The organism is Paenibacillus fonticola DSM 21315, assembly GCF_000381905.1.
Lineage (GTDB): Bacteria > Bacillota > Bacilli > Paenibacillales > Paenibacillaceae > Fontibacillus > Fontibacillus fonticola.
The window spans coordinates 1-115,343 of record NZ_KB907253.1 but is presented as its reverse complement, the minus strand read 5'-3'; the positions used below and the strand labels follow the sequence as shown (position 1 = coordinate 115,343).

Here is a 115,343-nt window from a genome sequence, read left to right as displayed (position 1 = left end):
TACTTTTATATAACTATATTACCTACAATAGGATGTGATTTACAAATAATCAGAGCAGATCGACCTCCCATTAGGGGCGAAAAAGGAGCGCAAACTTCGGCAACAAACAGAAAATCCCTCTCACCGAATGTTCCCGAGCTTATAATCAGGACATCGTGAAGAGGGATTTCCGATATTCAGCGGATATCGTAGGACATCCTCAACCGTTTTATGATAAATTATCATTATAAGTCAGAAATTTCGACACAAAACTTCATATTTCCTGAATTTCTTGCACATAACGCATTGATTTCCTGTACCGTCCGCAATATGATATTTTTAAGACATACTCCAATATACATACACCATAAGTCCTATATTATTGACGGTTCTTTTGAGGGGGCTATTATATTGAGTAACTCCGGTATCGAATCCATTATCGATTCGGCTACACTGCTGCGATCTATTGATAAAATGGGGATTGGACTTGCGATCTCCGACCCTAATCTGGAGGATAATCCTCTGGTGTACGTGAATCAGGGTTTTGAACAAATTACCGGATATAGCCGCGAAGAGGTGCTCATGCGGAACTGCCGGTTCCTCCAAGGGGAGGAGACGGACGCTGCTCATTTGGAAGTGATTCGCCAGGCGATTAAAGATGGCCGAACCGATACCGTTACGATTAAAAATTACAAAAAAGATGGAAGTACGTTCTGGAACCAGTTTATTATTTGTCCTGTTACGAGTTTAGAGGGGAAACCAACTTATTTTATCGGACTGCAATTTGATGTTACAAAAGAGATGGAAGAACGGGGAGCATCGGAAGAGAGAATCAAGCTGCTGTCCAATTTCGATCCTCTTACCGGGCTTCTGAACAACAACGGGTTTCGGGAAGCGATGAAGAAACAGTTTCAGGCGCCGGAGATGGAGACACACACAGCTGCTGTCATCCGCTTGAATCTGAATCGGTTCCGTTATATTAACGAGAGCTACGGAGAAAGCATTGGTAATGAATTGCTGAAGGAAGTGGCCGTAAGGCTCAAGGGCACGCTGGCACCCGACACGCCAATTTGCCGCAGCTTTGCAGATGATTTCATCGTTCTGCTATCCAGTATTGCTGACCCGCTTCAGGTTCACGCTATCGCGAACGAACTTAGCGACACCTTGCGGAAGCCCTACATTTTATCCGGCGAGGAAATAACGCTGGGATTCGCGATGGGTATCAGTCTCTATCCTGACGACAGCCTGGATTCAGCCCTCCTGCTTAAGCATGCCGAGCTGGCGATGAAGGAAGCCAAGATAGAGGTGCTGAATGGCCCGCACTATTTTGATTACTATTTGCTGGACAAGCTGCTTGAACGGGTAAATATTGAGAAAAAGCTTCCTCGGGCCCTTGCAGACGGAGAATTCGAGCTTCATTACCAGCCGAAAATCGACGCAGCTACCCGGACTCTTACCGGATTAGAGGCGCTCATTCGTTGGAATGATCCCGAACTGGGCCGCATCTCTCCCGCATCGTTCATCCCGATTGCCGAGGATACCGGATTTATCGTTCAACTGGGGGAATGGGTGTTATGGGAAGCCTGCCGGACGAATAAAAAGTGGCAGGATGCCGGTTATCCGAAGCTGCCCGTCTCGGTGAATGTGTCCGCCGTGCAGTTCAGGCATCCACATTTTGTGCATATGGTGAGAAACGTGTTGGAGCAGACCGAACTCGCGCCCGAATATTTGGAGCTGGAAGTGACGGAGTCCCTTCTCAACAACCCTGTCATGATTAAGGAAAAGCTCAATTCCTTAAAAAAGCGGGGTATCAGCCTGTCTTTGGACGATTTTGGCACAGGGTATTCCTCCATCTATTATTTAAAAACGCTGCCGCTGCAGGTGCTGAAAATTGACAGAACCTTTATCCAGGAGACGCCTTCTTCGGAGCGGGACAGCTCGCTGCTGCGCTCGATTATCGAGCTCGGCAAATCGCTGGGGATGACCGTACTGGCCGAAGGCGTGGAAACGGAAGAACAGTTTAACTTTCTGCAGGAAATCGGCTGCGATCAAATTCAAGGCTTTTATTACAGCCGGCCGCTGGACGAACAGTCTATCGAACGGCTGCTGATGTCCGTCGACAACAACAATACGATCGATAAACAGGCATTTTAACATACACAGCTTATTACGTGCGGAAATGGCTTATTGTAGAGCGGGTACTTCCCTTGCTCGCTGCAATAAGCCTTTTTTGTATGGAAAATCCCCTCTTATCCCCCCCTGCACCCCTCTGTCGCTTCGAGCAAGACTTTCAGCAATCTTTCAGTTTGATTTAAGGTCCGTTTCATAAACTCAACTTAAACTGAAGTTACGATACACCCATTTTATAAGAAAGTTGGAATGACTGGATGAAGAAAAAATGGCTATGGCTAATAGCGGCGGCTGGAATTCTGCTTATAATCGCCTTCCTTCTTTACATATTTGCAGCAAGAAATCAACAAGGAGAGCCGCCTGCCGTAGAGCAAAATACGGCTCAAGCAACCAAAGGGGACATCGTCGTCAGCGTTTCCGGCGCAGGCAGCGTAATTGCCACGGAAAGCGAAGCGGTACGAACAAAAGAGGAAGGCGTTGTCGATGAGGTCAAGGTTGAGGTTGGCAGTATCGTAAAAAAAGGACAAGTCTTGCTCACCTTTGAAGCAAATGACCTGAGCCACAGCATTTCTGCCAAAGAATCGTCGCTCGAACTGGAGCAGCTTAATTTAAATGAATTACAAGAGAAATATAAGCGGGAGGTTCATGAAGGGGCGAGTGAGGAGTCTCTTGCCTCCACCAAGCTGTCCATCACTAAGCAGGAGAAGAATATTCAGACGATCAAAGATGATATAGCCTCGCTGAAAGAAGATATGATTGCTCCTGACCCGCTGCTCGCCCCCATCGGCGGCACAATTACTACGGTGAATATCTCACCGGGCGAACGCGCTAAAGAGGGGAATGAACTCTTCACCATCATCGATTATGAACAGCTTAGCACTACGGTCAGCGTCGACGAATTGGACATCGCTCAAGTTCAGACAGGAATGAGAGCAGAAGTAACGCTGGATGCCATAGCTAATCAAACCTTCGCTGGCAGTGTTACCGGCATAGCGAACGAGGGCCAAGCCTCCAACGGAGTAGCTTTGTTTGACGTAACGGTCAAGCTGGACAATCCCGCAGGAATCCGAGTAGGGATGTCGGCGGAAGTTACGATTATTCTCGACGAAAAAGCTGGCGTGCTTACCCTCCCTATTGAAGCAGTCCGGCAGATTGGCGGAGACTATATGGTCATACTTCCGTCCGAAGCACCCGCCGATATACAACAGCCTGATATGCCAATGCCGGCCTCGGGCCGTCAAAACCGCGCGAATTCCGCCGGAGGGGCCATGCAAAAGGTGGAAGTGGGCGTTCACGATGAAACGAGGATCGAAATTATAAGCGGCCTGAATGAGGGGGATGAAGTCGTTGTTCCTACTGTTCGTGGAGCCACCTCCCAGGGCGGCGAAGGCGAGCAGCGTATGATGCCTGGCATCGGCATGCCTGGCGGTAGCGTTATGCCCGGAGGCAGCGCTCCTAGCGGTGCTGGCATGCGCGGTGGTGCTGGCATCTCCGGCGGCGCTGTATCCGGCGGAGGGATGTCCGGTAGTGGCGGTGGCATCCCTGGGGGCGGCACATCCGGTGGTGGCGTATCCGGGGGCGCTGCATCCGGCGGTGGCACGTCTGGCGGTGGAGGCATGTCTCGCGGAGGGGGTGGCGGCTTCTGATGACGATAACCGCACGATTACAGCAACCCTTGATCCAGGTCGAGAATCTCGGTCATGGATATTGGATGGCCGGAGAAATGGTACCTGTATTACGGAATATTTCCCTTAACATTTATCATGGAGAATTCGTTGCTATTATTGGACCTTCCGGCTCCGGCAAAACGACCTTGATGAATATGCTCGGCTGTCTTGATATCGCCAATGAAGGAAGCTACCGGCTTGACGGGTTGGATATCCGCAAGCTTTCCGATAATAAACTGGCCCAAATTCGCAATGAGAAGATCGGCTTCATATTTCAGCAATATAATCTGCTGCCGAAATTATCGGCATTTGAAAATGTTGAGCTGCCCCTCATTTATCGCAATATGGCCCACAAGGAACGGAAAAGGGCCGCCGAAAATTCCCTGCGAATGGTCGGCCTGGCAGATCGGATGCACAATCGTCCCTCTGCCCTATCAGGCGGCCAGCAGCAGCGCGTTGCCATTGCCCGGGCGATTGCCGGCGACCCGCCCATGCTTCTGGCCGATGAGCCGACAGGGGCGCTCGACAGCAAGACAGGCGCCGAGGTCATGATAAAAATGCAAGAGCTCAATCAGCTGGGCCATACGATCATTATTATTACGCATGACCTCACAATTGCCGAGCAGGCCAAACGAATTATCCGAATCATGGATGGTGAAATTGTCGAGGATCGGGGGAGTGGAATTTGAACATTTATCAAAGCATGAAAATGGCCTTAAAAAGCATCGTCGGCAATAAAGTCCGCTCCTTCCTGACCATGCTGGGAATCATTATCGGGGTCTCTTCCGTAATCACCCTTGTATCCGTAGGACAAGGCACCACTTCTTCCATTACCGAGCAGCTGCAAGGCCTGGGAACCGATTTGTTAACGGTTAACATTATGGGACGCGGCGCCACAACCTCACTCTCTTATGATGAGGTCATGGAGATAAATGACCTTCCGGGGGTAAAAGCAGTTTCACCGGTCATTTCCGGCAATGCTACAGTCAAGCAGGGGACCGTCAACGATTCCTATTCTATAGAAGGCATCACACCGGCCTATGAAGACGTCAAAGATTTTCACGTCCAGTCTGGCCGCTACCTGCTGGATATCGATAATGAATACCGCATGAAAGTAGCACTCATCGGCAGCGAGGTGGCCGCCGACTTTTTTGGCAGCAGCAATCCGGTGGGCGAAACCCTCCAAATGAACGGCGTAAGCTTTAAAATCGTCGGACTGCTTGAGACGCTCGGCACCAGTGCGACAGGTTCAAATGACGATAAAATCCTCATTCCGATCTCGACGGCGGAGCGATTTTTGCAAAGCCGGGGAATTCGCTCTATCACAGTACAAGCAGACACTACGGATTTAGTGAAAAGCACGCAAGAGCGGCTAGAAGCATGGCTGGACGGCAAATTTCTGTCCGCGGACAACTCATACACCATTTTTAACGCTCAAGAAATGATGGATACATTGAACTCGACCACGCAAATGCTTTCGCTTGCTTTAGGAGGGATCGCCGGTATTTCTCTGCTCGTCGGCGGGATCGGCATCATGAATATTATGCTCGTATCCGTCAGTGAAAGAACACGGGAAATCGGCGTACGCAAAGCGATCGGTGCTAAGAAAAGAGATATTTTGCTCCAATTTATTATTGAATCAACTACACTTAGCGGTTTCGGAGGTATTCTTGGCATCGCTCTCGGTTATGGAGCCAGCGCCTTAATAGCCAATGTGTCCACTTTGAATACCGAAGTATCGATGTCGATTGTCGTTATTTCGTTCAGCTTCTCTTTGTTCATTGGCATCGCTTTTGGGGTCATTCCGGCAAACCAGGCTGCCAAGCTGCGCCCTATTTACGCCTTACGTACCGATTAACATGCTGCGGTTCGGTTATTTCAACCATTGATCAAAAAACTTGCGATAACCGTCCTTCATGACGGTGCTTGAAAATTTCGCAAACGCATACTCCCGGTTGTCCGGGGAGAAAGACATGGGCGAGGCCGCAGCCATATTGACCAGCTCGAACCAATTCAGCTCGTTCCCCGCAAAGGCATGCCGAGAGCTGATATGGTCATAGCACGGATGCTCCGGCTTCACGACGATTTTGCCCATCGCGAGCGCTTCCGTCAGCGGCATGGCAAACGTGTCGAACCGGGAGCTGCTCCAGTATACTTTAGCTGAATTCATCAATTCAAATACTTCAGCCTGGGTTAGAGCAAACTGCAGCTTAACGTTAACCGGGACATCGTATTTCTTCATACTCTCCCGGTAACGCTCTCCCCCGAATACCATATACACTTCCTTATCCGGGTTGCGCCGCGCATACTCAAGCACGAGATCCGGGCGGCGATTCGCTTCATCCCGGCCAATCCACAGTACCCGGTTTTGCACGATGGCCTCTGGATCAAAATACTGATGTGCCAGCTCCTCGCTAAAGCCGATTGGTATGACGTCCACATCGGTGACTCCAAAGACGCTGTTAAGCTGCCGCCGCAAAAACTCGGTCTGCACAACGGCCTTGTCCACAATGCTGTAAAACGGCTTCATCATTTCATATCCCGTCAGCGCCGGGTCTGGAAAACTGTGAGGGAACAACACACTGTTCTTAATAAACATCTTTAAAAAAGTGAACCCTGATACGGTATAGATTACATGCTCAATCTGCTGGGCAGCAATTTGATCGAGCACGATATCATAATTGACGAGATCGCCTTTTTCATGTTCAAAGCCTGGAATCCAGTCATGTCCGCTAACATGGCGCTCCGGTGAAATGAAGACGATCTCGACCCCGAGCTCGGCAGCAATAGCCCGCAGTCTCTCTGCGAACACACGCGGCCCCTGGGCTTCGGCAAACTGAATTTTACGCATAACCAGACCAACTTTTTTCACTGAAATGACCGCCCTTTCTGTCTAATCTATGTATTCTGTACTACTCATATATTCCTGTACTATTACTGTACTCCCTCTTCTTACTCTGCAGCCTTGCTTTGTCCCAGCAAGCGGTTAAGCCTGCCGCCGCTTCAGCTCCCTATCCAGCAAGCAGTCAAGCCTAACGCCGCTTCAGTTCCCTATCCAGCAAGCAGCCAAGCCCGACGCCGCTTCAGTTCCCTATCCAGCAAGCAGCCAAGCCCGACGCCGCTTTAGCTCCCTGTCCAGCAAGCAGTCAAGCCTGTCGCCGCTTTAGCTCCCTGTCCAGCAAGCAGTCAAGCCTGTCGCCGCTTTAGCTCCCTGTCCAGCAAGCAGTCAAGCCCGCCACCGCTTCAGCTCTCTGGGCCAGAAGCAGTTCCCTTGGCCATAGGCCGTTTCCATCTTTCGGCTTCAAATCACTAGCGATTAGCATCAGCATCCATAGCGAAAAGATAGCGGCAAACAGGCTGTAATCTGCAATGAAATCCTCTGCTGACCACACTTTGCCGTAATGAGCAGACTGCTGCAAATAATGCTGCAGTATTCGCTCTCTTTGCAGCGAGGTCACCTGCTTTGGAAAGTGCGGATGGGACATGTCGATTAAATAGTATAGATCCCAGAACGGCAAATTCGCATGAGCGTGCTCCCAGTCCAAAATATACAGCCTGCGGCTTTGCTCGCCGTCTTTTTCCCCGTTTAACTTCACAGCATAATTGCCCAAATGCAGATCACCATGCGACATGACCTTTTCATATTGGGCAAATAGACGGGGGCCGGCCGGATAAGCTTCCTTTCCGGTTCTTAAATGGTCTTCGCCCGTGTTCCCGGTGCTCTCGGCAGCCCTCGTTGCAGCATTTAAAATATCAGCCGCGATCGTCCTCGGCAGTCCGCTCTCCTCCAAAGCAGCCGCCGCCGCTGCTTCCCGTTCATACAAATCAGCTATGATCTGCTGGATATCCGGCTTTTGCCCCTCCTCCGGCACCCTTTCCCAATGCGTTAGCGGAAAAGAGTGCCACCAGGCCATTTGTTCCGCGACTAGCAGCGCATGCTCCAGCTTATAGGAATGGCCTAACGCCCCAATGTCTTCGAACACAGTCCAGCCCCCATCCCCTTGGCCAGGAGCTGAGCGCTCCAGCAGCCGCGGATAGATCGGGGGAAAAGCTGAAAGGATATGCTCGTACACCCAAGACTCGCGATCCTCGTTTCCCTGATGAGTAACCGGCTTGAACACATAGCTCCGCTCCGGAGATATGTAGAAACGCTCTACATATTTTCCATTCATGCCCTGATACAGTTTCTCTCTTCGCCATATGTAGCGATCATCCAATTCACCGCTGGGAGAAATGCATCTGCGAATATCGTTAATTTCATCGTAAGTATCATCGTTAGTTTCACTTATATAATTAGTTCTGTTCATATGATTATCGCGCATATCGTTCATCATAGGACCTTTCGGGTTCAGGTTATTATTGTAAGGGTACCTAACGAGGGGATAAATTGTCAAACCGCTGCTTCATATAAATGGCAGCAAATCGATTCGTTCGTCCAGCGAAACGTTTTAGTGAAATATCAGTAATAATATACAGGACATGAAAACTAGGACTTTATAGGACTTAAGATGAAGTGAAACTTTAGAACAATAATGTAATCAAGGAGGATCAACATGTTTGATCGCTTCCCCGTTCTGTCCACCGAACGGCTTCAATTGCGGGAAGTGACGCTGCAGGACATGGACGCGGCCACAGAGTTGTACGGAGCACCCATGTTGATGAAAGAATACCAGGGCCAGCGTGGGGATATCGGCTTACCGCGTAAACCAGCGGCATTTCCAGATCATCACAGTTTCCCTGGACATTTGGAGCAGATCGGCGTACTCGGAAACCCAGAATCCCGCAATCCAAAGATTCCGAAACGCGATACGGCTGCTTACCGGATTCAGGAATGGTTTGTAACCCCTTATCAGGAACAGAAGGGAATCCGATTCGGTATTTACTTGAATAACAGCAATCGGCTGATCGGTTCCTGTGGTTTTCACCGCTGGAACAAAGCGCATTACAAGGCGGAGCTTGTCTACGAGCTTCATCCTCAATTCCATAGACGCGGGGTTATTAAAGAAGCGTTAACCGCACTCCTTAAGTTCGGCTTTGAGTCCATGGATTTGAACCGGATCGAAGCCCGAATAGAGAGCACCAATCGGGCAGCTCAGCGGACTTTATTCTCGTTAGGTTTCCAGCATGAAGGAACCGAGCGGCAAGCCGAATACAGCGATGGTGAATTTATAGATATCCTCTTCTTCAGCCGATTAAAAAACGATGGTCCGCCCGCCGTGCATATTGTCAAATAGCTGTCTATTACCGTCCATTAACGTCCATTACCATTCATAACTGTACTTCCATACGCTCAACATAAACAAGGCTGCCCCGTTAGGAGCAGCCTTGTTTTTACGCTTAAAAATTATTAGGCATTCACTTCAGCATTTGCTGGCACCTCAGGAGCAGGAGCTTCTGGTGCTGGTGCTGGTGCTGGTGTAGGCTCAGGAGCAGGAGCAGGCGGAACGTATGGCGTTACCTCGCTTGAAGGACCTGCCAAAGCGTTGAATGCTGTACCGACATTCGATACGGAAAGAACGAACACCCGGTACTTCTCCCCTGCTCTAAGCGTATTTCCATTCACATCTCGTACATCGGCCTGCAATTGAGCATCATAGTCTCTGCCCGGGGTTGCCGATAAATAATTCCTTGCCCCACTGGCTTCTTCTCTCCCAAAAGACTGGGCCGTGGGCACAATCAGAATACGATACTCTGATATGCCACTCTCATTGGAGGCTTTGTTGAACTTGACCACGATATCGCGGCCATCCCCGTAGTTGCCAATAGATGTTGCCGTCAAACCGTTAGCTGGCGCTACAGGAACTGCAGTGTTATTGACTAACGTTATCGCGCTAGGATTGGAAGCTATAGCGTTTTGCCCCGCAACTCCGTCGTATTTCACAGAGAGCACAAACACGCGATAGCTGACTCCGTTGCGAATGGTCTCGCCATCTGTATCCCGTGCGGAGGCAGCAAGGGTTTGACTCAGAGTAGAGCCTGCTTTATCGACACGAGTATAGTTGTTGCTGGATATTCCGCTAGCGATCGATGCATTGAAGCTGCCTGCCTTATCCGCCTTCACGACGAAAATCCGATAATGATGAATGTTCGCCTCATCCGATGCCCGGCTGAAGGAGACCTGCAAATCGCGGCCATCTCCATAATCAGCCACATCTCTAGCATCGACATTACTTACGGCACCTACACTATAGTTATTAGACAATGTAATGGCGGAGGATGCCTTGGACAGCGTATTTGTCCCCGAGTAGCTGCCGCTGCCTACGGACAACACGAACACTTGATAGCTAACACCGTTGCGAATAGCTGCCCCGTCCACGTCTCTCGCCCCGGAAGCCAGCGTCTGCTGAACATAATTCGTACTTGTGTTTCTGTTAACTTGCGTATAGTTTGCGCTGGATACTCTATTCGCTTTGTCCAGCGTAAAGCTTCCCGCATTGGAAGCCTTCACCACCATGATCCGGTAATGGCTCAAATTCGATTCGTCCGATGCCCGGTTAAAGGAGACCAGCAAGTCGCGGCCATCATTATAGTCGCTCACATCGCTTACGGCTAAGTTAGAGATGGTACCGACACTGTAGTTATTCAACAAAGTAATAGAATACGATGGCGAGGACAAGGCATTGCTTCCCGCATAATTGCCACTGCCCACGGCCATGACAAATACCCGGTAGCTGACGCCATTCCGAATCAAATCTCCATCCACATCCCGCGCTCCGCTAGGAAGTGTTTGGCTGAAATTATATCCCGACTTGGACCACTCCGTATAATTCGCACTGGACACATTATTCGCACGCGCCAGGTTGAAGGAGCCGTAATCACTGTTCTTGACTACAAAAATCCGGTAGCCGCTAATTCTCGACTCATCGGACAATCTGGTAAAGTTGATGCGCAAATCGCGGCCATCTCCATAATCGCTATAGTCCTCAACCTGCGTAATCACAGGTGCGACAACGGAACCTACCGTCAGCGTAAACGAAGAGGACGCCGAGGATAGCTTGTGAGCCGCGCCGCTCGTATTGCTGCTGATCGACTGAACAAACACGGTATAAGCGACATTATTTCTAATATAATCGCCGGAGGTGTCTCTGGTAGAAGAGCTTAACGTAGTGCTAAGCGTGCTGTTTGACGATTTGTTGACACTCGTATAATACTGACTGGACAGCGCGTTTGCTGCGGCAAGGTTAAACTTCCCGGCATCCGCCGTCTTTACGACGAAGATCCGATAGCTGGAAATGTCGCTGTCTTTGGAAGGTCTTGTGAAAGTGACATTTACGTCTCTACCGTCTCCATAATCACTTACATCGCTTACTCTTACGTTCGTTACGGCCTCTACCGATTTGCCTGTATCCAGCGTAATGGCCGGAGAAGGAGTAGACAGAGAGCTTGCCGCACTGCCTCTGCCAACGGTAACAACGTACACTACATAAGACCGGTTCACGGTGATTAAATCTCCGTCCACATCACGCGACTGGGACGTCAAAGCGATCGTTTGATCATTGTTTCCTGCTGATACACTCGTATAGTTCGCAGAAGAAACTTTTAAAGCGCTGGATAAACTATAATTGGATGCCTTGTTCGCTTTAACGACCAGGATCCGGTAATGATCGACAAGAGACGAATTCGCTGCGCGGGAGAAGCTGACCTCCAAATCGCGCCCGTCCCCGTTATTCCCAATATCTCTTGCATAAACATAGGAAACGGAACCGGGAGAGGTCGGTTCATTGTTTGATCCATTTGTTGTAATATAAACCGTCTTGCTGTTCGCATTCCAGTCTACTTGTTCGCCCATCGCTTCGCTAACGAAGCGGACCGGTACCATCGTTCTTCCCTTCAGATTTTGAGCCGGTACGTCCAAGCTCACCGACTGACCATTAATCGTCGCCGACTTGGCGTTCATTTTTAATATAACTGTCGTTCCGCCCTTTAGAGCCGTTATAGTCTTCGTCCTGTTGTTCCAATCCACATCCGCATCTAGCGCTTCGAATATCGCGCGCAGCGGAAGCATCGCCCGGCCGCTTACCAATACCGGTGCCTGGTCTGTCGCCAGCCTAACCCCATTAATATAAATGCTGATTGCTTGAGCTGCATGAGCTTGAGTCTGTAATAGCAGCGGAAAAATGAGTAATCCTGATAAAATCGTTATCCATAATTTCCTCACATGTCTAACCTCCTGTATCATTTTGCAAGTAACCTAAACTAATAATCGTTACCTTGACTATTTGACGTCTTCAGACAGGTAAAAGTTTCTCGCATTTTAATATTTTCTCGGTAAACCCAAAAGTTCTGTTAACATTCCCTTCCCGCAAAAAAGGAATTTCTTCCGCAATCATCTAATTTTGTATTACCCGAAAATAACGTCGTCTGAATCCGCCCGGCGCCATCCTGCAGCGAAACATCGCGCGCTCGGCGCTGCACACAGTACGACTCCTCTCGACTCCTCTTTAACGCTTCGGCAGCAGTTTCACGTATTCATCCGACAGCTTCATAAGCGAGAGTACATATTCATAATCCGTTCGGTACCTGGCGAAATCAACCACGGGCTCCAGCGTCCTGATCGATACGGCCTCCCCATCCTCAAAACCTTGTCCCGGGACAAACAAAATCTCATCGTTAAAAAAAGAACCTGTCGGCAAATAATACCTGACTCCTGAAACATTGCGGTCAATATTCAACAAATCCTGACCTAGGGCGGTGAAATTCTCCCGCTTCAACGACAGCCCTAGCATGTTGGCCACGGTAGGCATCAAATCCACCTGCCCCCCGGTACGCTCGGCTACGATGCCGAGTTGTTTGCCCGGCACATGGATAATAAACGGGATGTTGAACCGGCTTATCGTATCATCATAAGGGATTCCCAGTGCGGAACGGATCTCCTCAGCGCTTGTCTCACTGGGCTGGACTCCAAAATGGTCCCCATAGAGAACAAGCATTGTATTTTCCCATAAACCCGCTTCCTTCAATTGATCTATGAGCTGGCCAATCGCATAATCCGTATAATGAATAGCGTTAATATAGTTGCCGAGATTGGTGTTCTCCAGTTCAGGCGGAAGCGCAATTTGCTTGAATTTGTCCGGCACAACAAAAGGAGAATGGCTGGAGGTCGTCACAAACTGCGCGTAGAACGGCTTGTTCCGCGCCTGAAGATCCTTCATCTGCTCGACCCCAACCCGGTACATCTCCTCATCCGATGCTCCGTAATCGTTGAAATGATCATTCTCAAACGCCGGTTTATCGAAATACTGATTAAAGTTGAGCGCCGGATACAGTTTGTTCCGATCCCAAAAGGTTACTTTGTTCACATGAAACGTTTGGGCGGTGTAGCCCCGCTTCTGCAGCATTCTCGGCAAGCTTGGCAGCTCGCGGTTTCCATAGCCTGTCGACATAGCTACAGCCGCTGTCGGATAAATGGATGTATTGAACATGAATTCGGCATCAGAAGTGTTGCCTTGTCCGATCTGTTGATACACGTGCGGAAAATACACGCCCTCCCCGGCAAGTTCATTCAATACCGGCGTAACCTCCGCTCCGTTGTTCAGCGTTAAATGAATCGGAAAATTTTGAAAAGATTCCATTTGAATCACAATCAAATTCATTCCTTCGGCCACCCCGAAGTAATGCGGGTCTCTCCCCGCGCCAGTCCCCTCGCTTGCTGTCAAATAAGGGTAGCTGCTTTGCAGTTCAGCGATCCTAGCTCTCGTCTCTTCAATGTTCCCTTCCGCAATCACCAGATCTTCCTCCCGGCTCAGAATGGCCGCCACGGCCTGATAGTTCAGAAAGCCGATCTTCTCCGCCCGTACGAGCTCGTTATCGATACTTTTGCCCTGCTGAACATAGAAAAAGGAAGCAGCTGCACTAACCAGAAGCAATACTACAGCCACCGTGTTCGTGCTCCATTTGCGACTTTGCCGCGCCTCGGTTGGGAAAGAGTCCAATGAGCGTGGGGAGCGGCGCCGCAGCAGTTGTACGATTTTCAATCCGCCGAGCAGCACGAAATCCGCAAAGAACAAAAATTGCTCCGGACGCAGCAGCGCGCTGACGCTCGCCCGCACCTGGGGAACTTGATTAAGACCGCTCAGCACCGCGTACGTAGGGACTGTCCCGAAATGCGCGAAGTAAAGAGCGGAAGAGAACAGGAGAAAGGAGAGGAGTGCATTGAGGCTCCAATATACTCCCACTTTGGCCCGAACAGGCGTCAGCAGCTCTGCCAGACATAACAATCCAAAAACGGACAGCAGTTCTCCTGGCAGCCCGCTCCAGTATATTTCACCAAAAAAGAATATCCGCAGCAGCAGCAGCTTAAGTGCGAGCAGCACACCTATAACTGCTGGCGTTGATTTATATACACTTTTTTTTCGTTCCATAGGATTCCCCTCACTGTATTTCTGCTTCACTTTATATTAATAAAAACCAGCAAATGTACTATATTCCCTCACTCATCCCTAATCACCGATCACTTACACTCTTCACTTACACTCTTCACTTACACTCATCGCTTACACTCGTCACTTACACTCGTCACTTACACTCATCGCTCATCAGTCATGACTCCTAACTCATCAGTTATAGCTAGATAACTCATCACTTATAGCTCATCACTTAAAGCTCATCACTTAAAGCTCATAACTCATAACTCATAACTCATCGCCCATGTCTCATCACTCATGCTGAACATTATAACATGCCGCAAAATGAACTTATAAGTTGAACAATGGAAATGGATGTGGGGCAAGCACGTAAAATGTTCCTACGATCGCTGTTATTCCCAGATTTCTTGGATGTAATAGGTTCGTTATTGGATGTAATGATTCGTATTAGATGTAATGGTTCGTTTAAGGTAGAAATCCGGTCACAAAGGCGGCCACAAGCGTATCTGCTTTGTCTACAGGCGACGGCTTTCTTCCAGAAAGCGTTCAGTATGCTCTCGAAGAAAGCTTTCAGTTTCTGACGAATCATTTTTCTGCCCTACCTAAATCCCATTTGTTGGTTCATCTTACATTAGCAGCATGCCACTAAGCTCTGTCGAATACTAAATGGAAATCATGTATCTAATTATGCTCAAAACGAATGTTCCGGGGAGTTAGATGGATTTCATGCACCTAAAATCAAGAATCCAGCCCATAATGGCCATCTTCCTTCTTCTAATGACATGAAATCCATTTAAATCCGCTTTCCCTTCCTTGACGCAGAAACTAACTACTAAAAATCCATTTATATAAGTTGAAGCATTGAAATGGATGTGGGGCAAGTACGTAAAATGTTCCTACGATCGCTGTTATTCCCAGATTTCTTGGATGTAATAGGTTCGTTATTGGATGTAATGATTCGTATTAGATGTAATGGCTCGTTAAAGGTAGAAATCCGGTCACAAAGGCGGCCACAAGGCGTATGCTTTGTCTACAGGCGGCAGCTTTCTTCCAGAAAGCGTTCAGTATGCTTCCGAAGCAGATTTCTTTCAGAAAGCGTTCAGTATGCTCTCGAATCAGCTTTCTTCCAGAAGGCGTTCAATTTCTTCGGAATCATTTTTCTGCCCTGCCTGAATCCCATTTGTTAGTTCATCTTATATTAGCAATATTTAGTTCATCTTATATGGTTATATGGGAATGGACCAATTCATAGCTTCATCAGTTCAACATTTTCATCAGTTTCATCAGTTCATCAGTTCATCAGTTCAACATTTTCATCAGTTTCATCAGTTCATCAGTTCATCAATTTTTTCATCAGCTTCATCAGCTTCATCAGCTGCATTGTTTTCATCGTTCCATCAACTGCCGCAGCTTAAATTCAGTCGAGGAGTCCGGAGCAGGAGTATATATACTGCAGCGCAGATCAACATTTCCATGCACCTGCAGAGAAGTTAACTGAAAATGCATTCTCCCCGCCTTAGCGTGCCTGAACTCCAGTATTACCTCCGGCGCCATGCTGACCTCGCTTTGTTCCCACAAATGATTGAATTCAGGATACGTCTCCTTCATCTCCGTCAAAAAATGATCATACCACTCATCCTCAACGTATTGCCCGTAATAAGCCCGGAAGATCGCCAGAAATCCGCGGACGAATTGCTCCCAATTGACAGCCAGCCTGCGAAGCTCCTGCCTGCTGAAGAGGAGGGATATCATATTGCGCTGCTCTATCGGAATTTGTTCAAAGCCGAGAAATACATGAGAAGCGGCCTCGTTCCAACCGACAATTTGGCATCGGCGGTCTGAAATAATCGTAGGGCAATACTTCAACTCCTGCAAAATTTTCGTGAGGGAAGGGCTGATTTCCGGCTGTCCCTCCCGATGCAGCTCGGCGGACACCCCTGGTCCAGCTCCAGTGTCCATCGCCAGGGCATACAAATATTTTCGCTCATCCTGGGTAAGGCGCAAAGCGGAAGCGATATTGTCCAGCACGGATGCAGACACCTTGATGTCCCTTCCCTGCTCCAGCCAGGTATACCAGGTAGTGCTGACCCCCGCCAATTGCGCCACCTCTTCCCGCCTGAGTCCTGGTGTTCTGCGCCTCGTCCCGGCCGGGAGCCCCACCATCTGGGGGACGATTTTGGCCCGCTGCGACTTCAAAAAAACAGACAGCTCCTGCAGCCTTGTCTGATGCTTCACACGTGCCCCTCCTTCTTTTCCTTGAATCTATACTTAAACCTATCCAAGGTGTGCAAGCTTAAAGTGGTACTGATTATACTATAATAATCAACAACTTGTAATAGGATAAATCCTGTGACACAATAGCTCCCATAACAGCCCTTAAGGAGGTTCCTATGGAAAAAGTCGTAATTACCGGACTGGGCGTGATTTCACCGCTCGGCAATGAGGTGGAACTGTTTTGGAATCGTCTTGTACATGGGGAATCGGGAATTTCCGCCATTGATACTTTCGACGCTTCGCGTCATAAAACAAAAATTGCTGGCATCGTCAGGGATTTCGATCCCGACGCTTTGTTCGGCCGCAGGGAAGCCCGGCGAATGGACCGCTTCTGCCAATTTGCCCTGGCTGCCACCGAACAGGCTGTCGCCGATGCAGGGCTTGATTTGGAGCAGACCGACAAGGAGCGTATGGGGGTATATGTCGGGTCCGGAACAGGCGGTATTCAGACGCTCCTGGAGCAAAGCCTGCTGCTGCAGGAGCGGGGTCCAGAGCGCATTAGCCCGCTGCTGGTGCCCATGATGATCACAAATATGGCTGCCGCGATGATCAGCATCAAATATGGAGCGGTCGGCCCCGTATTATCCCCCGTAACAGCCTGCTCCATCGGCAATACTGCCATCGGGGAAGCGTATCGCCTCATCGCCTCCGGCGGTGCGGATGTTATTATCGCCGGAGGAACGGAAGCGGCAATTACGGATATTTCCGTAGCCAGCTTCGGGAACGCAACGGCGCTCTCCACCCGCAATGATGAGCCTGCGAAAGCAAGCAGACCGTTTGACGTCGACAGGGATGGCTTCGTAATGGCGGAAGGCGCGGGCATACTCATTCTGGAGTCGCTTTCCCATGCCCGGCGCAGAAACGCACGCATTTATGCCGAAGTGATCGGCTATGGCGCAACCTCCGATGCCTATCATATCGTCGCTACCCATCCTGATGGCAGCGGCGCTTACCAGGCGATGAAGCAAGCGCTCAAAGAAGCGAATATCGCCCCGGAGGAGGTGGATGTGATCAGCGCGCACGCCACCAGCACGGAGGTTGGCGACTGGTCAGAAACGAAGGCAATTAAAAAGCTGTTCGAGGAGCACGCTTATCGCATTCCCGTTACGGCCAACAAATCGATGACAGGACATATGCTGGGAGCAGCCAGCGCTGTTGAAGCGGTGGCCCTCGTTAAGTCATTGGAAAAGGGGATCATTCCGCCAACGATTAATCTCGATCATCCTGACCCGATCTGCGACCTGGACTACGTCCCTCAACAGGCCCGGCAGGCACGGCTGCAAATCGGCATATCCAATTCCTTTGGCTTCGGCGGGCACAATGCAGTAATCGTATTGAAATCTCATCCGCAGTAACATAATAGCCCCGCGGGCGTAAGCGCCAGCGGGGCTATTATGTTACTGATTATTCTAAATTTGTTCTGATTATTCTAGTCTACTAAATCCGCTGCGCTTGCGTTGGAGGCAACCTGCGCAGGATTTTTACAGCCCGGAATCACCGAGCTGACGACCGGATGCTTAAGGCACCAGGCCAAGGCCCATCTAGCCATGTCGACTCCCTCCGGCACTTCATTCTTGCGAATTTGCTCTGCTTCCTCCAAGCTTCGGCGCACGAGTTCCGCGTCCTTGCGGTGGCGGACATCGGTAACATCAAATTGCGCACCTGGCTTGTATTTACCGCTTAGGAAGCCGCTGGCCAAAGGAACACGGGCAAGCACCCCGAGATCTTGCCGTTCGCAAGATGGGAATACACGGTTCTCCGGCGTGCGGTCCAGGCGATTATATACAACTTGAATCACTTGGGAGTTCACTTGACTTGACGCATCCGTCTGATGCAGGTTGTCATTGCTGCCGATCGAAGTTCCCAAATGCCGTATTTTACCGGCCTGAACCTGCTTGTCCAACACCGTCCATAGCTTATCATTATCAAACACTTCATCAGGACCTGAATGGAATTGATACAGGTCGATATAATCGGTCTTCAGCGCCTTCAGGGAAGCATCGAGCTGCTTCAATACCTCTTCAGCCCCAAATACGTCTGTACGGGTAAAACGTTCATGAAAGTGATGGCCAAATTTCGTGGCTACAATCCAGTCCTCCCGCTTGCGGCGACTCAAATAGTCGCCGATAAACGACTCGGAAAGATGATCGCCATAGCATTCCGCCGTATCGATAAGATTGATCCCGCATTCCTGGCCTTTGTCGAGGATAGCGTCCACCTCATCCTGATTGAACTGCTGCCCCCATTCACCGCCAAATTGCCACGTCCCGATCCCAATGACGGATACGTTCAGTTCTGTCTTGCCTAATCTCCGATACTTCACTTTGATCACTCCTCAGTGACATAATATATTTAAGACCGTCTATCGTTCACATTGTACACTTGCAAGTGACGCAAAAACAAATCCTGAGCAACAATTCCAATGCTGGCACAGCAAACAGGATGAGCAGTGTAAAGGGCACAACTTAACAGGAATAGCATAGTGGACTGGATTGGCTTAGTGAACAGGAATAGCATAGTAGCCTGGATTGATACAGTGAACAAATTAGCATAGTGAACTAGATTACTATAATATATCCTGTAGACAGCAAATATATATTTTATTAGCCGGATAGGCTCCAAATAAGTTCAATGCTATCAATATGTATGTACATAATTGTAATTGAGAGGCTGCTTTGCTTAATAATTCACAAGCTGCTAGACTATCATTTTTATAACTGCTGCGGAAAGGGGTCGTTATCTATGGGGAAAAGAGCATTAATCGCCGGGGCAAGCGGGCTTGTCGGGCATAAATTGCTGCACCTTCTGCTCAAAGAGCCTTATTATACTGAAATCATCGCCCTCGTGCGCGCTCCCCTTCAAATGCAGCATCCCAAGCTGACGGAAATTATCGTCGATTTTGATCAGCTGGACATTTATGAGCGGGATTTGGCTGCAGATGACGTATTTTGCTGCTTGGGCACCACGATCAAAAAAGCCAAAACGCAGGAAGCGATGTGCAAAGTCGATGTCGAGTACCCGCTTACGCTTGCCAGGCTGGCCCTGAGGCAGGGAGCACAACACTTTCTGTTCATTAGTTCCATCGGAGCCAATCCTGCCTCCCGCTTCTTTTATTCGCGAATCAAAGGCATTGCGGAACAAGAGCTCGGCCAGATGCCGTATGATAGCCTGTCCATCCTGCGGCCGTCCCTTCTGCTGGGCGACCGGCAGGAATACCGGTTTGCCGAGCGCTGGGGAGGAACGGTCTACCAAGCCCTTCCCTTCCTGTTTACCGGCCCCATGAAAAAATATCGGGCGATCGAGGCGGAAACCGTTGCCCGGGCGATGTATCATATCGCCAGGGACAGCACTAAAAAAACGTCCATCTATTCCTCTTTGGAAATCGAACAATATGCTCATTAAGCTAAAACGACCGCACCTGGCTAAATGCCAAAGTGCGGTCGCTTCCAGCTAGTACTATGTACTAACGATTAACCATTATAGTACGGCGGCGGCGGCGTTACATTAGAGTTGCTCTTCTTCGCGGCAGAAACCATAAGGAAGATCCCGGCCAACAAATGCAGCAGCCAGCCCAAAAAAGGAATCCAGGCGAGCAATGAAGTCACAATCCCCAAAACTGAGCCGTACACTGGCTCCTTATTTGAGCTGGACAACACCAGAGTAATAATATGTAAGACTAGCATTACACCTAATGCGGTATACCAACTTCCCATAACTATAGCTGCACCGATAATGGGTATCGCTAAAAAAATCTCTAAAGCGCCAGTTACCCATCTCATAACTCTTGATCCTGTCATAGAAACACACCTCCCTCAGTAAATTCTCATTCATTGTATCAAACCCGTTAAATTATTGGTATAGTAATTTTCGCTGTATTGTAATGAGATGCAAAGTTTAAGCCCGGCCCCCAAGCTGGCGGATATATTCAAAATCGGGATGGACGATCAGATCGGACAAAAAAGCCGTCGTCGTACTACCCGGTATCCTTCTTCTATTTAGCGATTCTATGATAGCGCTCGCGGAAGTAATGCCTATCCCATGGCCAAAATACAAGTTATTGTCGAGCAAAATTGCGTTCTCTCCTTGCCATTCAGGTGTTTTCGGATTGTAATCCGGATTCTCGAAATAAACGACATCGCCAGCGGCAGCCTGCTGTGCCTGAATCAGCCGCAGATCACTATCATATTCCCAATCATAAAGCACAAGGTTTTGAAAATGGTTATTGAACGCCCCGGCACCGATTGTTTCCAGCACCCCTTTATAAAGGATAACAACCATCGCCGTAGCACACTCCATAGCATATCTGTAGCCGTTATTAAAAATATCGGCAATCGCTTCCGAAGGCTGCGCCGCCTCCTTAAGCTGAAAGCCTCCGTTAGGCAAGCGTGTCCAGTAATGCTCATTGGCCCTTGAGTTTTTGAAGGTGGCGAATTTGGCTCCACTGGCGTTAAAGTCCTTTGCAGCCTTCACGATCGCCGCTCTTAGACGCAGCTCAAAATCAAGCTGCTCCGGCAGGCGATAGACGTGAACCGCCCGATTCAATCTTTTCTGGTCAATGATGATCCCGTACAATTCCGGCGAGGCAATCCGGTCCAGCCGACCAGCTCCCATATTCATTGTAACAATCACGGCTCCACCTCCTGGACGAATTACCCGTATTGTATGCAACCCGGGCAGTTTTAGTGCAAATCCCAGTCATGGCGGTGCGAATATCGGAAACTTTCACAAGGGAATTGCGTCTAATCTATTGACCCGGATCCAACTTTTTTTCTGCAAAAAAAGAAGGAAATACACTGTAAATTGGCGAATTTTGTATACTGGCGCATGTGCATATTCCAGTATTTTGGAGTATTTAGCGAATTTTGATATAACCGGATACTTTGATCTTGTGCTATCATGAACAAGCAGTAATAGTAATCATAGAGGAAGTATTCAACTTGGATGGTGGAAACGAAATATTATGATTTATACAGATTGGATTTACTGGCTGTTCGTACTCGCGGCCGTCGTCACGTATCACATTATGCCGCACCGGATCAGACCCTGGGTGCTGTTCGCTGCTGGCGTCACTTTTTATTACTACTATGCAGGCTCCTATCTGCTCCTGCTGCTGGCCGAGGTCGTCATTGCAATTATCGTCGTCAAGGCTGCTGCCAAGTGGAGTAAACGCTGGATTTACCCGGCTGCAATCATCGGGGTCATTCTCGTGCTCGGTTATTTCAAGTATACGAATATGATGCTGGATACATTAAATGACTTGTTTGCATTTATGCATCAGCCGTTTTTCCCGAAAGCGGAGCAAATCGTCCTCCCTTTAGGGATTTCTTATTTTACGTTTGAGCTTATTCATTACTTGGTGGAACGCAAGCGCGGGAATTTGCCGGAGCACAGACCGGAAGGGCTATTGTCGTTCATCTTCTTTTTCCCGACGATGGTAGCCGGGCCGATCAAGCAATTTCAAGTGTTCTATCCACAGCTTAAAGCGAAATTTCACATCGACCATATCATGATCGGGATCACCCGAATTGGATTTGGGATGTTCAAGAAGCTTGTGCTCGCCGGATCGATCGATCTGCTCGCTCAGCCGGTTTACTCCAAAGCCGGGATTGCCGGAGCCGATACGGCCACGCTATGGATTTCTCTGATCGCCTATACTTTTGTCATATACTTTGATTTCTCAGGTTATTCGGACATTGCGATCGGTACTGCCCGTTTGTTCGGCATCGTCGTACCGGAGAACTTCCGCTTCCCATATTTGGCGCGCAGCATCGCGGAGTTCTGGAACCGTTGGCATATTTCGCTCGGCTCCTGGCTCACCCGCTATGTGTATTTCCCGCTCGGCGGAAGCCGGGTAGCTGCTCCGCGGGTGTATTTGAATCTAATGGCTACGATGACTGTTTCCGGCCTTTGGCATGGAGCGGCATGGAATTTCGTTGTCTGGGGAATGTTCCATGGCGCCATGCTCTGTATCCACCGCTTCCATGTGAAGCAAATCAAGCCTAGACTAAAGCCTGTCCCGAAATGGCTTAAGCCAGGGACGACGGCGATCGCCATTCTGATTACTTTCTTTGGGGTGACGATCAGCCGGACGTTCTTCATTCTGCCGATCGTGGACGGCTGGAACCTCATGCTTCGACTGCTGGGCTTGCGGTAGAAATGAATGACTGAACACAATGAAAGTGAGGATTATCGATGACTAATTTTTTTCTGAACAAGACGGTGTCCGTCATGATGGTCTCTCTTGCCATTGCAGGCTTGATCGGACTTAGCGATGGAGCTTCCCCGATTGTAGATCAAATGAAACAGGATGTCGTTACGCACGCAACGAAGGAGCTTCGTGTCCCGGCTTACGACTCTATCGTTTATACGCCTTTATGGATCGAGTATTTAAAAGAACAGCCTGATGACGGCAAGAAGGTAGTGGGGCTATTCGGGCCATCCACCGTATTCGGAACGACTGTGATGAAGGGTGCCAACACCTCTGCCGGCGTTCTCCAGGTTCATCTCAAAGACCAGCGGGTCCTCAATCTGGGCCTTACGGGCGGCCGATTTACGGAGACCTATGCCGTGCTCGCTTCGATTATCGATGAAATTGATTATGTCGTATATGAAATCAACTACGGCATTGCTGTCGTCTCCGATAATGAGCCTAACGTAACGGTTTACCCGTCGCTTATTACAAAATTGGATCAAAATATTCCACGGAGCTGGCTGAATGATTTCCCCGATAAAAATCGCCAGTCGCTTCCTAGCGAAATCCATAATTGGGCCACGTCCAATTTCTTGAGCAAGTGGACGCTGTTCCATGACCGCGACGTTATCAGCTACAAGCTGTTCAAAACGCGTACTCCGATGGAGAAAATCCGCCGGGAAATCAAAAATGAGCAGGACAAGAAAAATGGCGTGACACCGAGCTATGCTCCGATGTACACAGCCTACGATAAAATGCAGGACAAACATAAAGAAGAAATCGACGAACATTTCAAACAGCTCTATGTTTGGAACAAACCGTTTGATAAAGACCACAGCTTCGGCATATTCATGATCGGGAAGACGCTCGATCTGCTGCAGGAGCATAATAAGCAGGCCGTCTTCTATTCGGCCCCGCTGAATAAAGAGCACCTTAACAAGAAGAAGCTGCTGAATTGGGACGATTACAACAAAGTGATGGGGGCCTATCAGGAGTTGATCGAATCCAGAGGCTATCCGTATATCGAGTTCAACAAAGAGAAGAACAATACGATTCCGCACGAACTTTATCGCGACCCGTCCCATATGCTCGATGAAGGGAATAAAATGTTCGGCGAAATTCTCTATAAGAAGCTGAAGCAATATGGAATTACAAACTCGTAGCGCCAAGTTCGCTAAAGCCAAAGCCAACCGCCTCAGCCATCGGGTCGGCCGAGCACTGATGATGCTGGGAACAGCGGTCGGTGGAGCTATAGTTATTATAGCTATCGTCATAGGCATCTTGTTCTTTTCTGGTGAAACGCAGGAATTTATCTATATGAATTTTTAGTTGAGCAGCTTCACTCCCTTGTATATTCTTCAAGAGGGGTGAGGCTTTTTTCATTTGAAGTCTTAGCTTTGTTTAGAGGCTTTGTTCATAATCTTTGTTTAGAGGCTTTTTTAGAAGTCTTTCTTTGGTACGATCGCTTTCTTTCTGGGAAGTTTATTACGTACACCACATTGAAAATCGCTATAAAATCTCTCATGGCAGCCTGTACTTCGACGGCATTTTTCCCCTTACTTCGACGATATGGATATGATAGGATGAAAATGGTAAACTATCATTTCCTAAATTGGGAGGTTTTGCAAATGAAGAGATTTATGAAAAAATCGTTATCCATTGCACTACTCTCAGCTCTGTTATTACTTCCTGTAATGCAAGTAAATGCTGCCGAAGTTTCCTCAGGGTTGTCAGCAAACGCAATTTCGGAAATGAGAAAGGCCGGTATGTCGGAGCAGGATATTGAAAAAGTAAACCAGCACTTCCAAGAAGAGATCGAACTTATTGAGTCTGGTGCTCTGGACGAAAAAGCTAAAGCGGATCAACAGTTAATTTCCGCCGCCGCCAAAAAGGGAACATTAGGGGAACTCGGTATTCATGCGGCAAATCACTTTCAGACTTATGCATTAGCCGCAAGCACTCTGGGGACTTATGGTGACATCCTCGTCGCCTACAACGCCAGCTCCTGGGGAATTGACTTTGGCTATCCAGGACATGCCGCAATCGTAGCCAATGGCAACATTAAAACCGTAGAAGCCTTCCCTGCGGACGGCGTGCAGCTGCATACGAATGACTGGGGATCGAGAACCAAAGTATACGCCATGAGCGTTAAAGGAGCGACGGGCAGCCAATATTCAGCCGCTGCCACCTATGCGCAAAACCAAGTCGGCAAACCGTATAACTGGATCTTTATTAACCCTTGGAGAGAAGATGCTTTTTATTGCTCGCAGCTAGTTTGGAAAGCGTGGAAAACGCAAGGGATCGATGTAGATTACATTACAATTGATCCTATCGTTACGCCGATGGAAATCGCAAAATCCGGCAATACTATAATATATTATAGCAACTAACGCTAGTATGTTATGCATGATTAGCCAGTGTCGATGAGCATTTCTTCACTGGCTAATTTTAATCAAAAACATTACGCTTGTTTGTTCATCCTGCTGAAATCATCCTGTAATAGGAGTTGTATTCATGCTTAGACTCAAATATTTTAAAATTTCCAGCCTCATATTACTTATTGTCATTATCCTTCTTCTCTCTATATTTCTGTATGTTCGCCAATCCGATTCCAAGCCCGAGGCAGGCATTCAACTGTCTTCCGAATCCAATGAGGCCATTTCCTTTGGCCTGGACAAGCAGTTGTTCAAAATGAACGGTGCCCGTTACCTTGTCATGTATTCCAACATTCTCGAGGAAGGCGCTGACCTCGTTGCTTACGATGCCAAAGGCCAAGTGTTACAAAACTTGAATCTGGCCAAAGGCAAAAAATTGGATTTTACGGCAAGGTTAAATGATGATATTTATATTGCTTCCGAGCGCCAGAACCACCATTTTGTCATACATAAGTCCGGTGATGTGGATTCTTACTACGGCCCTTCTATATACGGGCCAGATCGGCAAATCGGATCGAACTTTTTGCGAAGCTCGCAGGGGTATTTAAGTTTCACTGTAAATATGGGAACCCACCCGGATTACTCGCCAAACGAGTATTCGAACGATTATGTATATTGGAACCCGGATCAGCAAGTCTTTGGGCATATCAAGCTTCCAGGTTATTTTGAGTCAAGCATAATTCTCGATGAGCAAGCCTATGTGCTGTATATGAACGGAAAAAACAACGCCATAGGCATATATGTTATCGATCTGCCAAGCAATAAGCTGCTAGTGAATTATCCTTTGGACAATCATAATTTAGCGGGGAACGACCCAGACCAGGAAATATTCCTTGCCGGCGGCGGGAACGGCTCCTCTTTCCAATATTTTCGAGATAAGCTGCTTGTATTCATGATTTCGAATGATTCAACCGGATACGGACCCAGCTTGCTAATCCAAGTGATCGACCCGAAAACCGGGGAACTGGAGCAAGAAATTAAAGTGCCGGAGGAGCCTTTTATGTTTAACACGGCATTTGTTCATGACCATCAACTGTACATTATTTCCGAAACGGGACAAATCGCCGTGCTGGATGAGCAGTTGAAGCCATCTCAAACTTTTCGTCTGGAGCAGCCCCCAGCTCTGGTTCAGAAAATAGAAGAAGAACGCGGGATCATTTCAGCCATACAGCCGGACGAGGATTCCCATTCTCTATATGTACTATACGACTTTGTCAAAAATGCGCCTGAAAACCGGACCAGAGAAATTCGGCAGTATGATTTAACTACGGGGAAAGAGCAATCCGTCGTATCTCTCGCCTATAAATCGAAATATGAAATCGTGAGATTTTTAATAAACAATCCATAGTACGCAGAATAGAAAAAGGGGCTCCCCGCTCGCCATCCGAGCTTAAGGGAGTCCCTTTCTGCTTATTTTAAAGTGTCCGTCCGGTATCAGCCGGCCAGCACAATGGGTTATTTTTTATTTGAACTTTGGCAGCCAGTCTCCATGGGCTTCGATCAAGTCATCGCACATAGCTACGATATCGTCAATCGAGAGCTCGGCAGCTGTATGCGGGTCAAGCAGGGCAGCATGATAGATATGCTCCTTTTTCCCGGTAACGGCAGCTTCGATCGTCAGCAGCTGCGTATTGATATTCGTCCGGTTCAGTGCGGCGAGCTGTGGCGGCAGGGCGCCCACATAGGTTGGCGTAATACCAGCAGCATCTACAAGACATGGCACCTCTACACATGCCTCCGCTGGCAGGTTGGTAATGAGGCCCGTGTTCATCACGTTGCCGCCGATTTTGTATGGCCGGTTCGTCTCCATCGCTTCCAGTATATACGAGGCGTATTCCAGACTGCGAGTATGCTCGATGTTTTCACTGGCAAACAGCTTCTCCCGCTGCTCCTTCCAGCCTTCGATCTGGGCGATACAGCGCCGCGGATATTCATCCAGCGGAATATTGAAGCGTTCAATCAGCTCCGGATAATTGCGTTTTATAAAATACGGATGATATTCGGCGTTATGCTCCGAGGATTCCGTCACGTAATAGCCGAAACGCAGCATCAGTTCAAAGCGCACCATATCATGATGCTTTTCCTTTTGCTTCTCGGCAGCAAGCCGGCGGATTTCCGGATACAGGTCCTTGCCGTCCCGCTTCACTTCCAGCAGCCAGGCCATATGATTGATCCCGGCAATTTTCGTTTCCAGCCCTTCTTCGCTCAAGCCGAGCGCTTCAAACAACCCGGGTACACATTGTTGTACGCTATGACATAATCCGACTGTTTTAATACCGCCTGCTGTATTCATCACATTCGTCAGCACAGCCATCGGGTTCGTATAATTGAGGAACCAGGCGTCCGGGCACACCTCCTGCATATCCCTGGCAAAATCAAGCATAACCGGAATCGTCCGCAGGTTGCGGAAGATTCCGCCAATTCCCAAGGTGTCGGCGATCGTCTGCCGCAGACCGTATTTTTTCGGGATTTCAAAATCCGTAATCGTGCAGGGATCGTAACCTCCCACTTGAATTGCATTGATAACGTACTTTGCTCCGCGCAGTGCTTCCTTGCGATCTGTATAAGCCTTGACCACACAGGTGCTGCCGAGTGATTGCTTAAGGCTGTTCAACAAATTTTCCGAATCCGTCAGCCGCTCCATATCAATATCATATAAAGCCAGTTCAAAGCCTTGCAGTGCTTCCGTTAGCATGACATCTCCGAGGACGTTTTTGACAAAAACAGTGCTGCCTGCACCCATAAACGTAATTTTGGACATGGTGATCATCGCCTCCATTATTCGCATAAATGTACCTTAACTATAAGCTCAAGGCGATCGAATGAACATGGCTCTTTCCCGTTTAAACCTGTCATAATCCCATTTCATAATTCACCTAATCCGTTTGTATCCGGCAACGAACCTGTTATAATGCATATATCAGCAGAAGATGACCAAGGGGGACTGCAAGCTATGAGCCGTATTGACATCGTTCACTTTAACGAGACGTCCCAGAATCAGATGGATTTGAATTTGCTGTTTTTTGGAAAAGAAGAATGCCTGTCCGGCCATACCTGGGGACCCGGTCTGCGTGACTGCTATATTATCCACTACATCCATAAAGGCTCTGGGCAGTTTCGTGTGCATGAACGGACGTATGAACTGACGACAGGACACGGCTTCCTCATCCCGCCGGATACGCTTGTATATTATGAGGCGGATGCGGAAGAACCCTGGACTTATTCCTGGTTCGGATTTCGCGGACTGCATGCTAAATCATTAATGCAGCGTGCTAATTTATCTCTATACCATCCCATTTTTCATTCTTGCAGCCGCACAATGGAAAACTTTTATGATGATTTTGCCCTTGCGCGCACAGAGCAGGGGGGCGATGTGCTTATTCAGAGCATGATTTACCGCCTGATGGCTGAGCTGATCTCCGCTTCTCCCCCGTCTGTTCCAGAAGCAAAGGCCTCCCATCCGAAAGAGGTTTATGTGCGCAAAGCGATAGAATGGATTGAAAGCAGCTACAGTCAAAAAATTAGCGTAATGGATATCGCCCGTTCCGTCGGGCTGGACCGTACTTATTTATCCGGTTTGTTCAAAGCGCAATTTGGCGTCTCTCTGCAAACCTTTTTGCTGGAATACCGGATGAATCGGGCAGTTGAACTGCTTCGCAATCCCGATCTTACCGTCAGTGACGTCTCCCGCTCTGTAGGTTATACCGATCCTTTCCTATTCTCCAAAATGTTCAAGAAGGTGACCGGCCACTCCCCCCGGGCCTCCCGGAAACGCCAGCAGAAATTGCCCGATTCCTGACGAAATAAAGGGCTATCCCTCAGGGTCAATATTAAAGACCCTAAAGGATAGCCCCTGCAGCTGGCTGAATTATTTTTCGCCGTCAATCTCTTTGAAAGTCGCTATAATTTCACGAAACTCCGGCCCGTATTTTTCATAATCCTTCTTACTCATGAGTGCGTAAAACTGGTGAAGGTGATCCGAAGTCTCCGTCGTCGTGATAATATAAGCATATTCCTCCCCATTTTGCGTTCCCCAGTAAGCTAGTTCCAAAGCTGGATACCCGTTAATATGGAGCTTATTTTCCTCGATTATCGTGGTTGAACTGTTCAGCAGCAAGTCCTTCAGACTCAAATGAAAGTCCTCTAAAGAGATGTTCCCGTCTATTTCATCCTTCGAATAAGTGAATATGGTTAAATATTTCCCAAACAACAGCTGGCGTACCGCAATATTGGCATCCGTCTCTTTCATTGTGGCCTTGTCTGTACTGAACCTGTGATGATCCGTAATTTGAAACTTTCCGTCCTGACTTATATGCACGACACTCTTCAGCTCAGCGGCCGGGTACCCCGTTATTTTCCAGGCGATGACATTGGGTACTGCCGCAATCAGAACGATCAGAGCAGATAAGATCACGGAAATGGCCATTTCCCTGCGTCCCATTGTCTTAAAGTCCAAATCAGAAACTTTTACTACGTATGTACCTGCAGCCATATCCCCCAGCCTCTGCTTCTTCTGTGTAGCAAGAACACAAATTCCGGCAGGCAGCGCCCCAAATAATAACGGATTCGTATCGACGATGCGTATTACCGTTCTTAGCAGAGATTTTGCGAAGCCTGGCGGCTGGCCGTCTTCCCTTACCGTCTGAATGCGAAGGATCAGTTTCCCTACCGTGTAGCCGGTAAAGCCTTCGATCAACAAATGATACACGAGAATAAAACCGCTAATGACCAGGGTGATGATCAAACGATTGTAATATATCATCGTACCGATGAGCCCCGCAATAATTAGCCAATCGATAATCGTAGCTGCCCAGCGCCTGATTAGAATGGACGCGCCGTAGCCGGCAACGATCTTCTCTATGCGTACAGGCGGCAGCTCGGGATGTACCGGAATCCGCTCCAACGTAAAGTCACTCCTTATTGCTCGTAAATAGACCCGAAGGTATTCAGGCTGTAAGGAGTATATGTTATATTTTTACTTCTGTAAACTTATCCGTTTAAATTAGACTGAAAGACCTAACTGGGGACGCAAATTTCTAATTTCAGACGCAAGGTCCTGTTTTGTAAGCCCTAATTGTGGAAGCGCCCCCGAAAGCAGCTTGGCGACTCCCCGGTCCAGCGCTTGAATTGGCGGCTGAAATGAGCGATATTTTTATAACCCAATCTGCTCGAAATGTCCTCGATCGTCAGTTCAGGGTCCATTAGCAGCAGCTTGGATTTTTTCAGCATTAAATTGGACATATACTGGCGCGGGGAAATGCCGAATGCCGCGGTGAACATACGGTTTATAGAGGATGTGCTGTAGCCTACCTTGGCAGCGATCGACTCGATCGTTTCCATCTCGTGTCCTTCCCGGCTTCCATCAACTGTTTCGTCGATGGTTCGTTCCAGGAGTACGGCTACCTGTGAAGCGGTTTGAGACATCCGCGATGACGTGCCGTCGCCATTGCGCTTGCTGAGCGCCCCGCTAATCCCCGCGAATAGCTCAAACAATGCCGAGAGCGCTGCCATGCGGGATTCGACACGAACGACCGCCTCTTCCGAGGTTAACGCAATCAACTTATCCAGCGCCGGACGGATCGAAGCAGCCAGTTCACTTCCCGCAGCGTGGTAGCAGGTTTGGTTGCGATACAGCAGCTCGCGAAAAGCTCTTTCATCGACGTCGAAATGCAGGCAGTAATACGTCATTTCCTCTCCGCCAATCGCACTGCTCTCATGTACATCATCCGGGCCAAGAAGCAGCAGGTCCCCCGGCTTCTGCACATAAACCGTCCGGTTCACGGTCATTTGCTGTGTTCCGGACAGCACTAAATTCACCTCAAAAAGCGGATGTTTATGAGTAGGATAAACCCAGCCGTCATCCACCGTACGCCAGTGGGCACCAAAGACGCGAAAAGTGGACTCCATATCGGGAAGCATCATTTCTCTTCTCATCCGTTCAGTTCTTATCTCCATAGCTCCAGCCCCCTTCATTAATACCTTTTATACCCTTAATACCTTTTATACCCTTGGACCTCCGCCAAACGGTCACTCATCCCCCCAAAAAAACTTAGGCCAAATAATCTCCCGAACTCAAACCTAATAATTTTTTCAAACTCTCAAAATGGTTGAACAACTAAGTTAGGTGATTTGGGCAAATAACAACAAGCATTGGATATGGGAACAGGATAATAATATTGATACAATATAGTCATTATAACATAATGATAGCTTATCCAGGTAATGATAAGAAATGGGTAACTTATCTTTATGAACCCCAATTTTGCTCCCTTGTTTTCAAAAAAACTAATAAAGGAGAAGAACAATGGCTAAAATTCAAAACCCGATTTTGACAGGCTTTAATCCAGACCCTAGCATTTGTCGTGTAGGGGAAGACTACTATATTGCGGTATCCACCTTTGAATGGTTCCCTGGCGTTGGCATTTATCATTCCAAGGACCTTAAGAACTGGAGATTGGTAACGAGACCGTTAACTCGGTTAAGTCAGCTGAACATGATGGGAAATCCGGATTCCGGCGGAATCTGGGCACCGCAGCTGTCGTATGCGGACAATCAATTCTGGCTCATCTATACCGATGTTAAAGTGACGGAGGGACAGTGGAAGGATTGCCATAATTACCTCGTCACATGTGACACTATCGATGGCGAATGGTCAGAGCCGATCTACCTGAACAGCTCCGGCTTCGACCCGTCGTTATTCCATGATGAGGACGGCAAGAAATATTTGGTCAACATGCTGTGGGATCAACGTGTCGGCCATCATCCTTTCTATGGCATCGTGCTTCAGGAATACAGTGCCAGCGAGCAGAAGCTGGTTGGCGACAAAGAGGTTATTTTTAAAGGGACCGACATTAAATTGACTGAAGCACCTCACCTGTACAAAATGAACGGTTATTACTACTTGCTGACGGCGGAGGGCGGCACCAAGTATGATCACTGCGCAACCCTAGCCCGTTCGAAAAATCTGCGTGGCCCGTACGAAGTACATCCGGACAATCCGCTAATTTCGTCGTTTGCTGTACCGCGTAATCCGCTGCAAAAATCAGGGCACGCTTCGATCGTGCAGACGCATACGGATGAATGGTTCCTCGTTCATTTGACGGGAAGACCGCTGTCCAGAGAAGGCCATCCATTACTCGATCCCCGCGGCTTCTGTCCGCTCGGCAGAGAGACAGCTATTCAGCGCCTGGAATGGAAGAACGACTGGCCTTACGTCGTTGGCGGCAATCAGCCTTCCCTGGAAATCGAAGGGCCGGACATTGCGGAAGTAAAGTGGGAACCAGACTTCCCGGAGAAGGACGATTTCGACAGCAACAAGCTGAATCTGAACTTCCAAAGCCTGAGAATTCCGCTGGGTGAAAATATCGTTTCGCTGACCGACAAACCAGGACATCTGCGCCTGTATGGCAAAGAGTCGCTGACGTCCAAGTTTACGCAAGCTTTCATCGCTAGACGCTGGCAGCACTTTAATTTCAGAGCGGAAACGAAGGTTGCCTTCAACCCGACGACTTTCCAGCAGTCCGCCGGCTTAGTAAACTACTATAACACGCAGAACTGGACTTCCTGCCAAATTTCCTGGCATGAAGACAAAGGGAGAATTTTGGAGCTTGTCGTCTGCGATAACTTTACGTTCTCCGCGCCGCTACAAGGCAGCGAAATCGTGATTCCTGAGGATGTCCAGTACGTGTACTTGCGTGTAGATGTTGAGACGGATGTGTACCGCTACTCCTATTCTTTCGATGGTGAGAACTGGACTGTCATCCCAGTCGACTTCTACTCCTACAAGCTGTCGGATGACTACATCCAAGGCGGGGGCTTCTTCACCGGAGCATTTGTAGGTATGCAGTGCCAGGACACTTCCGGCCAAAACGCACCTGCTGACTTCGACTACTTCGTCTATAAACACAATTAATAAATTACAGGCCGCATCAAGGACTTTCCCTTGTGCGGCCTGTTTTTGTGGTTTGGTGGTTGTGGTTTGGTGGTTGTGGTTTGGTGGTTGTGGTTTTACGCTTCTCTAATGCGTTTCTGACTTGGCCTACATTAGTTCCCTCTGATGTGCGTTGATGTGCCGATGTGTACTATTATGTAACTGATTGCCTTAGTGACCTTTGTGTGCGAGGTGTCAATAGTGTTTGGTGGTTACATACTACTGTAAGCGTTGTTCCCTAGTGTGTGCTTACGCGCCAATGTGTGCAATATGTACCGTTTTTGCTTTGACTCGATATTTTGTAACGTTGCGTATTAACTCCTAATCTTTGTTCCTTTGTTCCTTGGCTCCTTTGTTCCTTGGCTCCTTGGACTCCCGCTCCCTCCTTCCCAACGGACACAGAATGCGCTATTTGCTCAAATTAAGCCCTTTTCCAACTGTAACGGACACCAGAGCCGTTATTCACCTCTATTGGGGCCACTTTTGATGCTTTTCAGCTCAATAGCGGCTCCTCTGTCCGTTAGTTCTGCAAAACCGGGCATTTGGGGGCAATAGCGGAACCAGGGTCCGTTAGCCTGCTATTTTATCATCTCAACACATTAAGATCTCGTTCCACCCTGGGTAAGCGACAAGATCTCGTTCCACTCAGAGATCTCGTTCCACCCAGGGTAAACGACAAGGTCTCGTTCCACTCTGGTAAACGACCAGGTCTGGTTCCACCCTAGGTAAATGACTGGAAGCTTTATATCTTTTTGCACGTAAAGCTACTTATATTTCAGGATGGTTTTAAATTCGACAGAAAAATCTGCATGTCAGAAAATAACAAAGAAGCGACGATTAGTTCGCCGCCGCTTCTTTGCTTCCATACATTTAAGGTTATTTGTTTACTTGTATAAGGTTATTTGTTTACTTGAATGTAATCAAAGTCAGGTACCAACGCGCCAGCTATGTCCGACAATTGCTGCTGAGAGTGTTGATTTACTTTGGAATACTTCATTTGTACATCGCTTCCTTGCTCCAAAGCCTCTTTGAATCTCCAAGAATATTTATCTGTAAGTCTGATGTAGATCTGATTCTTACTATTCCAATTAACAGATAACAGATATCCACGAAGATTGTATTCTACCCCATCAACTTTTAAAGTTAGACCCGCAGCTATAGTTGCTGAGCTGTCTAATTGGAAGCCATTATCAAATGATAAAAGAATCTCTCCCCTTGATTGGTCATAGCTTGCTGTTGGGGTTCCTGAAGGAGGGAGCTGCATAATGGGTTCGGATAACATTTCTGCTGGGTAGAGATCATTTGCCCGATCGACCAACCCGTTAGAATTGAACTTGAGTCGTGTTTCTCCTTCGGGAAGAGGTGAATCAAACTTAAGTGTATAGCTTATGAGATTCATACTGTAACTGTAATCTATAGAACTAGGCTGGTAATTTGAATTTGCAATCTGCATTGTAAAATCATTATTGACCAATTTTCTGTTAACATCTGGATCCCAACCAGGTTCCACCTCAATTAACGCAGTACGGCGATCTGAACTAAGTGTAATATTCTTAAAATTTGGACTATTAGATAAGATTTCAGCGTTGGAGTAACTTTCCGCCTTATTTCTTGCGTCGCTAATATCTTGTAATGCAGTCCCCGTGTAGCTTATTTTCAGTGAATTCAAATCACTGGATGAAATGCCGCTAACAACAAGCTTAACATGAGAAGGCGCCATACCATATTGTTTATCCGAGTTATGGATACTTACTGATTGGACTTGACCCACGCTCAAATTGAAGTCCTGGACAGAAGGGACACTGCTGAGATCAAGTTTTTCATCGTAATAAATATAAATATGATCTAGGGCATCGTTGATGAATTTAGCATAAGAGTTAGGAGGCTGAGTATCCAAGCTGCCTACCACAGACTTCTCAAATTGAATTCTGGTAACTGCACTAGAGGTGTAATTATTCGGTGTATCTACAATAACAAATTCAACTTTCGCCTCTAAATTATTGGCCCGTGTAATCTTAACCCCAGTATCAAAATCCTGGATCTTGTTGACTTGATCGGCATTCAAATTGAAATATGGCCATGCATCTACAAATACGATGTCATTATTTTCTCCTGAATGTCCTTCCAGTACAGATTTAACATCCGATTTGATGTGTCCATTAATTACATTCACGACCATGTAAACTTCCGCAGGAGCATTAAGTGCGTATTTTACATGAATAGTACCATCCTTGATATAGGCTTGAGGATAACCATTTACGAAATATGGATCGATATAACCGTCTATCTCGACATGATCGGTTCCTACTGCTCTAACTGTGAAGTCATAATCACGTGCACCTGCAGCCGCGCCACTCAGTACGGCCGTTAATTTCGCAAATTGATCCTGTCCTTCAATTCTTGTGACAACACCGTTATTCGTAATGACTGCTTCATCGCTAGTTGACCAAGTAATGACTACTCCCGGATATGCCGGCAAGGAAGCAGGAAGTGTTAAGTTACCAACTATATTGTTTTGATTCGTATTGGCTCCAAGGAAAACCTCTTCAATCTTGGAGAATATCTCATCCGCACTTACTGGAGTTTGAACAGGTCCAAAGGCAGAACTTAAAGCCGAGCCGCTGACCTGAATTTCATCTGCAGAAGCGTAGACACGAATGTATTTTCCTGCATCAGCTTCAGTTAGCGTGTACTTTGATGAAGTAGCGCCATTAATGATGCTATACAGTCCTGTTTCTGTATCAGAACGATACCACTGATAAGTAATTTGTAGATTAGCAGGATTTCCGTCATATTGGACCGGACCTGCCGTTAGCTCTGATCCTACAATTAAATCCCCGGTAATATCCTCGATCTTGGTCAGGACAACTGTTCCAGTTGGCCGATAAGTAATTGTCATTGAAGTATCTGCAAAACCCTCTCGGGAAACGACTAACCGATGTGTTTCAATTCGCTCTGGCTGACGAATGTTTAATTTGAGTATGAATCTAGCTAAATCTTGATTTAGTCCTGCTCCATATTCAGGGATGTAATCATTTCCGTCTAGCGTTACCTTCACTCCTGACAAATCTGATAATGGAGTATCATCTGCATATGTTAAAGAAACAATCGTATAAACAGAAGATGTTACCGTTCCTTGTAAAGGTTGCGAAGCTGTTATAGCAGCGTCATAGTGATTTTTTTGAATCATTGACTTGCCATTATTAGAGATTGTTACGTTTTCGCTGTTCGTTAGTGTTTCCTCTTCCACCGGAGTCTCTGGATTTGTAATATGTCTGTCAAATTTAGTTAATTCCAGATGGAGTGAAGGCTTCGTGACTGTTATGGCTGCACTAGAAGAGAAAGCTCCATCTTCAGTTGTAACGATGACTGTTCCTTGACCCGGGCCTTTAGCAGTTACTAGGCCAGTGCTGGTTACGCTCAGTACATCAACACTATTGTCTGCAACCTTCCAATTCACCTTTTGATTTGTAGCATGGATTGGCGTAACCACCGCAGTAAGCTGCTTAGTCTCACCAGTCAGAAGAGCGAGTGAAGATGGAGAAATGCTTACTCCTGTCACAGCAATATTATTGTTGCCATTACCAGGTGCAGATCCTCCAGTTCCGCTGCCGCCTCCGGCGTTTCCACCCGAAGAAGATCCCGAACCAGTGTTTGGCGTTCCTGTTCCACCAGAAGTTGAAGGCTTAGCGCCATTAACCAAGACATTGGAGTTTCCTGAAGCTTTATCTAAAGTGACCTTACCGGTAATGCTGGTATCTGCTTCAGCGATTAATTCCTTAATTGAGCCTTCAGCAGTAATTTGGACACCTTCAGCGTAGTTTATTACCTTGTTGAAATTGCCGTCTAGTTTTATTTCCTGACCTGCTAAAACATCGGCTGGAATTTCGATCGTTTCAAAGCCTCCGCCAGTAAGATCCTTGGTAACGACCAGAGCACCGCTTTCCAGTACTGTTAAAGAAACCGATGTGCTTCCTGTAGCAAGTATACGAACTTGGCCATTGTACTTATTGACAACAAGCGCTCCTTGTACATCGACGTTATTGAAAATAATGGAGTTTTCTCCACCGCCTTGAACGTATACGTTTCCTTTGATTTTTACGTCATTAAGTGTGACTTCGCCTTCTCCAACACCTTGCGCAACATACAAATCTCCGGAAATTGTCATATCCTTTAAGGTCACATCTGGAGAGTTGACCACAACATTACCCTGAACATCTTGGGAGTATGCTCCCTTTTTTGTAATTAGGGTTTGAATTAATTGGTCAAACAGAGTGACTGCTTCTGCACGGGTAAGACTTTCTTGGGGACCAAAGGTGCCATCTGGACGTCCACCTATGACAGAAGAAGATACAAGGCTCTGTACTGCCCCTTTTGCCCAGTCTGCAATTTGATCACTGTCGCTAAATATAGCGGGATTGTTACTATCGCTCGTTTTGAATGCTTTAGTTAGTAATACTGCTGCCTCCTGACGCGTAATCGTCTCATTTGGCATCGCATTACCGCTTACCCCTTTAAGTATGCCTGCAGTATTTAACTTGATCATTGCGCCGTAATACCATTGTTCAGGGCTTAGATCAGAAAACACGTTATTCCCTGTTTCTATGTACTTCATAACCTTGTCGATCATGACAGAAAATTCAGCTCTCGTTACAGGAGCGTTCGGGCGAAATTTGCCGTCAAACCCTTGAACGATCCCATATTGGTTCCACTTTTCTATCGCTTGTTGTCCCCAATGTCCGGAGATATCTCCAAAAGTATTTACCGTATTTACAGCTGAAATATTAGTTGTAGCGCCAAAAACAGGAAGCGCACTTGTTATCATCATCGCTACCGCAAGACTAGTACTAGCGATTTTCCTGGAAAAACTTTTTCTCATTTGAATTCTCCCTCTATATAGAAATAAGTGAATCTAGTGTCTCTCCCTCCAATCTATTTAATTTATTTTATGTAATGGAAAAAAAGAGTCTAATTTACTACTACCACATAGTAAAAAAGACATGCACAAATTAAATATTAGTTGCTTATCAAAATAAAAACAATAGATTCCTAACAACTTTTGCACTTTATTTTTCTTTTGGCTTCAGTTTCCAAACGAAAACCACCGGTCCAAAGGCCCAGCCTTATCCCGGTGGTTTTTTCTTGTCTCGCCGCTTACCCCTTGTTTACTTGGTTCTGGGGTACGACAACTACTCTGACAAAGGGGGAAACTGCTCAACTTAACCCTTAACCGAGCCAGCGGCGATCCCTTCAACGATCTTGTCGCTGAGGAACAAGAAGGTGATCAGGATCGGCAAAATGCTGATCATAAGGGTGGCGCCGATGGCACCCCAATCGGTTGTATATTGACCGATGAAATTTTGGACGCCGACCGTCAAGGTCTTGTAGGCATCCGAGCTGATGAACGTATTGACGAATATAAATTCGTTCCAGTTATAAATCATGTTGATGATCGCTGTCGTAGCAAGAACGGAGCTGGTCATCGGAAATACGATTTGCGCGAACATCCGGTTTACGGAACATCCGTCGATTACCGCGGCTTCCTCGACCTCCCGCGGCAACGCGTAGTAGAAGCCGAGCAGGATCATGATGGTAATCGGCATATTGAACGCCACGTACGAGAAAATAAGCGATAACGGATGATCCGTCAAGCCGATTTTGTTATACACGCTAAACAAAGGAATGAGTGTGGAGTGAACAGGAATCATCATCGCGACCATGAACAGGCCTAGCACGAAAGAGCTTCCCTTCCATTTCATTCTCGTTACGGCATAAGTGACCAGACTGCCCAGAATAACCGTCAGCGCGGTGGCCAGAACTGTAACCCAAACGCTATTCAAGAAGTACACATTAATATTCCCTGCGCTCCATACCTTCGCGTAGTTTTCCCATTTCGGGTTCATCGGGAGGGAAAATGGAGGAAGGTTAAACACTTCCTGATTGTTTTTTAATGAGAAGAACAGCAGCCAAACAAGTGGAAGCAGCTGTAAGACGGCGACAACAACGAGCACGATATACAGGATAGAGTAACCCGCTTTACGTCCCAGGGCTGCCCCCGGGCTAGCCGATCCGCTCTTAAGCTGTCCTGCAGTTCCAGACATCATGAAGCGTCCCTCCTTATGAGTATTGAATGGTATCTTTTGTAGCGGTCAGTTTGCGAATGATCCATGTAATGACAAGACAGATGACAAGCAGGAAGAATCCGATCGCACTGCCATAGCCAAAGTCATGGGCGCGGAAAGCTAACCGATACATGTAGGACGCCATAACTTCACTTGCCCCGTTAGGTCCCCCATCCGTCATGACATAAATCAGGTCAAAATATTTCAATGACCCAACAACAGCAAGCACAATCGTTACTTTGATCACTTCCATAGCGAGCGGAAGCTTGATTTTCCAGGCGATTTGCAGCGCGTTTGCACCGTCAATTTTCGCCGCTTCCTCCAAGGAAGCTGGAATATTTTTTAACGCAGCATAGTAAATCAGAATATAGAAACCTGCATATTGCCACAGAATTGGAATAAACAATGCCGGTAATACCAATGAAGTATCTGCAAGCCATGCCGGAGGATTAGCAAAACCGATGGATTCCAAAAAGCTGTTTACGATCCCGTTCGTCGGATGATAAATTTTCAGCCACAATTGGGCAATCGCTACCGACGACAGCAGCATCGGAATAAGATAAATTTTACGAAACAGGTTTGCCCCCTTGATACGGGTAGCAAGAACCATGGCTACAGCCAAGTAAATAACAAGACTCAGCGTGGAGAACAACGCTAACAAAAGCGAATGCCACGCGCTGCTCCAAAATGCATTGTCCTTCGCCAACGCGAAGTAATTTTCCATGCCGATGAATTCCATGGCGCTGATGCCATTCCACTTGTTCAATCCATAGTAGCCGGTAAGTATGATGGGAATGTAGACGACGCCTAAAATAAGCAGCAATGATGGCAGTACATAGAGTGCAATTATCTTTTTATTTGAGAGCACCTTATCCACGTTATCCGACTCCTTTCCTACATAGTCGTTTCTAAGAGAAGACTTATCCGGCATTGCTGCCGGATAGGTCTGTAATCGGAATTTTAATGTCCTTTGGCGATGGCCGCATCATGCTCTTCTGAGAATTTCTCCGGTGTTACAGCTTTGCCAAACAGAGCCTGGATCATGTTAAGATGCGTTTCTGCCGCATTTGCAGGCATTTGCACGTCGGCGAACAAGGTAACGCTGCTCGCCTGGTTCATTTCGTTAAACAGATCGATATACAGCTGTGGCAGCTCCAGATTCGATGTATCCACCTTCGTAGCCGGGATAACACCTGCTCCTGTTACAGACTGCTCTCCCCATTTAGTAACGAAGTATTCCACGAACTTCTTCGCTTCATCCTTCACCTTGGAGTTCTCGGATACGAACAAGCCGACACCAGGACCACCAACCCAGCTGTTGATGTCGCCTTTTCCGCCTTCGATGGTCGGGAATTTAAAGAAGCCGACACTGTTGCGGAATTCAAGCGGGATTTCTTCATTCGTCGTAAAGTTAGGCAGATCCCATGAGCCCATCATATACATGGCTGCTTTTTCGTTCAGGAATTCGGACTTCGCTTCTTCATTGGACAAACCGTTAAAGCCTTTAACAAAAGCGTTGCTGTCCACTAGCGCCTCAACCTCTTCAGCTGCCTTAAGCAGTCCTTCATCCTTGAAAGATGCGGAGCCGCTGATGGCGTTAGCTAGCGTTTGCTGTCCGGCGATCCGGTCAGCCATGTACATGTACCATAGGGAACCGGTCCAGCGATCCTTGTTGCCAAGTGCAATCGGTGCTACGCCGTTATCAGACAGCGTTTTCACAACTTGCTTAAATTGCTCGTATGTTTGCGGAACTTCGAGATTATATTTTTCAAAAATCGCTTTATTGTAATACACAGGCGCAATGTTAAATTCTAGTGGAAGCGCATACGTATTTCCGTCAATATTGTAGGCCTCGGTAGTGCCAGCAACGAATTTGCCGTTCAGTTCACCGTTCAACAGGTCATCAACCGGTGCAAACAGCTTGCCTTCAACATATGGCTGCAAAAATCCAGCCGCCCAGGTTACGCCTACATCCGGCAGTTCGTTGGAGGCGGACAATACTTTTAGTTTATTTTTGTATTGTTCGTTGTCCAAAACTTCCTGCTTGATTTTTACGTTAGGATTTTCATTCTGATATTCTGTAATGATTTGGTTAACAATTTTGTTCTGACCTGCCGATACGCCTTCAGGCCAGAGGTGCATGAAGCTGACCGTAACTTGGTCGCCCTTGCCTTCACCGCCACCCTGTGATGTACCGCCGGTATTATTTCCCTTCGAGCCGCAGCCCGCTATAACCAAAGCAAGACACAATGACGTCAAAAGCAGCATTGTCCATTTTTTCTTGAACACGTTTACAACCCCTTTTCTACTAATGCTAGCGGTTACATTCCGCTTAATTAAATTGTAACAGTGGTGTGGTGATGCCGTAATGATATAAGGATTGGGTTTAATGCCACTATTATTGGATTGTGTCCTCCGGGTCCCTCACGTTATTTCTATATTGTCCAGGACTTACCTTTTCCAGCTCGCGGAACACTTTGACAAAATATCTTGCCGTCTGGTAGCCGACTTTTTCGGCGATTTCGGCAATGGGAAGCGCCGTAGTAGTCAGCAGCACCTTAGCCCGCTGAATCCGCTGCTTGGTCAAATATTCGCTGAAAGTAAGCCCTGTCTGCTCCTTGAACAAAACGCTGAAATAGCTGGCGTTCATATGGAGATGGTCGGCCAGGTCACGCATCGATACCGGCTCGTGCAGATGCTCGTCCAAATAATGAATCGCCTCCCGAACCTGGGCGTTGTATACATTTTCATGCTCCATCGTCTCCATCAGCTTGGGATCGACCAGCTTCTCCATCCGTTCGATGCGGTGAATCTGCTCCTCGCGCTTCAGCGCCAGCTCGACGGCTTGAACAAGCTTCATTTTATCCAATGGCTTCAATAAATATTCGATTACGCCATATTTTAGCGCCCGCTGCGCATAGTCGAATTCCGGATGACCGGAAATGACGATGACGACAGGGGGATGCTTCAATTGCTCCAGTTTTTCAATCAGATCCAGTCCCCCGATCTCCGGCATCCGAATGTCCGTCACAAGCAGATTTGCTTCATTATTCTGCAGCCATTCCAAAGCTTCGACACCGCTAGATACGGTCTCAATCCGGCAGCTGCCGGATGACCACGCCTCCAAAGTTTTGCGAACGCCTTCTCTTGTTCTAGGTTCATCATCCACGATGAGTATCGTTTTCACGTTCAATGTCACTCCCATATTCATTCGGTATTTCAAAGGTTACGGTCGTTCCCTGACCCTTCTCGCTCTTAATGTCTAGTCCGTCCGTTGCTGTGTCATAGCTTAACCTTAGTCTTCTCTCTACGTTAACGATGCCGATGCCATGCCCTGTAGCAGAACTGACATGCCCCGTTCTCATGACAGCATATAAGGAGCGCAGCTTCTCCTGATCCATCCCCGGCCCATCGTCAATTACACTAACCTTTGTATAGTCCAGCCTGCTGCCAGGCTCCACTCGTAAAATGACCGTACCCGGACCGACCCGCTGCTCCACTCCATGCAAAATGGCGTTCTCCACCAGCGGCTGGATCAGCAGCTTCGGTACAGGCACTCTGCGGGAGGCTTCATCCGCCTCGATCCGCCATGACAGCCTATCCATCATGCGCATCGCCATAATTTTCAAATATCGCTCCGCATGATCCAGTTCATCGCCGAGCGTTACCCATTCCTCTTCATCGATTTTGTTAATAACGTAACGGAACAAGCCTGACATCGCCACTACGATATGCGCTAGCTCCTCTTCTCCTTTGTCCTCAAGCTCCCAGTAGAATGCTTCCAGCGTATTGAACAGGAAATGCGGATTGATTTGTGCCTGCAGCGCCTTAAGTTCGGTGCGGCTTTGGAGGATTTCTTTTTCATAGACTACTTTAATCAGTTCATTCAGGTCGACGACCATTTGATTGTAGGAATTGTTGAGCTCATTAATCTCCATCGTCGTCGATGTAATCGGGCTTGGCTTCAGCGTGCCGAAACGGGCCCCGCGCATCGCCTTAATCAGGTTCAGAATAGGGCGGGTAATCATCGTCGATAGAATGAAGGTGAAAATCAGAAAGAGCAAGCCGCCGACCACACCGGACACCACGATATTAGTCCGGAGCACAGTGATCCCTTCGGTCACATAATCCATAGGGGTTAAAATAGCCAGCGTCCAACCCGCAGCCTCGGATTGCTTCTGGATGGCAATATAATTTTTGCCGCCAACTGCAATGCTCTCTCCGACATGGTTAAGCAGTTCCTTGGAGTCTACCTCAGCGGGAAAATCAGAAAATATCGTTTTCCCTGTCTGGTCGAACAAGCCCATGGATTCGCGCATTTCACTCTCCATCGTTGAATCCGTAAGTTCAAAATAGCTTTTCTCAATATGAACCATTAAATACCCTGCATGCGAGAACGATTTATCAATAAGCCGGATGCTGCGAATCGCAACGACCCCATCCGGGTTTTGCGGGTCGAGGCCGAACCAGACAAGTCGTCCCATTTCCTCGTCTACATGGTCAATCCATGCGCTGGAAACACGTTCAGTTAACCTGATGTCATCCAACGGAAGCAGCCTTCTGTAGTCAGCCGTATACAATTCAAGGGAGCGAATGCCTGTCGCGTAAGCTTCATACTTGCGCACCTCCTGCTGGAGCATCTGACGGTCACCGAAGCTGATCGGATGTCCCGCTATCTCTTCATTGAGCAGCCGCTGGGTCGTTGCACTCAACGCCACCTGGGCAGTCAGCGTATTGATTTGCTGCAGAAGGGCGTCCAGTTTACCCGTGGTCTGAACCGCAGTTTGCTGAATATGCTTCTCTGCATTGTTTCGCAACAAGACAGATACCTGATCAAACGTAAAATAACCGACAGAAGCCAGCACAACGATCATCACCAGCATAAAGCCGAGAAGAATTTGATTGCGCAACGTATTTAGCCGCATAAACCTTGACAATGATTACACATCCTTCGTGGATATACTATGTAGAAATTACTATACACAATTATTTTCAAAAAAAGATAGTCCCTCTTGTTAACCTTTAGGTTATACAATGGAACTATCCTTGATCAAGGCATTATCATCAGTTATTAAGTGGAAAAGGTGTCAAAAGAACGGATAACCGCATGTAATTCCTTCTGGAATTCCTTGTATTTGGCAGCATCCGTCCATACGGTAATCCAGTGATAATACCGTGCTGTCTCAACGGTAGTTACAATATAGGCAACCTTCGCCCCGTTCACTTCCTGCTCAACCGCAAATTGATATGCGGAGTATCCATTAATCGAAATCGGATGAGGCTTATAGATCGGCGATTGTTTCAGGCCTTGGGCAAAACTTTTTTCAGCGTATTGCAAATATTGCTCCAGCGTCCAGTCTTTCCTGAACCGTTCCTTAGGCTCTGAAAATACGGACAAATACTTTTTAGTAAACCGGTTGGATATCGAAATGTCGGCCTCGTTGTCCAGACCCGGGTCAAAGAGCCAGTCCGGGCTCGTCGTAATTTTGAATTGACCATTATGGCTAATATGAACTTTTTCGCTGTTACCGGACTTAGGTGGAAAGTCAGCTTGTTTAAGTGCAGAAAGTACTCCATTTGCCATGCCGGGCGCTGCTGCTGCCAATAACATTAGGATGGTGAAGGCTGGCACGAGGATCATACTGCCACGCTCCTTCTCCTTCAGTGGTAAATCCCGTGACTTTACGACATATGAACCAGCCGCCAAATCACCTATCCGCTGTCTTCGCTCTGTCAGCAGGATGCTAAAAGCAGCCGGAAAACCACCGAGCAATAAAGGGTTGCTGTCAATGAGGCGGAAGGCTGTTCGTACGAGCGCTTTTGCAAAGCCTGGCGCGTGGCCCGTCTTGTCAACAACTCGGATCTGCAGCAGCCATTTGCCAAACGTATATCCCGTGCTCCCTTCTAGCAGCACATAATAAGCCAATACTAGAAAAATAACGCCGAATAGAACAAATAAAGTATGCGTGCGCTGCAGCATGAACAACTGATTTATATTCATCGCCGAACGAATCAGTGCGGCGAAAAGCAGATAATCGATTAACGCTGCCCCCATGCGCCTGAGCAACATCGATATGGGCCGGTATGGCGGCGCCGGTAATTTTTCAAAACCCTGCTTCAAGGGTATCGACACTCCTTAGTTCTCTCTTCCGTATATTGCCAATTTGAATCATCCAAAGTATATGCCATCCCAACATTTTGTGCAAATTTGTTCACTGTTACGGGACACTCTGTATGTCTTGTTCACTGTTCGTCGGCTTCACAATATCTTGGTATATTATCCTGTTATATTTATTAATTAGTTTCATATTTTTCCTTTCTTAGGTATCATAAATTTTATTAAGAGATACTAATTAAGGAGCCAATGAATTGAAGCTTAGAGATGCTAGAGAAGCAGCCGGTTACACTCAAGAATCCTTGGTGTATAAAATCAATGAAAGCATGAGCTGTACACTGCGGAATTATCAAAACATTGAATATGGAGTAGGTATTCCTTCCGTCACGCTAGCGTTGCTAATTTGCGGTATCCTCAATATTGATGCTAAAGACGTAGATGAATGGAAATTGAAAGCAAAAAACTAGGGCGCCCCTCAAAGGACGCCCTACTCTCCGTAACGTTCTGCCGCTCTATGCCAACTACCATACAAAATTAAGCGTGTTTCCCGTTTCTACATAGGTCCCTTCCACTCCTTTTAAGCATGTTCCGCTATAGTAAACAGATTATATAAAGCTGTAGAACCAAGTGTTGTAAAAAACGCGACAAACGGCAGAAGGGATCAGATGCAGCTGCCTAGACCGAATATGGGTGTATTGAATTTCAGCAAGGCGAGAAGGAATTCCGGCATTCAAGGTTTACGCGTTATCAACGTACCGATTCCCATAATCAATCCGATCACGGTCGCAAAAATCAGGTTAATCAACGTTTCATTCGATTTTGTCGCCGCATAAATCATTCCGTTTACGAGCAATGAAACGATGCAAAGATAAAAGATCCACTTCATTACTTGATGCTTCAGCATAGTAATCGATCCTCCCCCAATTTAATTTTCAGTGCTTACTGGAGCTGGGCAGTGTCCGTCGAGCGGAGCGCCCGCACGTTTAGAATGACGATAATTAGAAATGCTCCGGCCAGCATTCCGGTCATTCTCAATAGCTCCGAAATGCTCCAGCCGTTGCTGAGCAACACAGGCACAAGTCCTGTAGACAGAGGATACAATCCGGTCGAGGCTACCGTAAATACGCTCATGCCCCGGCCCAGTTTATCCTGATCCAGACTCAGCTGGAATGCCGTCAGCAGCAGCATGTTCGCATAGGACGCAATCATTCCCCCACACCCGCTAATGATGACAGCATAGAGCAATTGATTGGCCCAGCCCAACCCGATAATGCCTAAGCACAGCAATATAAAAGCAGCATACGCCCGTACCGCCATATTCCCCTTTGGGCGAAAAATTGCAACCAACATCCCGCCTAAAATACTCCCGGTGGCAAAAGACACTTGCAAATACGTCAAATCCAGCGCCGTGCCTTGAAATACTTCTTTCACCAATGTAGGAAAAGCTACGCTCACCGGCCCGGAAATGAAGAAGCTGGCTATTCCGACGGTAACTATAATGGACATCTTGAATGGATCGCGTCCAACATAACGCATGCCTTCACTCATTTCCAGCCACATGGAGGCACGTTTATCCGGGCGTTTCTGAACCGGTTCCCGCACGAGGAGCAGGCATAGCGCGCCAAAAAGCAGTAACAGGCCAAGAACTGTAAAGGCTAGCTGAAACGACCCGAACGTTAGGACAAGGCCGGCTAAAGCAGGCCCGGCGAACATACCGAGCTGCTGAATGATCACATTCAAGCTATTCGCTGACCTTAGCTGCTCCGGGGCGACAAGGGTAGGAATAATCGAAGACGAGGCCGGCCAATAAAATGCCTCCAGAACGCCGAAAGACGCCGCAAAAGCAAGCAGCATCTCAAAGGTAAGCTTGCCAAGCGAAAGTAGAACAGCCATGCTAATAAGCAAAATGAACCTTATAAAATCGGAAAAAAACATGATTTTCGTCTTGGAGAACCGGTCCGACAATACGCCCCCTACGGTCATAAGCAGCACACGGGGAACGGCGGTTACCGCCAAAACGATGCCCAGCATGGACCACAAGTTCAGATAATCAACGACATACCAGCTCTCAATCAGCATATACATCGGCGTCGTCAAACTGGTAAATATAATGGAGACCAAAAAAAACATAAACGTTCGATTGCGAATCAATGGTCTGTTATTGGAGTTGCTTGCCTGAAAAATAGTAAACACCCCTTTCATGATTACATCATAAAAAGGGGTGCTCTCATTTTTCTTACTCATTTCTTACATAAGTCTTAAGTTTATTCATTCATACAAAACAGCTTAAACCTTCAGCAAGCTGTATACCTCTTTGTAAGGAAGGCCCTGCGCGTCCGCTACCGCCTGATAGGCCACATGGCCGTTCAGGACGTTAATTCCCTTGGCCAAAGCGGGATTATCCAAAGCCGCCTGCGCATATCCCTTGTTGGCTATTTGCAAGCCATACGGTGTCGTCACATTCGTCAGTGCCAGCGTTGACGTGCGGGCTACCGCCCCAGGCATGTTGGCTACGGCGTAGTGGATCACTCCGTGCTTCACATAAGTCGGCTGATCATGGGTCGTAATCCGGTCGATCGTCTCAATCGAGCCGCCCTGATCGACAGCGACATCGACAATAACCGAGCCTGGAGCCATCGTCTGCACCATCTCCTCGCTAACGAGCCTTGGCGTGCGCGCTCCCGGAATCAGAACGGCTCCGATCAGCAGGTCGGCTTGCTTGACACTGTCAGCAATAGTGAAGGGATTGGAGACCAGCGTTTTTACCCGCCCCTGGAACAAATCGTCGAGCTGGCGCAGCCGATCCAGATTCAAGTCGATAATGCGCACGTCAGCCCCGAGGCCCAGCGCTACTTTGGCCGCATTGACCCCAACCATTCCGCCGCCGATGATCGTTACTTTGCCCGGCTCCACACCCGGCACACCGCTTAGCAGGACGCCTTTGCCGCCATTCGATTTCTCCAGGAAGTGAGATCCGATCTGTATCGCCATCCGTCCTGCCACTTCACTCATCGGCGATAAGAGCGGCAGAGCGCCATTATCCAACTGGATTGTCTCATAGGCGATGGCCGTAACCCCCCGCTCGGCCAGTTCCTTCGTCAGAGACGGTTCCGGGGCCAGGTGGAGGTATGCAAACAAAATCAGACCTTCATGCAGGTAAGCAAATTCCTCCTGCGCCGGCTCCTTCACTTTCACAACCATTTCCGCGGACCAGGCTTCGGCAGCCGTAGGTACAATCTTTCCCCCGACCGAGCTATAGTCCTCATCGCTGAAGCCAACGCTAAGTCCAGCCCCTGTCTCGATCCACACTTCATGACCAGCTTGTACATAAGATAATACGGAGGCAGGCGTCATTCCAACGCGATGCTCGTTGTTCTTTCTCTCTTTAGGCACTCCAACAATCATGATTACACCATCCTTCAAATTCGCATCAGCCAAAGCCGAATGTATAATTACTAAATTATAATGCATAATTACTATCTTTTCCTATTAAATGTTCAAAAAAACCGTTACTTGATTTCACCTGCTCCAAAATCGAGCAACGGCTTTATGCCCGGAGGCCGGCAACTATCATTTTATAATATTGAAATATCCGCTTATTCAACTGCCGCAATGGCCAAGCTCAGCTGGCGGAGCCGACCTCAAGCTTCCCGATTTCAGCGATGAAAGCCTGCACAGAGCTCGTCATATGCGAGTCCTTCCGGCGGATGAATACCGTCGTGATTTCCCGGTAAGGATCGGGCACCTGATGGCAATAAAGCTTGCGCTGAGCAGACATGTAATCCACGGTGGATTCTGGGACGATCGTAAGCCCGATGCCGGCTGCCACACTGCCGATAATCGTATCGAACGTACCGAACTCCATAATTTTCTTGGGAACAATCCCCTCTTCCTTCAGCCAGCTCTCCAGCCGTTCGCGGTAGCTGCAGCCTTTATTGTACAGCAGGAGGGGTTTGACCGAGATGTCGTCGAGTGAGAAGCTCTCCCCTTTGGAGACAATAACCAGCTCCTCCTGAAATACCTCGTACTGCTCAATCATCGGATGTTGTATAGGCCCGGTCACAAACGCGCCATCCAGTTTGAAATCAATCACCTCCTGGAGCAATTGTTCCGTCACACCCGCCTTTAAAGACAAATCCACATTCGGGTAGGTTTGCAAATAGGAGGACAGCAGATTAGGCAGCGCCATGATCGTTTCCACGATGCCGATGTCAAGTATACCGGACGGCGTCGACGAGCTTTGGAACACCTTCTTCATTTCATCATATTTCGCTATAATATCGTTCGCATATTCTAGCACTCGCTTGCCTTCCGTATTAAGAATCATGCCGCGCGTATGCCGGTAAAACATCGGGGTTTCCAGCTCTTTCTCCAGCAGCTTGATTCTGGCAGTCACGTTGGACTGGACATAATTAAGCTCCTCCGCCGCCCTGCTGACACTGCCGTGGAGGGCAACCATTTGAAATATTCTCAGATCATTCAAATCCATGCTGTTTCTCCTCCTCCTGGTATTCTTACAATTACCTTAGTTTCAGGTATCATTATAAATGATGGATAAGTTGATTTACAATCATTTCACTATCGTCTGTGATTAATCTATCATTTTATATAAAGAAATGTGCGGATATAGTTAAGGAGATCGAAATTAATGAATAAAAAACAAGTCATCATCGGATCGGCCTTATGTCTGATCGCAAGTATGTCCTGGGGAGCGATGTTCCCAGTAGCGCAAGTCGCCCTACAAGAGATCGATCCATTCTATTTCTCTTTTATCCGGTACGCCGTCGTGGCCGCCCTTTTAGCGTCGATACTATGGGTGAAGGAAGGAAAAGCAGCTTTTCGCCTGGAGGGGAAAGGAAAAGCTCTCGCATTCTATGGAACGATGGCCTTCACTGTGTATAACATGCTCATATTCTCGGGACAGTATCTTATGGGGGATACGGGTACGATAACCGCTTCTTTAATTGAGGTTCTTATGCCAATGATCTCGATCCTCTATGTATGGATTACCGCCAAGTCTAAACCGCCCGGATATACAATTGTCAGCATGATTATATGTCTAGCGGGGGCATTGCTTGTCATTACCAATGGTAAACTGGCCTTCTTTGCGATGGCAGGAAAATCATTGTTCCCGTTATTGCTTATTTTCATAGCAGTTACAGGCTGGGTGCTGTATTCTATGGGCGGAAGCCGGTTTAAAGACTGGTCGGTTCTGCGTTATTCAACACTGACTTGTCTGCTGGGCAGCCTGGTATCGCTCATCATTGTCGCATTTGCTACACTGCTTGGCCTGCTGCCTGTTCCTTCCGTAGAGACACTTAGTGCCGTGAAGTGGGAAATGGCCTTTATGATCACTTTGCCGGGCATCGTGGCTCTTCTCAGTTGGAATGCCGGATTAAAAATGTTAACGCCGCTCAACGGAATACTATATATCAACTTTGTGCCGATTACCACCTTGATTATTATGGCCTTTCAGGGATATCAAGTTTCCATATTTGAAATTTGCGGTACACTGCTTGTCATTTTTGCGATCGTATGGAACAATATAGCCCAGCGCAGAGAGCTAAGGGCACCCGGCAGAACGGTGGACCGAAGCGAAGCAAGGCGTGCCGCTGGCCCCCAGCCAACCGTCAGAAATGTACGTACCCGATAAGCCGCCAGCCTGTGCTGGTCTCTAGGTAATCAGGGGATGCCGCAAAAGCTCCATTCGTAAAATTACGGCAGCAGTGAAAATCAAAGCAAGACCAATCGAAGTCTGCATCCGATTGGTCTTGCTTCTTATTTCATTGGCGAGCCGAAGGAAGCGTTCGGCACAACGGTATATCGCTCTAATTTTTCCAAGGAACCCGGAACCACCTTGATCGATTTGATTCCGCTGTCTTGCATTACAACCTTCCATTTTTCGATCTTAACGTTGTATTCTTCCTCCCCGGTAATCCTTCTAACGACTCTGAGTGTATACGTATTAGAACCGTCAAATTCTACAATTTTAAAATCAATCATCCCTCCCATTTCGTAATCACCGCCGAATGGAAATTCTGCATGAATATCGGTTGTAAAATCATCTGTCATGAGCCCCTTCACCATATCATAATCTTTTTCATCATAAGCCATCAGGAATCTATAGATGTTGTTCCGAGCGGCAGACCAGTATACTCTTTCATATTCTTTTTTAAAAAAGGGCTCCGAATCTACATAAACCGTCTTCGTTTTCTTATCCCATTTTACATCTGCACCAAATCCTTCGGAAATCGCACGAATGGGTACATACACAGTGCCATTAATTATTTTTGGCTCGACACTGCTTGTCACCTGATTGCTATGGATAAAAACTCTAGGTTTAACTGTTGCTGCAAAAGCACCTGCGCTAAAAATCAGCATGCACGCTGCTCCAATTAACCCTATTTTCACAAATCGATTCATGGATATAACCTCCTATTTACAATTTTTATATTTAGACGCCAGGTTTGATTCTTATTTTAATGGCGAGCCGAAGGAAGCATTCGGTACAACAGTGTACCGATCTAATTTTTCCAGGGAACCCGGAACCACCTTGATCGATTTGATTTCGCTGTTTTGCATTACAACCTTCCATTTTTCGATCTTAACGTTGTAGTCTTCCTCCCCGGTGATCCTTCTAACGACATTGAGTGTATACGTATTAGAACCATCAAATTCTATAATTTCAAAATCTACCATGCCGCTCATTTCGTAGTAACCGGCCGTTGGAAATTCTAAATAAATATCGGTTGTAAAATCCTCTGTCACTAGACTCATCGCCGTATCATAATCTCTTGTATCATAAGCCATCAGGAATCTATAGATGTTGTTCCGAGCAGAAGTCCAGGATACCCTTTCATACTCTCTTTCAAAAAAAGGCTCCGAATCTACATAAACCGTCTTCGTTTGGCTATCCCATTTTACATCTGCACCAAATCCTTCCGAGATCGCACGAATGGGTACGTACACATTGCCATTAATTATTTTTGGCTCGACACTGCTTGTCACCTGATTGCTATGGACAAAAACTTTAGGTTTAACTGTTGCTGCAAAAGCACCTGCACTAAAAATCAGCATGCACGCTACTCCGATTAACCCCATTTTCACAAATCGGTTCACGGATAAAGCCTCCTATTTACATTTTTTATATTTAGACGCTATTTCATCCATAAACGTTTCTAATTTACCAAAATTATCCAAATATACTCATTTGAAATGGGTGTGGGCAAGTACGTCTTATAGTTTTTATATAAGCTGCCGTAACTAAATGGAATTCATGTATCTAATTATGTTCTATACGAATGTTTCAGGGGAATAGATGGATTTTATGCCCTAAAATCAAGAATCCTGCACATGATTGGCCATTTCCCTTCCTCTAACGACACGAAATCCATTTAAATTTACTTTCCCTCTTTTATTGCGGAAACTAACTACTATAAATCCATTTATATAAATTGAACAACTGAAATGATGCGGTGAAAGTACGTAACGTGGGGCGTGTAACGTGGGGTAAGCATGTAAAATGTTCCTATGATCGCTGTTGCTCCCAGATTTTTGAATGATATAGGTTCATCTGAGGTAGAATCCGCTCGCGAAAGGCGACCACAAGCTTATGCTTTCGAAGCAGCTTTCTTTCAGAAGCTTTCAGTATGCTCTCGAAGCAACTTTCTTTCAGAAAGCTTTCAGTTTCTTCGGAATCATTTTTCTCCCTTGCCTATAACCCATTTGTTAGTTCATCTTATCTAATTAAAAAGCGATCTAAAAAGCATTTAGCTTTTTAGATCGCTTTGGATGAATTAAAGGTTTCAAATGAGCATCTGGGCATGTAATATTTTTTGGCATTTAGATAAAAACACTTGGAGATATTCTGATCGTTACAATGTATCTCCGCATTGTCATCTTAGAAAAGAATCCTATTTAAAATGGATAATTCCTGTCGTATGCAGCAGCACCAGGAACACGAGAATCGGCGCTACAAAACGCAGCATGAACAGCCAAACTTTAAACCAGCCGGCGCGTAAGCCAGAGGCTTCGGCTGCCCCTTTCCAGAAGTAGCCGGCAAAGATCGTAATGGCTAGTCCACCGACAGGCAGCATAATGTTGGAGGTCACGAAATCCACCCAGTCGAAGAAAGCTTTCCCGCCAAATGTCAGCTCCGGAACCATACCGAGTGACATGGCGGATGGAAGCCCTAAGAGGAAGAGAAGCACGACGACAATCCACACGGAGCGTGGCCGGCTCCAGCGAAAACGTTCCATTGTATAAGACACCGGAACTTCCAGCAGAGATACCGCGGACGTTAAGGCGGCAATCGCTAATAGGATAAAGAACAATCCACCAAAGAACGAGCCTAGCGGCATAGCCGAGAAGGCAGCCGGCAAAGCGATAAACACGAGTGACGGCCCTTCATCCGGAGCAATTCCAAATGAGAAGGTCGTCGGAAAAATAATCAGCCCCGCAATAAACGCATAGATAAGGTCTCCGGCCCCAATGGCGAGCGTGGCTGAGCCAAGCGACTGCTCCTTGCGCACATACGAGCCGTAAGTGAGCAGAATCCCCATACCGAGTGACAGCGAGAAAAAGGCATGTCCCAGCGCCACCAATGCTGATTCCGGAGTAAGCTGGGAGAAATCCGGTTTGAGGAAGAAGGATACCCCCGCCTCTGCTCCCGGAAGTGTAACCGCCCGGATCATCAAAACGATCAGCAGGATGACGAGACTCGGAATAAGTATTTTATTAAACTTCTCTATACCACCTGATATACCTAGAATAACAACCCCGCCCGTAATGACCAGAGCGACAAACTGCCAAAAGATCGGCATATAACCGGATATAAAGCCTGCAAACTGCCCGGCGAAGTCGGTGTTGCTGAACAGATTGCCGCTAAATGCCATCACTGCATAATGCAGCGTCCAGCCTGCAACGATGATATAAAATGACAGAATCATAAAAGGGGCAATGACCTGCAGAATGCCTAGGCCCTTCCAGCCCCGGCGGCCGCCCACTCTTACAAATGCAGTGGCGGCACTCCCCCGGCCGCTTCGTCCTATAGCCAGTTCCGCCAAAAGTACAGGCAAGCCAATGATGATCAGGCAAATAATAAATAGCAGGAAAAACGCGGCCCCTCCATTTTCACCCGTTATGTATGGAAACTTCCACATGTTCCCCAGGCCCACAGAACTGCCAATCGCAGCCAGTATAAACCCGGTAGAAGAAAAGCGGTCTTTTTTCCGCTCACCATTCATATTGCTACCCTGCGTACTCATCATATCTACTCCATCTATTTTTGAATTTTCAAATCATTATATATCATTACACTGATTCGGTCATATTAAATAATTATCTAATCATGAATTTCTTATTATTCCTTAACCGGAAATTCACGATTCATCCATGAAGGCGATTTCAATAATTTCACAGGCGGCAGGCGGGGCAGATTATGAAATTTATGATAAAATATGTCGATATATACCTAAGTAAACCAATACATAATGAGAAAGAGGTTGCCTGGATGACTAAAATTGGGATTGATTTGGGGACCACTCACAGTCTTGTCGCCTACTGGACTGACGAAGGCCCAAAAATTATACCGAACGTTTACGGAGAGCATTTGACTCCATCCGTAGTTGGCGTAGATGATAATGGAGAAATTTTGATCGGGCAAATCGCCAAGGAACGGCTGATGACCCACCCCGATCTTACGGCGTCTACCTTCAAACGCTATATGGGGACAGAGAAAATCTATCGGTTGGGAAAATACTCCTTCACGCCGGAGGAACTGTCTTCCTTCGTGGTGAAGTCGCTAAAGGCCGATGCAGAAGCTTTCCTCGGACAAGAAGTTACCGAGGCAGTTATTAGTGTGCCCGCGTACTTTAATGATACGCAGCGCAAAGCGACAAAACGGGCGGCCGAGTTCGCCGGGCTGAAGGTAGAGCGGCTGATCAGCGAGCCGACTGCAGCCGCCATATCGTACGGACTGCACCAGGAAGAATCCGAAACTAAATTTCTGGTATTCGACCTGGGCGGCGGCACCTTTGACGTATCGATTCTGGAGTTTTTCGAAGGCGTAATGGAAGTAAAATCGATTGCGGGAGACAACTATTTGGGCGGCGAGGATTTCACGGAATTGCTCGTCTCTTATTTCGTTCAGACGAAAGGGCTCGATTATGCGTCGATGGATCTTAAAGCCCGCTCTGCCCTGTTTAAACAGGCTGAAGTGTGCAAGCGGATGCTCGGCGACGAGCTGACCGGGAAAATGACCTTCACCCTCGATGACACCACGCATGAATTGACGCTGGATCGCCATGAATTTGAAAAAATTTCGGCCCAACTGATGCTGCGTCTGCGCCATCCTATTGAACGAGCGCTAAGAGATGCCGCCCTGTCGCCGAGAGACATGGATGCCGTCATCCTCATCGGGGGAGCAACGCGCATGCCGATTATTAAATCCATCGTCAGCAAAATGTTCGGCCGGCTGCCTTACGCCGGCATTAATCCAGATGAAGCAGTCTCCCTCGGAGCTGCGATCCAAGTCGCTCTCAAAGAGAGAAACGAAAGCTTGAAGGAAGTCGTTCTGACCGATGTATGCCCTTATACGCTTGGCATTGAAACTTCAAAGCAAACCGGCTCCCAAAAACAATATGAAAGCGGCCATTTTGATCCCATCATCGAGCGCAATACGCCCATCCCTGTCAGCAAGATGCAATCCTACAGCACAGTACATGACCAGCAAACGGCGATTCGTGTCAAAGTCTATCAAGGTGAAAGCCGGCTCGTTGAAAACAACATTATGATCGGCGAGCTCGAAGTCGAGGTGCCAAAGGACAAAGCGGGCGAGCAATCCATTGATGTAAGATTCACCTATGACATTAATGGGATTTTGGAGGTCGAGGTAACGACCAGCAGCACCGGACAGAAGAAGACGATCATTATTGAGAAGAACCCCGGCAAAATGACCGCTGAAGAGATTGCCCAGCGCCTGAATGAACTGAAGGATATTAAGATTCATCCACGCGAGCGCAGTGAAAACCGGCTGCTCTTGGCCAAAGGGGAGCGGCTCTATGAAGAAGCGCTGGGTGAGAAAAGAGCGGAAATCGCCTTCCTGCTGGAGCAATTTGAACGAGTGCTCGCTTCCCAGGATGAGCATGCAGTGAATAAGGCGGCCATAACACTGCGCAAACAGCTCGAGCATCTGGAGAAGTGGAGTGACTACTTTTGAGTATATGGAGAACTCTTGGGATAGACCAAACTTCCGATACATCGGTCATCCGGAGAGCCTATGCGAAGAAGCTGCAGGTTCATCATCCCGAGGATGATCCTACTGGATACCAGCGGCTGCGGGAAGCTTATGACCTTGCTATGAAACTGGCCAAGCAGCAGCAAATGCAACAGCAACTACAGCAAGAGAGAGAACAGGAGAAAGAGCAGGAGAAAGAACAGCAGAAGCAGCACCACCAGCCCTCATCCGCTGGCGCAGAGCATTATAGCGAACATGGCGCAGAAGCCGAAGATGATAAACATAATGATGGCCAATTCAAAGATGATGATGAATATGACAACAACTATGTCGGTGACGGTGATGGTGGTGGTGATGGTAACGATGTCGATGACGCTCACAGCGATGGCTATGGTAACGATGTCGGTGATACACACAGTGGCGGTAATGCTCACGGTGACGGTGAAGGTGATGCATACAGTGGTGCTCACAGTAACGATCTCAGTGATGCACACGGCGGCGGTGACAGTGACAGTGATGGTGATAGCGGCGATGGCGATGGCAATGCCGATAACGAAGATAAGCATGACGACGACACGAGTCCCCCGTTTATTCCTCGTCTCCCGAAATGGGACTATTATGTAGACGATAATAAAAACGGCAACGATGAGGATGCTGATGAAACTGAAGATTTGGATGAAGACGGGGATGACTACCACCCCTACGATGACAACTACGACGAGGATTATGATGACGAAGATGATTACTATGAGGAGTACTTCGATAAGACCCAGCATCCCATAGTTGAATTCATGGAACAGGTGGAGTCTTTATACAATCATTACTCCTCACGTCTCGACCCTGACCAATGGCTCGTGTTGTTAAATTCAGATATTATGTGGGAGCTCCAATATAAGCGCGTTATTTCTAAGCGGATGCTGGAATTTGTGGAGGAGCATTACTTTTTGCCGCCGGAAATTTGGGGTGTTCTTGACAAGGTTTTTCTTTGGAAAAATACCGCAGCAGAATATGAAGACTTCTCCCTGGAATATCCTGCCGTATATGCCAGCATTGTCGTTGAAGCTTCAGACATCCATATGGATTACTATGATCTGCTCCAAGCAGAAGATATCGAGCATGATACTTTCCTTCATGCCCGGGAAGCGGCGGCGCTGGCGCTCAAAGATAACGATATGGAATCCGCTCGCCTTCATCTGGAGGATGCACTGGCTATGTTTAAAGAGGATCGCGATTTAATCCGGCTGCAAACCGAATTTTATCGCCGGACCGGTGATTTGCAGCAAACACTGGCTTCCTGTAATGAGCATATTCGTCTCGACCCTGATAACCGGGATGCTCTCGTATTGCGCGCCCGGCTTCTGCTGGAACAAGGCCTGGCATCCGAAGCTTTAGAGGATCTCCAGCGGGTGCTGGATACTTCTTCTGAAAATACAGAAGCTCTCTCCCTGAGCGGACAATGCTACATGAAGCTCGGCAAGCTGGAACAGGCCAAGCAAATGTTGAATCAAGCCTTGGTTCTGGATAAAGATGATATCGAAGCTATACTGTATCTGTCGGAAATTCATCGTCATACAGAACAAAATTTGCATTTGCTCCAAGGCAAAAACCGCCGCGATGCCCGAATCGAAATCAACCGGGAGCTGGGCCGACACTCTTTGCTCAGCCGGATAAAAAGATCCTCAATCATGTTTCTTTCCAAACGCTGGCTCTATATCGCCGGGATGTTTGTACTTTTTATCATAATGAACGATGTCGTCGGCAAATATTCCGGAGTGAACCTGTGGACCTATTCAAAACTGTCTACTAATCCTGTAGAAGTGATAACTATTACGGATGCTGATCAGTTGGAATCGCTCCCTCCAGGGGAACATGCCGTTCAAATTAAGCTGACCAATGCTATTTTTTTGAACATACTAGAAATTAAGTATAAAGACGCAAACGGCCACCCGTTCTATTACTTGCCGAATGATGAAGCAAAAAGTGGAGGGCTGATGGATAAATTAAGCGGATACGTCTGCATCGGTTATTTGGGAAACAAATCGATCCTTATCGTGGGGAACTATGATCAGGCTATGGAAATCTACGAACGGCGGACGATTGAAGTGGCAGGCAAAGTAAATGTCATAGCTTCCGAAAGCTTAGCTGAGCAAATCGACACATGGGCCCAGCAAGGCTGGCAAACGAGATACTTGAAGGATCACCCTCTGTCGAATTACTACATCAACACCAAGGAGAATATCAGCAAGCACAATCAGGATGCGAATTTCCCGATGATGATAAAAGTGTTCTTATGGCTCGGACTGGTTGCCGAATTGCTGCTCCTGGTCTTCGTGCTCATCGAACTGCGCAGGCAAATTAGATTTGTTCGATATAACTAATACAGGGATGGAGGAAACGTGCAATGGATCTTAGCAATCCAAATGAACGCAAAGCATGGATGCCCTATATTAATGCCGTAATCTCCTTATGCTCCATAGGGAAAGATGTAGGATACTTCATCGTAAATCCAACCAGGCAGTATAATAATCGGAGCAAAGTACGCCCCATGTTGTCAAGCTATGGAATCTATGATAAGGAGACGCTTTTAAAACAGGTGGACTGGCTGATCGCCACCGGCCGCCGCCACGAATTTGAGCAGGATGCGCGCCGGTTCTCCGTACTTACGGAAGCCCAACGAAACCAATATATGGAGTCCATTGAAGACGAGGAACGAATCCTTAAAATGGCTGTAGTGAATAAGTATTTCCGCCGCCTGCCATCCGGGGGAATCGGAGCATATGATTTCTCGTGGGCCATGTATTTATGCATGATCGGCAGGCAAGTAGGATATTTAAGAGGAGATGAAACGTGGGATTATGCGGCCAAAATTATTGCATTGATAAAGGCTAACTTTTCAAATTGGCAGCAATATACGATGAGCTACATCGCTGCCATGAAATATCATCCCTATGAAGAAGGGGGCAGACGCTTCCTTCAAGACAACAAAAAGTATATTATGCAAATGATGAGCTTTCGCGAAAATCCCATGCTGCACATCGAGCTTTGAGTTCATTCACCATGGCATATGCAAAAAAGGAGCCTTCCGCCAAGTAATCAAACTGTATACTATAGAGTGATCTTTTTAAAGTGTCTACTCTATAGGGGGCAGTTTACTGCGGGCTCCTTTTTTTATCACTGCAGGACATCAATTACGCCGAGGATATGACGCGGTCCCGGGCAGCTGCCACACCAAACACCAGCACAAGGAAGGCCACCACAAGCAGGAAATACAGGGGCATTTTCCATCCGCCCGTCGCATCATGCAGGTAGCCGACAAATGTCGGCCCAACCGCGGCCAGCAAATAACCGACAGATTGAGCCATTCCCGACAGCTCTGCGGCATCATAGGCGTTCGTCGTCTTTAATCCGAACAGCATCATAGCCAGGCTGAAGGAGCTCCCCAGGCTAATGCCAATCATAATCGTCCACAGCATGGTGAACGTTCCGTTCCCGTAAAGAATCCCGCTCAGGCCGGCAAAGAAGAAGAGGACGATGACAATGACCAGCCCCACCTGATTTCTCATCCGTCCCGCAATAATAGGCATAATAAAAGTAATCGGCAGCACTGACAACTGCATAATGGAAAGAGTCCAGCCTGCTGAATCCGCACTCATGCCCTGGCTTTTTAATATATCGGGAAGCCATGTTACAACGACGTAGAACAGCAGAGATTGCAGCCCCATATACAAGGTCACATGCCAGGCAAGAGCCGATTTCCATACATTAACCGGCTTGTCCAGCTGTGCCGATAGACGGGCCTGTTTCCCCTTTCTTTGCAGCTGAGGGGCCCATAACACTAAAGTGACTAGAGCAAGCAGCGCCCAGATGCCCAGCGCCCCTTTCCAGCCAAAACCTGCCCCCGCGGCGATAGGCACGCTGACGCCCGATGCAATCGCCCCCGTCAAATTCATAGCTACGGAATATACACCGATCATTAGCCCGATACGCAGCGGAAATTTTTCTTTAATTAAGCTAGGCATCAGTACGTTGCAAACCGATATAGCCAGGCCTAGCAGGACGGTTCCGAGCAGAAGCGCACCTATGCCCCAGGACGATCTTATCAGTATGCCTATGCCGAGAAAAATGACGGATACAAAAAGTACAAGCGAGGTGCCAAAACGGCGGGCCAGCTTCGGCGCCATCGGAGACAGCAAGGCAAAAGCTATTAAAGGAAATGTAGTAATCAGTCCGGCAAGTGTATTGGAAATACCCAAGTCGTCGCGAATAATTTCAACCAAAGGGCCCACAGATGTAATCGGAGCCCGCAAGTTGGTAGCCAAAAAGATGATGCCCAAAATCAAAAGCCAAACGTGAGCAGCGGAATCCGCTCGAGCCTTAGAGCGAGTTCCTGCAAATTTATTCATTTGATATCCTCCATCTTAGCGCAGCTGTTATTCTTGGAGTAACCGCTGTGCAACTTAGCTGTATATCTGTATTGTGCACAAAAATGGATTTCGTAATATTGTGAATCATCGAATACATATTCAAATGATTACTATAACATATCAGGCGTGTCATGTCTTTTGAGCGGCGGTGTGTTCTTCAGGGGGGCCTTTTTTTCAAATCTGAATCCGCCGTAAGGATAGGCCACTTTAGGTCTTAACTTAAGATAGGTAACAACATTTTCATAAAGCATATTTCGGACAAGCCGGAATCGCTATTTTATCCTGCCAACAGCACGAGTGATTTTGTGGAAAATGTCCAGCCCCTGGCGCATGAAATAGTCATTGCGATGTTTGACCGGCAGGGGCTGCATGGGGAGTAGTATACCGCAAATGAGATTCAGGCGATGGCCTTGTCCAATCTGAACGATGAATTTGCGGAAATCCTCGACACAAATACGGTAATGGAGATGTACGGCATTAAAGCCCAGCCTTAGCAGATGACATGCTTCTATTTTAAAAGTAAAAAAGGTCACCTTACTACCAAAGTAGCCAGGTAACCTGATCTTATTATTATAATTAGGTGATCCCTCCGTACGATACCGATCATTCGGCGCGGGTCGCTCCTATGATGCTGCTTCTTCCCGCTAAGGCCGGGTGCGCTTAGTTCGGGTCGCCTGACTCGACCACCCGTTCCAGTCGGCTTAGTTCGAGTCGCCTGGTTCGACCACCCTCTCCAGTCAGCTTAGTTCGGGTCGCCTGGTTCGACAACCCGCTCCAGTCGGCCTAGCTCGGCCCGCCTGAATCGACACCCCGCTTCAGTCGGCTTAGCTCGGGTCGCTTCCAAGGAATGCTTCAACGTCCTGCAAAGACGGCAGCGCATCAATTGCCCCTGGACGGCTTGCCGTAATCGCCGCGGCGGCATTGGCGAACTTCAGCAATTGCTGTACTCTCTCGCGGTCAAACCGCTTCAGCTGCGCCAGCCCATAGGGCGCCAACTGCACCTGATACAGCAGCGCCCCGATAAACGAATCGCCGGCCCCCGTCGTATCCGCGACATCCACCCGGTTTCCGGGTACGGACACTCCAAGTCCGTCACGGGTAAACCAGGTGGCCCCGGCCGCTCCGCGCGTATAAATTACATGCTGCACATCCCCGACGAACAGCGAGGCGATCGCCTCTTTCTCATCCTCATGACCGGTGATGAAGGACAGCTCCTCGTCGCTGATCTTCACGATATGGCTTAACGGAAGAAACTCATGAATGGCCCGGCGGCATGATTCGGGATCAGGCCACAGGGGCAGCCTGACATTAGGGTCGAAGCTGATGACCGCATCCGCTTGCCTGGCCAGCTCAATCGCTTTTCGATGGGCATATTTCACCGGAGCGTCGATTAAATCGACGGAACAAAAGTGAAGGAGGTCTCCAGCGGTGAACCAGCCGCTGCCAATTTCGTTCTCATGCAGCAGCATATCGGCGCTTGGATTGCGATAGAAGGAGAAATCCCGATCTCCGTCCTCCTTAAGGCTGACGAAGGCCAGCGCAGTATTTGCTTCGCTTGTGCGCAGCACGCGCGATACATCCACACCGCTAGCGGCCAGCTTCTCGACGAGAAAGTCGCCGAAGGCGTCAGCTCCCAGCTTGCCGATAAACGCCGCATGGCCGCCAAGCTTGGCTACCGCGCACGCCACATTAGCCGGCGCTCCGCCCGCCGCCTTCGTGAAGCTCTCCACTTGCTTCAGCTCTGCTCCCTTTCTGTCAGGAATGAAGTCGATTAAAGCTTCTCCAATCGTATACACTGTCGCCAATTCAAGCGCCCCCTCATATGTCATGCTCTGAACTTGCAAAACAAGCCTTTGAGCTTGATGTCCTATCTAATCCAAGCGCTGGCACAGCGAATACGAATATTCGATAGCTGTCGTTACGCTTGGGAAATATCCCATTTTCGCAGCATCGTTACTTTGCTCACGCCTGCTGAGAACAGCTTAATGCCCCGGGAATCCACACCGGGGTAAATCCGTGCCGACATAACTACTTCCCCGTCGCCAGCAAACACCTCTACAGAAGATTTATCCATGAAAATCCGCAGCGACAGCTTACCCTCCTGAAGGGGCACAGCCGCTTTACGCTGGCCGCCCGGCCCGGCGCCTGCCCGCTCCCGATCGAGCAGCAGCATTCCTTCTTCCTGTTGATAAGCTATAACCGTCTCTTCTTGGCCTTCTTCATCTGTTCGAAGCTTCAGGCCAAATTCCCCAGCGTTCCCGGCTTCGAACTCGACTTGCAGCTCGTAGCTGTCGCCGGAGATCGCTAATTTCCTCTCCCCGCTCAGCTCAATATTCGCCTGCTCATAAGCGTTGCTGCGCCTCGACTCAATCTCTTCCACGGGGCTGAACAAAATGCGGTCGCCATCCAGCTCCGCAACACGCGGCAAGCTCATCGCGCCTGCCCAATGATGGCCTTGCTGGGTTGGCATGTCCTGCTCCCACATATCCATCCAGCCGATCACGATGCGTCTTCCCCGGTCATCCACCGTGGACTGAGGCGCATAGAAGTCGAAGCCATGATCGACCTGAGCGTAACGCTCCAACGCAAAGGTCCCGGCTTCGGAGTCGAATGCGCCCACCATATACATGTTGGAATGAAGATTGTTGTATTGCTCGCCCTGCGCCGGCATGCGCTGCGGCGACATCATCAGAACAGCCTTATCCCCCAGCAGGAACAAGTCCGGACATTCCCAGTTGTCGCCGAAGGTACCGTCACTTTTGGCCAATATGTTAACAAACGTCCAGTTCAGCAAGTCCTTGGAGCGGTACAGCAGTACAAGACCGTTGCCCTGTGCATCATTCGAGCCTAAAACCATATAGTACTGGTTATTGTACTCCATTACCTTAGGATCGCGGAAGTCCTTACGGCTCACTCCTTCCGGGATTTGATCACGGCCGATGATCGGGTTGCCTTCGTATTTGCGGAAATTCACCCCATCCTCCGAGATCGCCAGTGCCTGAACCTGCTCATAGTCCTGATCCTGGTTCGGACCGGTCACCACATGTCCCGTATACAAAAGAGCAAGCTTGCCCTCTTTGGCAATCGCGCTGCCGGAGAAACAACCGTCACGGTCGTATTCTTCATCCGGTGCTAACGCCACAGGGAGATACCTCCAGTTAACAAGATCCCGGCTGACGGCATGGCCCCAATGCATCGGTCCCCATACCGGTTTATAGGGATAGTGTTGATAGAACAGGTGGTATTCCCCATTATAATGAATAAATCCATTCGGATCATTCATCCAGCCGAACTCGGCCATCAGGTGGTAGTTCAACCGGTAATCGTTCTTCAGCAGATGCTTTGATTCCCTAATGAACTCGTTAGCATCATTCAGCGTCGTATACATCCTCTGAGTAGTCATAGTTCCTCCCGTACAAATCCTTTATTTAATAGAGCCCTGCATAACCCCTTGAATGATATATCTCTGAGCGAAAAGATAGACGAGCATGACCGGTAATATGGTAAGCACCAATCCGGCCATCAATGGCCCGTAATCCACGGAATACGTCCCATAGAAGCTGAACGTAGACAACGGGAGCGTCCGATTATGCGGAGATACAAGAATAAGGGACGGCAGAAGAAAGTCATTCCAGATCCACAGTACATTCAAGATTGAAATAGTCGCGGTTGTCGGCGCCAGCACAGGGAACACGATCCGAAAAAATGTTTGCGTACGCGTGCAGCCGTCGATCAAAGCCGCCTCCTCCAATTCGGCAGGTACGCCCTTTACGAATCCATGATAGATAAACACCGCCAGCGGACTGCCAAATCCTAAATACATGTAGATGAGAGCCCACTTGTTGTCCAGCATGCTTAGCGTTCCATATATTTTGACCAGTGGAATCATGATCGCCTGGAAGGGAATAATCATCGCAGCAACCATCATCATAAAGGTATACTGATTGAATTTAGTCTGATTGCGCACGAAGTAATGCGCCGTCATCGCGGCAAACAGCGAAATTAACGCTACGCCTAGAACCGTTACGGTCAGCGAGTTCATAAACGAAGCGGTATAACTCATTTTCTCGAATGCATTGCGATAGTTCGTCCAATCCAGGCTTTGCGGCAGAGATAATGGATTTGAAGTAATTGCCGTATTGGCCTTGAACGAGTTGATGAGCAGAAAGATAAACGGGAAAATAAATAGTACGAGCACTAAAGTTAGTCCGATCGTCTTCAACCATACCCCTGCGAATGCTCTACGAGCCGTGTCCATTAGGCCTCCACCTCCATCTTCTTCCCAAAATACACCTGAAGCAGCGTAATTACTGCGACAAGAAGGAAGAGTACTAGCGCTTCCGCTTGTCCTAGACCATAATCACGGGAGAGGAACGCTTTTTCATAGACATGCATCGACACCATTTCCGTACTCTTAAAGGGACCGCCCTTTGTCAGCGACAGGTTGACGTCATAGACCATAAAGCCGCGCTGCAGCGTCAAAAATATACAAACGATAAACGAAGGAACCATCAGCGGCAAAGTCATCGTCCGCAGCTTCTTCCAGCCATTGGCGCCATCGATGCTCGCTGCCTCCAATATATCGTTAGGCACGCTCATGAGCCCAGCGATATAAATGACCATCATATACCCGGCGTACTGCCAAATCGTCACAATGATGAGAGCCCAGAAGGCTTTCTGCGGATCAGCCAGCCAGGATGTGCTGAATAGCGGAATTCCCGCCTTCTCTCCTATGAATACCAGAACATTTGAGAAAATAAACTGCCAGATCAGACCAAGCACGATGCCCCCGACCAGATTCGGGATGAAGAACCCGGCCCGGAATATATTCTGGCCTTTCAATCCTCTCGTTAGTCCGAAGGCTAATAGAAAGGCAACGGCGTTGACCAGGATGACGGTAAACAATACATATTTCAGCGTCAATCCGAAGGACTTCCAGAAGACCTCGTCTTGAAACACTTTTCCATAATTCTCGAACCCTACTAGCGTATGTGTCGTCGCGATGCCGTCCCAATTCGTGAAGGTCAAATAAATACCATAAATAAATGGAACGATCATTACGGTAAGAAAAGCGAATAAGGTCGGACCGGTAAACAGCAATCTCGTCCGAAGCCGTGGCCACCATTCCTTTTCTTTGATCATAACGATTCCTCTTTTCCTCTGTCATTGTGAAGAAAGCGATGGATAAGATACACGATGTGCTCTTACCCATCACTATCATCTTGTCATCTGATGTAAATAGATTACTTCACGCTTGTCCAATACTCTTCGATTTCTTTAATCAATGTAGCCCGATCGCCGGAATCGTTTAAATATTTCTGCATCGAAGCACCGACCTTGGCCCAGTGATCCGCGGGAAGAGTACTCATCGACTCTTGGGATTTGCCTCTGGCAATGTAGTCCTGAATAGACTGGCCGAGCGGATCAGCGGCTGGAATCGTGATATTCTTAAACGCTGGAATAATGCTTGCTTGGTTGACCAGGAAGTCCTGGCCATTCTCTTCGTATACGATCCAATTCAGGAACTTCTTCGCGGCTTCTTGCTGTTCAGGCGTACTCTTCTCTTTGTCTATAATGATCCGCTTGGAAACCGCCGATGAAATTTCCTGGTTGCCGTAATCGTCCGGGTTGTTGCTAATCGGTACTGGCAGGAAGCCGTAGGCTCCGTTTGCGGTGTCAAAGTCATGAATTTGCGGCCATGCCCAGTTGCCTTGGAACCAAATGCCTACTTCGCCTTTACCGAGAACTTCAGGGCCGCGCTCATATACACCTGCTAATGGAGACTTCTTGTCGATATTGTATTGTTTCATCATATCGAACGTATCCAACAGGCCATTCAGCACGGTGTTACCCGATAAATCCTCTGTGCCTGCCTTCAGTGAATCCATGAATTTGTTCACTTCGGCCATGTCCTTGTTCTGTCCCGCATATGCCAATGGCTGGAAGTGTGCTCCAAGCGACCAATCCATCGGCGAAATGATCAGCGCCTTTTTGCCTGTCGCTTCAATTTGCTTGAACAAATTCTCCAGGTCGTCTCTGGTCTTTATCGTCGCTGGATCGAAGCTTCCGCCCACCGCTTCATCAAGAACGGCTTTGTTGTAAATGAAGCCGTAGCCTTCGATCGCTAGCGGGAAGCCATAATTTTTGCCGTCGAATGTCGTCAGGTTCGTCGCATTCTCGACAGCATCCGCATTCCACTTCTCTTCGCTTAAATCAAGAATCCGATCCTTAAACTTCTCTACATCTCCTGTATCGAGCATCATCATCGTTGGCGGATTTCCTGAGGCATACAAAGTGGAAGCCCGCTCGAATGGAGAGGTTCCTGCCGGAGCAGCCATGATTTCCAGGGTAATATCCGGGTTATCCTCATGGAACGTCTTCGCCGCCTCTTCAAGCTGAACCTGAATTTCACCTTTTGAGTTCAATAGAGTAATTTTGATCGCTTTACCTGAGGTGTTTGCTCCGTTTGCAGAATTTGTCGCTCCACCGTTATTTGTACTGCTGCTTCCACCATTGCCGCTACATGCCGACACAATCAGTGCCAAAAGTACAACCATCGCCGTCATGCTTAACCCATTCAATCGCTTCATTCTTTTCCCCCCGTTGCTAAAGTTAATAAAAGTTTACTTTTGGTGCTGCGAGCGCTTAATACCCCAAAAAAATGTAATCGCTTGCAGCAGTGTTGTAATTCAAATTGTATGTCAAACCTTTAGCATATGTCAACCGTTTGACATAGATTTTCAAAAATTGTTTGCTCAGCCGAAAAAGCGCATCCATCTTGAATCCCAGATGGATGCGCTCCTATACGTTTGATTAAGCCGTGCCCCGTACGACTAACTCCACGGGCAATGCGTTTCCGATTTCAACAGTCTCACCTTCCACCTGCTTACTGAGCAGTTCGACGGCCAGCCTGCCGAAATCATCGATTGGCTGGCGAATGGTGGTCAGTTCTGGCGATAGCCAACGAGCCGCGTTTACATCATCATAGCCGATGATTTTGACATCCTCTGGCACTCGCTTGCCTGCCAGTTCGCATTCTTTCAATGCAAATGCCCCGATAATATCGCTTGTCGCAAAAATGCCATCAATTTCCGGATGCGCAAGCAGCAGCTCACGCAGCAGCTGTTCATAGCGCGCTTGGTCAAATACGTTCATATCCGTCTGAATAATGAGATACTCGACGCCATGACGCTGGACGACATCGACAAATGCATCCGTCCTGCGATTTGCCAGCAGGTCAAGCTGCAAATTGCCACAAATGTGGGCAATCTTGCGGCATCCTTGGCTAATTAGCCTTTCTGTCGCCAGCCTCCCCCCCTCATAGTTGTCCGAACTGATGAAAGGGATGTTCTCCCCGATCTGCCGGTCAAACGTAATGATCGGCGAACGAAGACTCATGTATTCATCCACCTCCAGAGTATGACTTCCCATAATAATCCCATCGACGCGATTGCGCTTCAGCATCTCGATATAGTCCCGCTCCTTGACGGGATCAAGCTGCGAGTTGCATAGCAGTACCTTATACCCCTTCTGATAAGCGTAATATTCCACGCGATCCGCCAGCTCACTAAAGAACGGATGAGACACGCTAGGTACGATAAGCCCCAGAATATTCGACTGCTTGCGGAGCAAAGAGCGGGCAATCTCATTGGGCTGGTATCCCAGTTCATCCATAGCTGAAAACACCTTGGTGCGCGTAGCTTCGCTAATATATCCCCGATTATTCATCACGCGAGACACCGTCGTAACCGATACCCCCGCCTTTAATGCCACATCATGAATCGTTGCCATGTTTGTCCCTCTCATCACCGTATTCGTTTATACTCAACTATAACCGAAGGATATTTTTGGAACAAGGGAATTGCTGTGGGAAGCTGATAAACAATCCTATTATAAAAATGATCCCTATCGACTTGTTTTGCAGACTAATTCCGACACTTTCCCGAATGATAGTGACTACACTTCTACTCTTGATTCGAGTAAACTCCCACTTATTTTCATGCATATAGAAGACGCATAGCCATATCGCTAACAGAGTAAATAGAATGCTGGCGAGCCAAGGAAGAGGGTAACTGTATGCGGCGAAAAACGCCCCCAACAGACCGCAAATGAATCCGGAAATATACTGGATACTATTCGCCGTAGTAAATAGAATTTCCATTGGCTGATGACTATTCTCCACAGGAAATAACAAGTAAAAGGTTTGCTGTTTGGAGCGACAACCCCTTGGCCAGAAGAAATAAAATTAACGTGGTGCCGGTAATTTCTCTCATGAAAAACTGAAGAAACCCAATCGCATAAAATAATTTATGAGCTTGAACCCGCAACCGCAACTCTTCCTTCCTTCTCAAAATCTATCTTCCGTCGTGGATTGGGTTTATTATATGGATAAAAATAGACTTCAAATATGACTTTTTGCAATAATTTCACAGTTATATTCATCGACGATACACGAAAAAACTCATATCAACATCAAAGTTCAAACACGATGTCGATATGAGTTATAAAATGAATCATTACCTCCGCTTGGGACAGCTGCTGCAGTAGTCCTCATCTTCATCCACTTGATAATAGAAGCAGCAGGTCTTTCGCGGGCGGACTGGCTTGGCCACTCCTTCGACCATGCATTTGGGACCGTAATATTTAGCGAGCGGATTATGTTTCTCGCCAAACAACTCTGCTGGAGCGCCGGCTGTCAAATAGGCTAAATCCTCTTGCACCTGCAATCTTCTGCCTTCATCCGCTTCCTCGGCCATCCTGGACTCGTACAGAACGTATACGTAGATGGCCGTGTTCTCCCATAGAATAGTGCGCGGAATTTTTGCCGCTTTGGAAATCGAGCGCCACACTGCACCCAGATGGTCGCCGAATATCAAACGGAGGACCTGATCCCTCCATGCCTTGCGGTCACCACCTGCCGGCTCTGTGACCCAAACATCGGATAATCGCACATTCGGCATCCATCTCTCGTCAATTATCGTAGATTCCAAATGACAATTGGCAATCGACAAATTTAGCCCCTTATCATACATCGTCATCGCATAGAGCCCGGAGGACACTAGCATGGCTGCGTATCTTTTGGCGAATAACGATGCCGTTACCATTCTCGCGGGTGATTGATATACGCTGGCCAACCGATCGAGGTACGGCCCGCTTTTCTCCTCGTCCAGCAAATCCGCAGCGGAAATCGAGCGCGCCTTGTCATCGGACACGGTGCTTGTCAGCCGTAAATGTTGGGTCAAATAATCCCATTCCGTCTGTTCCAGCAAGGACTTTTTTACGTTCATTCCGTACATCCCGTTCAAGCAGCCCCCTTTCCATCGAACCTTTCTACAAAGCCTATCTCTGCTTCTTAAACAACAAATATAGAAAAAAAGGCGCGCCAATTCCCGCTGTAAACACCCCCGCAGGTATATCGAGAGGCAGAAATGCCGTTCTGGCAATAATATCTGCAATACTTACAATAAGCCCGCCAATGAATATCGTAATCGGCACAAGTCCCGCGAAAGAGCGTCCCACCAGCCTTCTCGCCATATGAGGGGCAATCAACCCGACAAACCCTATGCCTCCGGCATAGGCAACCGCAGCTCCGGCCAGTGCCACGCTTATGACCAGAAGCCCCAATCGCAGCAGCTCCACCCTGGCTCCGAGCCCAACCGCGGTTACGTCCCCCAGTTCATGCACATTCACCGCCCGGGCAAAAAACAATACCAGCGGCGCAAACCCGACAAACCATAACAGCATCGAGTGAACATGATCCCATGTCGCTCCATAGACGCTCCCCGTCATCCATGAATAAGCTTTACTGGCCGTTTCAGCCGGGCTAAGCACGATCATCATCGTCGTCAAACCGCTCGTCACCGCAGCCACCCCAATTCCGATCAGCACCAGCCGAAACGGAGTGACCCCTTTGTTCCAGGACAGCGCATAGATCACCAAAGAAACTACGGCCGCCCCAATGATCGCCGCCAGAGGCAGCAGCTTAATGCTCATCGTCCCTAAACCGTACGTAATAAAGACGATCGCCCCGACCGAAGCCCCGCCTGTTATCCCAATAATATCCGGGGAAGCCAGCGGATTGCGCACAATCCCTTGCAGAATCAAGCCTGACAGGCCAAGGGAAGCCCCCACTAGCAAAGAAATAAGCATTCGAGGCAAGCGATGGGTATTAATAATAAAATCGTATTCGCCCGATCCGAATCCCAACAGGTGCTGCATCACCGCCAGCGGCTGAATCATCGTACTGCCCACCGACAATCCGGCAATAAATACAATTAAGGTTATAGCTGTTAATGACAGCAAACTGATGGCCCATTTTGTCTTTAGCCGGGAGGATACCGTGCCGGACCGATTCCGTATCGTAATATGCCGCTTCATCTCTCTCGGAACCCCCTGCGTGCCAAATAAATAAAGAATGGCGCCCCGAGGAACGCCGTCATCACGCCAATGGGCATCTCTTGCGGCATAATGATAAACCTGGAGCCAATATCCGCCAGCAAAAGCGTGCCTGCTCCCAGCACCGCGCTGTAAGGAATGACCCAGCGATGATCCATCCCGATAAGCCCGCGTACGATATGGGGCACGATCAGGCCGATAAAGCCGATGGAGCCGCCGATCGCGACCGAGCCCCCAGCCAACACAACGATGGCAGCCGCCATAAGCAGCTTCACAAGAGTAGTCCGTTGGCCAAGCCCCTTGGCAACTTCCTCCCCTGACGTCAAAATATTAATCGTGTTTCCAAGGCCAAACGCCAATAGACCAGCCCCGGATATAAACGGCAAGAGCGGTACTAGCATATCCAGCGTCCTTCCCGAAACCGAGCCAGCTAGCCAGAACAGTACACCCTGAAGACTATTTTCACTAATCACAAGCATACCGCTCGTAAATGAGGTAAATAGTGCCGAGACGGCTGCGCCGGCCAGGACGATCCTAAGAGTGGACAGCCCTTCACCGCCTAATGAACCTAGAAAATAGACGAGGGCCGCCGCAACGGCTGCCCCCAAAAATGCGAGCCACATGTATTGCAGTAAAGAAGATGCAGAGAAAAAAGTGGCCGCCATCACGATAAAGAAGACCGCTCCGGCATTAATGCCAAAAATGCTAGGCGAAGCCAGCGGATTTCGCGTCAACGCCTGCATTAATGTTCCCGAGATGGCCAGGCTTGCTCCGATGACCGTTGCGATCACAGCCCGGTCGACTCGGGTCGTACGGATGATAATATGATCCGATGAAGCAGGATCAAAATGGATGAAAGCATCCAGCACCGTACCCAGAGTCATCGGCGTCTGCCCAAACGCAATGCTCGACATAAAGAAAACAACAAGCAGACAAAATGCAATCACCAAGCCGATGATTTTCGATGAATTTCGTGAAATAAGAGCTGTCATATCATTTATTTGGCCAAGCCGTAATAGTCGTAAATTTCGTCCAGCATATGGTTGGCAGCAATGATCCCCCCGCCAAGATTCCAGTACACTTCATTGACCATAAATACTTGATCGTTCTTCACGGCGTCCAGGTTCTTCCACAGCGGATGACTCGTCCATTCTTCATATGATTTCTGAACCTCTTCCTCATCGGCATCGTCGAATTTGAAAATATAGAATATACCCGCGTTCATGCTTGGAATTCCTTCTTTGTTCATCAGTCTGATCACCACTTCGCCTTTGTCCCGCTCCTGCTGCTGATACTCCGAGAACACAAAGCCCAGCTCAGACAAAATAGCAGGCGCAAAGCCATTGACATAAATGCGGGAATGATCGGCTCTAAAGTTGAGGACGGCCACTTCCTTCGGCCAGTCTATATCCGTCTTTTGACTAATTTTTTCCTTAAAATCTTGCACGCGCCGATCCCAGTCCTTAAGAAGCTGCTGCGCCTTCTCTTCCTCATTCATGGCTTTCCCCATCATGTCCACCGTATCTTTAAACGAATAGAGTGCCTCTATTGTGACCGTTGGCGCAATTTGGGATAGCTGATCGTATACTGCTTCTTGTCTTGTTTTGGATGCTATGATTAAATCGGGCTTAAGCTTTGAAATTTCCTCCAGGTTCGGCTGCGTCTCCAGGCCGACAATCGGCACTCCATCGAGATCCTGCTTCAAATAATTATAAACCGGCTGCTCGACCCAAGATTCCACCATTCCAACCGGCTTGACGCCCAATGCAACGGCAACGTCGGTTGCCCCCTGGTACAGCGTTACTATTCGCTTGGGAGTACCTTTGATTTCCGTCGTACCCATTGCATGCTCGATTGAGCGAACCTCATTAGCCGTGTCCGCCGCCGCTGATTCTGCCGAGGCTGAAGTGGATGCGGACGAGGATGAGGACGATGAGGAAGTTGTGGATGTAGAGGAGGATGAGGGTGAAGTCTCTGTCGTTGCTCCCTTGGCACCGCAACCTGATATAACTAGTATTATCGATAATATAAAGATGAGCAGAAGCATCTCTTTTCTGGCTTTGAACATGGTCGGTCTTTCTCCCCTTTTTTTGTAAATGATACTGATTCTCATTGTCGATTATACAAAATATGAGGCGAATGAACATGGACAATTACGACCAGCCTTTGGATGAATCTGACAACAGGAGTCTCTCCGCTTGTTCCAGTAATAACTTATGCGACCATGAATTATAGCTCGTATAGAGATGGCGGCTATCGTACATGGAGTATACAGCACCGTCCCGTACAGCCTTAAGTTTCTGCCATGCTGCTCTGGTCGATAATCCGTCAATCTGTTCACGGATAGCCAAATCCGTTACAGCTGTACCATCATGTTTGTAGCTCGTTAATAAGATGTGACCCGCTTCAAATTGCGCCAGCTGTTCCAATGTAACCTCTTTACAATGGGCAATGGCCGCTACCCCTTCCGGCATAGCAAGCTGAAGATCTCCATAAAGAACAGCACCGAGATTGCGCTGCCCGTATACGCAAATTTTGTCCCCGCTTATACCTACAACGAGAATGCTCTCATCCCCTAATTTATTGCGCAGCCGGTCGCGAGTAATTGCACTTTGCCGCTCATAACGCTGCAGCCAGTCATAGGCTTCCTGTTCCCGATCGACCACTTTGGCAATCGTCTGCAAATGATTGCGCCAGCTGTCGTAAAAAGGCAGTGTCACCGTTGGTGCAATATGGTCATACATCTTCTCCTTTTGCGACTTGCCGCAATCCCGCCGTTCCCGGGTGAGAATCAAATCCGGACGTGCCGCCACCAGCTTATCCAAATCAGGCATCAACTCACCGATATTCATCGTCCCGCCAGCCCCCGTCGCTACCGGGCATGCTCTGTTCACTACCGAAGCGTGAGGCTCGATGCCAAGCGCCAGCAAATGACCGGTCAGCAAAGGCTTCAGCGAAGCGATTTTGGGGCCTTGTCTGAATGTTTTTAGATAGGTAATCGGCGAACGGCCCGTCATTGCTTTGAACTTGCGGCTAAAATAGAACTCGTCGCTAAACCCGACGCTTTGCGCTATCGCTCGCATCGAATCGCCCGAAGGGATGAGCTGCTTGGCCCGATGGATGCGGATTTCGCTTAAATATTCCATAGGACTCTTGCCTACTATTTTCTTAAAGGCTCTCGTATAGTAGTCCGAACTCACCCCTGCCATTGCGGCAAGCTTTTCACGGTTAATCGGTTCGGCGTAGTACTGCTCCATATAGTCGAGCGTCCTCGCTATGGCCTGGCTTATGTCCAGCTGTTTCTTACTGCTGGCACCTTGAAATAGAAGCAACAATGCCTCCTGAAAAATAATATTCGCCTTCATCCTATTCCAATGATGATGGCTTCTAACATAGCTCTCCATCTCGCGGAGCCGGTCCAATAGAAAGGGATCATTGGCGATAAACCTTTCCCCTGGATCACCGATATCCACCGGGGTGAAATGTCCTGCTTCACTTTCCTGCATAACATGGAACCATATACAGTAGTACTCCGCCTGATGCTCCTGATCCGGGACAAGCTTGAGGCTCACCGGAGTATTCGGCCCGATCACAAAAAACTGCCGATCCTGCAAGGACACTATCTGGCGGGTTCCAATTTCGATGCTTCCGCTTGCCTCCAGTACAAGCAGCAGCGTATGTAAATTATGATCCTGCGCCGGAAAGCTCATGCTCGCTCCCAAGCGCTTAACATCTTCTAATTTATACATACACATTGCAAGTTGCTCCGGTTTATTCACTTCACACTCTGCCTTTCATGCACTCAAGGGCATTTTCCTTGTTTTAACAATTATTATTATAGATGATATTGATAATCATTTGCAATTAATAAATTGAAAAACGGCCTCAGTCCGAAAAATTTGAGGACGAAGGCCGTTTAGTTGAATTTCATTATTTGTTTTACACAATCGCTTACCTCGCCACCGTAGCCGCCGAATGCAGGATTTGTGTTCGATATATCATACACAATCACCACCGTAGCCGCCGAAGCAGGGATTGTGGTCGATTAATCATACACAATCACCACCGTAGCCGCCGAATGCAGGATTTGTGTTCGATATATCATACACAATCACCACCGTAGCCGCCGAAGCAGGGATTGTGTTCGATTAATCATACACAATCACTACCGTAGCCGCCGAAGCAGGGATTGTGTTCGATTAATCATACACAATCACTACCGTAGCCGCCGAAGCAGGATTTGTGGTCGATATATCATACACAATCACTACCGTAGCAGCCGAAGCAGGGATTGTGGTCGATTAATCATACACAATCACTACCGTAGCCGCCGAAGCAGGGATTGTGTTCGATAAATCATATACAATCACTACCGTAGCAGCCGAATGCAGGGATTGTGGTCGATTAATCATACACAATCGCCACCGTAACCGCCAAAGCAGGATTTGTATTCAATATATCATACACAATCCTTGTAATGCTGGCGGTTATTACTGTTATTCAATTACTGCTACTTACAGCCTCTTTCACCACAGGTCGATAGTCGATATTTAGTATTTCAGCGCAATGCCCTCCAAAAAAATACCGACCCTCATCAATCCCTGAAATCAGGCCTGACGCAGTCGGCATACGGTACGGATGAGATCCCTTTATTATTTCGGCGGCAAGGGAGCGGACACCGCGTTAAGCCGCTTATTTTTATTCCCATAAAACATCTTCACAGCAATATTTAATGAAAATATATCCTCTTTAGTTTTATATTGTCAATCGTGATTTTGGGAATTTTAGGGGGCTACATGCGACATATATTCAAAGGCCGTTGTTCCGTAAATGTTTTTGAAATGCCTGTTCAAGTGGGCTAAATCGACAAAACCGCACTCGGTTACCGCGAGATAAACATCCCTGTTCTGCTCAATCAGCTGTTTGGCGCGCTCCACCTTGCAATTCAAAAAATATTGATACGGCGACGTTCCCGTACTAGCTTTGAAGGCGCGAATGAATTGATATTTCGACATTCCGAACAGCGTGCTGACCTCGTCCAGCTTAAGCACATGTGCCAGATTTCCTTGGATCGCTTCCTTAGCCTTGTGAACAAACGCCTGATCTTGACTGCCAACCGAACGCAGCTCCACCCCGGAAAAGTGCCCCGCCAGCCCAAGCAGCAATTCCTGGCACAGCGCCTCCGGCCCACCGCTAAAAATCGCCTTCGTCAGCTTCAGGATGCTTTGGCGCAACCCCGCATCGTACACAATCGGCGTATCAAAGAGAACAACCTCCTTCTTCCCCAGCATTTCCAGAAAAAGCTTAGGAGGAATGTAAATCATCACGTAATCTATCCCCGACCGGTCATGTGACCGCCCATCGTGATTCTGCTCCGGATTAAACAGCATTACACCGTTCTGGCGGGAGGACTGCAGACTGCCGTCCAGATGATACTGCTGAATGCCGCGTAAGGTTACGCCTATAGCATACTCCTCATGACAGTGCTTCTTATATTGAAAATCAGCTATGCTTGCCGACAAGGCGGTAATTCCAGCCGATTGCCTGTATTTGAACTGCTCCACTTCCTTCACCCCTTTATTAATTCAACGATTCCCGACACCAGGATCGCGGAATAGACGAGAAACAAAGCCATAATGATATTGGACGCTTTTTGATGTTTTTGCAATATTTTTTTGAAAAGAGTGCCGCATACCGCCCAGGTTACATAAGCTGCTGTCCCGATGAGCGATACCATAACGACAAAGAAGGACAACACCAGCCCCGACGTATAATAAGGCATAACGTAGGCCGGAATTACGGTCAGCGTAAACAGGACCACCTTCGGATTAGCGAGCTGCATCACAAAACCGGAGGCAAAGGTCACGGCTTGACCCGCACTTTCGTTAGATACATCCATTCTATAAATTTGATAAGCGAGATAGAGCATAAATATGCTGCCGACTACCCGCACTATGGATAAAAAGGGAGGCAGGCTCGCTGCCAATACACGATTCAGCATAACAGATGCCACAACTAACAGGAAGAAAGCGAGGGAGGCCCCGGCGATATATTTCATCGTTTTTTTCGTCCCATAATGGTTCACAGCTGCCAGAATAACGATGTTGGTCGGCCCAGGTGTAAACGTAACGATAATGCAGTAAATGAGAAATGAGGTGATGTTCATATTGTGCTGCTCCTTAGCTCCTTCATAAGGGTAATTCTTTTGCATTATAGAGCTTGGAGGAAATGAGGGATAGTATATTATTGCAGCAGCTTACTGAAATGCGGGTATCTCTTGCCAAAGCAATATTAGTCATGTACGATTTAATCGTGTGCGATTCATGTAATGCGGTTAATGCATTTCCTAAATAGCTGCTATGTGAAGGAGGAGTATCTTTGAATACCCTATATGATTTTCAGGTTAAAATGACGACTGGGGAGCTGAAATCGCTCGAAGATTATAAAGGCCAGCCTTTAATCATCGTGAACACGGCCAGCAAATGCGGATTTACCCCTCAATTTGGCGGACTACAGGAATTATACAGCAAATACAAGGAACAAGGGCTGGTCATTCTGGGGTTCCCCAGTGATCAATTCAACAACCAGGAGTATGAAAATATCGAGGAAACGACGCAGTTCTGCCAAGTCAATTACGGTGTGACCTTCCCGATTTTCGCCAAAATCGACGTCAACGGGAAGCATGAGGATGCTTTATTTACATTTCTGAAGCAGCAGCAGAAGGGGCTATTGTCCAGCAATATCAAATGGAACTTTACCAAATTCCTCGTCGATCGCGAAGGGAACGTCGTCAAAAGATACAGCCCTACGACCCAGCCAATTAAAATCGAAGAGGACCTCATCTCTTTGCTTTAAACTTAAAACATAACAGGTGAACATTGTGGAAGATTTTTTGACCTTGAAAAAACAGCTCTGCTTTGCCGTCTATGAAACAGCGAGTGAATTCAACAAGCTATATGCCGAGGTTCTTCAGCCCTTCGGACTGACTTATCCTCAATATTTAGTGCTATTGGCGTTATGGGAGAAGGACAGCATAACCGTTAAGGAGCTGGGGGAGAAGCTTGACCTGGGAACAGGTACGCTAACCCCCATGCTGACCCGTATGGAGACGAACGGCTGGCTCTCGAAACGCCGCTCCCAGAAGGACGAACGCAAAGTGTTTATTCATTTACAGCCGAAGGCATTTGAAGAGAAGCCGGCCATTACGCTCAGAATCAGCGAAGAAATACGCTCCTGCCAAATCGGGCTGGAGGAATACGAGCAATTAATGCGGCAGCTAAACGACCTGCACAAAAAATTGAAGGAACGAAAGTGAAGGAATGTAATGATCATCTTCGGAGCTGGGAGTTACTTCGACGCTACGCTCGGGAGTTAACTTTCGGCCATTAGTTCTCGAACGTTAACTCCCGAGCTCATTCTCGAACACTCATTCCCCAACGCTGACTTTCGGACGCGAGCCCCCGAACGCTAACTCCGTTCGTTAACTCCCGTAGCTCATTCCCGAGCGTTCTTTCCCAGACGCTAACTCGTGTGGCTAACGTCTTTTTTTACCGAGAAAATGAAAGTCTACTTACAGGTAATTTCCGGACACTTGTACTGCTAATTTTAAGCCCGCAGTATACTGCCTTCTTGTTCCTCTTGTTCCTCTTGTTCCTCTTGCTCTTCTTGCTCTTCTTGCTCTTCTTGCTCTTCTTGCTTGTGCCCCTTGCTCCTCCTGCTCCTCTTGCTACTACTCTTGCTCCCTCACTCCCGCACACTTCCTTCAAACGAGCTCCTTTCCCTGCCCCTGCTCCGCCTGCCAGCCGTTGATTCTGCGGTACTCGGCTGGAGTGACGCCATTATGCTTCTTGAAGGCTTTATAAAAATACGGATTGTTGGAAAATCCAGCCTGTTCGGCAATTTCCCCAATCGGATCCTCGGTCTCGACCAGCAGCTCCCGCACCTTATTCATCCGGACCTCCTGAATGTAACCAAGAATTGTCTTCGACGTCGTCTGTCTGAAAATCCGCCCGATATAGTCGGCCGATAGCCCAAGCTCATCCGCTAGCAGATCGAGCGACAGGCTCGAATCCATATACTTTTCGTCGATCAGCTTCATGATCCGTTCGGAAACGTCCTCCTGCCTCGTTCTTCCCTTGTTCTCCTCCATATGCTTCTCCAGGCGGTCGAACAAATGCATATACCGCTCCATAAATTCCTCCAGCGTTTCGTTCCATTCATGCTGATACAGCGGCATCGAAGGAATCGCCAGTTCGCCGGCGACGGAAAGGCGCCGCCCCATCGTGCGAATCGCGTTCTGCAGCGCAAAGGACAAATGCGAGACCGCCAGTTGGAACGACATGTAGGAGTAATTTTCCGTATCCCGGATAATTTCGCTGAACAGCTCCTTAACGGCAGGAATCCGTTCAAGATACAACTCGTCGATCAGTTGCTTCTCCTTATCCAAAGGATATTCATATGGCCTCGCCTTCTTCAACTCCACGGTCTCCGAGTCAATGATGCTGCCCGGGCCATCGAATACGCGGGAAAAGGAAGCTTCGACCGCCTGCAGGCACAGCCCGTGAACGGCCTGGATATCCTCGCCGATCATGCTGGTGGAGACCGTGATCGACAGCTTCAAATATTGGGTTACTGCCGCTTGGATTCGCCCGGCCTGCTCAAGAATTTCCTCCCGCTCATTGTCCGCTCCCTCGTCCCGGGATTGGACGACAACGGCAATACGATCATCGCCAAGCACCACGGCCGCGGCAGCAAATCCGGCCGCGGTGAGCATCTCTTGGGCGATGTTAAGCACGCCGAACCGCAGCAGCTGCCGGTCCTCCACTGTATACACTTCGATGAAGGAGCGGTAGTCATCCACCGTCATCAGCAGCACGCGCACCGGGGAGTAGGGATCGAGCTTCACCCCGTAGCGGGTAAAGCCGGTTTGGACGCGATCCGGGTTACGGTCGGCATCCCCGTGCAGCAGCCTGCGCAAATATTCATATTTCATCGACTGCTGGCTGTTCCTCTGCTCTGCCTCTAAATTGCCTAGTCGGGACAACCTCTTGCTAAGCCCAGAGAACAGGCGCCGCGATACGAAATACGAAATACCGAGACCGATGAGCAGGATGGAGACCGTGATAATAATCGTCTTTCCGCGCAGGCTGTCAATGCGTTCGGAGATGACCGTGTAAGGGAGAATCCGCACATACCGCCAGCCCAAATAATCCGGCTCCGTGTAGGTGACCAAAGACTTCACCCCGTCTACCTCCTCTGCAAAATAACCGGAGGAGCCCGGATCAGCCAAAATCCGGTCGATATACGAAGTTCCCTTCATATTTGTAAGCATAGGGTATTTCCAACTGCTGGAGACAAGATAACCGCCCTTATCCAGCAAAAAAGTGTTCGCCGGGTCGCTCGCCAGCGATCCATCAATATGTTTATGTAATTGGGTTTCTTTAATATTGACCACAATGGCGTTCCTGTTCACCCTCGGCATCAGCGTATCATATAGCAGAAAACTGTACACATCCCGCTGCTTCTCAGCAATATTTCCGGCGAGCCCTTCAATGCTTAGCTTGCGGGGAATCGGCATCAAAGATTCATAGGCTTCGAGGTTGCCGAGCATCTCCTGCATTTCATGATCGTAGAACTCGGACTCATCGAACACCGTAGCCACGCTCATATCCGTACTGACATAGAAGGTATTGGCCTTGGCGTTATAGACGTAAATCGAATCGATGAATGGGGAAGTTTCCCGATAATTGGTCAGCTGCCTGACTGCCGTAGAAATCTCCACCGGACTGACATCAGAAAAATTCAACAGGTTGGCAATATGCTGGTCGCTATAAATCTGTTTGGCAAACGTGGAAGCTGTTACCGCCATGACCGACGCCTCCTGTGTCGTCTGGGCGAGGCTGTCCATCGTCTGATCGTAGGACTGCTGAAGCGCGATCCGCTCAAAATTAATGTAAAGAATACCGGAGAGAACCGTGATTGTCACTACGATCGACAAGGTCATCGCCAGAAATATTTTCCCGTAGTAGCGCGTATCTTTTCTGCTGAGCAATCCTATTCCCCCCTTATTTCGCCCTTTGGGAAGACTCCTTCACCACTAGCTTCGCATCCACTTTAAACCACCGTTTCTCCGCCCACACATTGTCGTTCATCTGATCAATCAGCTTTTCGGCCAGCACGGCTCCCATCGCATAAAGAGGCTGTTCAACCGAGCTGATTCTCGGCTTAACATAATTAGTCAGCCTGATGTTATCCACCCCAGCGACCGCCAATTGATCGGGAATGGATATTCCCAGTTCGGCGCAAGCTTTGTACACCCCAAGCGCCATCTCGTCGTTCGCGGCAAATACGGCTGTAAAATCGGTCCTGCCGCTGCGCAATCTATGGAATGCCTCGCAGCCGCCTTTCTCCGAGAAATCGCCGTTCTCGACCAGGCCAGGCTCAAAGGGGATTCCCAACTCCTGAAGCGCTTTCACATACCCTTCCGAGCGTTCCAAATTATCCGCAGCATCGGCATAACCGCCAAGGAAAGCGATTTTCCGATGTCCCTGCTCCGCAAGATGGAAGACCACCTCCCGGGCAAGCTTTATATTATCCGTAAAAGAACAAGGAATCCGCGCGTGCTCGATTTTCCGTCCAATTAAACCGACCGTGTACCCGTTATCGGCATAGGCTGCGATCTCCTCATCCGGCAAGTTCGGCGTCACGAGAATAAGAGCATCCACCGTCCGGTTCATCAACAGGGATAGAAACTCCCGCTCCTTCGCCTGCTTATTCTGCGCATCGCAAATAAGGACGTTATAATGGAGCGAATTAGCCATGTTCTCGATGCCTTTGATAATTTCCGCATAATAGGATACGCGAATATCGGATACGACGACCGCCAGATTCATCGTTTTGCGGGAACGCAGCTGCTTGCCCATGTTATTGGGGATGTAATCCAGCTCCCGGATCGCCTGCAGCACCCTTTCCTCCGTCTTGGCATTCACGAGATTGCTGCCGTTAAGTACGCGGGATACTGTAGCCGGAGACACATTGGCTTTCCTGGCTACGTCAATGATTTTACTCTCCTTCATAATTTGCAAGCTCCCACACTTTCGATTATTGATATTTCTATTATAAATTTTTATGAAATCGATTTCAATCATTTAGTAAGAAAAGCACCTTTACAGGCGCTAATCGAAAATAAAGCTTCATTCCTTGCCCGCGGCGGTCCTCTGCCATCGGTATGTTCCTACTGTCTTCGCAGGAAGCTTGGCTGCAAATTGCCACCCTTCACACAGCATGCGGAACTCCTGTTCCGACTCGCTCTGATTGATAACGACAGCGATGAGACTGCCATCTGGATTGTGGAAAACGACATTTGTTACCGTACTATGCGAACCGTAATCACTAGCCACTCTAAAGGCCTCCGGCTCGACAAACCGGGTGAACTGCCCCAGCAGGTAATATTCCGGTATGATCCAGTATCTGTCTACATCTATTGCATCCTGAATAAACATCGTAGGCCCCGGCGTACCGAGCCATTGGTGCGGGCTGATGTTGCTGTCCAGCATCGTCACCCAGGCGTTATAGCTGGAGGCGTAGTTGCGGAAATATTGCGCCATCCGGTCGGCGCCAGCCGTCCCCCATAAGGAGCGCTCCGTCAAATAAATCGGCTTGTGCGGATAAGCGGCGTGAAGCTCGCTCATAACCTCCGGCGATCCTTTATAATCGTGAAGCGCAATGCCATCGACTGCGGCATATCCCTCTCCCTTATTTAAAATTGGCGTTACATAGTCCCAAGCATCACTGAAATTATGATCGAAAATCCATAGTTCCGTAGTCAGCCCGTGACGATCAAGCTCCTGACGCAAAGCAAGCGCGAGCTCCCTCTGCCTTTCTGGCGGCATATAACAGCTTGGATAATCGGTCTCAAACAACGGCTCGTTCTGCAAGGTCATCGCATAAATCGGGATGCCCTGCTCCTGATAAGCTTGAATCGCCAACCGATAGTACTTGGCCAAAGCGGTGGTATACTCTTCCCCCTCCTTCAGACTGCCCCGCTTCAGGCTGCCGCTCGTCTTCATCCAGGCCGGCGGACTCCAGGGGGAGGCAAAAATTTCCACCTCTGGCGCTATCGCCAGTAGCTGCTGCACCGTTTCGACGATCCCCAGATCGACATCCTTTTGAATGGAAAAATGCCGCTGTTCAAAATCCGTCTCGCCTTCCGCCAAATCGTTGTACGTATAGAAGGCCTGCCCGGTGAAATCGGAAGTTCCCAGTGTAATTCGAATGAGATTGAGGCCAATCCCTGATTGCTTGTCGACCAGCAGCCGCAAAATACTTTCACGGGCCGAGGGGGACATTTTTGCAAGATTGCCGACCGTTGTTTCTTCCAGCGATGTGCCCATGCCGAGCATTTGCTGACAGACATGATTTGGCGTTACAACTATGCTGGCTACTTCCTGCACCTGCGGCGCTGTCAGCTGCAAATCCGGTTGCCGGCTCAATTTGTAGGGAATGTCCTGCGGACCTGCGAACCACCCGGGTCCTCCAGAATCCACTTCCGAGCTCCACCATACTTCGACGGTGTCGGGAGATTGTTGTTTATTGCGATTCATAGCAAGCGTTCTCCTCTCTCTTCTTCCACGGGGTTAAGAAAGAAGCGACGAAAAAATCGCCGCTTAATCCCGGTCTACGAATTGGACAGAGGAATGCGCCCTTGCAGCACACTCCTCTGTATAATTTTGAATCATTTCAGTACTGGACACCTTTTTATCTACTGGATGCCTTTTTCATCAAAATACTTGTTCGCTTCTTCCTGAATATACTCCAGCAGCTTATCGACGCCCGCTGTTTTCAGCTTATCGCGATATGTCTGCAGTGAAGCGTCCACATCCGAAGTCAAGCCGAGCATGAGCGGTTTGCCGTACTGCTCAAATACTTGGTTAACGGCGGCAAGTTCCGCTTTGACCGGGGCATAGTCCAAATAGATCGGTCCAAAAATATCCGGCTTGCTGATCGGACTAAACTCCTCCTTCAGAGCATCTAACCCGTCCCAGCCGCCTTTCTCGTTTTTCATATTCGGTTCGTAGCGCCATCCCCAACTGGTAATGCTATAGCGCGGTGTTTCATCCAGATTTACGCCCGGGGCCGGAATAAGAATCGTTTTGTCATCCTCGCCTTTTGCCCAATGCGTGCCCTCGATACCGTATGTCATCAGGTTGAAATATTCCGGATCATTGCGCAGCTTATCCAGCACCATCAGCGAACGCTCCGGGTTCGCTGAGCTCTTTGGAATCGCCATCGCGTTGGAGCTTGGCAGCGTCGGAATTACATAGTTATGGAAGCGGGTGAATGGAAAGAAGCCGATTTCCATATTGAGATTTTTCGCCTTCACTTCATTGATAAATCCGCCCGCACTGGACGGGTTGCGCCAGTAAATCGCGCCTTGGCCGGTTTTAATGAAGTCGCCGGCTTCCTGGTTGGAGGAAAGGGCGTTTTTGTTCCAGTAGCCTTTTTGCTCCCAGGTTTTCATTCGCTTCACCCAGGCTTCAAACTCCTCGGTGTAGGGCAGAATCTGAATGTCACGCGGATTATCATAGGACGTTGCGCCAATGACGTCGCCGCCAATCAGTTGAAAATCATTCCAGAACTTATATAAGCTGTTTACATTCTCATAGGCCGCACCGTTAATCGGGATAACCTTCTTCTGCGTCTTCACCGCATCCAGATAAGCCTCGATGGAATCAAGATCGGTAAATTCAGGGAGGCCGAATTCCTTGCGCCAATCCTCACGGTATACGTAGCCAAGCGGCGTATATTCCGGGTTAGTATTTGGAACCGCATAGATGCCCCCGCCGACGGTTACCGAGTCCCAATCCTCTTCCGGAACGTTCCCCCATGTGGTGGGTGCGTATTCGGGCAAAAGATCCTTCAGGTCAAGGAAAGCCCCTTGCTTGGACAGCTTATAGAAGTCGGCCCAGCTTGATGCAAATATCATGTCAATCTTCTCGCCTGAAGTAAGCAGCAGATTGTATTTTGTCTTCCAATCGTTCCAGGTTGTAAACTTCAAATCAACGGTTGTATTCAGATCTCTTTCCAGCATTTTGTTCCATTCGGCGACGATTTTGCTTTGGTCCTTATGGGCATCACCGACGAGATACCAGGACAGCTTTACCTTTTCCAGCTTCGGTTCGGCAGCTCCCCCTTCCCCGTTCGCAGATTTTTCTGCACCTTGGCTGCCTGGCGAATTGGACGCTGTGCCCCCGCCGCATGCCGCCAGTAAAGAAATCATTAAAGAGAGCACTAACAGCAGCGATAAGCGTTTCTTTGTTTTAAACATGTAGACTCCTCCTTTTTGTTAACTCGACTACGTAATGCTGGTGATGCTGGTCATACTAGTAATGCTAGTAATGCTAGTAATGCTAGTAATACTGGTAATGCTGGTCATGCTATGTTAGCCGGGGTCCCGGTTCTAACCTTTTACAGCTCCGATCGTCAGGCCTTTTACGAAATACTTCTGAACGAACGGATATAGCAAAATGATTGGCCCTGTGGCCACAACCGCAACAGCCATTTTGAGCGTTTCAGCCGGCGGAACGACGTTGGCAGCCAAATACGCACCCGTTTGCGTGCGCAGCACAGCTGCGCTGGACAGTATTTTATAGAGTAAAAATTGCAGCGGATACTTATTATCCGACGTAATAAACACGTTGGCGTTAAACCAGTCATTCCAATACCCGAGGGCCAGAAACAACCCAATAGTGGCCAGGCCAGGCGTGGAGAGCGGAAGGATGATTCTCCGGTAAATAAGAAAGTCTCCAGCGCCGTCGATCTTCGCCGACTCGATTACTGAGTCTGGAATCGATTTCATAAAGTTTCTCATCAGGATAATATTCCAAGCGCTGACTAGCGGCGGAAGGATCAATGCCCAATAACTGTCCTTGAGCCCCAAATATTTAGTCATCATGATGTACCAGGGAATAAGGCCGCCGCTAAACAGCGTCGTAAAATAGATGAAGAATGACAAGTTGTTCCGGTACATAAAGTCTTTGCGTGAGAGGACGTAACCCGCCATCGAGGTCAGCAGCAGGCCAAGTAAAGAACCGGCTGCCGTCACCCCGATAGTTACTCCATAGGCGCGATAAATTTGCTCTGGAGTCGTAAACACCGACTTGTAAGCTTCAAATGAAATCGTGTGAGGAAACAGCTTGAAGCCTTCTGAAATAATCTCCATCTCATCTGTAAACGATCCGGCTACAATGAGCCAAAAAGGTATGAGACAAACTAATGAAATGACGGTCAACAGCGTATATCCGATCACATTGAATACAATGGTAGCTTTATCTTCTTTAATTTTGGAGCCCTTGTTAGCCTTGCGGGCGACCGGCCATTTTTCAGCTTGAACGTTCATAGGTTACTCCCTCCTTGAGTGAATCCCTCCTAGAAGCATCCTTCCTTTAGAACAATGCGTACTCCTCACGGGTTTTCTTAATAATGTAGTTCACCGTCATAATCAGCACGAATCCGAAGAAGGACTGGTACAGCCCGGCCGCCGTTCCCATACCGATATCAAAGTTGACCGTGAGCGAACGGAACACATAAGTATCGATAATATCCGTCGCATCGTACAGCAGACCGTTGTTGCCGATAATTTGATAGAACAGATCGAATTGTCCTTTCAAAATACCGCCGAGACTGAACAAAATCAGCAGGATAAAAGTAGGCTTCAGCAGCGGCAGCGTAATGCTGCGGATTTGCTGAAATACATTGGCCCCGTCGATTTTGGCCGCTTCATACAGCTCATCGCTGATTCCCATAATGGCCGCCAAATAAATGATCGTCCCATATCCGATTCCTTTCCATACATTAAAGAAGACGATGATGTACTTCCACGGTGCCGGATTCAGATAAAAGTCGTATGGCTGCAGGCCGAACTGCTTCAGCATTGTGTTCACAACCCCCAGATCGGAGAACATGTTGAACACGAACGCCCCTACGAGAACCCAGGACAGGAAATAAGGCAGGAACATTAGCGACTGCGCCGTCTTTTTGAAAAATTTGCTCGCTAACTGGGCCAGAAAAATCGCGCTGACAATCTGCAAAATGTTGCCGATTATAAGAAAGGCCAAATTGTACAGCACGGTGTTTTTGGTGAGGTTCCATAAAATTCCCGACTTATATAGGAACTCAAAGTTTTTGAAGCCGACGAACTCACTGCCGAACAGCCCGCCATCAAAGTTAAAATTCGTGAACGCATAATACACCCCGATCATCGGAATGTAACTAAAGATGATAAAGTACAGCAGTGTAGGAGCAATCATCAGAAACAACGTTCTATTTTTGTTGAATTCTTTAAGAAATCCGCGTTTTTCTGACATTGTAGTGGCTCCCTCCCTCATTGTTTGGTTTTTAATCAATTCTTGGTTGCATTGCCCATGTTATTAGATCACCCTGATATTGACAACTAACTATCCCCGCTATCGACTCACTTTTGCCTTTATTCGGCACTACGCTATTCCGCACAGACTCTCTTTTTCCGTCACACCCCAGTCGTATCAAGGGTTTCAGGCACTCGCCTAGTTGCGGAGAACGGCACTATAAATGGTTCTATGCCAAGAAAAAAACCTCCACAGCTACTCAAATGCAGTCATGAAGGTTCCATTTCCGCTACAAAAAAAACGATACTCTCAGGCTCCCCGGAACTAAAACAAGCTCCTTGGAACCGAAAGTATCGCTCTTTATGTGTAAGCTGCACCAAATAAAGCAGCCTTTTAAGCAGTTAAACGGCTCAAGCTTCTTGAATGCTTAAAGGACTTAAGCATCTAGAGTGTCTTGAGTGTCTTAAGTATCTAGAAAGGCTTAAAAGGCTTATACTGCTGGTATTAGTATGCTCCGCGGATATGCTGTGCTACCTCGCTGCGATAAAATGCTTGAAGGCGCTCCAACTCCTCGGGACCGAACGCCGGAACCTGCAGCGTACCCAAATTGTCCTCCACTTGACGGACATTTTTGAAGCCTGGAATGACACAGGTCACCTCTGGATGATCGAGAATCCAGCGCATCGAAGCCCGGGCCATATCCCCGCGTCCTTCGGCAATCCAGGACAGTTGGGAAGCCAGTTCGACGCCTTTAGCAAATGGCAAGCCCGCAAACGTCTCGCCCACATTGAATTGCTCACCGTTGGCGTTGAAATTCCGGTGGTCGTCGTCTTCGAACTTCGTATCCTTTGTAAATTTACCCGTCAAAAGTCCGCTCGCTAGCGGCAATCTCGCCAGTATTCCGACACCTGCCGCCCTAGCCTCCACGAACAACTCCTCCGCCGGCTTCTGGCGGAATATATTGAAGATCACCTGCAGCGCTTTAACACCAGGCACGCTCAGGTAGAACAATCCTTCCTCCACCGTCTCTACGCTCACGCCATAGTGGCGGATTTTGCCTTCCGCTTTCAGCTTATCCAGCACCTCGAATACCTTGCCGTCCTTCAGCACCGCAAGCGGCGGACAGTGGATCTGGTACAGGTCGATGCGCTCGCGCTCCAGCCGCTTCAGGCTGCCTTCGCAGTAAGCTCGAACCGATTCCTCGGAATACGTATTGAGATCATGGATATCCCCTGCCCGGCAAAACTTGGTGGCGATGTGGATCTCATCCTCTTTGCCTTTAGTCGCTTTGGCCAGCAGTTCTTCCGCGTGCCCTGAACCGTACACATCCGCTGTATCAAAAAAATTAACGCCTTGCTCCATCGCCGTCGCCAGACCGCGCAGCGCCTCCTGGTCATTGGAATGCCCCCAACTTCCGCCGATGGCCCATGTCCCGAAACTCAGCTCGCTGACTCGTAATTCCGTATCTCCCAATTGCCGATAATTCATCGTCCCATCCTCCTTAGTACCTGTCTCAATATGAGAATAGCCAAAAAAGCGCTTCCCCGCAACCAGGACGGCAGAAAAACGCTTAATCTTGAAGGATTTCGTAACTTTATCTCTTTGGAGTTCTGCTTGGCTCAGGTAAATGGGGATCTGAAATGCAATTCCCGCTGCGGATGGATTAATTATTTTCCATAATGTGATAAGATACGGATTATTTACATTCCATAATGTGCTAAAATACTGTAACAATCTGATTAAACTTGGTATTAACAACCTGATTAAACACTATATAGACACTTTTATTTAGTCACTTCTATTTTAAGCAAGCATGTCCAGTGTACAATATTGCCTTATTGCAAATTAGGCGTTCATTGTAATTATGGAGGGATCTACATTATGCCTGCCAAGCCGATAATCAAACCGGAAGCCGTATCTATCGCATCCGGCAACGGAATTCAGAGCTTTATCGAGAGCATCGACATTGACGGTGACAATAAGAAATATCAGCAAATGTATGATAAAATCGCCCCTTTCTACAACCTTTCCAACAAACTCTATTTCTGGCTGAAATTCGGCGGGGAAGCCAACTATCGGCGCCAGTTTTTAGATGAGTTGGAGATTCGGGAAGGTGATCGGGTACTGGAGGTCTCCTGCGGCACAGGGGATAATTTCCGGTTTTTGCCCGCTAACATTGAACTGCATGGGCTCGATATATCGATGGGGATGCTGCGGGCCTGCCAGAGACATTTAAAGAAATGGGAGCTAAACGCCTCCCTCTATCACGCCTCCGCTGAAGATCTGCCCTTTGAGAATGCTGCGTTCGACGTAGTATATCACGTTGGGGGAATTAACTTTTTTAATGATAAGAGAAAGGCCATCGAAGAAATGATCCGGGTCGCAAAGCCCGGAACGAAGCTCATCCTTGTCGACGAAACCGAGAAGTTAGTCAAAGGAACCTATGAGAAAATCCCCTTCGTTGGAAGCCAGTTCAAACACCACAGTGCCATCCAGGCACCTGTAGATCTGATCCCCCCAACGATGCAGGACGTTCAGGTAAAAGAAATATGCGACGGTTTGATGTACTGCTTGAGCTTCCGTGTTCCAGGAATCGATTAGTACATATCATCACAGCAGCTGATGCTTGAGAACCCTCACAGCTGCAACTGCTTGAACATCATCACCGCCGCACCTGTGGAAACGGCATTTTCCTGGAGGACGCCTTTCGAGAAGACAGGCTGGTATTGCGGAAAATAATAAATATTTTTCTGAGCGACGGAAATCGCGGTATCGTAATAAAGACCGTGGGCGTTGATAAGTGCTCCCCCCAGTATGACCGTCTCTGGGTGGAGGATGTTGATCAGATTAGCCAAGCCGATCCCCATATAAACAGCAGATTGCGTGAATAACTCGCGGATAAAGGGATCACCCTCGTTGAGCGCCTCGACGAGCATATCGAAATGAATGCCGTCCGGCTGGAAGTTTTCGGCCCCGGCCAGCTGGTTCCTGCCCATTTTGCGCTGCTCTCTGACCTGTTTCTCTAAAGCCTGCACCGAAGTAAATGCTTCCAGCGCTCCGTAATTGCCCTCATTGTGCAGCCGCGGCCCATCCGTCTGGATAATCATTTGTCCAATAGAGCCCTCCATATCCATCGCCCCATGGACCAGGGAGCCGCCTGACATCATGGCGGACCGTAGTCCCGACCCGGCATGAATGTACAGCATATGCTGGACGTTCTCGCCGCGCAATGCCCAATGCTCGCCGATCAGCGCCGTATTCGCGCCATTTTCCAAGGTAGCCGGAATGCCCGTCTCCTTCTCCAGCCATTCGCAAATCGGAACATGCGCCCAGCCGGCCGCCGAAAAATACCGGGGCTCCAAAATAATCCCGCGATGCCTGTCCAGCGGCCCTACGGCTCCTACTCCAATCCCGGCCACCTTATCTTTATCCAAGCCGTTCTCCTGCAGCATGGCATCGATCTTCCCGCTGACAAGACGAACCAGCTGCTCCGGTGTCATCGTTTCATCCATCGTCCAGCGGTATAAGGAAAGGGCTCTCATTTTCAAGTCGAATAAGCCCAGAGAGGAATAGAGCCGGGATATTTCCAATCCGAAAATCACTTTATGCCTAGGGTTAACCTGATAAAGAATCGGTTTTCTGCCGCCCGTGGATTCTCCGAAACCTGCCTCTGCGAGCCAGCCCTCATTCGTCAATTCATCCAGCAGTCTTGTCAGGCTGCTGCTGGTCAAGCTGAATTCGTCCAACAGCTCGGCTTTGGAGACATGATCCTGCCCGGCGATTCGCTCAAATACCGCTCTTTTTGCATTTAATGCTGCTTGGCTTAATTTATTCATAAAGAGTCGCCTCATTTATTCGCATTATTCTTATCGGATATCTATTACTCTCATTATATCTACTTACCTATGAATTATCTAGCTGCAGACTTTTATTCAAATCGATAAAAAGAGTTCTATACCCTATAGGATTACTAAGAGAATAATGTCGAATTTCTCAGTTATAACTATTGTAATACACTCATTCCGATAATTTTATGAATAAATCTTAAATGATTCAAAAACTTAATTCCATTTTGATAAAAAGTTGTTATAATTGAATTAGGATACAACGGATTCATCACAAGTATGCTGTGACATCAAGCAAATTGGGGAGAGAATGAAGCATGCGAACCGAATTTATAGGCAAGTTGATCATACTGCGGGATTTATTTTGGACTTTTTTTAAAATCGGGCCTTCTACTTTTGGCGGGGGCTATGCGATGATTTCGACGATTGAACATGAAGTAGTGGAGAAGCGGCAGTGGATGGGTGCACGGGAAATCAGCGATATTTTCTCTATCGCCGGATCGGCTCCCGGAGGGGTTGGCGTCAATTCCTCGGCCTTCATCGGCTACCGGCTAGGGAAAATTCCTGGAGCGGTGGCGGCAGTGCTGGGCATCACACTTCCTACCTTTCTAATTTTGATCGGTTTAAGCGCGGGGTATGCCCTGCTGCAAAATGAGCCGAAAATGATATCCGCCTTCAAAGGCATCAACGGCGCCGTCATCGGCTTGATTGCCGTCGCTGCGTACAGAATGGGCAGAACTTCATTGTTCGACCTTTCTACCAAACTAGTGACCATCGCCTCACTTCTACTGCTGCTGTTCACCGGCTTAAACCCGATTTTCCTCATCTTGATCGGTCTGGCAGCGGGCAACATCATCATGGGCGTTAAGAAGGCGTTGGGACTGCCGCTTGCGACGGAGAAGGATTCCCTTACAAGAGGGGGCTCCTCAGCAGAATTCATAGAGTACTATATTTAATCGTTCGTTCGCTTCGAACAGACCCGATGATGAAAATGACTATTGTTAAGAGGTGAATTACGTGCTGCTGTGGAAGTTGTTTCTTATTTTCATGAAAATTGGTTTTGTGTCTTTTGGAGGCGGCTATGCCGTCATCTCCATGATCCATTATGAAGTGAGTCAGTACGGGTGGGTTACTCCGGAACGTTTTCAGCATATTGTCGCTCTGGCGGGCATGTCCCCCGGCTCCATTGCCGTAAATGCCGCGATGCTGATTGGCCTCGATACCGCTGGTATGCCGGGGGCTATTGCCGCCATTGTAGGGATCATTTTGCCCTCGTTGATCATTATCGTGCTGGTGGCCAGATTTTTCTACAAAATCCATACCAAGCCTTGGGTCCAGCATTCCCTCTACGGCCTCCGTCCGGTCATTATCGGACTCATCATCTATGCCGCGATTCATCTCGGCTTCCCCAGTCTGACGAGCAGCCTGTTCAATTGGACGACGCTGGCAACCCTGCTGATCGGCGGCGCGGCCTTCTTGTCGATCGTAAGATACAAAATCCACCCGCTCATGGTGATCGGCTTGTCCGCCTGTGCAGGGATTGTGTTGTTTTGACATCTACACGGCCTTAGGTCCGGCTATACCGCATTTTCCCCGCAGCAATGCTTATATTTTCTAGTGCTGCCGCAGGCGCAGAGATCATTTCGTCCCGGCAGTTTTCCTTTGAAGTAGAGCTTCAGGTTCCGTTCAAACAGCTGCTGTCTTAATTCAGCTCCAAGATTCTTCATCCGTTCTTCCGCGTACCCGTAAATCTGCTTGTAGCTCGCACAGAAATAATCCACCTCGGAAGAGCTTAAATCCTCTGTCCATTTTCGGTTACGAGGGCAGCCCCCATGACACAGCCGCTGATATTCGCAGGTTCGGCACATCTCGGGAAGTGTAGGCTTCATGCCGAGAAACTTATCGCGCAAAGGGTGTGACAGCAGCTCACCAATGCTATGCGTGGCCGCATTCCCCAGCTTCCAATCCTCGTGAATATAGAAATCGCAAGGATATACGTCCCCGTTCTGCTCGAGTACAAGCATCGTGCTGCATCCGGCACTGAGAATGCATAGCTCCGGGTCCCGGTACAGATAGGAGCTCAGCATATTATCGAAGAAGCGGATGGATGTACGCGGCTTCCCTTCGTTATACCAATAATCAAATGCCTCACACAGAAAGTTGCCGTACTCTTCAGGCGTGATTTCATAAACACCTGGCATGCCGATCTGCTGGGAGCGGAAAGACATGCAGGGAATGAACTGGATATACGCAAAGCCCTGCTCCTCGTAAAAGCGCATCAGCTCCTGCGCCTTGCCGACATTTCCTTTATGCACAACCGTAAGAATATTGAAATCGACATCATGCTCCCGTAAATATCCAATCCCCTTCATCACGCGATCGAAGCTGCCTGCTCCCCGGGAATCCACTCTTCTAGCGTCATGAATCGGCTGCGGACCGTCCAGGCTGACGCCAATTAGGAACTGATACGTCTTAAAGAAGGCTGCCCACTTCTCGTTGAGCATCGTCCCGTTCGTTTGCAGAGAATTGCTGATCGAGGTGCGCGGGGGCGCATGTTTGACCTGCAGCTCCACCACCTCTTCAAAAAAGGACAGGCCCGCCAGCAACGGCTCGCCGCCCTGCCAAGTAAAAGAAGCCCTCCTTTTGCTGATGCTCATATACTCCTGAATGAATTTCTCCAGAATAGAAGAATCTATTCTATTTATTTTAGGGCCTGGTTTACCGGCACAAGTACTATAGTAGCAATAGTCGCAAGCGAGATTGCAGTCCTCCGATACCGTTTTCCACATTACGCCGATGTCGCCATAGGCTGTCGCTGCACAAGAATGATTCATAATATCCTCCTCACGGGTTCCTGCCAAAATGTTGCGTGAAATGTTACGGATGAAATGAAAATAAAAATAGACCTGGAAACCGGCGGAACCGCCGATCTCCAAGCGAAATGTTACTCGTCCTCTGTCGTCTCCAGTCCCAGCCGGCGATACTGCTCCTTCGGTGCATCGGCCCGCTCCATCTCCCCCCGGAGCAATTCGATCATACGCTCTTCCACCGTTTCATCCTGCAGCGGATGCTGCTGGGCATAATCCTCTTCCAGGCTGAATAGCTGCGATTCCATCACCCGCCGATTGCCCGTATAAGGCTTCCCTTCTGTGGTCAGCGGAATTTTGTATAACGGAAAGTCCGTACGTTCTAAATAACGACCGCATTCGATCTCTTTCTCGATGCCTCCGCCAAGAAACGAACGGAATGTCGTCGGCATCGCCGTATAAATATTGCAGGGATGATTATCCGCCGACTTTGGAGAACGCATGTAAGTATAACGCCCATCGGTTACGTTAACCGCCATGCCGTGATATCCATAGATCGCCGCTTCGCGCACCTGATCCTCTCGCCCTTCCAGCAGCCCCCGCAGGGAATAGCCCTTCACCTCTTCAGGAACCTGGACGCCCATATAATCAAGAATCGTTGGCATCAAATCAATCGTTTGCGATAAAGCATTAATTCGCACGCTCTCTCCCTGGCCGCCCGGCGGACGGATCATCAGCGGAATATGGGCGAGTTCATTGTAGACATGCATTTGATTTTTCCCAAGCAGCTCATGCTCACCGAGCAGAAAGCCATGGTCGGTCGTGAGGATAAATAAAGTATCCTCCCATAAATTGAGACGGTCCATCGTGTCCAGCAGTTTGCCGAACCAATGATCAATCATCGTCAGGTTGGCAGCATATCTCGCATTTAAATGGCGGAGGGCATCCTCCGGGACATCGGCATCCCCATAATAAGGCCAGTCAAATCTCGGGCCGCTATAAGTGTCCTTGTATTGATCCAAATAATGCTGCGGGCTATCGAACGGCTCATGGGGATCAAAGGCTTCGACCCACAGGAAAAAGTTGTCCTCATCCTTGTTGCGTTCCAGCCAATCGCACGCCGCCGACAATGTGCGCGGCCCCGGGTAGTCTTCTTCTCGCTTAAAGCGGCTGCGGTTATGTTCGTACTGATCCTCTATTCGGCCGTAATACTTCTCTGGCTTTGACGGTTCGCCGATGACGGAATGCCACGTGTCTCCTTCCTGCCCCCGGTGAAAATCCCAGCTGCTAAACGCCTGACAGTAATTCTCTCCACCGCGGGAAAAATAATGATAGTGATCGGTAATAATGTGACTGAATATGCCAGCCTCGCGCAGCAGTTCCGGCAAAGTCCGGTCAAATGGCTCTACGCCGCCCCAGCCTTTCTCCAAAAAAGATGCCCGTCCCGTCAGCAGATCCCTTCTCGCCGGCATGCAGGGAAGCGATCCGGACCAGTGCTGTCCAAATACGACGGATTTCTCTGCGGCCCGGTCAATATGCGGCGTACTTGCTTCGCCGCCATATGCCGGAAGACTGCGCCGATTCAGCGTATCCATTAAAACCATAATGGTCTTCATGCCAACACCTCCTAATTAAGCTTTTAATCCTGTTGTCACGATACCCTGTACAAAATATTTCTGCGCAGCCAAAAATAGCACTACAAGCGGCAGGACGACAAGAGTGGTCGCCGCCATCAGCAGGTTCCATTCCACGTTCGTCTCTCCACGAAAGATCGTCAGCCCGAGCTGAACCGTTCTCATTCCTTCGGTATTCGTCATAATCAAAGGCCACATATAATCATTCCAGGCCGAAGTCGTCTTAAATATAGCCAGCGTCGCCAGAATAGGCTTGCTCAGCGGCAAATATATTTGAAGAAACACCCGGAACTTGGACGCCCCGTCAATTTGCGAAGCTTCGTCCAAAGCTCTGGGGAAATTGAGGAAAAACTGCCGGCAGAGAAAAATACCGAATGAGCCTGCGATAAACGGCAGGATCAGCCCTGTGTAGCTGTTAATGAATCCGATCCCGTCCTGGCCAAGCAGATTATTGCCGCCAGCCAGCGGGAATTGCTTCATCATCAAAAAAGTAGGAATCATTGTCGTCTGGGCCGGCACCATGATCCCGATCAGAACGGAGAAGAACAAAATATCTCTTCCGGGGAATCTCAGCCGCGCGAAGGAGTATCCCGCCATCGAATTCAGCACCAGACTGATCACAACCGTAATGATCGTGACAACAAAGGAATTATAAAAATACTTCAGCCAATCGCCCCGCGACAGCGCTTCGGCATAATTGTCAAAATGCCATACCTTCGGAAACAAAGAAAAGGTCGGTGACTGGATCTCCCCCATCGTTTTGAACGAGGTCAGCACCATGATCAAGAAAGGCAGCAGCATCACCAGCGATACCGCCAACAAAACGATCGACATCACTACAAGGCCAACATGTTTGCTTCTCAATTTGCCCACCCCCATCGATTAATCCACATCCAAATCATCCCCCTGATTGCCGTACTTGAAATTAATCAAGGTAATGACCAGCGTGATGAGAAAGAGGACAATAGCCATTGCCGAAGCATATCCCATTTGGAAATCCTGAAAGCCGCGGAGGTAGATTTGATGCACGACGGTCGTCGTCGAATTTAGCGGTCCCCCGGCCGTCATAATATTGACCTGCTCAAATACCATAAATGAGTTAATGCAGGACATGACCAGAATAAAAAATGTAGTTGGCTTCAGCATCGGAATCGTGATCGAGAAAAACTGCCTGATCTTCGAAGCCCCATCCATATGCGCCGCCTCGTACAGGCTGGACGGAATCGACTGCAGGCCCGCCAGGTAAACGATCATCGTATAACCAAGCGATTTCCAGATGCTCATAATGACGACGGCCATCATCGCCGTGTTCGGGTTATAAAGCCACTGAATCGGATCAATGCCAAACACCTTGATCATCCGATTCAAAATGCCGAGGGCCGGGTCATAAATCCACAGCCAGATCATCGAAACGGCCACCATTGAAGTCACGTTCGGAATATAAATGCTGGCCCGGGAGAATACGCGGCCAAAGAGCTTGCCATTCAACAGAACGGCCAGAATCAAGCCCAGGAACAATTGGGGCAAGATCGTAAATAATGCATAAATAAACGTGTTGTACATCGCCTTGCCGAACAGCGCATCCTGCAGGAGCCGGGCATAATTCTGCAAACCAATAAACTCCGGCGTACTATAGAAGTTATAGTTCGTAAAGCTGTAATATACGCCGACTACCAAGGGAATGAATATAAATAGAAAATAAATTAAATAGCCGGGGGCGATCATCGCATAGCCTACGTAGTCGATGCTCAGCCGCTGCTTGGATCTAGTCTTCCCATTCGTCTCCACAGAACGGGATAGCATTGGTTTCATAGGTTTAACCACCTCGCTGAAGTCTGGTTTTCTTCATCCTATACGAAACGCCTGTGCATCAATGAAGCAAACAGGCGTTTCGTTCCATAAATCTCTCTATTTTCCGATCAAGTTAGGGAGCTCCCGATTCAACTGCTCTACTCCCTGCTTCATCGCTGCCTCAGCCGAAATCTTCCCATAGAAGGCTCCCTCCAGGTTTTGGCTAATAATTTCGCTCAGCTTGCCGGCATAGGTCACCTTGGCAGCACCTTTACCGTACGAAACTGCATCAAAGATCGCTTGGTTAATCTCTGGCTTGTCATTGATATAATCCTGCTCCAGCGATTTCAGGACAACCGGAGTTCCCAGTTCCGTATATCGCTTCCACGTCTCTTCCTTGGACATGATGTGCTGGATAAACTCCGCTGCGAGCTCCTTATTTTTGCTCTGCGAGCTCATGAACAGCAAGCGCATGCCCGCGAAAGTTGCCTTCTCTTTCCTCTCGATCGGCCCGGAAACGCCGATTTGTCCGACCAGTTCAGGATTCTCTTTTTGTAGATTGGTGTAGGCAGCCGGACTGTCATAAGCAATTGCCGCCTTGCCGTTCGGGAACAGGTTCTCATTCGATTTGTCGGAATTATTAGGAATGGTGATGCCATCTAATACAAGCTCCGCCAAAAACTCTGTAGCTTCAATCGCTTCCGGCGAATCAAACAACGGTGTGTTCGTCTGCTCGTCGATAATCTGTCCGCCGTTTTGCAGAACAAAGGATTGCCATAGCGTCCAGGCCGATGCCGTCGGGATTGCGAACCCAGCCAGCGTCGTGGTGTTGCCATCCTTCTTCGTCAGCTTGCGGGCATAGTCCGCCAGCTCCTCCCAGCTCGCTGGCGGCTTCTCTGGATCGAGCCCCGCCTCTGTGAACAGATCTTTGCGCCACAGCAGGACGCGCGGATCCGGGATGAAGCCCACCCCGTACAGACTGCCGTTATACGTTCCGGTATCCAAAATATTTTCCATCATATCGCTTCTGCCGTCCCAAGTGGACAAATACCCATCGAGCGGCTCATATTGGCCCAAGCTGGCCCGCTGCGCTACCGAAGCCAAAGTATAGGACAGCACGTCAGGGGACGTGCCGCTGGCATAAGCCGCGTTCAGCTTCGTCTCCATATCATTGCCGAACGGCGCTTCGCTCAGCTCAATCTTGACTCCGGGATGGCTCGCTTCAAACTCGCTGATCACCCGTTTCCAATATGCATTCTCCTGCGCATCGGTACCTGCTCTCCAGAAAGTAAGCGTTGTCGTCTCCCCACTGCCTTCCGCCTTCTTCTTGTTCAACTGCTCCGTTCCGCTGCTTCCGCCGCAGGCGCTGAGCACGGAAGCGGCCAGAACGGTTACGCCCAGCACAGTGGCCAGCCATTTCTTCTTCATGTGTAGACCTCCCTAATTATGTCTTCTTATGCTGCTAAATCTATTATAGAAAAAGGACTTGCGGCGCAGTGCCAAGGAATTCCGCTTTTTTTCAACAAAAAACGCCTTCTTTATGCTTAAAGTCCCTCTGCCCTAAAAGGCATAGCAAAATATTACTGCCGCATAGCAATTTATTCGGATAAGTGCAGATCATTCGGGAGCAGATCCTTGGGATAGTACTAATGATTCGAATAGGTACAAAAAAACACCCCGGCAGGCGAGGTGTTTATCGAGTACGGAAGCTGCTGTAAGACTCCATGTATTCATAAGGAGAGACTCCGGCGTATTTTTTAAACAATTTGATAAAATAGCTTGGATTGGCGTACCCCACCTGTGCCGCGACATCCGCAATCCGCATTTGCTGGCGCTTGAGGATGCTCTTCGCCTGTACCATGCGAACCTGCATCACGTATTCATTGAAGTTCAATCCGGTTTCTTTTTTGAACAATTCGCTAAAATATGTCCGGCTGAGGTGGACATGCATGGAGACTTCCTTGAGCGTAATTTCCCCGGCAAAATTCAAACGAATGTACTCGCACGCCTTTTCTACCGGCTCGGCATAGCGCGGACGGGTGGCCTCCAGCCAGTCCATCAGCTCGCGAATCGCTCCGGCTGCCCAAACCGCAAGCTGAGAATAGTTCTCCTGCAGTACGATCTGCTCCGTGACTTCCGTTGACAGCGCTTCGAGCTTGTCCAGCGGCACCTGCAGACTGCGCGCCCAATTGATCGCCGAGTAGATCAGCTCCAATACGACCGCTTTCATTTGTTTAGGGGAGAGCGACTTTTCCTCTCCGGCCTTCGTCAGCACATGGTCGAATTGCTGCAGTGCCTCTTGCGGCTTCCCTTCCTCTAGCAATCGATGAAAGGAATCAACGTGCGGTTTAAATGACTGCGTCCAATGATCGGGATTGAGGGGCACGGTGTCCGAGTCCTGGAAATAAGCGACGCTTCTGTCGCCATAGAACCTTTTCCGATCGAGCGCTTCCAGCGCCTCGCGCGCCTGCTCAGGAAGATACGAGAGACTGCTGTAGGTCATACTAATCCCGATCGCCGACTCGACGCCGAGGAAGCGCCTTGCATTTTCCGCCACCCGGCTCGCCGTAAGCTGGAGCAGCTCCCGCTGCGACTTCATGCCTGATGCAGAGGCGTTCACGAGCAGCATATAGACTTCATTCATGTACAGGAAAGAGCATCCTCCGTCCGTCTCGGTCAGCAAAGTTTCGTTGATAATATTTACAATCGCCTGCTGAAGCAGATCGGGATCATTAATTAGCTGGCTCTTCTCCGGCCCAGGAATGATGCCAAAAGCCATCAGGGCAAGGTTCTTCTCCTGCAGCCTGATGCCGAAATAAGACATTTTGGACGCAAATTGTTGAGCGGCTTGGCCGCTGCCCTGAAGCAGTTCCCGCAAATAGGCCGTCCGCAGCACCTGCTCATTCTGATTTAACACATGGCGTAAATAATTGAGCTCCACCGCTTTGCTGCGTTCCAGTTCAATATCCCTCTTAATTTTCTGCAAAATATCCTCAAGCCCCGACAAGGTAATCTCGGCTTTGAGAATATATTCGTTGGCCCCCAGTTTCAGCGCCTCAGCCGCAAAATGAAATTCACCATAAGAGCTGAAAATTACGGTGCGCACGGCCGGCTGCTCTTCTTTCAGCTGTTTGATCAGCTCCAGCCCGTTCATCCCGGGCATTTTTACATCGGTAACGACGAGATCTACCGGGTGTTGGCGGCAAAATTCCAGGGCTTCCTCGCCGCCGGCCGCCTCGCCAATGATCCGGCAGTCCCCGCCAAGCTTGTCCACAGTCATCCGAAACCATTCGCGAATAATCCGTTCATCATCGACAATGAGAATATTCATCACTGCTGTATGTCCTCCCGTTTGTAAAATGCCGGAATGCGAAGCGTAACCTTCGTCCCGGCGTTCACCGCCGATTCCAGGATCACCCCGTATTGCTGTCCAAAGTGGAGCTGAATGCGCTCATGTACGTTCAACAATCCCCCGCCATGGGACAGGCCCCGCGTATGATCGGAGGACTGCACCTCTGGAAAAGGCTGCAGGGCGCTTCGATCCATTCCGATGCCGTCATCGATCACTTCAAAGACGATATCCCTGCCTTGCAAATTGCTGGGCTGCAAATTGTCGTGGTGAAGGTAGCCTTTGATCACGATCGTCCCTTTGCCTTTTTTCGGCTCCAGTCCATGAAATATCGCATTTTCCACAATCGGCTGCAAAATTAATTTAATCGTCCGATAAGCCAAAATGTTATCCTCTACCTCATATCGTACCTCCAGCATATCACCTTGGCGTATTTGTTGGATATAGACATAGTTCTTCAGAATGTCCAGTTCCTCTTCGACGGGAATCCATTCGTCCTCCTTGGAAATGGACTGCTTCAGCAGCCGGACAAGAGCCACGATGACGGAATCGACCGTCTCCTGCTTGTGCTTGTACAGCATAAACCGGATCGAGGCCAGCGTATTGTATAGAAAGTGCGGATTGATCTGGGATTGCAGCGTCTGAATTTCCGCGCGCCGCTTGTTTTGCTGCTCCCGCTTTACATCATCGATCGAAGCTTTAAGCTTCTCTACCATCTGGTTGAACTTCAGAGTCAGCAGGCCGATTTCATCTTCGCTGTACACGGGCGACCTGACCGTCAAATCCCCCTCCTCGACGCGGCCGAAATCTTTATACAAACGCTTGATCGGAATCGCCAGGCGGCGGGCCATGAAATAAGATGCTCCAAACGAAAGCAGAACAACGATCGCAAAAACGACGATGACCACCGTCTGAATTTTGTTAATGTTAGCAAGCACTGTGCGGGTCGGTGTATAGGAAATGAGCTTCCATCCGGTTTTGCCGATGGTCTGGAACGCAATCAGCTGATCGGTCCCCATTTCGTGATCGACGAAGAAGCCGGATTCGTATTGATCGATTTTTTCATAATAAGCGCGCGACTTGAGATCCTCGTAGGCAAAACTCGGATTATTTGATGAAATAATTTGGCCGTCATTCACGATGATAATCTCCTGATTGTCGTCCAGAGAACCTGCGTACAAATTTTTCAAAGTTGATTCATCAATACGGATAATGACCAATCCGATAGGAGCCCAGCTTTCAAAACGGTTGCTCGACCGGACGGCATAGACCGAGTGATCGTCATAGGCCGTTGTCGCAAGACCCGGGATCGGCTCCGTAATCCACAAAATTTGTCCTTTGGCTTCCGTTGTTGCACGGTACCAATCCTGCTGCTTCATAATTTGTATATTTAATTTAGAATCGAGCGGATTCGTAGATAGCGTCAGGCCATTTAGCCCCAGCAAGGTAATGTCGGTTTTCAAATTGGCGAAGGAGTAGATCGAGCTGGTCAGCAGCCGGTCAAATTCGTTCCGAATTTGCAGCTCTTCGTAGCTGTCCGGAGAAATTTGCGTCGTAAAGCCATAATTGACCTCTCGATTTAAATAAAAAGTGTTGGATAGCGAGATGACGTCGTCCAGCAGCATGTCCGCTTTTTCGGAAATCTGCCCTAATATTCTTAAATTCAATTGGCTAACCTGCGACTCAATCGATTGTTTAGAGACTTGAAACGAGATAATCCCAAACAGCCCCAGCGGAATAATAATCAGACACAGGGTCGAAAGCAGAAACTTATTCTGTACACTGCTGTTGCGAATAAACCATTTCCGGAACATTCTTGCTGACCCCCTCCTATACAGAAAATCTCCCGCTATACCACGGAAGATCGTAAGCCCAATTGATTTTATCTATTATAGCGAGGATTCAATTCGTCTGTCGAACCTTTTATTGGTCTACGGTGTTTATATTATATATTTAAACAAGGAGGAGAATTATGAGGAGAGGCGCATCTATCTTCTTGGCCGTTATATTCTGCCTTAGTTTGCTGATAGGGCAAAGGGGAGTTTTTGCCGCTGCGGGACCCGAGTGGCCAATCAGTCCAGTCGAAGTGAATGTAAACGGAGAGTTTATTGCCCTGGATGTATCACCTATCGAAGATAATAATCGGCTCTATCTTCCAATCCGGGCACTAGCATCCTTAGGTTTATCGTACAGCTGGAATGCTGCTTCGAAAATTACGACTATTCAAAATAAGAATGGGGAATATTTAAAACTCTCGGTAAACAGTAAAATGGCTTACAAGAACGAGCAAGCGATTGAAATGGAGACGCCAGTAAAGAACAAAGCGGGTCGTGTCCTTGTTCCTGTTCGTTTTTTCACCGAATCATTAGGTTATAACGTGCAATATGAATCTATCCGAAATATTGTATTTATTACATCCAAGGATTATAAGTTTGACGCCAAGTTGTTGGAACAAGAGGACCTGCAAGCCGCCCGTAAAGCAGCGATTTCACTGCCTGTCACTTCTAACTTCAAGACATTAGGCTTTAAAACTTACAAGGATCATCAGTATACTTTTCCAGGGGGCAAGGCAACAACATATATTTTTCACGATGGCTATACAACTTCTGTGGTAGAAATAATGGATGGCAAAGCTGTTCTAGCGGGGCAATTTGTAACACATCCCCGGGGTGGTGAGGCTATATATTGGGTAGGCTCCGTTACAGAATATAATGATCCCGCTTTAAAACCTTTTCCTGATTTTTACGCAAAGTTTTCTAAACAAGATAACGTGATTTCAACTTTCTATTATGAGAATGGAAGTGAAAAGGGCAGCTTTAAGAGCTCTGCAGCAACACAGGTGTACTCCGACATGATTCAAAACGTACCGGATAATATATAATACTTGCTCTTGAACGGGTAAAAAGCTTACTCCTAACGCATCATTCATGCCGGGGTAAGCTTTTGGAAATGGATCAAATTGTAACTTCAGCCTGTCGTTACAACGGCATTACTTCTTCACAAGCTCCCTCACCAGCCTGAGTCCCGACCGTATTCGCGGACGCCGCAGGTGCTCCTGAACATAACGGTAATTCACCAACTCCACGCGGGCATCCTGCATCGCATAAGCAAAATCGTCATCAAACAACAAGTGAAACTCCCATACCCGCTTCTCATAGTTAGGAATATGCCGGCTCATCCAAGAGTTTTCCTTTCCCGGGTGAAAATACGTCTCGCTTACGCCAGTCGGGAGGCTGTAGAGCTTGTCTAAGATCGACTGCTTGAAGCTGTCATACGTCTCTCCGGCTTGCAGGCCGAAGGGATGCGACAACAGGTAATCCGGGATCGGCACTCCCAGCGCATCCGCCAGCGCAGAGGCGCGCGCCACCGGACGCTCGATGCCGGACAATGAGCTGAGCAGCGGGTCCTCCGCATAAATGTAGCGAAAAAACCTCGCCGGCAATTTCCAGCAGGAAGCCTTCCAGAACATTTGCGGCAGCAGGCTGCGCCCTGTCTCCATGCCGTACAGACTGCCCATATGGTTATCGATGTGGCTGATGACGAGCCCTGCTTTTCTGACCCGTTCATACTGGGCATCGAGCTCTTTCAGTACTGCGCCAGTTCGCGCCTTCTGCTCAAACTCCCTTACGGTCTTATGCTGATAACCTCTCTCATCATGGAGCGAGGTATCCCCGGTCAAGCTCGCCCAGCGCAGCCTCTCGAACTCACTAGTCAGCGTGAGGTGAAGCCCGATATTCGCCCGTTGCCGGCGGACGCTCCAAGCTGCAGCTTCTTCAAAACCGGGAGCTACGGCCATAATGGTCGCCGAAGACACTTTGCCTTCCTCCAGCAAATGCATGATGGCCTGATTCAGAGCCGTGCTTTGTCCGAAGTCATCGCAGTTGATGATCAATTTTCTGCTCATGGCTGCCGCAGCTCCCTTCCGTTTTGTTTTCCTGAAGAATCAAATTTCACCCCAAAAGATATGATGACGGAGATAAGCAATAAACAGAACGGCACAACGCTAATTAAATATTGAAACGCCAGCTCCGGCGAAGGGCCCGGACGGTCCCCGCTCTCATACCCGAAGATCAGGCCGATCACAAAAAAGGCCAGCGCCGAAATCAGGCCGCTCGAACGCGTAATAAATCCGCTCACCGCCGTATAGATGCCCTCTCTCCTTAAGCCTGTTTTCTCCGCATCCTCGTCAATGATTCGTCCTCCGACCAACGCCGGAGTTACCAGGAAGCCGGCCAGCCCGAAGCCAAAAACGATCCCCGCGATAATGCCGCTAACCAAATTATAACCGAACCAGAGCGGAATGACGGATAACGCGTATGCGATAAGCGATAGCCGCCAAGCCTTAACGCCGTCCATGCTCCGAATGATCCAGTACCATAAGAACACCAAAGGAATAACCGAAACGAACACGGAGGCAAGCAGGATGGACACGAAAGCCTCTGAAATATGCAGAACGTATTTGGCGTAAAAAGGGATGATTGAGGCAACCAGTCCATTGACCGTTTGTGCAAAGGAGTTGGCGAAATTGAATACCCAAAACTTTGTATTCCGCAGCGTCTCCCGAAACGCAGCCATTAACCTGAGCGGCTCGCCTTGCCCTGGCTCCTTGCTTTCCTGTACGCTCATCATACAAAGGCTCATAAATACAGCAAATACGCAGGCGTACACGATAGCCATATTGGAAAAGCCTACTGCCGTAAAAATAACAGGCGTTAGTGCACTACCGATCAGCAGCGCCACCACCTGATAACCCTGCTGAATCGCAGAGGCTTTGGCGCGAAGACGATCGCCGCGGAACAGCTCCGGGAACAGCGCCCCGTAGTTGACCCATAGTACGGTAGCGACGGCCTCGAAGAGAACGAGGGTAATAAGAAACCAGGTAAACAATCCCTGCTCCGCTAATCCATCGGGAGGAGAGAACACGAGCACAAAGCACAGCATAAAAAGAGGGATTGCCCCGAACACCCATGGCCTGCGCCGTCCGTAACGGGTATTCGTCCGATCGGACCAGTACCCGAATAACGGATTGTTTACGGCATCCCAGATGAGAAAAATCGTCCGCGCCAATGTAGCCAGTCCAATGCCCAGCCCCAGCTTCTCCACATAAAAATAACTGTAAAACGAACTGAAGGCCTGACTTGGCACCATCATCGCAAACATCCCTAGTGCAAACGTGTACGGCGAGTTGATCCATTTCCCTTTCATGTCCTCATGTCCCCCCACTCCTGCAAGTGCAAATTTGAACTCCGATCGGTGAAGCCCCGTCGCCCCGCCGTTTTCTAAATCCCGTCCCAACGAGCCATTTTGGGGATGACGCCGCTAGAAATCAATCAAGCGATCCTGATTAGGATCGCTTGATTGATGAATGATTCCGTATGGAGCATGTTTCATTTCTATGCATGCCGGATGATGTTTAGAACCGGACGAGCCGGGCGGATGTATCAAATATCATATAAAGGAACATGAAGGCCGTGCTGTTCCCGCTCATCCCGGGCAAGTACCCGGTCAAAGATGATCTGTTCAAAATGGGCGAAGCCCGCATCCCGAACGCGCGGCCGGGCCAGCGTAATTTGCAAATCCAAGGCAATCTGCCCTTCCTCGATCAGAATGACCCGATCCGCCAAGGCTACCGCCTCGCTTACGTCATGCGTAACCATGACGGCCGTAAAACCCCGCCGCTGCCATAAACGCTCGATGAGGCGCTGCATTTCGATGCGCGTCAACGCGTCCAGCGCACCGAGCGGCTCATCGAACAGCAGCAGGCGCGGGTTCACGACCAAGGCCCGGGCGAGAGCGACCCGCTGCCGCTGGCCCCCGGACAGGACGGACGGCCACTCCCCCGCCCGGTCCGCCAGCCCGACCAGCTCAAGGGCTGCATAGGCGCGCCGCCGCGGATCGTCCGAACCCGTGCCTGTGCTGGCCAGTCCCAGCTTCACGTTGTCGAGCACGGTATTCCAAGGCAGCAGGCGCGAATCCTGGAACATGAGCCGCGTCGCAGGGTGAATGCCCTGCACCTCCTGCCCCTGCAGCCTTAATGAGCCGCTGCTCGCCTGATCAAGCCCGGACAGAAGGCGAAGCAGCGTGCTTTTTCCGCAGCCGCTCCGGCCTACGATGGCGACGAAGCTGCCGGGCTGTACCGACAATTGAATGCTGCGCAGCACCTGTTTGCTGCCAAACCGCTTGGACACCGCGTCGAGTTCGATCGATATACCGCTCGCCGGCCGGCCATGCTGTAGGCTATTCCGCAGGCTTTGCTTCGTGCTATCTGCTGTACTATCTGTTGTACTATCCCTTGCGCTATCCTGCGCATTACTCTCCCGGCTCTCGTCCGCATCGGCCTGTAGGGAGGGCTCTTCCGGAAGTGCATCCAGGTACGGATCCTGCTGTGCCCCCCTTTTTAGCCGCTCTTGAATTGTGAGCCTTCTTTGGCGAAGTGCGGATGCCATTTCAGCCACCTCCTCTCAAAGCCTTTCGCCATCAAATCCGATAATTTGCCGAGCAGCGCATACAGCAAAATGCTGAGCACCACGACGTCCATCTGGAAAAACTCCCGCGCATTCATCGCCATATATCCGATGCCGGAATTGGCTGCGATCGTCTCAGCGACGATAAGCGTCAGCCACATAATGCCGAGAGCGAAGCGGAAGCCCACCAGAATCGACGGCAGTGCGCCTGGCAATATAACCCGCCGGTACAGCTGCCAATGGCGCAGCCCATACACCTGGCCCATTTCGATCAAACCTGGATCGACCGAGCGGATGCCGTGCAGAGTATTGATGTAGATCGGAAAGAACACGCCCAGCGCGACGAGAAAGATTCTGCCCTCTTCTCCGATGCCGAACCAGGCGATCACAAGCGGGATCATCGCCAAATGCGGAACGTTGCGGATCATCTGGATCGTGGAATCGGTCAGTTTTTCCGATAGCGGAATGACTCCATTCAACAACCCTAGCACGAAACCCAACAGCCCGCCGACGATAAAGCCGATCAGTGCTCTCCACGTGCTGATGCCGATCGCCGCCGCCAATTCCCCGTTTGTCGTCAGTTTCCAGCCGGCCTGGAAGACCTCAATCGGCGACGGCAGCGTACGTTCAGGCATAAGCCCCGTGCTGCCGAGCACCTGCCAGACGACTAGAATGAACAGAGGGATATACCAAGGCAAAGCCTGCAAATGCCACTTCTTCTTGCCCATTCCTATCGACTCCTCTTAATGCGCCGATGCCTTCGGCGTTGGCCGCACATTGTTTGCTATAATCTCGCCGAACGGGCTGATCGAAGACGGCCCCGCCGCCTCGCTTCTTTGCTGCAGCTGCAGTGGCAGCAGCGGGAACAGCAGCTCCGCCACGCGGTAAGCCTCCTCCAAATGAGGATAGCCCGAGAAAATGAACGTCTCGATCCCCAAATCTGCGTATTCCTGCATCCGCTCGGCGACGATTTCCGGGCTGCCGACCAGAGCCGTTCCTGCGCCGCCGCGGACGAGCCCGATCCCTGCCCATAGATTCGGGCTAATTTCCAGCTGCTCCTTGCTGCCGCCATGCAGCGTGGACATCCGCTGCTGCCCGACCGAATCGAAGCGGGCAAAAATTTTCTGCGCCGCCGCGATCGTCTCCTCATCCAGATGCTTGATGAGATCATGTGCCGCAGCCCACGCCTCGTCCTCCGTCTCGCGAACGATGACATGAAGGCGGATCCCGAACCGGATCGTGCGTCCCCTCTCTTCGGCCAGCCTGCGCATCTCGGCGATCTTCTTCGCGACTTCAGCCGGCGGCTCGCCCCAGGTCAGGTAGACGTCGACGTGATCCGCGGCCACCTGCTGTGCCGCCTCCGATGAACCGCCGAACCAGAGCGGCGGATAAGGCTGCTGAATGCCGGGATACAAAACATGGCCGCCCTCGACCCGCAAATGCTTGCCTTCATAATCGACGGTCTCCCCGGATAACTCTCGCCGCCAAATATCGAGAAATTCACTCGTCAGTTCATAGCGGGCGGAGTGATCCAGGAACAAGCCGTCTCCGGCCAGCTCCACGGGATCGCCCCCGGCCACGACATTCAGCAGCAATCTGCCGCTTGATATGCGGTCCAGCGTCGCGGCCATTCGCGCTGCAAGTGTCGGCGAGGTCAACCCCGGGCGGAGCGCGACGAGAAACTTCAAGCGCTGCGTCACGGGGACCAGCGAGGAAGCGACGACCCACGGATCCTCACAGGAGCTGCCCGTCGGAATCAATACGCCCTCATAGCCGAGCCGGTCGGCCGCAACGGCAATCTGCTGCATATAATGAAGATCCACCGCACGCGCGCCTTGGCTGGTGCCCAAATAACGCCCATCCCCATGGGTCGGTATGAACCAAAATACTTTCATCACTCTTCTCCTCCTCATCCGATCCGTATCTATACAAATGTTTATTTTAAAATCCCATCATGAATGTCCAGTTGGTCTGGGATCAGCCCCAGCTCATAGAAGGTATCGGCAATCGACTGCTGGGCCTGCACCAGTTCCTCGTCGATCCGCTGAACGCCGTAGGCTCTGCGGCCTGCGGCCAGCTCAAGCGATTCAACGTCAATGCCCAGCTGGGGTGACAGCTTCTCCGCAAGCTCCCGTGGATTGGCCTTGGCCCAGACGTCGATCTTATCGGCCTCCTCCAGCAAAATTTCCACGAGATCCGGGTACTTCTCGGCAAATTCACGGGTTGCCAAGTAGAATTCATGATTGGAGACGGCCCCCTCCCCGTTGGCAATCACCCTTCCCCCTGTAGCGGTCTCCGCAGCGGCGAGAAATGGATCCCAGATCACCCAAGCATCCACGCTTCCCTTCTCGAATGCGGCGCGCGCGTCGGCGGGAGGCAAATATTTTACATCGACATCTTTATAAGCTACTCCGTTCTCCTCCAGCTGCTTCACTAGCAAATAATGAACATTGGAGCCCTTATTGAGCACAACCGTCTTCCCTTTCAACTCGGCAACGGATTGAAGCGGCGAATCCTTCGGCACAATGATTCCCTCGCTACGGGGACTGGCCGGCTCATGCGCCAGATAGACCAGCTTAGCGCCAGCAGCCTGGGCGAAGATCGGCGGCGCCTCCCCCGCGTGCCCAACATCAACGCTCCCCACATTCAGTGCCTCGAGCAGCTGCGGTCCTCCCGGGAACTCCGTCCACTCGATCTTAATGTTGCGTTCTTCCGCGAGACGGCGATCCAGCGCTCCGTCCGCTTTCAAAATATTGATCGTCCCATATTTCTGGTATCCGATGTGGATCGTAATATCCCTCGTCTCGGATGATGCTCCCTGCTCTAATGTATCTGACGATGCCGTGGCTGCCGCTCCCTCCGGGGCCGCTCCCCCCGAAGCCGACTGCCCCGCCGCCTGGCTGCCGCTGCCATTTGTGCTGCAAGCGGACAATGCTACCGCCAGAAGCAAGGCCGAAGCCGCCGCGATAACCCCCTGTGCTGCCCGTTTGGATGTTCTCTTTTCCATAACCAGTTCTCCCCCTTCTCTTTCTCTTCTTGTTCCTGCTGCAATTCCTTTTCCTGTTCCTGCCAAACATCCCTAAGAAAACACAAAGGTCCCCCTGATCGAAAGGCATAATACATGCCTCTGTTCGATAAGAGAGACCCTCCGGCGGTCCGGTAAAGTCAATTTTTAATTCTGTTAATTCACATCAACTAACTTGGATTATTTCGTATAATATCATCGAGGGAAGAATGGTGTCAAGAATTAAAAATTTTTATTATAAGAAAATAAAGTTGTATAGTTTAGGCATGGAACATTTGTTTAACCGATTCAATATCGTCTTCCAGCAGTACACGCAATACATACGGCGCATGCTTACGCCGGTCCGGCGTATTATAATATTGCGAATAATTATTCTCATAGTCCAAAGCATATTCAATTAACTGTCGCGCCAATTCGCTTCTAAGCTCTTCGAGTGTCTCGCCATCGGCGACTATATCCTCAATTTGCTCGATTGAACCAGTATGCCTGCCATCTTCGTCTTGCTCGTACTCGAAGGTCAATTCATAAATGGACAGCAGTTCCTTCGTTTGTTGTTTGGAGAATGCCATAATTACATCTCTGTTCCGTTTAATCGCCTGAGGCTTCTCACGCACGATAGTATCTATAAATTCACCAAAATTTGCTCTAACATCGGTTGCATTCAGAACAGTTTGCATATTCATCCCTCCTTGCCTCCATTTTGCAAAATTATGTACAGAATGTACACTCTGTAGTGTACTAATAATTAAACTAAAATGTTCTCTCAACCAAAGAAAACACCGGTTACGGTGTCTTCTTAATATCGGCAGCAGTTTCTAAATTCTAACTACCTGATTAATCGTTCAAAAGATTCTCCCTCAAAGTCGTGCCCGGATAGGATGTGCGATAACGTCCGCGCCGCTGCAGTTCCGGTACGACAAGATCAACGAACTCTTCGAAGCAGCCTGGCGTATTCGTCGCGATCAACATAAAGCCGTCTGCGCCGCCTTCATCCATGTAATGCTCCATTTGATCGGCAATGTCCTCTGGAGTTCCTACCGCAACAGGCATGCCCATGCCCTGGGCATAATGAAGCGCGGCTTCGCGTATCGTCACCGGGGCGCCGCCCTTGGCGTAAATGACAGATTCGAAGAGGCCTTGAATGCCGGGAACCTCGATGTTCTGAACGTATTCGTCTGGATTATACTGTGAAAAATCCAACCCGAAGTGCCCCGATATCCAGGCCAAGGCCGCCTCAGGATGAATGCAGGCCTTCATGCGCTCATATTTCTCCTCCGCTTCGCTGCGGCTCATTCCTACAACAGTTTGCAGGCCATAGATGCGCACCACGGAATTTTCCGGGCGGCCAAATTTCGTAAGCCTGGCGTTTATGTCCTCGCTGTACTGCCTCATCCGCTCCACATTCGGGTGTACCGCGAAAATAGCCTCGGCATACTGAGCCGCAAAGTCCCGGCCCCGGTCAGACGAGCCGGCCTGCCAGAACACCGGACGCCCCTGCGGAGAAGGCGCACAGAAGTGCCGGCCCTTGCTTTTAAAATACTTCCCTTCAAAGTCGATCACTTTCACCTTTGCCGGATCGGCAAATATACCGCTGGAGCGGTCCGCAACGATGGCATCCGGTTCCCAGGAATCCCACAATTGGCAGCATAAATCCACGTATTCCTCCATACGGTCGTAACGGTCCGTGCGCATCGTCATCTCCTGGCCGTAAGCATCCCACTCACTCTTGGAGTAGGAGCTGACGATGTTCCAGGCGATCCGTCCTCCGGACAGATGATCCAGACTGGACAGCCGCCGCGCCATCGAATACGGATGCTCAAATGCCGTCGATAACGTAACCCCGACCCCCAACCTCTCGGTTGCACCCGTAATAATCGGGACAATCGTGGACGGTTCATGCGTAGGGCATTGCACGGCATATTTAACGATGGCATCCGAACTGCCCTGGTAAGTGTTATAGGGCGCTAGCTCATCGGCAATGAACATGGCGTCGAACAAGCCGCGCTCCATTGTCCGGGCCATATGCTGCCAATAGGCCGGTTGGCTCCAGTCCCAATTCACTTTATCTTTGGCATGCCGCCACATGCCGATCGCGTGGCTGTTCACGCCGTGTTGAATGAATCCTAGCAGGTGCGCATGCTTTTTGGATGATGTGATATTCATGTTTAAAACAACTTCCTCTCTGCTTCTATTAATTCTAGGCTGCGTCTTATTTACTCCGCCGCTCCTCTATCTGTCTTGTATTTAACGTCCCGAAATTTCAACCTAAGCCTTCCTGCGCAGATCGATGGTAAATGCGAATATCACCGCCACCGCCGAACCAATCGCGATAAAAGGAACGTAACTCCAGAACACCGCCGACTTGCCCATCAAAAAAAGGATGACACTGGATAAAAAAATGCTGATGAGCGCCTTCCAGCTAAAAGGCGATTCGCTCTCCCATTCAGAAGCCTCGTAGGAAGCTTCGGATGCCGGTACTGCATCAAGCTGATCCCTTTTCCTGTCGTTCTTTACCTGCCGAAACGAAGCTCCGACATATCCTAGATAAATCAGGCTCACCACAATAGAAATAAACGAAGCCGCAATAACGTATGCCATGCGAATCACACCTTCCCTTGAATGGGCTGATTTGGAACAACCGTTGAACCAACGCCAGCGGACACCGCATGATCTGCAGTATGGTCGGCAGCATCGTCTATCAGCTGCCTCGCATGTTTCAAATCGGAATAATCAAACGGCGCTTCCCTGGACAGCAGGCTTAATACCACTGGAACTACTGCACTAATTCCGAAAATAACCAGCGTTCCGATCAGCTCGTCATAAATGATGCGCACTGGCAAGCCGATGACGATGCTGAGCACGATGCCCCAAAGAAACCCTCGGCTCGTTAATTTTCGCCAAAATATAGCCAAAATCAGGGGAATCAGCAGCGATGTCTTAATCGCGTACGTCGTCAGGACGAGACTGACAAAGTTGACGCCTGACATGACAATCAGTCCAGCTACCAAGGCACAGGCGATGATGCTGAGCTTGGTGACCGCAAATAACCGTTTCTCCGGAAGGCTCGGCCACAGCGGCTTGACGATATCAACGGCCACAAGCGATGACAGTGCCGAGAACGCCCCGTCGATTGTCGAATAGCACGCGTTCAGGACGAGCAGCACATACAGGATGACAATGATCAGCGGCAGGCCTAAATGAGAGATCAGATAAGGCCCGACCGCCGCAGCGTCGCCGCCGATCTCATCCAGTTTCAGTCCGAGTCCTAGCGCTACCAAACCAAGCAGCCCGAGGGCAATCGGAATCGGATAGAACCAGGCCCCGCCCCAAATAAAAGTCCGCTTGACGTGATGGGGCTTAATCGCCCATACCTTCTGCCAAAACGTCTGATCGGCTACCGTAGAGGCCAGCAAGCCAAGCGCCAACGTAACGCCGAAGCCTGCCGCGGCCTCGGGACGGAAGATAGATAACAGCTTCGGATCCTGCTGCGCGATCGATTCGAAGATGAAGCCCGCCCCGCCGACCTGATGCAGCACGTACAGTGTAACTACCGCAGCCGGAACCGTAATAAACAAGGTGTTGATCGTCGCGGTAATCGCCGACGTCCAAATTCCGCCAAAGTAGGAGTACACGGTGACGATGAATATGATTACCCCAAGAATGATGATTTCCTTGATGCCAAAAATCGTCTGAACGAGCAGTACAGCACCCTTCAAATTAATGATAATTTCGAGAAAAATACCGAAAATCATGCCGATGACGGCAATGACCAGAGCCGGCCGGTTCTGAAACCGCGAACGGATGAAATCCGTAATCGTATAGCCGTTGGGAATGACCTTCCGCAGCTTGACGGCGAATGGTACCATCGCCATCACCGCGATTCCATTTGGCACGGTAAACCAGAACAAGCCCGACAGCCCCCAGGTGTACGCTTGCCCCGAGGACATCATGACCGCCATAGCCCAGGTCCAGACGGCAATGACTGACCCGACTCCGAACCCCAGACCAATTTTGCGGTCTGCGATAATAAAATCATGTGTGTTGCGAACGAGAGAACGCCGCACGGATAAGGCGATGAACAGCATAACCAAGCCGAGTCCTGCCATCAGCACATATCCGATGTAGGCTGGAAGTGGATTTGTCTGCAGCATAGTAAACCTCCAATACAGTAAAATGAGTGAAAAACTAACGGCCAAACCTCAAATACGCCATTTCAGGCAACAAAAAAAGACAATCCCCAAGCAGGATAGTCTTTGTCTCTGGTGGTCCAGTGGACGCGCTATGCATTAAACAAAGTAAGTATATATAATTACTATGATTTTTATCATAGTATTATCCCTTTTTTATGTCAACGCTTTTCTATGTGATTTTGTCTAACACTATATATTTTTGTCGCAAAATGTTGGGCTGGACAACTAAATGGGGCAGCTAGTTATAGGATATGTGGTGAACCTCACGGTTAACGGACACAGGGGACGCTGATATGAACGAAACCTGTCAAGCGTCTGTGTCGCACCTTCGTTTTTGATGCACTTAAATAGAGCCTGTCAAGCGCCTTTTTTGACAGGTGGCCCTTTCTTTTCATACTTGATTCGGGTTCGGCTGTAATATGCCGGACCCCTGCCCTACGGCGAGTAACGGGGTGCAGGGGGCCGTGCTCCCTGCGTTTTCCCCAGAAGGGGGAACGGAAAGGGGGTTCATTTTCTCAGCTCGAAGGCAAAGCAATTCGCCAGTTGGCATACTGATATCCGTGGGTTCACACACATTCTACATTCGTCTGAAGAGCGTACCGCTAACTATTGT

At 48.8% G+C, this 115,343-nt stretch carries 91 protein-coding genes; 25 read left to right on the top strand and 66 right to left on the bottom strand.

Annotated elements, in window-relative coordinates; genetic code table 11:
• Nucleotides 1-390 precede the first annotated feature (390 nt).
• The 4 genes from G358_RS0111000 (at nucleotide 391) to G358_RS0110985 (ending at nucleotide 5,634) form a co-directional block, all read left to right on the top strand.
• Entirely contained in the window at nucleotides 391-2,133 is a 1,743-nt protein-coding gene (locus G358_RS0111000; protein ID WP_019637272.1) for a putative bifunctional diguanylate cyclase/phosphodiesterase, read from the top strand.
• A 233-nt stretch (nucleotides 2,134-2,366) separates the two neighbouring features.
• Nucleotides 2,367-3,755: an efflux RND transporter periplasmic adaptor subunit gene (locus G358_RS0110995; protein WP_019637271.1), complete on the top strand. Its 1,389-nt coding sequence runs from the start codon at nucleotides 2,367-2,369 to the stop codon at nucleotides 3,753-3,755.
• Complete coding sequence (locus G358_RS0110990) at nucleotides 3,755-4,465, top strand: ABC transporter ATP-binding protein (RefSeq protein ID WP_019637270.1); 711 nt, start codon at nucleotides 3,755-3,757, stop codon at nucleotides 4,463-4,465. The genes G358_RS0110995 and G358_RS0110990 overlap by 1 nt, the downstream gene beginning before the upstream one ends.
• A complete protein-coding gene (locus G358_RS0110985; RefSeq protein ID WP_019637269.1) occupies nucleotides 4,462-5,634 on the top strand; it encodes an ABC transporter permease in 1,173 nt (390 codons plus the stop codon). Before G358_RS0110990 ends, G358_RS0110985 begins: the two co-directional genes overlap by 4 nt.
• Before the next feature lie 15 nt (nucleotides 5,635-5,649).
• Here the strand turns inward: G358_RS0110985 and G358_RS0110980 are convergent, their stop codons facing one another.
• Both G358_RS0110980 and G358_RS0110975 read right to left on the bottom strand, forming a co-directional pair.
• Nucleotides 5,650-6,648: a glycosyltransferase gene (locus G358_RS0110980; RefSeq protein ID WP_019637268.1), complete on the bottom strand. Its 999-nt coding sequence runs from the start codon at nucleotides 6,646-6,648 to the stop codon at nucleotides 5,650-5,652.
• Nucleotides 6,649-6,979: 331 nt separating this feature from the next.
• Nucleotides 6,980-8,083: a phosphotransferase gene (locus tag G358_RS0110975; RefSeq protein WP_084662774.1), complete on the bottom strand. Its 1,104-nt coding sequence runs from the start codon at nucleotides 8,081-8,083 to the stop codon at nucleotides 6,980-6,982.
• A 246-nt stretch (nucleotides 8,084-8,329) separates the two neighbouring features.
• Between G358_RS0110975 and G358_RS31670 the strand changes: the two genes are divergently transcribed.
• Nucleotides 8,330-9,010 (top strand): GNAT family N-acetyltransferase, encoded by a 681-nt coding sequence (locus G358_RS31670; RefSeq protein ID WP_019637266.1) that lies wholly within the window; start codon nucleotides 8,330-8,332, stop codon nucleotides 9,008-9,010.
• Between the two features lie 113 nt (nucleotides 9,011-9,123).
• On the opposite strand, the gene G358_RS29955 is transcribed toward G358_RS31670, so the two are convergent.
• The 4 genes from G358_RS29955 to G358_RS0110950 all read right to left on the bottom strand — a co-directional run bounded on the left by G358_RS29955 (nucleotide 9,124) and on the right by G358_RS0110950 (nucleotide 16,375).
• Nucleotides 9,124-11,934, bottom strand: coding sequence for a copper amine oxidase N-terminal domain-containing protein (locus tag G358_RS29955; RefSeq protein WP_019637265.1), 2,811 nt, complete (start codon nucleotides 11,932-11,934; stop codon nucleotides 9,124-9,126).
• Nucleotides 11,935-12,062: 128 nt separating this feature from the next.
• A complete protein-coding gene (locus tag G358_RS34275; protein WP_019637264.1) occupies nucleotides 12,063-12,191 on the bottom strand; it encodes a hypothetical protein in 129 nt (42 codons plus the stop codon).
• A 26-nt stretch (nucleotides 12,192-12,217) separates the two neighbouring features.
• Entirely contained in the window at nucleotides 12,218-14,137 is a 1,920-nt protein-coding gene (locus tag G358_RS0110955) for an LTA synthase family protein (protein ID WP_019637263.1), read from the bottom strand.
• Between the two features lie 1,389 nt (nucleotides 14,138-15,526).
• Nucleotides 15,527-16,375: a helix-turn-helix transcriptional regulator gene (locus G358_RS0110950; protein ID WP_019637262.1), complete on the bottom strand. Its 849-nt coding sequence runs from the start codon at nucleotides 16,373-16,375 to the stop codon at nucleotides 15,527-15,529.
• A gap of 155 nt (nucleotides 16,376-16,530) precedes the next feature.
• Between G358_RS0110950 and fabF the strand changes: the two genes are divergently transcribed.
• Nucleotides 16,531-17,769 carry a beta-ketoacyl-ACP synthase II gene (fabF, locus tag G358_RS0110945; RefSeq protein ID WP_019637261.1) on the top strand — a complete coding sequence of 413 codons (1,239 nt, stop codon included), beginning with the start codon at nucleotides 16,531-16,533 and terminating at the stop codon, nucleotides 17,767-17,769.
• 74 nt (nucleotides 17,770-17,843) lie between these two features.
• On the opposite strand, the gene G358_RS0110940 is transcribed toward fabF, so the two are convergent.
• The gene (locus tag G358_RS0110940; RefSeq protein ID WP_019637260.1) at nucleotides 17,844-18,737 is read right to left on the bottom strand and encodes an aldo/keto reductase; all 894 of its coding nucleotides are present in this window, start codon (nucleotides 18,735-18,737) and stop codon (nucleotides 17,844-17,846) included.
• 419 nt (nucleotides 18,738-19,156) lie between these two features.
• Here G358_RS0110940 and G358_RS0110935 point away from each other — a divergent pair, with 419 nt between their 5' ends.
• On the top strand, nucleotides 19,157-19,816 hold the full coding sequence (locus tag G358_RS0110935; RefSeq protein WP_019637259.1) for an oxidoreductase: 660 nt from the start codon (nucleotides 19,157-19,159) through the stop codon (nucleotides 19,814-19,816).
• A gap of 68 nt (nucleotides 19,817-19,884) precedes the next feature.
• Here the strand turns inward: G358_RS0110935 and G358_RS0110930 are convergent, their stop codons facing one another.
• Both G358_RS0110930 and G358_RS0110925 read right to left on the bottom strand, forming a co-directional pair.
• Nucleotides 19,885-20,211 (bottom strand): hypothetical protein, encoded by a 327-nt coding sequence (locus G358_RS0110930; RefSeq protein ID WP_019637258.1) that lies wholly within the window; start codon nucleotides 20,209-20,211, stop codon nucleotides 19,885-19,887.
• Nucleotides 20,212-20,308: 97 nt separating this feature from the next.
• Nucleotides 20,309-21,043 (bottom strand): protein-glutamine gamma-glutamyltransferase, encoded by a 735-nt coding sequence (locus tag G358_RS0110925; RefSeq protein ID WP_019637257.1) that lies wholly within the window; start codon nucleotides 21,041-21,043, stop codon nucleotides 20,309-20,311.
• Between the two features lie 331 nt (nucleotides 21,044-21,374).
• Here G358_RS0110925 and G358_RS0110920 point away from each other — a divergent pair, with 331 nt between their 5' ends.
• The 5 genes from G358_RS0110920 to G358_RS0110900 all read left to right on the top strand — a co-directional run bounded on the left by G358_RS0110920 (nucleotide 21,375) and on the right by G358_RS0110900 (nucleotide 26,387).
• The gene (locus tag G358_RS0110920; protein ID WP_019637256.1) at nucleotides 21,375-22,568 is read left to right on the top strand and encodes an MBOAT family O-acyltransferase; all 1,194 of its coding nucleotides are present in this window, start codon (nucleotides 21,375-21,377) and stop codon (nucleotides 22,566-22,568) included.
• A 38-nt stretch (nucleotides 22,569-22,606) separates the two neighbouring features.
• Nucleotides 22,607-23,767, top strand: a complete 1,161-nt coding sequence (locus G358_RS0110915) for a hypothetical protein (RefSeq protein ID WP_019637255.1) — start codon at nucleotides 22,607-22,609, stop codon at nucleotides 23,765-23,767.
• Nucleotides 23,748-23,933 carry a hypothetical protein gene (locus G358_RS0110910; protein WP_019637254.1) on the top strand — a complete coding sequence of 62 codons (186 nt, stop codon included), beginning with the start codon at nucleotides 23,748-23,750 and terminating at the stop codon, nucleotides 23,931-23,933. The genes G358_RS0110915 and G358_RS0110910 overlap by 20 nt, the downstream gene beginning before the upstream one ends.
• Nucleotides 23,934-24,187: 254 nt before the next feature.
• Nucleotides 24,188-24,994 (top strand): YiiX/YebB-like N1pC/P60 family cysteine hydrolase, encoded by an 807-nt coding sequence (locus G358_RS31665; RefSeq protein WP_169447428.1) that lies wholly within the window; start codon nucleotides 24,188-24,190, stop codon nucleotides 24,992-24,994.
• Nucleotides 24,995-25,118: 124 nt separating this feature from the next.
• Nucleotides 25,119-26,387 (top strand): YncE family protein, encoded by a 1,269-nt coding sequence (locus tag G358_RS0110900; protein ID WP_019637252.1) that lies wholly within the window; start codon nucleotides 25,119-25,121, stop codon nucleotides 26,385-26,387.
• 114 nt (nucleotides 26,388-26,501) lie between these two features.
• On the opposite strand, the gene melA is transcribed toward G358_RS0110900, so the two are convergent.
• The gene (gene melA / locus G358_RS0110895) at nucleotides 26,502-27,800 is read right to left on the bottom strand and encodes an alpha-glucosidase/alpha-galactosidase (RefSeq protein WP_019637251.1); all 1,299 of its coding nucleotides are present in this window, start codon (nucleotides 27,798-27,800) and stop codon (nucleotides 26,502-26,504) included.
• 192 nt (nucleotides 27,801-27,992) lie between these two features.
• On the opposite strand from melA, the gene G358_RS0110890 reads away from it, so the two are divergent.
• Nucleotides 27,993-28,838, top strand: coding sequence for an AraC family transcriptional regulator (locus tag G358_RS0110890; protein WP_019637250.1), 846 nt, complete (start codon nucleotides 27,993-27,995; stop codon nucleotides 28,836-28,838).
• Between the two features lie 69 nt (nucleotides 28,839-28,907).
• Here G358_RS0110890 and G358_RS0110885 read toward each other — a convergent pair whose 3' ends face one another.
• Nucleotides 28,908-29,942: an RDD family protein gene (locus tag G358_RS0110885; RefSeq protein WP_019637249.1), complete on the bottom strand. Its 1,035-nt coding sequence runs from the start codon at nucleotides 29,940-29,942 to the stop codon at nucleotides 28,908-28,910.
• Between the two features lie 167 nt (nucleotides 29,943-30,109).
• The gene (locus G358_RS0110880) at nucleotides 30,110-30,994 is read right to left on the bottom strand and encodes an AraC family transcriptional regulator (RefSeq protein WP_019637248.1); all 885 of its coding nucleotides are present in this window, start codon (nucleotides 30,992-30,994) and stop codon (nucleotides 30,110-30,112) included.
• A gap of 349 nt (nucleotides 30,995-31,343) precedes the next feature.
• Here G358_RS0110880 and G358_RS0110875 point away from each other — a divergent pair, with 349 nt between their 5' ends.
• The gene (locus G358_RS0110875; RefSeq protein ID WP_019637247.1) at nucleotides 31,344-32,951 is read left to right on the top strand and encodes a glycoside hydrolase family 43 protein; all 1,608 of its coding nucleotides are present in this window, start codon (nucleotides 31,344-31,346) and stop codon (nucleotides 32,949-32,951) included.
• Nucleotides 32,952-33,867: 916 nt separating this feature from the next.
• Here the strand turns inward: G358_RS0110875 and G358_RS31660 are convergent.
• The 7 genes from G358_RS31660 to G358_RS0110835 form a co-directional block, all read right to left on the bottom strand.
• A complete protein-coding gene (locus G358_RS31660; RefSeq protein WP_019637246.1) occupies nucleotides 33,868-37,848 on the bottom strand; it encodes an S-layer homology domain-containing protein in 3,981 nt (1,326 codons plus the stop codon).
• A 340-nt stretch (nucleotides 37,849-38,188) separates the two neighbouring features.
• Nucleotides 38,189-39,073, bottom strand: a complete 885-nt coding sequence (locus tag G358_RS0110860; RefSeq protein WP_019637245.1) for a carbohydrate ABC transporter permease — start codon at nucleotides 39,071-39,073, stop codon at nucleotides 38,189-38,191.
• Between the two features lie 13 nt (nucleotides 39,074-39,086).
• Nucleotides 39,087-39,968, bottom strand: coding sequence for a carbohydrate ABC transporter permease (locus G358_RS0110855; RefSeq protein WP_019637244.1), 882 nt, complete (start codon nucleotides 39,966-39,968; stop codon nucleotides 39,087-39,089).
• Between the two features lie 83 nt (nucleotides 39,969-40,051).
• The gene (locus tag G358_RS0110850) at nucleotides 40,052-41,380 is read right to left on the bottom strand and encodes an extracellular solute-binding protein (RefSeq protein ID WP_019637243.1); all 1,329 of its coding nucleotides are present in this window, start codon (nucleotides 41,378-41,380) and stop codon (nucleotides 40,052-40,054) included.
• 109 nt (nucleotides 41,381-41,489) lie between these two features.
• Nucleotides 41,490-42,278 carry a response regulator gene (locus G358_RS0110845; RefSeq protein WP_019637242.1) on the bottom strand — a complete coding sequence of 263 codons (789 nt, stop codon included), beginning with the start codon at nucleotides 42,276-42,278 and terminating at the stop codon, nucleotides 41,490-41,492.
• Nucleotides 42,253-44,028 (bottom strand): sensor histidine kinase, encoded by a 1,776-nt coding sequence (locus G358_RS0110840; RefSeq protein WP_019637241.1) that lies wholly within the window; start codon nucleotides 44,026-44,028, stop codon nucleotides 42,253-42,255. Before G358_RS0110840 ends, G358_RS0110845 begins: the two co-directional genes overlap by 26 nt.
• Nucleotides 44,029-44,162: 134 nt before the next feature.
• Nucleotides 44,163-45,212, bottom strand: a complete 1,050-nt coding sequence (locus G358_RS0110835) for an RDD family protein (RefSeq protein ID WP_019637240.1) — start codon at nucleotides 45,210-45,212, stop codon at nucleotides 44,163-44,165.
• A gap of 248 nt (nucleotides 45,213-45,460) precedes the next feature.
• Here G358_RS0110835 and G358_RS0110830 point away from each other — a divergent pair, with 248 nt between their 5' ends.
• The gene (locus G358_RS0110830) at nucleotides 45,461-45,673 is read left to right on the top strand and encodes a helix-turn-helix transcriptional regulator (protein ID WP_019637239.1); all 213 of its coding nucleotides are present in this window, start codon (nucleotides 45,461-45,463) and stop codon (nucleotides 45,671-45,673) included.
• 263 nt (nucleotides 45,674-45,936) lie between these two features.
• On the opposite strand, the gene G358_RS33035 is transcribed toward G358_RS0110830, so the two are convergent.
• From G358_RS33035 to G358_RS0110810, 4 genes are all read right to left on the bottom strand, one after another.
• On the bottom strand, nucleotides 45,937-46,110 hold the full coding sequence (locus G358_RS33035; RefSeq protein ID WP_019637238.1) for a hypothetical protein: 174 nt from the start codon (nucleotides 46,108-46,110) through the stop codon (nucleotides 45,937-45,939).
• A gap of 35 nt (nucleotides 46,111-46,145) precedes the next feature.
• Complete coding sequence (locus tag G358_RS0110820; protein ID WP_084662760.1) at nucleotides 46,146-47,450, bottom strand: MFS transporter; 1,305 nt, start codon at nucleotides 47,448-47,450, stop codon at nucleotides 46,146-46,148.
• 42 nt (nucleotides 47,451-47,492) lie between these two features.
• On the bottom strand, nucleotides 47,493-48,611 hold the full coding sequence (ald, locus tag G358_RS0110815) for an alanine dehydrogenase (RefSeq protein ID WP_026342203.1): 1,119 nt from the start codon (nucleotides 48,609-48,611) through the stop codon (nucleotides 47,493-47,495).
• Between the two features lie 217 nt (nucleotides 48,612-48,828).
• Nucleotides 48,829-49,695 (bottom strand): LysR family transcriptional regulator, encoded by an 867-nt coding sequence (locus tag G358_RS0110810; RefSeq protein ID WP_019637235.1) that lies wholly within the window; start codon nucleotides 49,693-49,695, stop codon nucleotides 48,829-48,831.
• Between the two features lie 159 nt (nucleotides 49,696-49,854).
• On the opposite strand from G358_RS0110810, the gene G358_RS0110805 reads away from it, so the two are divergent.
• Nucleotides 49,855-50,859 carry a DMT family transporter gene (locus tag G358_RS0110805; RefSeq protein ID WP_019637234.1) on the top strand — a complete coding sequence of 335 codons (1,005 nt, stop codon included), beginning with the start codon at nucleotides 49,855-49,857 and terminating at the stop codon, nucleotides 50,857-50,859.
• Nucleotides 50,860-50,984: 125 nt separating this feature from the next.
• On the opposite strand, the gene G358_RS0110800 is transcribed toward G358_RS0110805, so the two are convergent.
• From G358_RS0110800 to G358_RS0110790, 3 genes are all read right to left on the bottom strand, one after another.
• The gene (locus G358_RS0110800) at nucleotides 50,985-51,629 is read right to left on the bottom strand and encodes a copper amine oxidase N-terminal domain-containing protein (RefSeq protein ID WP_019637233.1); all 645 of its coding nucleotides are present in this window, start codon (nucleotides 51,627-51,629) and stop codon (nucleotides 50,985-50,987) included.
• Nucleotides 51,630-51,680: 51 nt separating this feature from the next.
• Nucleotides 51,681-52,325, bottom strand: a complete 645-nt coding sequence (locus G358_RS0110795; protein WP_019637232.1) for a copper amine oxidase N-terminal domain-containing protein — start codon at nucleotides 52,323-52,325, stop codon at nucleotides 51,681-51,683.
• A 794-nt stretch (nucleotides 52,326-53,119) separates the two neighbouring features.
• Nucleotides 53,120-54,472, bottom strand: coding sequence for a sodium-dependent transporter (locus G358_RS0110790; protein WP_019637231.1), 1,353 nt, complete (start codon nucleotides 54,470-54,472; stop codon nucleotides 53,120-53,122).
• A gap of 245 nt (nucleotides 54,473-54,717) precedes the next feature.
• Here G358_RS0110790 and G358_RS0110785 point away from each other — a divergent pair, with 245 nt between their 5' ends.
• The 3 genes from G358_RS0110785 to G358_RS0110775 are packed head-to-tail and all read left to right on the top strand — an operon-like array spanning nucleotide 54,718 to nucleotide 59,488.
• Entirely contained in the window at nucleotides 54,718-56,424 is a 1,707-nt protein-coding gene (locus G358_RS0110785; protein ID WP_019637230.1) for a molecular chaperone HscC, read from the top strand.
• The gene (locus tag G358_RS0110780) at nucleotides 56,421-58,820 is read left to right on the top strand and encodes a J domain-containing protein (RefSeq protein ID WP_019637229.1); all 2,400 of its coding nucleotides are present in this window, start codon (nucleotides 56,421-56,423) and stop codon (nucleotides 58,818-58,820) included. Before G358_RS0110785 ends, G358_RS0110780 begins: the two co-directional genes overlap by 4 nt.
• Before the next feature lie 23 nt (nucleotides 58,821-58,843).
• A complete protein-coding gene (locus G358_RS0110775; RefSeq protein ID WP_019637228.1) occupies nucleotides 58,844-59,488 on the top strand; it encodes a DUF1266 domain-containing protein in 645 nt (214 codons plus the stop codon).
• A gap of 142 nt (nucleotides 59,489-59,630) precedes the next feature.
• Here the strand turns inward: G358_RS0110775 and G358_RS0110770 are convergent, their stop codons facing one another.
• The 14 genes from G358_RS0110770 to G358_RS0110685 form a co-directional block, all read right to left on the bottom strand.
• Entirely contained in the window at nucleotides 59,631-60,845 is a 1,215-nt protein-coding gene (locus G358_RS0110770; protein ID WP_019637227.1) for a CynX/NimT family MFS transporter, read from the bottom strand.
• A gap of 845 nt (nucleotides 60,846-61,690) precedes the next feature.
• Entirely contained in the window at nucleotides 61,691-62,671 is a 981-nt protein-coding gene (locus tag G358_RS0110760) for a carbohydrate kinase family protein (protein ID WP_019637225.1), read from the bottom strand.
• Between the two features lie 113 nt (nucleotides 62,672-62,784).
• Nucleotides 62,785-64,269, bottom strand: a complete 1,485-nt coding sequence (locus G358_RS0110755) for a glycoside hydrolase family 32 protein (protein WP_338042686.1) — start codon at nucleotides 64,267-64,269, stop codon at nucleotides 62,785-62,787.
• A 21-nt stretch (nucleotides 64,270-64,290) separates the two neighbouring features.
• The gene (locus G358_RS0110750) at nucleotides 64,291-65,124 is read right to left on the bottom strand and encodes a carbohydrate ABC transporter permease (protein WP_019637223.1); all 834 of its coding nucleotides are present in this window, start codon (nucleotides 65,122-65,124) and stop codon (nucleotides 64,291-64,293) included.
• Entirely contained in the window at nucleotides 65,124-66,008 is an 885-nt protein-coding gene (locus G358_RS0110745; protein ID WP_019637222.1) for a carbohydrate ABC transporter permease, read from the bottom strand. Before G358_RS0110745 ends, G358_RS0110750 begins: the two co-directional genes overlap by 1 nt.
• Before the next feature lie 101 nt (nucleotides 66,009-66,109).
• Nucleotides 66,110-67,456 carry an ABC transporter substrate-binding protein gene (locus G358_RS0110740; protein ID WP_019637221.1) on the bottom strand — a complete coding sequence of 449 codons (1,347 nt, stop codon included), beginning with the start codon at nucleotides 67,454-67,456 and terminating at the stop codon, nucleotides 66,110-66,112.
• Between the two features lie 223 nt (nucleotides 67,457-67,679).
• Nucleotides 67,680-68,657 (bottom strand): LacI family DNA-binding transcriptional regulator, encoded by a 978-nt coding sequence (locus G358_RS0110730; RefSeq protein ID WP_019637219.1) that lies wholly within the window; start codon nucleotides 68,655-68,657, stop codon nucleotides 67,680-67,682.
• 725 nt (nucleotides 68,658-69,382) lie between these two features.
• Complete coding sequence (locus G358_RS0110715; RefSeq protein ID WP_026342202.1) at nucleotides 69,383-70,153, bottom strand: (2Fe-2S)-binding protein; 771 nt, start codon at nucleotides 70,151-70,153, stop codon at nucleotides 69,383-69,385.
• A gap of 52 nt (nucleotides 70,154-70,205) precedes the next feature.
• Nucleotides 70,206-71,243, bottom strand: a complete 1,038-nt coding sequence (locus G358_RS0110710) for a FecCD family ABC transporter permease (RefSeq protein ID WP_019637215.1) — start codon at nucleotides 71,241-71,243, stop codon at nucleotides 70,206-70,208.
• A complete protein-coding gene (locus G358_RS0110705; protein ID WP_026342201.1) occupies nucleotides 71,240-72,253 on the bottom strand; it encodes a FecCD family ABC transporter permease in 1,014 nt (337 codons plus the stop codon). Before G358_RS0110705 ends, G358_RS0110710 begins: the two co-directional genes overlap by 4 nt.
• A 5-nt stretch (nucleotides 72,254-72,258) precedes the next feature.
• Nucleotides 72,259-73,329 carry an ABC transporter substrate-binding protein gene (locus G358_RS0110700; protein WP_026342200.1) on the bottom strand — a complete coding sequence of 357 codons (1,071 nt, stop codon included), beginning with the start codon at nucleotides 73,327-73,329 and terminating at the stop codon, nucleotides 72,259-72,261.
• A gap of 85 nt (nucleotides 73,330-73,414) precedes the next feature.
• Nucleotides 73,415-74,971, bottom strand: a complete 1,557-nt coding sequence (locus tag G358_RS0110695) for a helix-turn-helix domain-containing protein (RefSeq protein WP_240480004.1) — start codon at nucleotides 74,969-74,971, stop codon at nucleotides 73,415-73,417.
• A gap of 1,074 nt (nucleotides 74,972-76,045) precedes the next feature.
• Nucleotides 76,046-76,825, bottom strand: coding sequence for an AraC family transcriptional regulator (locus G358_RS0110690; protein ID WP_019637210.1), 780 nt, complete (start codon nucleotides 76,823-76,825; stop codon nucleotides 76,046-76,048).
• A 5-nt stretch (nucleotides 76,826-76,830) separates the two neighbouring features.
• Complete coding sequence (locus G358_RS0110685) at nucleotides 76,831-77,427, bottom strand: LysE family translocator (protein WP_019637209.1); 597 nt, start codon at nucleotides 77,425-77,427, stop codon at nucleotides 76,831-76,833.
• Nucleotides 77,428-77,639: 212 nt separating this feature from the next.
• Here G358_RS0110685 and G358_RS0110680 point away from each other — a divergent pair, with 212 nt between their 5' ends.
• Together G358_RS0110680 and G358_RS0110675 are read left to right on the top strand one after the other, a co-directional pair.
• Nucleotides 77,640-78,116: a glutathione peroxidase gene (locus G358_RS0110680; RefSeq protein ID WP_019637208.1), complete on the top strand. Its 477-nt coding sequence runs from the start codon at nucleotides 77,640-77,642 to the stop codon at nucleotides 78,114-78,116.
• 25 nt (nucleotides 78,117-78,141) lie between these two features.
• Nucleotides 78,142-78,576 (top strand): MarR family winged helix-turn-helix transcriptional regulator, encoded by a 435-nt coding sequence (locus G358_RS0110675; RefSeq protein ID WP_019637207.1) that lies wholly within the window; start codon nucleotides 78,142-78,144, stop codon nucleotides 78,574-78,576.
• Between the two features lie 232 nt (nucleotides 78,577-78,808).
• On the opposite strand, the gene G358_RS33655 is transcribed toward G358_RS0110675, so the two are convergent.
• The 8 genes from G358_RS33655 to G358_RS0110635 all read right to left on the bottom strand — a co-directional run bounded on the left by G358_RS33655 (nucleotide 78,809) and on the right by G358_RS0110635 (nucleotide 89,113).
• Complete coding sequence (locus G358_RS33655; RefSeq protein ID WP_026342198.1) at nucleotides 78,809-79,027, bottom strand: hypothetical protein; 219 nt, start codon at nucleotides 79,025-79,027, stop codon at nucleotides 78,809-78,811.
• Nucleotides 79,024-81,312: a helix-turn-helix transcriptional regulator gene (locus tag G358_RS0110665; protein WP_019637206.1), complete on the bottom strand. Its 2,289-nt coding sequence runs from the start codon at nucleotides 81,310-81,312 to the stop codon at nucleotides 79,024-79,026. The genes G358_RS33655 and G358_RS0110665 overlap by 4 nt, the downstream gene beginning before the upstream one ends.
• A gap of 13 nt (nucleotides 81,313-81,325) precedes the next feature.
• Nucleotides 81,326-82,336, bottom strand: coding sequence for a LacI family DNA-binding transcriptional regulator (locus G358_RS0110660; protein ID WP_026342197.1), 1,011 nt, complete (start codon nucleotides 82,334-82,336; stop codon nucleotides 81,326-81,328).
• A 117-nt stretch (nucleotides 82,337-82,453) separates the two neighbouring features.
• A complete protein-coding gene (locus tag G358_RS29930; RefSeq protein WP_019637204.1) occupies nucleotides 82,454-83,863 on the bottom strand; it encodes a glycoside hydrolase family 30 protein in 1,410 nt (469 codons plus the stop codon).
• Nucleotides 83,864-84,021: 158 nt separating this feature from the next.
• Nucleotides 84,022-85,587 carry an extracellular solute-binding protein gene (locus G358_RS0110650; protein ID WP_019637203.1) on the bottom strand — a complete coding sequence of 522 codons (1,566 nt, stop codon included), beginning with the start codon at nucleotides 85,585-85,587 and terminating at the stop codon, nucleotides 84,022-84,024.
• Between the two features lie 132 nt (nucleotides 85,588-85,719).
• Nucleotides 85,720-86,658, bottom strand: a complete 939-nt coding sequence (locus G358_RS0110645) for a carbohydrate ABC transporter permease (RefSeq protein ID WP_019637202.1) — start codon at nucleotides 86,656-86,658, stop codon at nucleotides 85,720-85,722.
• Nucleotides 86,659-86,704: 46 nt separating this feature from the next.
• On the bottom strand, nucleotides 86,705-87,625 hold the full coding sequence (locus tag G358_RS0110640; protein ID WP_019637201.1) for an ABC transporter permease: 921 nt from the start codon (nucleotides 87,623-87,625) through the stop codon (nucleotides 86,705-86,707).
• A 504-nt stretch (nucleotides 87,626-88,129) separates the two neighbouring features.
• The gene (locus G358_RS0110635) at nucleotides 88,130-89,113 is read right to left on the bottom strand and encodes an aldo/keto reductase (protein WP_026342195.1); all 984 of its coding nucleotides are present in this window, start codon (nucleotides 89,111-89,113) and stop codon (nucleotides 88,130-88,132) included.
• 393 nt (nucleotides 89,114-89,506) lie between these two features.
• Between G358_RS0110635 and G358_RS29925 the strand changes: the two genes are divergently transcribed.
• A complete protein-coding gene (locus G358_RS29925; protein WP_019637199.1) occupies nucleotides 89,507-90,226 on the top strand; it encodes a class I SAM-dependent methyltransferase in 720 nt (239 codons plus the stop codon).
• A gap of 35 nt (nucleotides 90,227-90,261) precedes the next feature.
• Here the strand turns inward: G358_RS29925 and G358_RS0110625 are convergent, their stop codons facing one another.
• Nucleotides 90,262-91,461 carry an ROK family protein gene (locus G358_RS0110625; RefSeq protein WP_019637198.1) on the bottom strand — a complete coding sequence of 400 codons (1,200 nt, stop codon included), beginning with the start codon at nucleotides 91,459-91,461 and terminating at the stop codon, nucleotides 90,262-90,264.
• Between the two features lie 326 nt (nucleotides 91,462-91,787).
• Between G358_RS0110625 and G358_RS0110620 the strand changes: the two genes are divergently transcribed.
• Both G358_RS0110620 and G358_RS0110615 read left to right on the top strand, forming a co-directional pair.
• Nucleotides 91,788-92,426: a chromate transporter gene (locus tag G358_RS0110620; RefSeq protein WP_019637197.1), complete on the top strand. Its 639-nt coding sequence runs from the start codon at nucleotides 91,788-91,790 to the stop codon at nucleotides 92,424-92,426.
• 61 nt (nucleotides 92,427-92,487) lie between these two features.
• The gene (locus G358_RS0110615; RefSeq protein ID WP_019637196.1) at nucleotides 92,488-93,024 is read left to right on the top strand and encodes a chromate transporter; all 537 of its coding nucleotides are present in this window, start codon (nucleotides 92,488-92,490) and stop codon (nucleotides 93,022-93,024) included.
• Between the two features lie 23 nt (nucleotides 93,025-93,047).
• Here G358_RS0110615 and G358_RS0110610 read toward each other — a convergent pair whose 3' ends face one another.
• The 7 genes from G358_RS0110610 to G358_RS0110580 form a co-directional block, all read right to left on the bottom strand.
• The gene (locus G358_RS0110610; protein ID WP_026342193.1) at nucleotides 93,048-94,304 is read right to left on the bottom strand and encodes an anaerobic sulfatase maturase; all 1,257 of its coding nucleotides are present in this window, start codon (nucleotides 94,302-94,304) and stop codon (nucleotides 93,048-93,050) included.
• A 110-nt stretch (nucleotides 94,305-94,414) separates the two neighbouring features.
• Nucleotides 94,415-95,893: a sulfatase gene (locus tag G358_RS0110605; protein WP_019637194.1), complete on the bottom strand. Its 1,479-nt coding sequence runs from the start codon at nucleotides 95,891-95,893 to the stop codon at nucleotides 94,415-94,417.
• A 15-nt stretch (nucleotides 95,894-95,908) separates the two neighbouring features.
• The gene (locus G358_RS0110600; RefSeq protein WP_420836056.1) at nucleotides 95,909-96,784 is read right to left on the bottom strand and encodes a carbohydrate ABC transporter permease; all 876 of its coding nucleotides are present in this window, start codon (nucleotides 96,782-96,784) and stop codon (nucleotides 95,909-95,911) included.
• A 9-nt stretch (nucleotides 96,785-96,793) separates the two neighbouring features.
• Nucleotides 96,794-97,723, bottom strand: coding sequence for a carbohydrate ABC transporter permease (locus G358_RS0110595; RefSeq protein WP_019637192.1), 930 nt, complete (start codon nucleotides 97,721-97,723; stop codon nucleotides 96,794-96,796).
• 96 nt (nucleotides 97,724-97,819) lie between these two features.
• Nucleotides 97,820-99,130 (bottom strand): ABC transporter substrate-binding protein, encoded by a 1,311-nt coding sequence (locus G358_RS0110590; protein ID WP_019637191.1) that lies wholly within the window; start codon nucleotides 99,128-99,130, stop codon nucleotides 97,820-97,822.
• A 265-nt stretch (nucleotides 99,131-99,395) separates the two neighbouring features.
• Nucleotides 99,396-101,033, bottom strand: coding sequence for a response regulator (locus G358_RS0110585; RefSeq protein WP_019637190.1), 1,638 nt, complete (start codon nucleotides 101,031-101,033; stop codon nucleotides 99,396-99,398).
• Entirely contained in the window at nucleotides 101,033-102,865 is a 1,833-nt protein-coding gene (locus G358_RS0110580; RefSeq protein ID WP_019637189.1) for a cache domain-containing sensor histidine kinase, read from the bottom strand. Before G358_RS0110580 ends, G358_RS0110585 begins: the two co-directional genes overlap by 1 nt.
• A 158-nt stretch (nucleotides 102,866-103,023) precedes the next feature.
• Here G358_RS0110580 and G358_RS29920 point away from each other — a divergent pair, with 158 nt between their 5' ends.
• Entirely contained in the window at nucleotides 103,024-103,932 is a 909-nt protein-coding gene (locus G358_RS29920; protein WP_019637188.1) for a copper amine oxidase N-terminal domain-containing protein, read from the top strand.
• Between the two features lie 108 nt (nucleotides 103,933-104,040).
• On the opposite strand, the gene G358_RS0110570 is transcribed toward G358_RS29920, so the two are convergent.
• The 10 genes from G358_RS0110570 to G358_RS29900 form a co-directional block, all read right to left on the bottom strand.
• Nucleotides 104,041-104,955, bottom strand: a complete 915-nt coding sequence (locus tag G358_RS0110570; RefSeq protein WP_019637187.1) for a polysaccharide deacetylase family protein — start codon at nucleotides 104,953-104,955, stop codon at nucleotides 104,041-104,043.
• A complete protein-coding gene (locus tag G358_RS31275; protein ID WP_019637186.1) occupies nucleotides 104,952-106,256 on the bottom strand; it encodes an MFS transporter in 1,305 nt (434 codons plus the stop codon). The genes G358_RS0110570 and G358_RS31275 overlap by 4 nt, the downstream gene beginning before the upstream one ends.
• Nucleotides 106,257-106,492: 236 nt before the next feature.
• A complete protein-coding gene (locus G358_RS29910) occupies nucleotides 106,493-107,299 on the bottom strand; it encodes an ATP-binding cassette domain-containing protein (RefSeq protein WP_240480007.1) in 807 nt (268 codons plus the stop codon).
• Nucleotides 107,300-107,448: 149 nt separating this feature from the next.
• On the bottom strand, nucleotides 107,449-108,243 hold the full coding sequence (gene ssuC / locus G358_RS0110555) for an aliphatic sulfonate ABC transporter permease SsuC (protein WP_019637184.1): 795 nt from the start codon (nucleotides 108,241-108,243) through the stop codon (nucleotides 107,449-107,451).
• A gap of 15 nt (nucleotides 108,244-108,258) precedes the next feature.
• Nucleotides 108,259-109,410, bottom strand: a complete 1,152-nt coding sequence (ssuD, locus tag G358_RS0110550) for an FMNH2-dependent alkanesulfonate monooxygenase (RefSeq protein WP_019637183.1) — start codon at nucleotides 109,408-109,410, stop codon at nucleotides 108,259-108,261.
• Nucleotides 109,411-109,451: 41 nt separating this feature from the next.
• Nucleotides 109,452-110,522: a sulfonate ABC transporter substrate-binding protein gene (locus G358_RS0110545; protein WP_019637182.1), complete on the bottom strand. Its 1,071-nt coding sequence runs from the start codon at nucleotides 110,520-110,522 to the stop codon at nucleotides 109,452-109,454.
• A 278-nt stretch (nucleotides 110,523-110,800) separates the two neighbouring features.
• On the bottom strand, nucleotides 110,801-111,217 hold the full coding sequence (locus tag G358_RS0110540) for a hypothetical protein (RefSeq protein ID WP_019637181.1): 417 nt from the start codon (nucleotides 111,215-111,217) through the stop codon (nucleotides 110,801-110,803).
• Between the two features lie 157 nt (nucleotides 111,218-111,374).
• Nucleotides 111,375-112,703, bottom strand: a complete 1,329-nt coding sequence (locus G358_RS0110535; RefSeq protein WP_019637180.1) for an LLM class flavin-dependent oxidoreductase — start codon at nucleotides 112,701-112,703, stop codon at nucleotides 111,375-111,377.
• A 102-nt stretch (nucleotides 112,704-112,805) separates the two neighbouring features.
• Nucleotides 112,806-113,138, bottom strand: coding sequence for a hypothetical protein (locus G358_RS29905; RefSeq protein ID WP_019637179.1), 333 nt, complete (start codon nucleotides 113,136-113,138; stop codon nucleotides 112,806-112,808).
• Nucleotides 113,139-113,143: 5 nt separating this feature from the next.
• Nucleotides 113,144-114,691, bottom strand: coding sequence for a sodium:solute symporter family protein (locus tag G358_RS29900; protein WP_019637178.1), 1,548 nt, complete (start codon nucleotides 114,689-114,691; stop codon nucleotides 113,144-113,146).
• Nucleotides 114,692-115,343: the final 652 nt, after the last annotated feature.

Bases quoted from the DNA above. Each gene is read 5' to 3' on its own strand.
- G358_RS0110620 (WP_019637197.1), top strand. From the start codon at position 91,788: ATGCGAACCGAATTTATAGGCAAGTTGATCATACTGCGGGATTTATTT.
- G358_RS29930 (WP_019637204.1), bottom strand. From the start codon at position 83,863: ATGAATCGCAATAAACAACAATCTCCCGACACCGTCGAAGTATGGTGG.
- G358_RS31275 (WP_019637186.1), bottom strand. From the start codon at position 106,256: ATGAAAGGGAAATGGATCAACTCGCCGTACACGTTTGCACTAGGGATG.
- G358_RS0110820 (WP_084662760.1), bottom strand. From the start codon at position 47,450: ATGAGTAAGAAAAATGAGAGCACCCCTTTTTATGATGTAATCATGAAA.
- G358_RS0110975 (WP_084662774.1), bottom strand. From the start codon at position 8,083: ATGAACAGAACTAATTATATAAGTGAAACTAACGATGATACTTACGAT.
- melA (WP_019637251.1), bottom strand. From the start codon at position 27,800: ATGTCCAAAATTACGTTTATGGGTGCAGGCAGCACTGTTTTTGTCAAA.
- ssuD (WP_019637183.1), bottom strand. From the start codon at position 109,410: ATGAAAGTATTTTGGTTCATACCGACCCATGGGGATGGGCGTTATTTG.
- G358_RS29900 (WP_019637178.1), bottom strand. From the start codon at position 114,691: ATGCTGCAGACAAATCCACTTCCAGCCTACATCGGATATGTGCTGATG.
- G358_RS0110915 (WP_019637255.1), top strand. From the start codon at position 22,607: ATGACTAATTTTTTTCTGAACAAGACGGTGTCCGTCATGATGGTCTCT.
- G358_RS0110745 (WP_019637222.1), bottom strand. From the start codon at position 66,008: ATGATCAAAGAAAAGGAATGGTGGCCACGGCTTCGGACGAGATTGCTG.
- ssuC (WP_019637184.1), bottom strand. From the start codon at position 108,243: ATGGGCAAGAAGAAGTGGCATTTGCAGGCTTTGCCTTGGTATATCCCT.
- G358_RS0110570 (WP_019637187.1), bottom strand. From the start codon at position 104,955: ATGAGCAGAAAATTGATCATCAACTGCGATGACTTCGGACAAAGCACG.
- G358_RS0110660 (WP_026342197.1), bottom strand. From the start codon at position 82,336: ATGAAGGAGAGTAAAATCATTGACGTAGCCAGGAAAGCCAATGTGTCT.
- G358_RS0110605 (WP_019637194.1), bottom strand. From the start codon at position 95,893: ATGAAGACCATTATGGTTTTAATGGATACGCTGAATCGGCGCAGTCTT.
- G358_RS0110800 (WP_019637233.1), bottom strand. From the start codon at position 51,629: ATGAATCGATTTGTGAAAATAGGGTTAATTGGAGCAGCGTGCATGCTG.
- G358_RS0110545 (WP_019637182.1), bottom strand. From the start codon at position 110,522: ATGGAAAAGAGAACATCCAAACGGGCAGCACAGGGGGTTATCGCGGCG.
- G358_RS0110685 (WP_019637209.1), bottom strand. From the start codon at position 77,427: ATGAACATCACCTCATTTCTCATTTACTGCATTATCGTTACGTTTACA.
- G358_RS0110910 (WP_019637254.1), top strand. From the start codon at position 23,748: ATGGAATTACAAACTCGTAGCGCCAAGTTCGCTAAAGCCAAAGCCAAC.
- G358_RS0110875 (WP_019637247.1), top strand. From the start codon at position 31,344: ATGGCTAAAATTCAAAACCCGATTTTGACAGGCTTTAATCCAGACCCT.
- G358_RS0110650 (WP_019637203.1), bottom strand. From the start codon at position 85,587: ATGTTTAAAACAAAGAAACGCTTATCGCTGCTGTTAGTGCTCTCTTTA.
- G358_RS31665 (WP_169447428.1), top strand. From the start codon at position 24,188: ATGAAAATGGTAAACTATCATTTCCTAAATTGGGAGGTTTTGCAAATG.
- G358_RS0110535 (WP_019637180.1), bottom strand. From the start codon at position 112,703: ATGAATATCACATCATCCAAAAAGCATGCGCACCTGCTAGGATTCATT.
- G358_RS0110930 (WP_019637258.1), bottom strand. From the start codon at position 20,211: ATGACAGGATCAAGAGTTATGAGATGGGTAACTGGCGCTTTAGAGATT.
- G358_RS0110645 (WP_019637202.1), bottom strand. From the start codon at position 86,658: ATGAACGTTCAAGCTGAAAAATGGCCGGTCGCCCGCAAGGCTAACAAG.
- G358_RS0110750 (WP_019637223.1), bottom strand. From the start codon at position 65,124: ATGGACACGGCTCGTAGAGCATTCGCAGGGGTATGGTTGAAGACGATC.
- G358_RS29920 (WP_019637188.1), top strand. From the start codon at position 103,024: ATGAGGAGAGGCGCATCTATCTTCTTGGCCGTTATATTCTGCCTTAGT.
- ald (WP_026342203.1), bottom strand. From the start codon at position 48,611: ATGATTGTTGGAGTGCCTAAAGAGAGAAAGAACAACGAGCATCGCGTT.
- G358_RS0110740 (WP_019637221.1), bottom strand. From the start codon at position 67,456: ATGAAGCGATTGAATGGGTTAAGCATGACGGCGATGGTTGTACTTTTG.
- G358_RS0110640 (WP_019637201.1), bottom strand. From the start codon at position 87,625: ATGTCAGAAAAACGCGGATTTCTTAAAGAATTCAACAAAAATAGAACG.
- G358_RS0110585 (WP_019637190.1), bottom strand. From the start codon at position 101,033: ATGAATATTCTCATTGTCGATGATGAACGGATTATTCGCGAATGGTTT.
- G358_RS0110995 (WP_019637271.1), top strand. From the start codon at position 2,367: ATGAAGAAAAAATGGCTATGGCTAATAGCGGCGGCTGGAATTCTGCTT.
- G358_RS0110710 (WP_019637215.1), bottom strand. From the start codon at position 71,243: ATGAAGCGGCATATTACGATACGGAATCGGTCCGGCACGGTATCCTCC.
- G358_RS0110880 (WP_019637248.1), bottom strand. From the start codon at position 30,994: ATGGAGATAAGAACTGAACGGATGAGAAGAGAAATGATGCTTCCCGAT.
- G358_RS0110790 (WP_019637231.1), bottom strand. From the start codon at position 54,472: ATGAGTACGCAGGGTAGCAATATGAATGGTGAGCGGAAAAAAGACCGC.
- G358_RS0110810 (WP_019637235.1), bottom strand. From the start codon at position 49,695: ATGGATTTGAATGATCTGAGAATATTTCAAATGGTTGCCCTCCACGGC.
- G358_RS29905 (WP_019637179.1), bottom strand. From the start codon at position 113,138: ATGGCATACGTTATTGCGGCTTCGTTTATTTCTATTGTGGTGAGCCTG.
- G358_RS0110900 (WP_019637252.1), top strand. From the start codon at position 25,119: ATGCTTAGACTCAAATATTTTAAAATTTCCAGCCTCATATTACTTATT.
- G358_RS0110635 (WP_026342195.1), bottom strand. From the start codon at position 89,113: ATGAATTATCGGCAATTGGGAGATACGGAATTACGAGTCAGCGAGCTG.
- G358_RS0110730 (WP_019637219.1), bottom strand. From the start codon at position 68,657: ATGGCAACGATTCATGATGTGGCATTAAAGGCGGGGGTATCGGTTACG.
- G358_RS31670 (WP_019637266.1), top strand. From the start codon at position 8,330: ATGTTTGATCGCTTCCCCGTTCTGTCCACCGAACGGCTTCAATTGCGG.
- G358_RS0110860 (WP_019637245.1), bottom strand. From the start codon at position 39,073: ATGATGTCTGGAACTGCAGGACAGCTTAAGAGCGGATCGGCTAGCCCG.
- G358_RS0110785 (WP_019637230.1), top strand. From the start codon at position 54,718: ATGACTAAAATTGGGATTGATTTGGGGACCACTCACAGTCTTGTCGCC.
- G358_RS0110705 (WP_026342201.1), bottom strand. From the start codon at position 72,253: ATGACAGCTCTTATTTCACGAAATTCATCGAAAATCATCGGCTTGGTG.
- G358_RS0110955 (WP_019637263.1), bottom strand. From the start codon at position 14,137: ATGGAACGAAAAAAAAGTGTATATAAATCAACGCCAGCAGTTATAGGT.
- G358_RS0110625 (WP_019637198.1), bottom strand. From the start codon at position 91,461: ATGAATAAATTAAGCCAAGCAGCATTAAATGCAAAAAGAGCGGTATTT.
- G358_RS0110935 (WP_019637259.1), top strand. From the start codon at position 19,157: ATGGGGAAAAGAGCATTAATCGCCGGGGCAAGCGGGCTTGTCGGGCAT.
- G358_RS0110695 (WP_240480004.1), bottom strand. From the start codon at position 74,971: ATGAGCTTTCCGGCGCAGGATCATAATTTACATACGCTGCTGCTTGTA.
- G358_RS0110775 (WP_019637228.1), top strand. From the start codon at position 58,844: ATGGATCTTAGCAATCCAAATGAACGCAAAGCATGGATGCCCTATATT.
- G358_RS0110770 (WP_019637227.1), bottom strand. From the start codon at position 60,845: ATGAATAAATTTGCAGGAACTCGCTCTAAGGCTCGAGCGGATTCCGCT.
- G358_RS31660 (WP_019637246.1), bottom strand. From the start codon at position 37,848: ATGAGAAAAAGTTTTTCCAGGAAAATCGCTAGTACTAGTCTTGCGGTA.
- G358_RS0110715 (WP_026342202.1), bottom strand. From the start codon at position 70,153: ATGAACGTAAAAAAGTCCTTGCTGGAACAGACGGAATGGGATTATTTG.
- G358_RS0110580 (WP_019637189.1), bottom strand. From the start codon at position 102,865: ATGTTCCGGAAATGGTTTATTCGCAACAGCAGTGTACAGAATAAGTTT.
- G358_RS0110540 (WP_019637181.1), bottom strand. From the start codon at position 111,217: ATGCAAACTGTTCTGAATGCAACCGATGTTAGAGCAAATTTTGGTGAA.
- fabF (WP_019637261.1), top strand. From the start codon at position 16,531: ATGGAAAAAGTCGTAATTACCGGACTGGGCGTGATTTCACCGCTCGGC.
- G358_RS0110920 (WP_019637256.1), top strand. From the start codon at position 21,375: ATGATTTATACAGATTGGATTTACTGGCTGTTCGTACTCGCGGCCGTC.
- G358_RS0110755 (WP_338042686.1), bottom strand. From the start codon at position 64,269: ATGACTACTCAGAGGATGTATACGACGCTGAATGATGCTAACGAGTTC.
- G358_RS0110805 (WP_019637234.1), top strand. From the start codon at position 49,855: ATGAATAAAAAACAAGTCATCATCGGATCGGCCTTATGTCTGATCGCA.
- G358_RS33035 (WP_019637238.1), bottom strand. From the start codon at position 46,110: ATGCTGAAGCATCAAGTAATGAAGTGGATCTTTTATCTTTGCATCGTT.
- G358_RS0110595 (WP_019637192.1), bottom strand. From the start codon at position 97,723: ATGAAACCAATGCTATCCCGTTCTGTGGAGACGAATGGGAAGACTAGA.
- G358_RS0110590 (WP_019637191.1), bottom strand. From the start codon at position 99,130: ATGAAGAAGAAATGGCTGGCCACTGTGCTGGGCGTAACCGTTCTGGCC.
- G358_RS0110610 (WP_026342193.1), bottom strand. From the start codon at position 94,304: ATGAATCATTCTTGTGCAGCGACAGCCTATGGCGACATCGGCGTAATG.
- G358_RS0110990 (WP_019637270.1), top strand. From the start codon at position 3,755: ATGACGATAACCGCACGATTACAGCAACCCTTGATCCAGGTCGAGAAT.
- G358_RS29925 (WP_019637199.1), top strand. From the start codon at position 89,507: ATGCCTGCCAAGCCGATAATCAAACCGGAAGCCGTATCTATCGCATCC.
- G358_RS0110890 (WP_019637250.1), top strand. From the start codon at position 27,993: ATGAGCCGTATTGACATCGTTCACTTTAACGAGACGTCCCAGAATCAG.
- G358_RS0110700 (WP_026342200.1), bottom strand. From the start codon at position 73,329: ATGTTCAAAGCCAGAAAAGAGATGCTTCTGCTCATCTTTATATTATCG.